The 111,523-nt window shown below is 57.0% G+C and carries 111 protein-coding genes, 1 tRNA gene and 1 pseudogene (2 of these 113 only partly in view); 59 read left to right on the top strand and 54 right to left on the bottom strand.

Going from position 1 to position 111,523, the window contains the following annotated elements:
- Nucleotides 1–974: the 5' portion of an ABC transporter substrate-binding protein gene (locus tag AC2FJZ_RS10150; protein WP_085823073.1), read on the bottom strand. 1 nt of this gene lie to the left of the window's left edge; only the first 974 of its 975 coding nucleotides appear in the window; it begins with the start codon at nt 972–974; only part of the stop codon is in view: it crosses the left edge, with 2 bases visible at nt 1–2.
- A gap of 56 nt (nt 975–1,030) precedes the next feature.
- The gene (locus tag AC2FJZ_RS10145; RefSeq protein WP_496669326.1) at nt 1,031–2,500 is read right to left on the bottom strand and encodes an aldehyde dehydrogenase family protein; all 1,470 of its coding nucleotides are present in this window, start codon (nt 2,498–2,500) and stop codon (nt 1,031–1,033) included.
- 244 nt (nt 2,501–2,744) lie between these two features.
- Between AC2FJZ_RS10145 and AC2FJZ_RS10140 the strand changes: the two genes are divergently transcribed.
- From AC2FJZ_RS10140 to AC2FJZ_RS10130, 3 genes are read left to right on the top strand one after another with little or no spacing between them, the layout of a single operon-like run.
- Nucleotides 2,745–4,367, top strand: a complete 1,623-nt coding sequence (locus AC2FJZ_RS10140; protein ID WP_085823071.1) for a GMC family oxidoreductase — start codon at nt 2,745–2,747, stop codon at nt 4,365–4,367.
- Between the two features lie 58 nt (nt 4,368–4,425).
- Nucleotides 4,426–5,133: an FCD domain-containing protein gene (locus AC2FJZ_RS10135; RefSeq protein ID WP_200818573.1), complete on the top strand. Its 708-nt coding sequence runs from the start codon at nt 4,426–4,428 to the stop codon at nt 5,131–5,133.
- Nucleotides 5,134–6,063 (top strand): sugar kinase, encoded by a 930-nt coding sequence (locus AC2FJZ_RS10130; RefSeq protein ID WP_496669329.1) that lies wholly within the window; start codon nt 5,134–5,136, stop codon nt 6,061–6,063.
- 551 nt (nt 6,064–6,614) lie between these two features.
- On the opposite strand, the gene AC2FJZ_RS10125 is transcribed toward AC2FJZ_RS10130, so the two are convergent.
- Nucleotides 6,615–7,031, bottom strand: coding sequence for a methylglyoxal synthase (locus AC2FJZ_RS10125; protein ID WP_496669331.1), 417 nt, complete (start codon nt 7,029–7,031; stop codon nt 6,615–6,617).
- A 3-nt stretch (nt 7,032–7,034) separates the two neighbouring features.
- Nucleotides 7,035–7,955: a GntR family transcriptional regulator gene (locus AC2FJZ_RS10120; protein ID WP_282027315.1), complete on the bottom strand. Its 921-nt coding sequence runs from the start codon at nt 7,953–7,955 to the stop codon at nt 7,035–7,037.
- Between the two features lie 397 nt (nt 7,956–8,352).
- On the opposite strand from AC2FJZ_RS10120, the gene AC2FJZ_RS10115 reads away from it, so the two are divergent.
- The 10 genes from AC2FJZ_RS10115 to AC2FJZ_RS10070 all read left to right on the top strand — a co-directional run bounded on the left by AC2FJZ_RS10115 (nt 8,353) and on the right by AC2FJZ_RS10070 (nt 18,864).
- The gene (locus AC2FJZ_RS10115; RefSeq protein WP_282027314.1) at nt 8,353–9,333 is read left to right on the top strand and encodes a Bug family tripartite tricarboxylate transporter substrate binding protein; all 981 of its coding nucleotides are present in this window, start codon (nt 8,353–8,355) and stop codon (nt 9,331–9,333) included.
- A 65-nt stretch (nt 9,334–9,398) separates the two neighbouring features.
- On the top strand, nt 9,399–9,830 hold the full coding sequence (locus tag AC2FJZ_RS10110; protein WP_496669332.1) for a tripartite tricarboxylate transporter TctB family protein: 432 nt from the start codon (nt 9,399–9,401) through the stop codon (nt 9,828–9,830).
- A gap of 12 nt (nt 9,831–9,842) precedes the next feature.
- Nucleotides 9,843–11,384, top strand: a complete 1,542-nt coding sequence (locus AC2FJZ_RS10105) for a tripartite tricarboxylate transporter permease (protein ID WP_299637589.1) — start codon at nt 9,843–9,845, stop codon at nt 11,382–11,384.
- A 50-nt stretch (nt 11,385–11,434) separates the two neighbouring features.
- The gene (locus AC2FJZ_RS10100) at nt 11,435–12,520 is read left to right on the top strand and encodes an isocitrate/isopropylmalate dehydrogenase family protein (protein WP_496777372.1); all 1,086 of its coding nucleotides are present in this window, start codon (nt 11,435–11,437) and stop codon (nt 12,518–12,520) included.
- A 93-nt stretch (nt 12,521–12,613) separates the two neighbouring features.
- Nucleotides 12,614–13,297 (top strand): aspartate/glutamate racemase family protein, encoded by a 684-nt coding sequence (locus AC2FJZ_RS10095; protein WP_480855722.1) that lies wholly within the window; start codon nt 12,614–12,616, stop codon nt 13,295–13,297.
- Nucleotides 13,291–14,568, top strand: coding sequence for a 3-oxo-tetronate kinase (gene otnK, locus AC2FJZ_RS10090; protein ID WP_496777370.1), 1,278 nt, complete (start codon nt 13,291–13,293; stop codon nt 14,566–14,568). Before AC2FJZ_RS10095 ends, otnK begins: the two co-directional genes overlap by 7 nt.
- Entirely contained in the window at nt 14,565–15,203 is a 639-nt protein-coding gene (gene otnC, locus AC2FJZ_RS10085; protein WP_480738570.1) for a 3-oxo-tetronate 4-phosphate decarboxylase, read from the top strand. The genes otnK and otnC overlap by 4 nt, the downstream gene beginning before the upstream one ends.
- 7 nt (nt 15,204–15,210) lie before the next feature.
- The gene (rraA, locus tag AC2FJZ_RS10080; protein ID WP_480738572.1) at nt 15,211–15,684 is read left to right on the top strand and encodes a ribonuclease E activity regulator RraA; all 474 of its coding nucleotides are present in this window, start codon (nt 15,211–15,213) and stop codon (nt 15,682–15,684) included.
- A complete protein-coding gene (acnA, locus tag AC2FJZ_RS10075; RefSeq protein WP_496777368.1) occupies nt 15,681–18,320 on the top strand; it encodes an aconitate hydratase AcnA in 2,640 nt (879 codons plus the stop codon). Before rraA ends, acnA begins: the two co-directional genes overlap by 4 nt.
- 310 nt (nt 18,321–18,630) lie before the next feature.
- Nucleotides 18,631–18,864 (top strand): FitA-like ribbon-helix-helix domain-containing protein, encoded by a 234-nt coding sequence (locus tag AC2FJZ_RS10070; protein ID WP_282027305.1) that lies wholly within the window; start codon nt 18,631–18,633, stop codon nt 18,862–18,864.
- A 314-nt stretch (nt 18,865–19,178) separates the two neighbouring features.
- Here AC2FJZ_RS10070 and AC2FJZ_RS10065 read toward each other — a convergent pair whose 3' ends face one another.
- The 11 genes from AC2FJZ_RS10065 to AC2FJZ_RS10015 all read right to left on the bottom strand — a co-directional run bounded on the left by AC2FJZ_RS10065 (nt 19,179) and on the right by AC2FJZ_RS10015 (nt 27,939).
- Entirely contained in the window at nt 19,179–19,460 is a 282-nt protein-coding gene (locus AC2FJZ_RS10065) for a hypothetical protein (RefSeq protein ID WP_496669339.1), read from the bottom strand.
- Nucleotides 19,461–19,823: 363 nt separating this feature from the next.
- Nucleotides 19,824–20,105: a hypothetical protein gene (locus AC2FJZ_RS10060; protein ID WP_496669341.1), complete on the bottom strand. Its 282-nt coding sequence runs from the start codon at nt 20,103–20,105 to the stop codon at nt 19,824–19,826.
- Between the two features lie 119 nt (nt 20,106–20,224).
- Complete coding sequence (locus tag AC2FJZ_RS10055; RefSeq protein WP_496777366.1) at nt 20,225–20,437, bottom strand: hypothetical protein; 213 nt, start codon at nt 20,435–20,437, stop codon at nt 20,225–20,227.
- Nucleotides 20,438–20,486: 49 nt separating this feature from the next.
- The gene (locus AC2FJZ_RS10050) at nt 20,487–21,608 is read right to left on the bottom strand and encodes an alanine/ornithine racemase family PLP-dependent enzyme (protein ID WP_496777365.1); all 1,122 of its coding nucleotides are present in this window, start codon (nt 21,606–21,608) and stop codon (nt 20,487–20,489) included.
- Nucleotides 21,605–22,804 (bottom strand): N-acetyltransferase DgcN family protein, encoded by a 1,200-nt coding sequence (locus tag AC2FJZ_RS10045; protein ID WP_496777363.1) that lies wholly within the window; start codon nt 22,802–22,804, stop codon nt 21,605–21,607. The genes AC2FJZ_RS10050 and AC2FJZ_RS10045 overlap by 4 nt, the downstream gene beginning before the upstream one ends.
- A gap of 912 nt (nt 22,805–23,716) precedes the next feature.
- Nucleotides 23,717–24,070: a hypothetical protein gene (locus tag AC2FJZ_RS10040; RefSeq protein ID WP_496669350.1), complete on the bottom strand. Its 354-nt coding sequence runs from the start codon at nt 24,068–24,070 to the stop codon at nt 23,717–23,719.
- 650 nt (nt 24,071–24,720) lie between these two features.
- Entirely contained in the window at nt 24,721–25,650 is a 930-nt protein-coding gene (locus tag AC2FJZ_RS10035) for a fatty acid desaturase (protein ID WP_496777361.1), read from the bottom strand.
- A gap of 143 nt (nt 25,651–25,793) precedes the next feature.
- A complete protein-coding gene (locus AC2FJZ_RS10030) occupies nt 25,794–26,000 on the bottom strand; it encodes a cold-shock protein (protein WP_496669354.1) in 207 nt (68 codons plus the stop codon).
- 736 nt (nt 26,001–26,736) lie between these two features.
- Complete coding sequence (locus AC2FJZ_RS10025) at nt 26,737–27,147, bottom strand: hypothetical protein (RefSeq protein WP_496669356.1); 411 nt, start codon at nt 27,145–27,147, stop codon at nt 26,737–26,739.
- Between the two features lie 76 nt (nt 27,148–27,223).
- Complete coding sequence (locus AC2FJZ_RS10020; RefSeq protein WP_496669357.1) at nt 27,224–27,361, bottom strand: hypothetical protein; 138 nt, start codon at nt 27,359–27,361, stop codon at nt 27,224–27,226.
- 338 nt (nt 27,362–27,699) lie between these two features.
- On the bottom strand, nt 27,700–27,939 hold the full coding sequence (locus tag AC2FJZ_RS10015; RefSeq protein WP_496669359.1) for a hypothetical protein: 240 nt from the start codon (nt 27,937–27,939) through the stop codon (nt 27,700–27,702).
- A 425-nt stretch (nt 27,940–28,364) separates the two neighbouring features.
- Between AC2FJZ_RS10015 and AC2FJZ_RS10010 the strand changes: the two are divergent.
- Nucleotides 28,365–29,056, top strand: a pseudogene (locus AC2FJZ_RS10010) (thioesterase family protein); the annotation flags it as partial.
- 140 nt (nt 29,057–29,196) lie between these two features.
- On the opposite strand, the gene AC2FJZ_RS10005 reads toward AC2FJZ_RS10010, so the two are convergent.
- The gene (locus AC2FJZ_RS10005) at nt 29,197–30,168 is read right to left on the bottom strand and encodes a LysR family transcriptional regulator (RefSeq protein ID WP_496726490.1); all 972 of its coding nucleotides are present in this window, start codon (nt 30,166–30,168) and stop codon (nt 29,197–29,199) included.
- Nucleotides 30,169–30,290: 122 nt separating this feature from the next.
- On the opposite strand from AC2FJZ_RS10005, the gene AC2FJZ_RS10000 reads away from it, so the two are divergent.
- Complete coding sequence (locus AC2FJZ_RS10000) at nt 30,291–32,759, top strand: CoA transferase (protein ID WP_496669362.1); 2,469 nt, start codon at nt 30,291–30,293, stop codon at nt 32,757–32,759.
- Nucleotides 32,760–32,821: 62 nt separating this feature from the next.
- A complete protein-coding gene (locus tag AC2FJZ_RS09995; protein ID WP_496669363.1) occupies nt 32,822–34,513 on the top strand; it encodes a BCCT family transporter in 1,692 nt (563 codons plus the stop codon).
- 439 nt (nt 34,514–34,952) lie between these two features.
- Here the strand turns inward: AC2FJZ_RS09995 and AC2FJZ_RS09990 are convergent.
- Nucleotides 34,953–35,028, bottom strand: a tRNA-Ala gene (locus tag AC2FJZ_RS09990).
- Between the two features lie 143 nt (nt 35,029–35,171).
- Complete coding sequence (locus tag AC2FJZ_RS09985; protein ID WP_050604858.1) at nt 35,172–35,498, bottom strand: TIGR02300 family protein; 327 nt, start codon at nt 35,496–35,498, stop codon at nt 35,172–35,174.
- Nucleotides 35,499–35,598: 100 nt separating this feature from the next.
- On the opposite strand from AC2FJZ_RS09985, the gene AC2FJZ_RS09980 reads away from it, so the two are divergent.
- The 3 genes from AC2FJZ_RS09980 (at nt 35,599) to AC2FJZ_RS09970 (ending at nt 38,216) form a co-directional block, all read left to right on the top strand.
- Nucleotides 35,599–36,294 carry a M48 family metallopeptidase gene (locus AC2FJZ_RS09980; protein WP_496777359.1) on the top strand — a complete coding sequence of 232 codons (696 nt, stop codon included), beginning with the start codon at nt 35,599–35,601 and terminating at the stop codon, nt 36,292–36,294.
- A 30-nt stretch (nt 36,295–36,324) separates the two neighbouring features.
- Entirely contained in the window at nt 36,325–36,972 is a 648-nt protein-coding gene (locus AC2FJZ_RS09975; RefSeq protein WP_050604856.1) for a GntR family transcriptional regulator, read from the top strand.
- Between the two features lie 113 nt (nt 36,973–37,085).
- Nucleotides 37,086–38,216, top strand: coding sequence for a lytic murein transglycosylase (locus tag AC2FJZ_RS09970; RefSeq protein ID WP_496669364.1), 1,131 nt, complete (start codon nt 37,086–37,088; stop codon nt 38,214–38,216).
- A gap of 3 nt (nt 38,217–38,219) precedes the next feature.
- On the opposite strand, the gene AC2FJZ_RS09965 is transcribed toward AC2FJZ_RS09970, so the two are convergent.
- The gene (locus AC2FJZ_RS09965; RefSeq protein ID WP_050604854.1) at nt 38,220–39,182 is read right to left on the bottom strand and encodes an acetyl-CoA carboxylase carboxyltransferase subunit alpha; all 963 of its coding nucleotides are present in this window, start codon (nt 39,180–39,182) and stop codon (nt 38,220–38,222) included.
- Between the two features lie 121 nt (nt 39,183–39,303).
- Here AC2FJZ_RS09965 and AC2FJZ_RS09960 point away from each other — a divergent pair, with 121 nt between their 5' ends.
- The gene (locus AC2FJZ_RS09960) at nt 39,304–40,137 is read left to right on the top strand and encodes an AraC family transcriptional regulator (protein WP_496777357.1); all 834 of its coding nucleotides are present in this window, start codon (nt 39,304–39,306) and stop codon (nt 40,135–40,137) included.
- Between the two features lie 39 nt (nt 40,138–40,176).
- Here the strand turns inward: AC2FJZ_RS09960 and AC2FJZ_RS09955 are convergent, their stop codons facing one another.
- From AC2FJZ_RS09955 to xrtT, 4 genes are all read right to left on the bottom strand, one after another.
- On the bottom strand, nt 40,177–41,760 hold the full coding sequence (locus AC2FJZ_RS09955; RefSeq protein ID WP_496777355.1) for an ATP-binding protein: 1,584 nt from the start codon (nt 41,758–41,760) through the stop codon (nt 40,177–40,179).
- A complete protein-coding gene (locus tag AC2FJZ_RS09950; RefSeq protein ID WP_496777353.1) occupies nt 41,748–42,434 on the bottom strand; it encodes a response regulator transcription factor in 687 nt (228 codons plus the stop codon). The genes AC2FJZ_RS09955 and AC2FJZ_RS09950 overlap by 13 nt, the downstream gene beginning before the upstream one ends.
- Before the next feature lie 162 nt (nt 42,435–42,596).
- Nucleotides 42,597–44,690, bottom strand: coding sequence for a VIT and vWA domain-containing protein (locus AC2FJZ_RS09945; protein ID WP_496777351.1), 2,094 nt, complete (start codon nt 44,688–44,690; stop codon nt 42,597–42,599).
- Entirely contained in the window at nt 44,687–46,135 is a 1,449-nt protein-coding gene (gene xrtT, locus AC2FJZ_RS09940; RefSeq protein ID WP_496777350.1) for an exosortase T, read from the bottom strand. The genes AC2FJZ_RS09945 and xrtT overlap by 4 nt, the downstream gene beginning before the upstream one ends.
- A 432-nt stretch (nt 46,136–46,567) precedes the next feature.
- On the opposite strand from xrtT, the gene AC2FJZ_RS09935 reads away from it, so the two are divergent.
- Entirely contained in the window at nt 46,568–47,011 is a 444-nt protein-coding gene (locus AC2FJZ_RS09935) for a hypothetical protein (protein ID WP_496777348.1), read from the top strand.
- Between the two features lie 212 nt (nt 47,012–47,223).
- Complete coding sequence (gene rpsD, locus AC2FJZ_RS09930; RefSeq protein ID WP_050604847.1) at nt 47,224–47,844, top strand: 30S ribosomal protein S4; 621 nt, start codon at nt 47,224–47,226, stop codon at nt 47,842–47,844.
- A gap of 55 nt (nt 47,845–47,899) precedes the next feature.
- Here the strand turns inward: rpsD and AC2FJZ_RS09925 are convergent, their stop codons facing one another.
- Nucleotides 47,900–48,802, bottom strand: coding sequence for an AraC family transcriptional regulator (locus tag AC2FJZ_RS09925; RefSeq protein ID WP_496777346.1), 903 nt, complete (start codon nt 48,800–48,802; stop codon nt 47,900–47,902).
- A gap of 146 nt (nt 48,803–48,948) precedes the next feature.
- On the opposite strand from AC2FJZ_RS09925, the gene AC2FJZ_RS09920 reads away from it, so the two are divergent.
- Nucleotides 48,949–49,773, top strand: coding sequence for an SDR family oxidoreductase (locus AC2FJZ_RS09920; RefSeq protein ID WP_496669378.1), 825 nt, complete (start codon nt 48,949–48,951; stop codon nt 49,771–49,773).
- 3 nt (nt 49,774–49,776) lie between these two features.
- Here AC2FJZ_RS09920 and AC2FJZ_RS09915 read toward each other — a convergent pair whose 3' ends face one another.
- Nucleotides 49,777–50,238, bottom strand: coding sequence for an Lrp/AsnC family transcriptional regulator (locus AC2FJZ_RS09915; RefSeq protein WP_050604844.1), 462 nt, complete (start codon nt 50,236–50,238; stop codon nt 49,777–49,779).
- A 102-nt stretch (nt 50,239–50,340) separates the two neighbouring features.
- Between AC2FJZ_RS09915 and AC2FJZ_RS09910 the strand changes: the two genes are divergently transcribed.
- From AC2FJZ_RS09910 to AC2FJZ_RS09895, 4 genes are all read left to right on the top strand, one after another.
- On the top strand, nt 50,341–51,756 hold the full coding sequence (locus tag AC2FJZ_RS09910; RefSeq protein ID WP_496777344.1) for an aminotransferase class V-fold PLP-dependent enzyme: 1,416 nt from the start codon (nt 50,341–50,343) through the stop codon (nt 51,754–51,756).
- Between the two features lie 64 nt (nt 51,757–51,820).
- Nucleotides 51,821–52,906, top strand: coding sequence for a histidinol-phosphate transaminase (hisC, locus tag AC2FJZ_RS09905; protein WP_496669382.1), 1,086 nt, complete (start codon nt 51,821–51,823; stop codon nt 52,904–52,906).
- On the top strand, nt 52,903–53,823 hold the full coding sequence (locus tag AC2FJZ_RS09900; protein WP_496777342.1) for a prephenate/arogenate dehydrogenase family protein: 921 nt from the start codon (nt 52,903–52,905) through the stop codon (nt 53,821–53,823). Before hisC ends, AC2FJZ_RS09900 begins: the two co-directional genes overlap by 4 nt.
- The gene (locus tag AC2FJZ_RS09895) at nt 53,820–54,623 is read left to right on the top strand and encodes an extensin-like domain-containing protein (RefSeq protein ID WP_496777341.1); all 804 of its coding nucleotides are present in this window, start codon (nt 53,820–53,822) and stop codon (nt 54,621–54,623) included. Before AC2FJZ_RS09900 ends, AC2FJZ_RS09895 begins: the two co-directional genes overlap by 4 nt.
- On the opposite strand, the gene AC2FJZ_RS09890 is transcribed toward AC2FJZ_RS09895, so the two are convergent.
- On the bottom strand, nt 54,620–55,621 hold the full coding sequence (locus AC2FJZ_RS09890) for a DUF2125 domain-containing protein (RefSeq protein ID WP_050604839.1): 1,002 nt from the start codon (nt 55,619–55,621) through the stop codon (nt 54,620–54,622). The two genes, AC2FJZ_RS09895 and AC2FJZ_RS09890, sit on opposite strands and share 4 nt — an antisense overlap.
- A gap of 67 nt (nt 55,622–55,688) precedes the next feature.
- Here AC2FJZ_RS09890 and AC2FJZ_RS09885 point away from each other — a divergent pair, with 67 nt between their 5' ends.
- From AC2FJZ_RS09885 to AC2FJZ_RS09870, 4 genes are all read left to right on the top strand, one after another.
- Nucleotides 55,689–56,219, top strand: a complete 531-nt coding sequence (locus AC2FJZ_RS09885) for a gamma-glutamylcyclotransferase (RefSeq protein WP_496777339.1) — start codon at nt 55,689–55,691, stop codon at nt 56,217–56,219.
- Nucleotides 56,220–56,288: 69 nt separating this feature from the next.
- A complete protein-coding gene (locus AC2FJZ_RS09880; RefSeq protein WP_050604837.1) occupies nt 56,289–57,467 on the top strand; it encodes a hypothetical protein in 1,179 nt (392 codons plus the stop codon).
- Between the two features lie 3 nt (nt 57,468–57,470).
- Nucleotides 57,471–59,213, top strand: coding sequence for a peptidoglycan -binding protein (locus tag AC2FJZ_RS09875; RefSeq protein ID WP_496777338.1), 1,743 nt, complete (start codon nt 57,471–57,473; stop codon nt 59,211–59,213).
- A gap of 111 nt (nt 59,214–59,324) precedes the next feature.
- Nucleotides 59,325–60,038, top strand: a complete 714-nt coding sequence (locus tag AC2FJZ_RS09870; RefSeq protein WP_496777336.1) for a hypothetical protein — start codon at nt 59,325–59,327, stop codon at nt 60,036–60,038.
- Here AC2FJZ_RS09870 and AC2FJZ_RS09865 read toward each other — a convergent pair.
- The 3 genes from AC2FJZ_RS09865 to gloB form a co-directional block, all read right to left on the bottom strand.
- Nucleotides 60,035–60,922 carry a YHYH protein gene (locus AC2FJZ_RS09865; RefSeq protein WP_496777334.1) on the bottom strand — a complete coding sequence of 296 codons (888 nt, stop codon included), beginning with the start codon at nt 60,920–60,922 and terminating at the stop codon, nt 60,035–60,037. The two genes, AC2FJZ_RS09870 and AC2FJZ_RS09865, sit on opposite strands and share 4 nt — an antisense overlap.
- A 140-nt stretch (nt 60,923–61,062) precedes the next feature.
- Nucleotides 61,063–63,387, bottom strand: coding sequence for an ATP-dependent Clp protease ATP-binding subunit ClpA (gene clpA / locus AC2FJZ_RS09860; protein WP_050604833.1), 2,325 nt, complete (start codon nt 63,385–63,387; stop codon nt 61,063–61,065).
- A 174-nt stretch (nt 63,388–63,561) separates the two neighbouring features.
- Nucleotides 63,562–64,347, bottom strand: coding sequence for a hydroxyacylglutathione hydrolase (gloB, locus tag AC2FJZ_RS09855; RefSeq protein WP_496777332.1), 786 nt, complete (start codon nt 64,345–64,347; stop codon nt 63,562–63,564).
- A 43-nt stretch (nt 64,348–64,390) separates the two neighbouring features.
- Here gloB and AC2FJZ_RS09850 point away from each other — a divergent pair, with 43 nt between their 5' ends.
- The 7 genes from AC2FJZ_RS09850 (at nt 64,391) to AC2FJZ_RS09820 (ending at nt 70,752) form a co-directional block, all read left to right on the top strand.
- The gene (locus tag AC2FJZ_RS09850) at nt 64,391–65,125 is read left to right on the top strand and encodes a class I SAM-dependent methyltransferase (protein WP_050604884.1); all 735 of its coding nucleotides are present in this window, start codon (nt 64,391–64,393) and stop codon (nt 65,123–65,125) included.
- A gap of 303 nt (nt 65,126–65,428) precedes the next feature.
- Nucleotides 65,429–65,989, top strand: coding sequence for a F0F1 ATP synthase subunit delta (locus AC2FJZ_RS09845; RefSeq protein ID WP_050604831.1), 561 nt, complete (start codon nt 65,429–65,431; stop codon nt 65,987–65,989).
- Nucleotides 65,990–67,528: a F0F1 ATP synthase subunit alpha gene (gene atpA / locus AC2FJZ_RS09840; RefSeq protein ID WP_050604830.1), complete on the top strand. Its 1,539-nt coding sequence runs from the start codon at nt 65,990–65,992 to the stop codon at nt 67,526–67,528.
- Nucleotides 67,529–67,543: 15 nt separating this feature from the next.
- Nucleotides 67,544–68,419, top strand: a complete 876-nt coding sequence (locus AC2FJZ_RS09835; protein WP_050604829.1) for a F0F1 ATP synthase subunit gamma — start codon at nt 67,544–67,546, stop codon at nt 68,417–68,419.
- A gap of 20 nt (nt 68,420–68,439) precedes the next feature.
- The gene (gene atpD / locus AC2FJZ_RS09830) at nt 68,440–69,864 is read left to right on the top strand and encodes a F0F1 ATP synthase subunit beta (RefSeq protein ID WP_050604828.1); all 1,425 of its coding nucleotides are present in this window, start codon (nt 68,440–68,442) and stop codon (nt 69,862–69,864) included.
- A 12-nt stretch (nt 69,865–69,876) separates the two neighbouring features.
- On the top strand, nt 69,877–70,287 hold the full coding sequence (locus tag AC2FJZ_RS09825; protein WP_050604827.1) for a F0F1 ATP synthase subunit epsilon: 411 nt from the start codon (nt 69,877–69,879) through the stop codon (nt 70,285–70,287).
- A gap of 114 nt (nt 70,288–70,401) precedes the next feature.
- Nucleotides 70,402–70,752 carry an H-type lectin domain-containing protein gene (locus tag AC2FJZ_RS09820; protein ID WP_496777329.1) on the top strand — a complete coding sequence of 117 codons (351 nt, stop codon included), beginning with the start codon at nt 70,402–70,404 and terminating at the stop codon, nt 70,750–70,752.
- Between the two features lie 45 nt (nt 70,753–70,797).
- Here AC2FJZ_RS09820 and rpiB read toward each other — a convergent pair whose 3' ends face one another.
- Nucleotides 70,798–71,247, bottom strand: a complete 450-nt coding sequence (gene rpiB / locus AC2FJZ_RS09815; protein ID WP_496777327.1) for a ribose 5-phosphate isomerase B — start codon at nt 71,245–71,247, stop codon at nt 70,798–70,800.
- A gap of 111 nt (nt 71,248–71,358) precedes the next feature.
- Nucleotides 71,359–72,378, bottom strand: coding sequence for a ribose-phosphate pyrophosphokinase (locus AC2FJZ_RS09810; RefSeq protein WP_298852541.1), 1,020 nt, complete (start codon nt 72,376–72,378; stop codon nt 71,359–71,361).
- 108 nt (nt 72,379–72,486) lie between these two features.
- On the opposite strand from AC2FJZ_RS09810, the gene AC2FJZ_RS09805 reads away from it, so the two are divergent.
- Both AC2FJZ_RS09805 and AC2FJZ_RS09800 read left to right on the top strand, forming a co-directional pair.
- Nucleotides 72,487–73,089 carry a 2-hydroxychromene-2-carboxylate isomerase gene (locus tag AC2FJZ_RS09805; protein ID WP_496669408.1) on the top strand — a complete coding sequence of 201 codons (603 nt, stop codon included), beginning with the start codon at nt 72,487–72,489 and terminating at the stop codon, nt 73,087–73,089.
- The gene (locus AC2FJZ_RS09800) at nt 73,086–73,919 is read left to right on the top strand and encodes an alpha/beta fold hydrolase (RefSeq protein ID WP_496777325.1); all 834 of its coding nucleotides are present in this window, start codon (nt 73,086–73,088) and stop codon (nt 73,917–73,919) included. Before AC2FJZ_RS09805 ends, AC2FJZ_RS09800 begins: the two co-directional genes overlap by 4 nt.
- On the opposite strand, the gene AC2FJZ_RS09795 is transcribed toward AC2FJZ_RS09800, so the two are convergent.
- From AC2FJZ_RS09795 to AC2FJZ_RS09755, 9 genes are all read right to left on the bottom strand, one after another.
- A complete protein-coding gene (locus AC2FJZ_RS09795) occupies nt 73,906–74,940 on the bottom strand; it encodes a threonine aldolase family protein (RefSeq protein WP_496777324.1) in 1,035 nt (344 codons plus the stop codon). The genes AC2FJZ_RS09800 and AC2FJZ_RS09795 overlap by 14 nt on opposite strands.
- Nucleotides 74,940–75,413 carry a YcgN family cysteine cluster protein gene (locus tag AC2FJZ_RS09790; protein WP_496777322.1) on the bottom strand — a complete coding sequence of 158 codons (474 nt, stop codon included), beginning with the start codon at nt 75,411–75,413 and terminating at the stop codon, nt 74,940–74,942. The genes AC2FJZ_RS09795 and AC2FJZ_RS09790 overlap by 1 nt, the downstream gene beginning before the upstream one ends.
- Nucleotides 75,410–76,342 (bottom strand): bifunctional riboflavin kinase/FAD synthetase, encoded by a 933-nt coding sequence (locus AC2FJZ_RS09785; protein ID WP_496777394.1) that lies wholly within the window; start codon nt 76,340–76,342, stop codon nt 75,410–75,412. Before AC2FJZ_RS09785 ends, AC2FJZ_RS09790 begins: the two co-directional genes overlap by 4 nt.
- 114 nt (nt 76,343–76,456) lie before the next feature.
- A complete protein-coding gene (locus AC2FJZ_RS09780; protein WP_496777320.1) occupies nt 76,457–76,948 on the bottom strand; it encodes a ClbS/DfsB family four-helix bundle protein in 492 nt (163 codons plus the stop codon).
- Nucleotides 76,949–77,074: 126 nt separating this feature from the next.
- Entirely contained in the window at nt 77,075–77,518 is a 444-nt protein-coding gene (locus AC2FJZ_RS09775) for a MaoC family dehydratase (RefSeq protein ID WP_496669418.1), read from the bottom strand.
- 101 nt (nt 77,519–77,619) lie between these two features.
- Nucleotides 77,620–78,495, bottom strand: coding sequence for a TIGR01459 family HAD-type hydrolase (locus tag AC2FJZ_RS09770; RefSeq protein ID WP_496777318.1), 876 nt, complete (start codon nt 78,493–78,495; stop codon nt 77,620–77,622).
- Between the two features lie 102 nt (nt 78,496–78,597).
- Nucleotides 78,598–79,674, bottom strand: coding sequence for a DUF389 domain-containing protein (locus tag AC2FJZ_RS09765; RefSeq protein ID WP_496777317.1), 1,077 nt, complete (start codon nt 79,672–79,674; stop codon nt 78,598–78,600).
- A gap of 132 nt (nt 79,675–79,806) precedes the next feature.
- Nucleotides 79,807–80,727 (bottom strand): manganese-dependent inorganic pyrophosphatase, encoded by a 921-nt coding sequence (locus AC2FJZ_RS09760; RefSeq protein ID WP_050604815.1) that lies wholly within the window; start codon nt 80,725–80,727, stop codon nt 79,807–79,809.
- Nucleotides 80,728–80,836: 109 nt separating this feature from the next.
- Nucleotides 80,837–81,817 (bottom strand): TraB/GumN family protein, encoded by a 981-nt coding sequence (locus tag AC2FJZ_RS09755; protein ID WP_496777315.1) that lies wholly within the window; start codon nt 81,815–81,817, stop codon nt 80,837–80,839.
- A gap of 124 nt (nt 81,818–81,941) precedes the next feature.
- On the opposite strand from AC2FJZ_RS09755, the gene AC2FJZ_RS09750 reads away from it, so the two are divergent.
- The 6 genes from AC2FJZ_RS09750 (at nt 81,942) to AC2FJZ_RS09725 (ending at nt 87,811) form a co-directional block, all read left to right on the top strand.
- Complete coding sequence (locus AC2FJZ_RS09750; RefSeq protein ID WP_496777313.1) at nt 81,942–82,616, top strand: DUF2161 domain-containing phosphodiesterase; 675 nt, start codon at nt 81,942–81,944, stop codon at nt 82,614–82,616.
- Nucleotides 82,617–82,769: 153 nt separating this feature from the next.
- Nucleotides 82,770–83,057 carry a co-chaperone GroES gene (locus tag AC2FJZ_RS09745; RefSeq protein ID WP_050604813.1) on the top strand — a complete coding sequence of 96 codons (288 nt, stop codon included), beginning with the start codon at nt 82,770–82,772 and terminating at the stop codon, nt 83,055–83,057.
- Between the two features lie 63 nt (nt 83,058–83,120).
- On the top strand, nt 83,121–84,764 hold the full coding sequence (gene groL / locus AC2FJZ_RS09740) for a chaperonin GroEL (RefSeq protein WP_496777311.1): 1,644 nt from the start codon (nt 83,121–83,123) through the stop codon (nt 84,762–84,764).
- A gap of 244 nt (nt 84,765–85,008) precedes the next feature.
- The gene (locus AC2FJZ_RS09735) at nt 85,009–85,851 is read left to right on the top strand and encodes a DMT family transporter (RefSeq protein WP_496777309.1); all 843 of its coding nucleotides are present in this window, start codon (nt 85,009–85,011) and stop codon (nt 85,849–85,851) included.
- Between the two features lie 38 nt (nt 85,852–85,889).
- Nucleotides 85,890–86,663, top strand: coding sequence for an alpha/beta fold hydrolase (locus AC2FJZ_RS09730; RefSeq protein WP_496777307.1), 774 nt, complete (start codon nt 85,890–85,892; stop codon nt 86,661–86,663).
- Nucleotides 86,660–87,811: an alpha-D-ribose 1-methylphosphonate 5-triphosphate diphosphatase gene (locus AC2FJZ_RS09725; RefSeq protein ID WP_496777305.1), complete on the top strand. Its 1,152-nt coding sequence runs from the start codon at nt 86,660–86,662 to the stop codon at nt 87,809–87,811. The genes AC2FJZ_RS09730 and AC2FJZ_RS09725 overlap by 4 nt, the downstream gene beginning before the upstream one ends.
- 66 nt (nt 87,812–87,877) lie before the next feature.
- Here AC2FJZ_RS09725 and AC2FJZ_RS09720 read toward each other — a convergent pair whose 3' ends face one another.
- From AC2FJZ_RS09720 to AC2FJZ_RS09710, 3 genes are all read right to left on the bottom strand, one after another.
- A complete protein-coding gene (locus AC2FJZ_RS09720; protein WP_496777303.1) occupies nt 87,878–88,945 on the bottom strand; it encodes a 5-(carboxyamino)imidazole ribonucleotide synthase in 1,068 nt (355 codons plus the stop codon).
- Entirely contained in the window at nt 88,938–89,426 is a 489-nt protein-coding gene (gene purE, locus AC2FJZ_RS09715) for a 5-(carboxyamino)imidazole ribonucleotide mutase (RefSeq protein ID WP_496777301.1), read from the bottom strand. Before purE ends, AC2FJZ_RS09720 begins: the two co-directional genes overlap by 8 nt.
- A 76-nt stretch (nt 89,427–89,502) precedes the next feature.
- Nucleotides 89,503–89,727 carry a YdcH family protein gene (locus AC2FJZ_RS09710; RefSeq protein ID WP_050604880.1) on the bottom strand — a complete coding sequence of 75 codons (225 nt, stop codon included), beginning with the start codon at nt 89,725–89,727 and terminating at the stop codon, nt 89,503–89,505.
- A gap of 163 nt (nt 89,728–89,890) precedes the next feature.
- On the opposite strand from AC2FJZ_RS09710, the gene AC2FJZ_RS09705 reads away from it, so the two are divergent.
- From AC2FJZ_RS09705 to AC2FJZ_RS09695, 3 genes are all read left to right on the top strand, one after another.
- Nucleotides 89,891–90,304, top strand: coding sequence for an Hsp20 family protein (locus AC2FJZ_RS09705; protein ID WP_050604807.1), 414 nt, complete (start codon nt 89,891–89,893; stop codon nt 90,302–90,304).
- A gap of 5 nt (nt 90,305–90,309) precedes the next feature.
- Nucleotides 90,310–90,534: a DUF1150 family protein gene (locus AC2FJZ_RS09700; protein WP_050604806.1), complete on the top strand. Its 225-nt coding sequence runs from the start codon at nt 90,310–90,312 to the stop codon at nt 90,532–90,534.
- 101 nt (nt 90,535–90,635) lie between these two features.
- Nucleotides 90,636–91,523 (top strand): PhzF family phenazine biosynthesis protein, encoded by an 888-nt coding sequence (locus AC2FJZ_RS09695; protein WP_496777299.1) that lies wholly within the window; start codon nt 90,636–90,638, stop codon nt 91,521–91,523.
- A gap of 50 nt (nt 91,524–91,573) precedes the next feature.
- Here the strand turns inward: AC2FJZ_RS09695 and AC2FJZ_RS09690 are convergent, their stop codons facing one another.
- The 4 genes from AC2FJZ_RS09690 to trxB all read right to left on the bottom strand — a co-directional run bounded on the left by AC2FJZ_RS09690 (nt 91,574) and on the right by trxB (nt 97,261).
- Nucleotides 91,574–92,428, bottom strand: a complete 855-nt coding sequence (locus AC2FJZ_RS09690; protein ID WP_496777297.1) for a hypothetical protein — start codon at nt 92,426–92,428, stop codon at nt 91,574–91,576.
- A gap of 117 nt (nt 92,429–92,545) precedes the next feature.
- Complete coding sequence (locus tag AC2FJZ_RS09685; RefSeq protein ID WP_496777295.1) at nt 92,546–94,264, bottom strand: bifunctional sulfate adenylyltransferase/adenylylsulfate kinase; 1,719 nt, start codon at nt 94,262–94,264, stop codon at nt 92,546–92,548.
- A 196-nt stretch (nt 94,265–94,460) separates the two neighbouring features.
- The gene (locus AC2FJZ_RS09680) at nt 94,461–96,164 is read right to left on the bottom strand and encodes an adenylate/guanylate cyclase domain-containing protein (protein WP_496777293.1); all 1,704 of its coding nucleotides are present in this window, start codon (nt 96,162–96,164) and stop codon (nt 94,461–94,463) included.
- Between the two features lie 155 nt (nt 96,165–96,319).
- Nucleotides 96,320–97,261, bottom strand: coding sequence for a thioredoxin-disulfide reductase (gene trxB / locus AC2FJZ_RS09675; protein WP_496669445.1), 942 nt, complete (start codon nt 97,259–97,261; stop codon nt 96,320–96,322).
- 217 nt (nt 97,262–97,478) lie between these two features.
- Between trxB and AC2FJZ_RS09670 the strand changes: the two genes are divergently transcribed.
- A complete protein-coding gene (locus AC2FJZ_RS09670; protein WP_496669446.1) occupies nt 97,479–97,979 on the top strand; it encodes an Lrp/AsnC family transcriptional regulator in 501 nt (166 codons plus the stop codon).
- A gap of 119 nt (nt 97,980–98,098) precedes the next feature.
- On the opposite strand, the gene AC2FJZ_RS09665 is transcribed toward AC2FJZ_RS09670, so the two are convergent.
- From AC2FJZ_RS09665 to lgt, 5 genes are all read right to left on the bottom strand, one after another.
- On the bottom strand, nt 98,099–98,881 hold the full coding sequence (locus tag AC2FJZ_RS09665) for a Hint domain-containing protein (RefSeq protein ID WP_496669448.1): 783 nt from the start codon (nt 98,879–98,881) through the stop codon (nt 98,099–98,101).
- 329 nt (nt 98,882–99,210) lie between these two features.
- A complete protein-coding gene (locus AC2FJZ_RS09660; RefSeq protein ID WP_256364025.1) occupies nt 99,211–99,339 on the bottom strand; it encodes a hypothetical protein in 129 nt (42 codons plus the stop codon).
- Between the two features lie 270 nt (nt 99,340–99,609).
- Entirely contained in the window at nt 99,610–100,368 is a 759-nt protein-coding gene (gene pgeF, locus AC2FJZ_RS09655; protein ID WP_496777291.1) for a peptidoglycan editing factor PgeF, read from the bottom strand.
- Nucleotides 100,365–101,432, bottom strand: coding sequence for a class I SAM-dependent methyltransferase (locus AC2FJZ_RS09650; RefSeq protein WP_496777289.1), 1,068 nt, complete (start codon nt 101,430–101,432; stop codon nt 100,365–100,367). Before AC2FJZ_RS09650 ends, pgeF begins: the two co-directional genes overlap by 4 nt.
- Nucleotides 101,429–102,316 carry a prolipoprotein diacylglyceryl transferase gene (gene lgt / locus AC2FJZ_RS09645; RefSeq protein WP_496669453.1) on the bottom strand — a complete coding sequence of 296 codons (888 nt, stop codon included), beginning with the start codon at nt 102,314–102,316 and terminating at the stop codon, nt 101,429–101,431. Before lgt ends, AC2FJZ_RS09650 begins: the two co-directional genes overlap by 4 nt.
- A 97-nt stretch (nt 102,317–102,413) precedes the next feature.
- Between lgt and AC2FJZ_RS09640 the strand changes: the two genes are divergently transcribed.
- The 5 genes from AC2FJZ_RS09640 (at nt 102,414) to AC2FJZ_RS09620 (ending at nt 105,621) form a co-directional block, all read left to right on the top strand.
- Nucleotides 102,414–102,662 (top strand): accessory factor UbiK family protein, encoded by a 249-nt coding sequence (locus tag AC2FJZ_RS09640; protein ID WP_050604795.1) that lies wholly within the window; start codon nt 102,414–102,416, stop codon nt 102,660–102,662.
- A 322-nt stretch (nt 102,663–102,984) separates the two neighbouring features.
- A complete protein-coding gene (locus tag AC2FJZ_RS09635) occupies nt 102,985–103,485 on the top strand; it encodes a type III secretion system chaperone family protein (RefSeq protein ID WP_050604794.1) in 501 nt (166 codons plus the stop codon).
- A gap of 39 nt (nt 103,486–103,524) precedes the next feature.
- Nucleotides 103,525–104,340: a pyrroline-5-carboxylate reductase gene (gene proC, locus AC2FJZ_RS09630; protein ID WP_496777288.1), complete on the top strand. Its 816-nt coding sequence runs from the start codon at nt 103,525–103,527 to the stop codon at nt 104,338–104,340.
- Nucleotides 104,333–104,671 (top strand): tRNA-binding protein, encoded by a 339-nt coding sequence (locus tag AC2FJZ_RS09625; protein WP_050604792.1) that lies wholly within the window; start codon nt 104,333–104,335, stop codon nt 104,669–104,671. Before proC ends, AC2FJZ_RS09625 begins: the two co-directional genes overlap by 8 nt.
- The gene (locus AC2FJZ_RS09620; protein WP_496777285.1) at nt 104,671–105,621 is read left to right on the top strand and encodes a 2-hydroxyacid dehydrogenase; all 951 of its coding nucleotides are present in this window, start codon (nt 104,671–104,673) and stop codon (nt 105,619–105,621) included. Before AC2FJZ_RS09625 ends, AC2FJZ_RS09620 begins: the two co-directional genes overlap by 1 nt.
- Here the strand turns inward: AC2FJZ_RS09620 and AC2FJZ_RS09615 are convergent.
- Complete coding sequence (locus AC2FJZ_RS09615) at nt 105,618–106,196, bottom strand: thymidine kinase (protein ID WP_496777283.1); 579 nt, start codon at nt 106,194–106,196, stop codon at nt 105,618–105,620. The genes AC2FJZ_RS09620 and AC2FJZ_RS09615 overlap by 4 nt on opposite strands.
- A gap of 354 nt (nt 106,197–106,550) precedes the next feature.
- On the opposite strand from AC2FJZ_RS09615, the gene AC2FJZ_RS09610 reads away from it, so the two are divergent.
- On the top strand, nt 106,551–107,012 hold the full coding sequence (locus AC2FJZ_RS09610; RefSeq protein WP_050604878.1) for a hypothetical protein: 462 nt from the start codon (nt 106,551–106,553) through the stop codon (nt 107,010–107,012).
- A gap of 177 nt (nt 107,013–107,189) precedes the next feature.
- On the top strand, nt 107,190–108,992 hold the full coding sequence (locus AC2FJZ_RS09605; RefSeq protein ID WP_496777281.1) for a hypothetical protein: 1,803 nt from the start codon (nt 107,190–107,192) through the stop codon (nt 108,990–108,992).
- A gap of 6 nt (nt 108,993–108,998) precedes the next feature.
- Here AC2FJZ_RS09605 and AC2FJZ_RS09600 read toward each other — a convergent pair whose 3' ends face one another.
- Entirely contained in the window at nt 108,999–110,123 is a 1,125-nt protein-coding gene (locus tag AC2FJZ_RS09600; RefSeq protein WP_496669465.1) for a beta-ketoacyl-ACP synthase III, read from the bottom strand.
- Between the two features lie 158 nt (nt 110,124–110,281).
- Here AC2FJZ_RS09600 and AC2FJZ_RS09595 point away from each other — a divergent pair, with 158 nt between their 5' ends.
- Nucleotides 110,282–110,749: a MarR family winged helix-turn-helix transcriptional regulator gene (locus AC2FJZ_RS09595; protein ID WP_496777279.1), complete on the top strand. Its 468-nt coding sequence runs from the start codon at nt 110,282–110,284 to the stop codon at nt 110,747–110,749.
- Nucleotides 110,746–111,523: the 5' portion of an efflux RND transporter periplasmic adaptor subunit gene (locus AC2FJZ_RS09590; protein WP_496777276.1), read on the top strand. It continues 260 nt past the right edge of the window; only the first 778 of its 1,038 coding nucleotides appear in the window; the start codon lies at nt 110,746–110,748; its stop codon lies beyond the right edge, outside the window. The genes AC2FJZ_RS09595 and AC2FJZ_RS09590 overlap by 4 nt, the downstream gene beginning before the upstream one ends.

Raw genomic sequence — 111,523 nt, 5'->3', positions numbered from 1 at the left:
TAATAGGCTTCGTCGATATGATCGGCGGCGTTGTCCTTGGTGAAGATCCGATCTTCGACCTTGATCCAGCCGGGAATTTCTTCCCCGGCCGCGTACCGTTTCATAACGTCACAAGCGAGCGGACCGAAGAAAGGTGAGCTTTCAACAGTGACACCCATCTTGCCGTCAATAATGGCCTGCAGGGCATCGCGTGTGCCGTCGATCGACACGATGATTACATCTTCCCCCGGTTTACGACCCGCAAGCTCCAGTGCTTGAATAGCGCCAATCGCCATTTCATCGTTATGGGCGTAGACAACATTCACGTCCGGATGCGCCTGTAGCAGTGTTTCCATCACCTGACGCCCCAGATCGCGGGCAAAGTCGCCGGTTTGGGAAGCGACGATTTCAAACCGGTCATCCGTCGCGATCTGATCGTCAAAACCTTTTTTCCGGTCATTTGCCGGTGAAGATCCGGTCGTCCCTTCAAGCTCGACAATAACGCCTTTTTCACCGCTAAAATTTGCTATCAGCCAGTCTGCGGCGCGTTGGCCCTGCTCAATAAAATCAGACCCAAGGAATGATACGTAGTGGTCGCCCGCCTGCGCAACGCTTGGATCAACCGAGCGGTCTACCAGAAAGGTCGGAATTCCGGCGGCTTTTGCCTTCATGACGGCAGGGATGAGTGGTTTTTCTTCGCGTGGGGGAAGGAACAAAACGTCGATACCCTGCGCGATCATTGAATCCACATCCGCAACCTGTTTGGCGGCAGACCCGGCGGCGTCGGTCGCTATCAAATCCCAGCCGCAGGTTTCGGCTGTATCGTGGAAGGATTTGGTTTGCGCGATGCGCCATGGATTGTTGGACTCCATTTGTGGGAAGCCCACACGATACGTGTCTTTGGCCTCCAGCGGCGGTGTCTCGGCGATGGCCAGTCCGGCCCCCAGGCCGACGCTGAGAGCAATTGCTGATCCAAGCATGTTACGACGTTTCATTACATCTCCTCCAAGTTTAACGCGGCCGCATCCTCCAAGCCGCTGAATTACCGGGATCACCCCCAGTTTAGATAAAGGCTCTGCTTTCGCAGGTACCCGTCGAAACCGTATTTCCCATCTTCTCCGCCCAAGCCGGACTGACCCCAACCGTTGTGGAACGCGTGCACCTGTTCACCATTGGCCCGATTGACGTAAATCTCGCCAAACTTCAGCGCTTTAGGGGTTTGCATGATGCGGCGATGATTTGCTGTGAAGACATAGGCGGACAATCCGAATGCGGTGTCATTTGCCATCGCCAATGCCTGATCAAAACCGTCCACTCGAATGGCAGGCACCACTGGCCCGAATACTTCGTTTTTAACCACGGCTGTGTTGTTGTCTTTGACTTCCAAAACCGTTGGGGCCATCCAATGACCTTTCGAGTGGGGGCCTTGGTTCAGTGGGCCGCCTTCCAGAAGCACTTCGGCACCAGCCTCGATCGACGCCCGGACCAGTGAAGCCACCTTGTCGACCTCTGGTCCACTGACCTTTGGGCCCATGTCCGGGTTGTCCATAGGGTCGCCGATCGTCATGGCTGCGGCTTTTGAAACAAATTTCTCGAGGAACTCATCGGCGATTGAACGATGCAGGTACATCCGCTCATTGCAAGTACAGATCTGACCGCAATTCGTGAATCGCGAAACCATCGCCGCTTCAACGGCCCGGTCTATGTCGGCGTCTTCCAGTACGATGAAGGGCGCTTTTCCCCCGAGCTCCAGGCGCAAGACTTTCATCCCGTCGGCGCCGGCCCGAAATATCTCGCGTCCAGCCCGGTTGCTGCCGGTCATAGTCACCATAGACGTGAGTGGGTGCTGCACAAGGGCTTGACCCGCCACAGGGCCTCGGCCCGTAATCACATTGAACAGTCCGGTCGGCACCCCCGCTTGCTGCGCAAGTGCAGCGATAAACAAACCGGAAAGCGGTGTGATCTCGTGCGAAAGCAGAACAAAACCGTTCCCGGCGACCAGGGCGGGGCCAAGCTTGCGGGTGACAAGAGCAGACGGGTAATTCCAGGCGGTCAACCCGACGACCACGCCGTAGGGGTGGCGTCGAATGAAAATCTCTTCATCGGGGTTGTCCGAGACAAGAATATCCCCCTCGATGCGCCGCGCATTATCGGCAGCGTTAAACAAGAACTCAGCCGAGGCGGTGACTTCACCCAGCGCCTGATTGAAGGGTTTGCCCTGTTCCATCGTGATGATCCGAGCCAGATCATCGGTCCGTTTCAAAACGAGTTCGCCAAGCCGCCGAACAATTCGCCCGCGCTGCACAGCCGGGACCATTTCCCAGTCAGATTGCGCTTTATGCGCCGCTTCCAACGCTCGCGCCACATCATCTTCCGATCCAAGCGGTACCGTGGCGAAAACTTGCTCGTTCGCTGGATTTTCCACTTCGACCCGATCACCGGCCGCGTCGTCGACCCACGCGCCATCGATGAGCATATGCGCTTTGAGGATCTTTCCGGACTGGATATCAAAATCTAACACGATTCACCTTTGGTCGTACCAAACATATTTCTAACTCACCTAGATTCGCGCTTAGGTCAAGAGAAAACGTGAAAAATGTGCCATATTTGATATTTTGGGCTCTCCCTTGAAAATTTTGGTACGATCATATATGCCTGAGGTGCCGCTGCTCCGAAAGCCTTCCAACGAGAATGGTTTTTAGGCTGCCGGAGGCGCATGTCCTGCATGCATCACTAAACAGGCGTTGTTCTATGGGAGGAGCAGTATGGCCGTCGAATACGACTATATCGTTGCGGGAGGAGGGGCCGCCGGCTGCGTGGTCGCCGCTCGGTTGGCCAAGGACGGGAAAAACCGGGTTCTTCTTCTTGAGGCGGGGCATTCCAACAAACACCCGCTTTTGGACATGCCGCCGGGTATTTTCAAAATGATTAACGGCACGAAATTCATGCGCTATCACAAGACTGTAGAACAGGAGCATCTGGGAGGGCGCGTCCACGACATCCCCCAAGGGCATGTGCTTGGTGGAGGTTCGTCTGTGAATGCGCAGGTTTACATGCGCGGGCGCCCATCAGATTACGACGCGTGGCAGGACATTTTGCACGGCAGCAATGACGGCGTCGACTGGAGTTGGAATGCGGTTCTACCGCATTTTCGCGGCATGGAAGACAACAATCGTCTGTACAATGATCTCCACGGCACAGGTGGACCGCTGTTGGTGTCCGACCCGGGTCATATCGATGATCTGTCCCGGCTGTTCGTGCAGGCCGTTCAGGGCCTGGGCGAACCGATTTCACCGGATTTCAACGGGGAGCGGCAGCGCGGTGTGGGATTCTATCAATTCATGAACCGAAACGGTCGACGGTCATCATCAGCGTATGCATTTATTGAGCCTCTGAAGAATGACCCAAACCTGACCGTGCGTTTACAGTCCGAAGTTCTGAGCGTCGTTATTGAGAACGGCAAAGCCGTCGGTGTTCGGTTTGCTGATCGGAGGGGCAATGTTCACACGGCAAGGTGCAGCGGAGAAGTGATACTTTCTGCAGGCTCCCTGGTAACGCCGAAAATCCTGATGCTGTCGGGGATAGGCCCGGCCGAACATCTTCGGGAATTCGATGTCCCATGCGCGGTGGATTTGCCCGGTGTCGGTGAAAATCTGGTGGATCACCCTGAAGTTCCCATCACTGCACGCGTCAAGGGGAAAGGCGGGTACTACCGACAGGGTGAAGGTTGGCGCATGATCCGGAATGGCCTTCAGTTTAAGCTCTTTGGAAGTGGTCCGATCACAAGCGCTGGTGTTGAAGCAGGTGCTTTCGTCAATCCTCAGGACCCGGAGGCAGAGCCAACGATTCAGGCCTTTTGCGTTCCGATCGTCTATGTCGACCGCGATACCCGTCATTTGGTCGAGGATGGCTATGGGCTGACGGTCACAACAGTTGTAATCAAACCTAGGTCCCGAGGGACCGTCAAGCTGTCGTCGTCCGATCCCAAGGCCATGCCCAGCGTGTCGCCGAACCTTTTGAAGGACGAGGAGGATATGGACCAGATGGTTAAGGGCCAACGGTTCTTTCTCGAGGCATTCAACGCGCCACCTCTTGCCGACCGGATCGACAAAGTCATGTTGCCACAGCCTGAGGTGCGCTCAGACCAAGACCTGCGCGCGTATTGCCGACGTTTTGTCAAAACAAACTACCATCCGGCAGGTACCGCGAAAATGGGTGCTGACAACGACCCACTGGCGGTTCTTGATCCGCGAATGCGCGTGAGAGGCGTTGAAAATCTTCGGGTTTGCGACCTGTCTGCGATGCCGGATATCAATGCCGGAAACACTCAGGCGCCTGCCATGATGATGGGGGATCGTTGTGCCGACCTGATCCTTGGGCGCTTGTAATACTTAATCTGCATGAGGCAATGGTCTGTGTGGTCCCTGCTACCGAAAGGAAATCTTTGTGCGAAACCAAGCTGAAAATGGACGGGCCGCGGACAATGTCGTCGCAATCCTTGCTCAGAGAATCCAGACCGGTGAGCTTGGAGATGGCCAGCCACTACCACCCGAGCGCGACATGATGGAGGAATTCGGGATCAGTCGAACAGTCGTTCGCGAAGCAGTTGTCGCATTGTCGAACAAAGGATTGATTGAAGCGCGCCCGAGGCACCGCCCGCTGGTTCGAAAACCGGGATACGACAGTGCTTTCAGCGCGATCGAAAGCATCGTCACGCATCTGTTGCACCAGCCCGGAGGCGTTAGAAATCTGTTTGACACACGCATCTTGCTTGAGGCAGCGCTGGTTCGGGAAGCCGCCAAAACAGCGGACAAACATGATATATCCGCATTGAAACAGGCGCTGGAAGCAAACGAGGCGTCTATAGATAACAGCGAAATGTTTTACGAAACCGATATTGGGTTTCACCGGATCCTGTATGAAATTCCTCGGAATCCGGTGCTGCCAGCGGTCAACCGGGCCTACACAACGTGGCTAGCGCCCCATTGGATGCAAATGCCACGACTCCCGGACCGAAACCAAAAGAACTTTAAGGCCCATAAGGAAATATTTGACGCAGTTCTTATGCGCGACCCAGACGCAGCTGAGGATGCGCTCAAGCGCCACCTCGAAAATGCCTGGGATCAGGTGCGACAAACATTCGGAGAGATTTAGGTGGCAAGAAATAAGCGCCCGATTCAGAAGATCTGCTGCATCGGCGAAGTGATGATCGAGATTGTGTCGGATGATGGTGTCAACGCAAAGCTGGGCGTTGCCGGTGACACATTCAATACCGCCGTTTACCTGAGCCGGATTTTAGCCGACACCGATGTGTCTGTTGCGTACTGTACGGCGTTGGGTTCGGATCCCTATTCGCAGATCATTATGAAATCGATTTCCGCACACGGAATTGGCACATCCAGCATTGAAATTCGCGACGACAAAAATCCAGGTCTCTATGCCATAGATACGGACGAAAACGGCGAGCGCAGCTTTACTTACTGGCGTTCCGACTCCGCTGCTCGCACGCTTTTTCAAGCCCCGTGCTCAGTTCCATTGGAAGAATTGACCGGCTACGATTTACTGTATTTGTCCGGTATTTCATTAGCAATTCTCACGCCTGAGGTGAGAAGAAACCTGCTTCATTTTGTAAGCGGCTTCTGCAAAGGAGGGGGTACTGTTGCCTTCGATAGTAATTACCGGCCACGTCTGTGGGAGAGCACAAAAGCGGCTAGGGAATTAAATCGTGAAATGTGGCGGCTGACCGATATCGCGCTGCCTTCACTGGACGATGAGATTGAGCTTTTTGGCGATCGAAACGAAACAGATGTTTTGCGCCGTTTAGGCAGTCTTGGTGTGGAATTTGGCGCACTGAAACGGGGAGCTCTTGGTCCAATCAATCTCACTACTTGTCAGAAAGCCCAAGGTTTGCCCACCGTAGCAGAAGTCGTTGATAGCACAGCCGCAGGGGACAGTTTCAATGCTGGTTTCCTCGCAGCACATGTCAAGAGTAAGGACGTTCGCGAATGTCTGAAAGCTGGTCACAACCTGGCAGCAGAAGTGATCAAATGGAATGGGGCAATCACTCCAATACAGTGCATTTGAAAAAATGTAGGCGCCTTCTGGCGCAAACCAAAGCCCCCGAGAAACTAGGAACTGGAGTGCTGTTCGAGGCTTCGGATGCTGACCTGAGGCTGGTACTAGATCGGCAAATAGCGTGCCAAAGTGGTTTGCATAGCGAATCGTGGTCAGTAGGATCGAACAGCACGTCTGCGTGGACATAACTGGGAACTTACTGTGCCGCCGCAGATCGGAAGTTTTTTCAGAATAATCCTACGGACGAACAAAACGGACCTTGGAGCGTTGCGCAGCATTAGTCATTTTGGGCTCATTTCGGAGCTCGGTGCTGTTGCAGCAGAAGCCCTTGCCCCGCTGCCAGCTTATCACGCAGACGGCCCATAAGAGACATTCGGTACTCTGCTTGCATTCTGCGGTCGCAGCCCGCATTCCGGTCATTCGCTGCGCGTGCAAGATTTGGCGCTGAACGAATTCACCATTCGCGGACAAAACTGCCATTAGCTTTATTTACCTGAATGACCCCTTAAAGCCCCGCCGCAGACATTCATATTTCTGTAGATCGTGCGGAAAGTGAATCCTCAGGCTGTTTTGGCGGCTTTAACGCTAGCCGCGCGCACTAACAGCGTCGCGCTTGCCACGTTGATGGCCAGCGCAGTGTTATACAGCGTGGCCAGTCGTAGCAGCGACTTCACATCGACATCGTGAGGCAGCGCGGAAAGCGGGTCGATGAAAAAGATCAGCGCATCAAGGCGCCCTTCAGCGATCATCGCGCCGATTTGCGCATCACCTCCGAGAGGGCCACTTTTCAGACAGGTGATCTGTAACCCGACTTCAGTGGCGATACGCCCCCCGGTCGTGCCGGTGCCGAACAATTCCATCTCTGCCAGTTCGGACTTATGCGCATTCGCCCATTCGATCATCTGATCTTTCATCTTGTCATGCGCAACCAGCGCCATCGAGTGGATCATGGGCGCAGATCTAACGTCTTGCGGCATCGCTCAATCGGCCTCCGTCGGATTGTCCGCAGCCCAGCTCCAAGCCAGCGGTGATTTGCGTTTCAGGGCACCGCTTAAATGTTGGCGCATCCGGTAAGAAGCATCTGCAACGTTGCCGCGCTCTAAAAGAGACAAGATCTCGAGATGTTCAGAGCATTGCTCGATAAGGCGTTCGCGGTTGACTTCAGCCCGGTACTCCATCAAGCGGCGCATCCGGTTGGCTCTCTGTAGTGACATCAGGAAAAATGGGTTGCCCGAGAGTTTGATCAGTTCTTCATGAAACAGCGAACCGTTCTTGAGCAAGGACTCGTCCGGAGCTGATTTCACGTCCATGTTCAACATGCCTTCCTGAATACGCCGCTGTTCATCCAAGACTTTGTGATCAAGCTCGAAAGTGGGTTCGAGCATGGCGGCGGGTTCGATCGCCATTCGAAATCTATAGATCTGATCGAAAGCCTCTGGGGTCTTGGCAACCGGCAAAAAACGCCAACCGTATCCCTCTTTGCGTTCTGCCCATCCTTCTCGGGATGCCCTGGCCAATAGGTCGTGAGCCTTGGTTTTAGTCCAGCCATATCGCTGACGCAAAAACTGTTCAGTAACGTCCTCGGGGATCTGGTTGGTCAGCCAGTCGTTGGCGAGGGTTTGATAGTCCTCATTTCCCTCGGGCATCGCTTTTGCCAGGGTAGAATTTATCTTTGATGGGATTTTGTCTGCAACAAAATATCCGCGGTTTGGTTGCCGGACGAGTACCTTCTGGTTTTCAAGGCTAACCAAAGCTTCGCGTACCGGAGTACGCGAAACGCCGTATCTGTCGGCAACCTGCTGGGCGCTGACATGCTCTCCGGCACTTAGGGAGCCGGACACTATGTCATGTAGTAGCCGGTTGGAGATCTTCCTCGAAAGCTCGCTTGTTCTTCCCGACATCCTAATCACCGATGGGTTGATTTGGGGGCATCCCAGATTGCATTTGCCTTTCCAGAACGCCCCAGTTTTCTGGCTTTATGAGTTATAAAAACCAAAAAATTGGATTTAGGTCTACACCTTTCTGCAACTGTCACGTGCCCATGATTGGTTTTTTGCCAGTCCGGTAGAACAAAAGCCAAGCTCCGGTGACGCCGGGTAGAAAAATAAGTTGTTATTAATCAATGCTTTTGCAGCGATGCGGCAACAGTACGGCTAATATGCAGCAATGTGACTTTGGATTTTTGACCGTGTAAAAGCAAATTTAAATTGGCTTTTTGCAATCAAATATGCAATTCCTGTTACTGGCGCGAGATTCGCGCTACCGAACATCAAAAAATGGGAGGACCACCTCGTGTTCATGAAACTTACTCGTGCAAGCGCCTTCGCTACCGTTGCCCTGCTGGCCGGTGTGGGTACTGCATCCGCTGAATTCAAAGCTGAAAGCCCGCAGTGCATCGCCCCGTCCAACCCGGGTGGTGGCTGGGACTTCATCTGCCGTACAACCGCCAAACACCTTTTTGATCTGGGTGTCATCGAAGATTCGATGCAAGTCACCAACATGTCGGGCGGCGGCGGCGGTGTTGCCTTTGCCCACGTCACCAAAGAGCGTAACGAAGACAACAACCTGATCGTTGCAGCGTCTATGTCGACCAGCGCGCGTATAGCGCAGGGCATCTATGAGGACGCGACGCAGGATGACGTACACTTCCTGGCGACCTTCGGTGCGGAATATGGCGCCATCGCTGTTCGCGCAGACTCGCCCTTCCAGACGCTAAAAGACATGATGGACGCGATCTTGGAAGATCCGCGTTCGGTCGGTATCGCTGGTGGCTCGTCGGTTGGCAGCTTCGACCACATCAAGCCCATGCTGGTGGCACGCGAAGCAGGAATGGAAGACGTCACGCAGCTGAAATACGTCTCGTTTGACGGTGGCGGCGAAGCGATGACAGGTCTGCTTTCGGGTGCGACCGAAGCGCTGTCAGGTGACTTCTCGGAAATGCTGGGTTTCTTGGAGTCGGGTGACATCCGCATCATCGGCATCATGGCGCCCGAGCGTCTGGCCAACTACCCGGACATCCCCACCGCAAAAGAGCTGGGCTATGACGTGGTTGGTGCGAACTGGCGCGGTCTTTACATGCCCGCTGGTGCCTCGGACGAAGCGAAAGAGTTTTGGTCGAACGCCATTAAGACCATGGTTGCCGACCCGGGCTTCCAGGCAACCCTTGAAGAAGCTGCAATCGCACCCTTCAACAACTTCGGCGACGATATGCACAACTTCGTGGCGGGCAGCATCTCTGATGTGACCAAGCTGTCGAAAGAGATTGGCATTATCCAATAACGCGACTTCGGGCTGGCCGCATGAACCGGCCAGCCCACTGCACATCAAATGAAAGGGAGGAGAAAATGAGTGACCGCATCTTTGGCGGCTTTGGGTTGGCGCTCGCCATCTTCTATATTTGGGCCGCGTCAACGATCAAAGACAGCTTCATGGTCGATGTGGTTGGTCCGCGTGCATTCCCCTACATCGTAGGCTCCATCGTCGCGCTTTGTTCGCTCTACTTCATCTTGCGCCCCGACGACGAACCGGAATGGCCGCATATGCGCGAATTTGCCGAAATCGTCTTCGCGGCAGCTGTCATGTTTGCATACAGCTGGGCGCTTCCCGAAATCGGCTTCCTGATTTCGACTGTATTCGCAACGGCCTACTTGACGTGGCGCCTGGGGACACAACCCCTTTGGTCCCTCGTAACGGGGGTCTGTACCTCGGTTGGTATCTACGTCGTTTTCCACCTGATCCTCGGCCTTGCTTTGGCCAAAGGTCCACTTGGTTTCTGAGGAGCGATACCTATGGAAATTCTGTCTCTTCTTGCAGATGGCTTTGCCATCGCACTCACCCCGCAGAACCTGTTGCTGGCGGTCATCGGCTGCTTTCTGGGAACGTTGATGGGTGCACTTCCGGGTCTTGGCCCAGCCAATGGTGTAGCGATCCTGATCCCCATTGCCTTCTCGTTGGGTCTGGGCCCGACCGCATCTCTGATCCTGCTGGTCAGTGTCTATTACGGTGCCATGTATGGGGGACGGATCAGCTCGATCCTACTGAATATTCCCGGCGACGAACCGGCGATGATGACCTGTCTGGACGGCTATCCGATGGCCCAGCAGGGCAAGGCAGGCGAGGCCCTGTCGCTGTCTGGGGTTGCCTCGTTCGTAGGTGCCTTCGTGGCCACCTGTGGTCTGGTCGTTCTGGCCCCGCAGTTGGTGAAAATAGCCCTTCTATTTGGACCGGCCGAGTATTTCGTACTGTTCACGGTGGCCTTTGCAACCCTTGGCGGCATCTCGTCCACTAACCAGGCAAAATCGGCATTTGCGGCAGCGCTGGGACTGGGCATTGCCATGATTGGCAGCGACAGCCAGACGGGCTCGCAGCGTTTCACCTTCGACCACGTACACCTTTATGACGGCATCGACTTCCTGATTGCGATCGTCGGCTTGTTCGCACTGAGCGAGGTGTTCATCTTCCTCGAGCATCACCGCGGTGGCGCAGTCGGCTCAGCCGGGGCAACCAAAATTGGCCGGATCATGCCCGACTTCAAGATGATCAAGCGCTGCCTTCCCTCGATGGCGCGCGGCACGGGTCTTGGCTTCTTCTCGGGCGTTCTGCCCGGTGCGGGCGCGTCGCTGGGCTCGTTCCTGGCTTACTCGCTGGAAAAGCAAGCGGTTGACCGTGATGGCAAGACCTTCGGCAAAGGTGACCCGCGCGGCGTCGCGGCACCGGAAGCGGGCAACAACGCGGCCTCGGGTGGCGCACTGGTGCCGATGCTGGCGCTGGGTGTTCCCGGTTCGGGGACAACGGCGGTTCTGTTGGCAGTGCTGCTGCAGCTGAACATCACGCCTGGTCCGCTGCTGTTTTCGAAAAGCCCGGACATCGTGTGGGGCCTGATCGCCTCGCTGTTCCTTGCGAACTTCATCCTACTGGCCATGAACATCCCGCTGGTAGGCATCTTCACCCGTGTGCTTATGGTCCCGACCCGGATCCTGATGCCGATCGTCGCGATGATTTCCTTCGTAGGCATCTATTCGATCACCGGCTCGACCTTTGACGTGATGCTGATGGTGGGCTTTGGGATTGCTGGCTGGGTTCTGCGCAAACTCGACGTGTCTCTGGTGCCCGTGATCCTTGGCATTCTCCTAGGCAACCAGATGGAAGTGAACCTGCGCCGCGCCATGACGATCTCGGATGGCGACTGGTTCATCCTCGTCGGCAGTCCCCTGGCCATTATCCTGTGGCTTGTCGCAATCGCCGGCTTCGTGCTGCCCATGCTGATGGGGCGTCGCATGAAGAAGCGGATGGAAGCCGCACGCGATCAAGAAGAATTCGTCGGCGACTGAGCCGACACCCTCAACGAACTTGGCCAAATGGCCGATCATAGGAGACTAGTATGCGTATCATGACACTGCCCTGCGATGGTATCGGGCCGGAAATCATGGCGGCGACCCTGGAAGTTGTCGAAGCTGCGAACAAACGCTTTGATCTGGGACTGACCTTCCATGAAGAAGAGAGCGGTTTCACCAGCTTAAAGAACCACGGCATCACCCTGCGGGAAGAGGTTCTGGATCGCGCCCGCACCGAATTTGACGGTGTGATCCTAGGCACTCAGTCACACATGGATTATCCCCCGGTTGTCGAAGGTGGACGCAACGTGTCGGCTGGCTTCCGCATCGGGCTGGACCTCTATGCAAACGTACGTCCCGCACGTACCCGCAGCTTCATCCCGAACAAAGCGCCAGGCATGGATTTGGTGATCATGCGTGAAGCCACCGAGGGCTTCTACCCTGACAGAAACATGTACAAGGGCGTGGGCGAGATGATGCCCGACCCCGACATGGCGCTGTCGGTACGCAAGATCACCCGCCACGGCTCGATGCGGATTTGTCGCGAAGCCTTCAAATTGGCAATGCAACGCAACAAGAAGGTTGCGGCGATCCACAAGGCAAACTCGTTCCTGATGACCGACGGACTGTTCCTGGAATGCTTCCGCGAAGTGGCCAAGGACTTCCCCGAAGTTGAAACCGAAGAGCTGATCGTCGATGCTTTCGCCGCACTTCTTGTGCGCAAACCCGAAGCTTACGACGTGGTGGTAGCTACCAACTTTTACGGGGACATCCTGTCGGATCTAGCGTCGGAATTGTCTGGGTCATTGGGTCTGGCAGGGTCGATCAACGCCAACGCTGAAACCGGTCTGTGCTGCGCTCAGGCGCAACATGGATCGGCGCCGGATATTCAGGGGCAGAACGTCGCCAACCCGACCTCGTTGATCCTATCAGCGGCCATGATGCTGACCTGGCTGGGCAAACAGCGTGGCATCCAGAAGTTGATGGATGCCGGTCAAGCCATTGCCGACGCCGTGGACGCAGTGATCGACGTCTCGGAAAACCGCACCCGTGACTTGGGTGGATCCGTGAACTGTGACGCCTTTGGCTCCCTCGTCGCAGAAGCCGTAGCGCGCGAAAGCGTTGCAGCTTGAGGATACTCCTTGCGGGCAACTCTTGCCCGCAGCTTTTCGGCGGCACTGCCTCTCTCCCTGTGGTGTCGCCGAATATTTCAGGACGCAAAAAAGATGAAAGACCGACCGCGCATAGCGCTTATTCATGCAACCAAAGTGGCGATTGATCCGATCGAGGATGCTGCAGAGAAGCTTTGGCCGGAAGCCGAGATGATCTCGATATTGGAAGAGGGTCTTTCGGTGGATCGTGCGAAATCGGCGGAACTTTCCGCTGACCTTCTGCGCCGGATAATCGACCTTTCCCGCTATGCCGAGGCTGCAGAGGCCGATGGGGTTTTATTCACCTGTTCCGCCTTCGGGGCGGCCATCGAACGTGCCAATTTCGAGGCGGGCATTCCAGTAATGAAGCCTAACGAAGCTATGTTCGAAGCGGCATTCTCCCACGGAGACCGAGTTGTCATGCTGTACACTTTCCAACCTGCCGCCGGTGGGATGGAGGATGAGTTCCTTGAGGCTGCTCGCGAGAAAGGCAGCATCGCGCAAATCACCTCGGTCTTTTGCGAGGGCGCGCTGGACGCCAAAAAGGCTGGCGACGACGAAACTCACGACCGATTGATTGCCAATACCGCCGCCATGATCACTGATGCGGATGTCATCCTGCTGGCGCAGTTTTCCATGGCCAGCGCTGCGAATGCGGTGCGCGAATGCACTGACGTTCCTGTTCTGACCAGCCCTGAGGCCGCGATTGAAGAAATCCGCCGCCGGATCGAACACAATAACGAGGTTCAGCAATGCTAATTGGCGTTATCGCAGATGATTTCACTGGCGGCAGCGATGTCGCCAACACTCTGGCCAAAGGCATTGACGGCGAAGGAGGTCTGAGAACCGCCCAGTATCCCGGCGTGCCTACTGGCCCTGCCGCACCGGACATCGACGCCGGCGTTGTTAGTCTGAAGTCGCGTTCGAACCCGGTTGAAGATGCGGTGCGCGAAAGCCTCGAGGCGCTGAAATGGCTTCTGGATCAGGGCTGCAAGCAGATCGTATTCAAGTATTGCTCGACCTTTGATTCAACGCCTGAAGGCAATATCGGCCCGGTGGCCGATGCTCTGGCCGCCAAGCTGGGGGCGCGCGGCGTGGTGGTCTGTCCGGCCTTTCCGACGACCGGGCGCACGGTCTACCAGGGCCATCTGTTCGTGCATGACATGCTGCTAAGCGAAAGTGGGATGCAGAACCATCCGTTGACGCCGATGACGGATCCCGACCTGCGCCGCTTCCTGCGCTTGCAGACCGAGCATGCGGTGGGTCATTTGCCGCTGTCGACCGTGTTGGCCGGGTCCGAACAGGTGCGGGCTGCGCTGCAAGGTGCGGAAGAACACTATGCTGTGACCGATGCCGTATCTGACGAAGACTTGCTGACGCTGGGCGAGGCACTTGAAGGCGCTGCGCTGGTTACGGGCGGTTCGGGCATCACGCTGGGCTTGCCGCGCAACTTCATTCGCAGCGGTCAGGCCAAGGCCAATTTGCCCTCTGCAGAAGGCATTCAAGGCCCCGCGGCCATTCTGGCGGGGTCGTGCTCTGGTGCGACGCGCGGTCAGCTGGCCGAGCATCAGAAATCGCATCCGACCTATGCCATCGACGTACCCGGCGTCATGAATGGGAGGGTCACAATGGATGACCTGCTGGAATTCATCGCTGAGAACACCGGCAATGCGCCCCTGGTCCATTCTTCTGGCACCCCCGACGAGGTGAAAGCGATTCAAGGCAAGTTCGGTCGCGAGGCCGTGGCCGAGAAGCTGGACGCTCTGTTTGCCGACACCGCCCGCGCACTGGTGCAACGCGGCTATCGCCGGATCGTTGTGGCGGGCGGCGAAACTTCGGGCGCGGTGGCGCAGGCAGTGGCGGGCGAACTTGGCTCGCCTGCGATGCGTATCGGCGCGGAAATCGACCCTGGCGTTCCAGTCCTGACACTGGGCGAGGATCAACCGATCTCGCTTGCGCTGAAATCAGGAAATTTCGGCGCGCCGGACTTCTTTACTAAAGCTCTGCGCATCATGGAGGGGAGGACATGAGCACCGAAGCAGATCTGCGCCAAGAGATGTCGAACCTCTGTGCGTCCCTGTTCAACCGGGGCTTTTCGGTCGGGACGGCGGGCAATGTCTCAGCCCGACTGCCCGATGGCATCCTCATGACACCGACCAATTCTACTTTGGGCGCGATTGATCCCGACCGGATTAGCAAAATCGATCTGGATGGCAATCACGTGGCGGGCGACCGTCCGACCAAGGAAGTGTTCCTGCATCAGGCCTTCTATGAAACCCGTCCGCAGGCGGGGGCCGTGGTGCACCTGCATTCGACCTGGGCGACCGCTCTTTCCTGTCTACAAGACACCAACCCCGATGACTGCATTCCACCACTGACACCCTATGTGGTGATGCGCGTGGGCACGGTGAAACTGGTGCCTTACGTCAAACCGGGCGACCCGAAATCGGGCGAACTGATCCGTGACCTGAAGGGCGCGTACAGCGCAGTTCTGCTGGCCAATCACGGCCCCGTGGTGTCGGGCAAGGATCTGTTCTCGGCCGTGTGCGCGGCAGAAGAGCTGGAAGAAACTGCCAAACTTCTTGTAGCACTGCGCGGGCAAAAGACGCGCCTCCTGAGCGAGGCCGACGTGGCCGACCTGAAAGCAACCTACGCAAATATGTGAGACCGAAATGAAAACTGCTGACCTAATTGATGACCACGCCGACAAACTGTCGCTTGTTCACTTGCCGTTTCGTCGCTTCGGCACGGCACCGCATTTCGCCGCCCCAGTGCAGACCGTGAAGTGTTTCGAAGACAACATGGTCATGCGCGCGCAGTTGGAAAGGCCCGGCGAGGGCCGCGTGTTGGTCGTAGATGGCGGCGGTTCCACCCGCATTGCCATTCTAGGGGATATGATCGCGAAAATGGCGATCAATAACGGATGGGTGGGGCTGGTTCTCAACGCCTCCATTCGCGACAGCGCTGAGATCGAGCAGATGGCGACGCAGGTCTTCGCACTGGCAACCTCGCCGGTGAAAAGCGCGAAAATGGGCTGGGGCAAAGCTGGCTGCGATATTCACATCGGCGGTGTGACCATTGCGCCGGGCGACTGGATCTATGGCGACGCCGATGGAGTATTGCATAGCAAGGTCAAACTCGTGTGACTGCGGCCACTATCCATTTGGACTCCAGCGAGGATAAGGTGATCCCCGATCTGGAAATTGATGCAGGGACGCGCCGTTTAAGGGCCACGGACCTTCCACGTGTTTTGGGCGACCGACTGGATCGGTTGCCTTTTATCCTGCGTCTTCTAGCCGAAAACCACCTACGCGCCACCGGCCAGTCGGACGCGCTTGTAGCGGCGCTGGATGCCTGGCTTGAGGGGCGAAACGATGGGTTTGAGCTCACCTTCATGCCCAACCGCATCCTAATGCACGACACCACCTGCACGCCCGCACTGGCGGACATTGCCGGGATGCGCGACGCGGTGGCCGAGGCTGATGGCGACCCGGGCGTTCTCTCCCCGAACCTGCCGGTCAACGTCTCAGTTGATCACTCATTGGCGGTGGATCGCTATGCCACGCTGGCGGCGTTCTCAGCCAATGCTCGCAACGAAATCGCCCGCAACGGCGAGCGGTATAGCTTCATGAAATGGGCATCACAGAATATGGATGGGGTTACGGTGCATCCGCCGGGCACCGGGATCATGCACACGATCAACCTTGAACAACTGGCAACAGTGCTTGAGATCGGCTCCGATGGACGGGCCCACCCTGACATGCTGTTGGGCACTGACAGCCACACGCCGATGATCAATGGCATTGGCGTGCTGGGCTGGGGGATTGGCGGGCTCGAGGCGGAGAGCGTCATGTTCGGCCAAGCCACGACCCTGAGCATGCCCGAAGTGGTGGGCGTGCGCCTGACTGGTCAGCTGCCCGAGGGCACCATGCCGACCGATCTGGCGCTTGAAGTGACGCACCGGTTGCGGGTGCTTGATGTCTCCAGCAGTTTTGTCGAGTTCTGCGGCCCCGGCCTGTCTACGCTCAGCGCCGATGCCCGCGCGGTGATTGCCAATATGGCGCCGGAATACGGTGCCTCGACAGGGTTTTTCCCGGTGGATGGCGAAACCGTTGCCTATCTGAAACGCACCGCACGGCCCTGCAGTTTGACGGGCAGTATCGAACCTGTTTTTCGTGCCACGGGTCTGTGGTTCGATCCCGCGACCACTCCGCGCTTTGATCGGGCGGTCGAGATTGATCTGACCTCGATCACCCCGACTATTTCTGGCCCGCGCCGCCCACAGGACACCTGCACCCCGGCACAGGCCGCAGCGCGGGTCGAGACGGCGCTGGACCGTCTGCTGTCCCGTGCGCCGCGCATCGAAGGCGTGGTGCCCGATGGCGCGGTGGGGATTGCCGCGATCACTAGCTGCACCAATACCTCGGATCCCTACATGATGATCGCGGCCGGGTTGTTGGCGCGCAAGGCGCGGGCGCTAGGGCTGACGACGCCGTTCTGGGTTAAAACCTCGATGGCGCCGGGCTCGCCGTCGGCGCGGGATTATCTGCAGCGCGCGGGCCTTATCCCCGATTTATCGGCACTGGGGTTTGATCTGGTTGGCCATGGCTGCACCACCTGCATCGGCAATTCCGGCCCCTTGCCCGAGGTGATCGAGACCGCGCTGGAGGACGGCAAGGCGATCAGCGCCGTGCTGTCGGGCAATCGCAACTTTCCGGGGAGGGTGCATCCGAAGCTGGATCTGGGCTATCTGGCCTCGCCACCCTTGGTCGTGGCCTATGCGTTGAAGGGCGATATTTTTGGCGATATCTTGAATGACCCGATCGGCAAGGGCGCAGAGGGTCAGCCGATCTATCTGCGCGACATCTGGCCCGATATCTCTGAAATAAAGGCACTTCTAAAGGCGGGCTATCGTCAGGCGGACGTTCCCGCCGCCTTTGCTGCGGCCACCCATAATGCCGCGTGGAACCGGATTAAGGTCCATGACAGCACGCGCTTCCCGTGGGAGCCAACCTCGCGCTATCTGCGGCGGCCGAAATTCACCGCCGAGCCTCAGCAATCGCGGTTAGGCGACTATACCGCCACGCCTCTGATGGTGCTTGGGGATGATATGACGACCGACCATATTTCGCCGGCGGGGTGGGTGGATCCAACCAGTTTGGCGGGCAAATGGCTGTGCGCTCGCGGCGGTGATCCCAAGGACATGAATGTCTATGCCGCCTATCGCGGCAATTGGGAGGTCATGCTACGTGGCCTCTTCACAAACAGGCTGGCGGTGAACTTCCTGCAAGAGGGGCTGGCCCCTGCTGAGACAACGCTCGAGGATGGGCGCATCCTGCCCTTGCACGAAGCAGCCCAAATCCTGGCGGATCAAGGGCAGCCCACTATCATTCTGGCCGGTGACCGCTATGGCATGGGCTCTAGCCGCGACTGGGCGGCCAAAGGCGTGGCACTACTGAGCATCCGCGCAGTGCTCGCCAAAAGTTTCGAGCGCATCCACCGCACCAACCTGATCGGTATGGGCGTGGTACCGGTGCAGATAATTGACGGGTTCGATCCCAAGACGGCGGGCATTCGCGCCGGGGATCGCTTCGCTGTGAACCTGCCACCCGAGACGCTGATGCCTGGTCTGGAAACTACTTTGCAGTGGCAGCGCGGCACCGAATTGCTGGGCGATATCCGCTGCAAAGCGGCGGTGGACACATTCCAAGAGGTCGACCTGCTGCGACACGGTGGTGTCCTGTCAAAGATCTTGGGTTTCACCCTTGAAGGCCGCGAATAGAACGACCTGCTTTGAACGAATAGGGCAGAGCTGGCTGATACGGTTGTAACTGGAAATGCTAGGCAAATGCACTTTTTGAACTGCTTTCAATCTCACCACCGTCCAGTTTCGCGAATTTGAAGCCATTGGTAGGTTCTGCAGCATTTTGCACTTTGGGCTCGCTTTGGACCTTAGCCGCAAGGTGCTCCGACGGTCCGATGGGCGGGCCAAAACTATCTGGCAGGGATCGTTTTTTTAGTGCAAATGACTAAAATGACGACAACGCAATTGCGTCTAGGATATGATAGTAGGTTCCGAAGTGGAGGTTCCAATGACGAATTTGACTGTCAAAAACTTATCGGTCGAAGTTTATGGACGTCTGCGAATTATCGCAGCGGAACGAGGTGTAAGCATCGAGGAAGCCGCGCGGCAAATTCTCGACGAAGTGTCACGACCGTCAGAGAAAGTTGGTGATGTAATTGTGGAATACGTACAGAGCCTGAACGCGTTTCTTCCTGAAATCAAGCGGAGCGACGAAGCCCCAGAACCGACAGACTTCAGCTGACTTTTTAAGGTGCGATCATCTTTGTTTCAGTAAATGGTCGCAGATCAAAGCCTGGTTTCCATCCGCCGAGTGGTAAAGCGAACAGAAATCCCCACAACCCAAGCCCTCTACTTCAGCTTCTTTTCGCGATAGGACTTCCGTTTCGATGTGGGTCATAGAAGGTGCCGTGCACTGCAGCTACTCAACCAAGGATCGCTTCACATAAAACCCCTACTGCGTCGTTCGTGGTTTGTTACCGAGGCGTCAAACATCCATGGGTTGCGAAATTTCGGACGCTGTGACAGACCGGCAGCGCCCGGGCTGGCGTCAAATTTCTAACCGTCGTCATCCTCACTCTCGGCGAGTGACCTGTTCAAAGCCTCGAAAAGGAGACGCTCCTCGCGGAGTGGCATTTCGTAAATACTCCAGGCCCGTCGCGGGTCTGGCCAAAGCTCGTCGAACAGTTCCTCGGTCATGACGACGTGGGTCACCCGCCCTGCGTGGCGCAGGAAGGTCGGACCCTCATCCGCCTGTTTCATCAGGCTGATGGTATTGTATTGAAGCGTTTCGATGTCGAAGCGTTTGCCTTGAATCGGGGGGAGATCTGGAAGTTTCATGTGTTTTCCTTTCATACGCGCATTTCAATGGTCACGGAAACGTCCGTGTTGAATGCGGATGGATGGAAAACGTTCAGATCATGGCGTCAGCTAACACATCGACATGTCGCTGTCACCATCGTTGCGGAAATCTGGAAACATGCCGTTCGATGCCGGTTGATGAGATCATCGCTAAGCAGGAGAAAATTAGCTTTCGCAGCGCTCGCACCAATGACCGTTTTATTTGGTATTCATGGCCTAGTTTCTTTGCAAAACCCACGTCCAAAATGGTCTATTTTGCTGGCACAAAAAGATGTGTATCTGGTCGAGTTAGTACCGAATTCAAGGTGCAAATAGAGAGCTAAGCTGAAGCTAGCAAAATATTTAAAACTCATCAAATTCCGGGACGTTGCCAAGCCTAATGAGGAAACTTGGCGACCCGACTTCGCCACTGTTCGGATCTTCACTGACCATGTAGGCATCGGCGCCAGCGCAATCGTCGGATTGCGCTTCTCTTTCTGCTCTGTTTTGTGCTTCCGCTGCCGTAGAGTACTCAAATTGCTTGCCTATTTTCAGGCTTCCTTGCCCTCCGCGTCCTGGCTTCTGTTCGACATATGTCTGGCAGATATAGTGAACTTTTTCTGATCTCTCATCTGAGTTTGTCATGGCAATATCCTTGAAACGAGTACGGGCGCTACTGATGCATGAGATATACAGCGCTCGCTAGACACTTTGTTTGTGTTTCGCTCAATCAAGTCGCGCGGAGAGGAGGGCCAACGATCCTGTCACCGCTTTTTTACGGGCTTCGGCGGACTGGCTTCAGATGGTGTCTTCGCATCCCTTTCGAGCCGAGTTTTGCGAAGCCGGGCGTTCTTGATCTGTCTTTGCTCTGCTTCTTCGTTGACCATTTCCCGAACGACCCGCGATGTTTTGTCCATCGGTGTTTCCGCCTTGGGAACTTGAGCTTTGAAGACAGTTGTTTTTTTCAGTTTTGCCAATGGTTATTCTCCTATCCGTTTTCAACGACGCATTTATCTGTTGAGTATTTCAAATTGATGCCAGGTGATTGCCTGGTCCTTGAGAGACACGCGCGTGTCGTGAAGGACTGCGATGGAGCAGCATTGTTTTAACGTCAGGAGCGGACATAGCTTTCATCAACGCACTATAGTTCATTTGGAATCTTATTTCCGATCCTACATTTTGTGTCGAATGGGATGTGCCGATGACAAGATGATCGCTTGTTGCACCGATGAGTCTGTTTCCTGGCGGCATAGAAAGCCCCAAAACGTCCGTATCTTGCTGACCAATGGCGAGAACCAATTGTGTGCTCCGTCCGCTTCTTGGGACAAGGTGAAGTCTTTTAAATATCGGGTCGCAGATGCTCTGAGGGTGAGTTTCAGGTTTGGACCCTGTTTCAATGACCTCGGCGACAAGCGTAAAGGCATCCGTATACATCTCATCTATCTGATCTCCGGAAACCGGATCAACGCCCAGTAGTATTGCTTCCCCCAGCCTTAAATCGTTGATGCGCCCAGCTGGGTGTCCACCGAAGGCCCAAGGAAGGTTGGCCGAGTTACCGCCAGATACCGTCTGAAGGAAGGTACCAAACTGTCCCTCTGTGTCATTCGCCAAGATAGACAAGGCGTCCATGTCTGCGGCATTCGGGGCAATTCCACTCAGGCATGCGAAGTTCGCTCCGATGCCTTTTAGCGCGACACCTCGCATATCCACCACTTGCTGTGCAATTGAGCTGAGGTATTTTGGCATGATCCCTTCACGCAGATCGCCCATCTCAACCATCAGAATAATGCCGTGAATACAGCCTTTCCGGATTGCGGCGGCAGCCAGAGCGGTAATCACGCGGATCTCCGTGTTGTAGCTTGTCTCACAGTACTGGACGACCTGATCGACCTGGCTCAGCGTTGGAGTGCGGATCAAGGTGATCGGGCATGTCATGCCCGCGTTGCGTAACTTCCGCACGTTGCTAAGACGCGCTTCTGCAAGTCCCACAGCGCCACCGTCCAGCATGGCCCGAGCGATGGCTGGATGCCCGCACACTGCTTTGGTCACACCGGTGACGCTGATGCCGCGAGTCCTGAGGCGTCCGATCACAGTCTTTGCATTGTGGCGTATCTTGCTCAGATGCACCTCAATGCGGGGTGTACTCATATCGCAGCCACAGGCGTGGATTGGTGCAACCTAGGATAGGCGGCGACAACCATTGCAAGCAGATGCGAAGCTGGCCGGCTGAGCACATCCGTTACGGGTAAACCGAGTATTTGTGACAGGGCGGCGATAGTGTCGGTAATTTCGGCCTCAGACATCCCCTCGTGATTGAGCGTGACACCGATGACTTTTGTGTCAGCAAACGCTTCGATAAGGGCAATCTCACTTGCAGGTTTGGGCATTGGCATATTGGGAAAATCACAGCGATGTGCACGCTTTGGAGCGTGCTGAAGGATCACGGCGTCCGGCTGGCTGCCCCGCAGGATAAAGGCGGATGTGCAAAACGCCGGATGACTCAACGCTCCTTGGCCTTCGATCAATATGACATCGGGTTGTTCAGCCTCGGAAGCGTCAACAATCGCACCTTCAAGCTCACCGCAGCAGAACTGCGGCGGTACGGCATCCATTGCCACTCCATATTTTGCGCCCTGCATCAAACCTGTCTGGCCCGTACCAACAAGAACAGTCTTGATGCCCCTTGCGTTCAAGGCGCGGGCCAATACGGTCGCTGTTGTCCGTTTTCCAATGGCGCAATCGGTTCCAAGAACCGCTATGCGCAGTGCCTTTACACCTGCAATACTTCCATCGAACAGGCGCATATCCTTGCTGGGTTTAGGTTTTCGAATGTCTCGGATGGTGACTTTGCGTTCGGCCGCAAAAGACGCAATTTCCGGATCATCGCTCAGATATTCATGCAATCCACTGACGATGTTCATACCTAGTGATATCGCGTCGAGAACAACGTCGCGATCTGTCGATGAGAGTCTCCCCGTAGATGGTGCCATCCCGTAAATGAGGGTAACTGGGATGATGGCTTCATGGGCGACAGCAGCGTCCAAACTTCTGAAGACCGGAATGTGGTTTACTGCATCGTCAAGAACCTGCCCGCTGTCTTCGCCGTCGTGGTTGCTATCGATGACAGACAGGATCCTGTAGGCCTCTGAATGACGAACAAGGCCATTTGCAGTTTTTCCATCGATGTTGGCGAAGTTACCTTGGCAATAGACAATCGCAGTTGGCGGCAAGACGATCTGAGTGGCAGAGGTTGATCTTGTGTGTCCTTCGCTGGTCAATGGCGGCGCTTGTGCACCACTGACGGGACGACGGATGGTGTTTGCCACGTTAAAGTCGGTTTTCATGTTGTTTCCCTTGTGAGGTCGACACCGAAGGCAACGCTATCGTCACCATCTGATATTGAAGTCGAAATAGTCGTGCCGCACGCTCAGTTATCGAGAACGCACAGGCCTTTAGATAACTTGAAATTCTTGTTGCAGTCCCAACGGTTTCCGGACCTGTCGAGATGGGCATTCGCAGGAAGGTCTATTACTTCACAGCTCTCACCTGAGGCAGCGTATCCCCGCTCGCACTTCCATCCCGTGCCGTAGGTTGCATCGTCAAAGTAGGCATGTTCAGGGATCACAACGACCGCGCACGAGCCATCCTGCTCATAGAATCCACGTTCGCATGTCCAGGGTCGGCCGTATCCTGATGAATTCAGATAAGCGTTGGTCGGGACCACAATGGCAACGCAAAGGTCGTCCAATACTTCAAACCCACGTTTGCATTCCCACGCGGGTCCATAAGTCGTAGCTACTAGATAAGCGTTTGCGGGCACGACAATTTCTAGGCACGCGTCGTCAACTTTGTGAAAACCCCGCGAGCAATGCCAGCGCTCACCTGATGGATCAAGAAACCCGCCATCAGGTACAATCACCGCAACACAGGCCTTATCATCGTTCTTGCGAAAACCATGAAGACATTCCCAACCAGAACCATAGGTGCGGTTGGTCGGATACGCATTTGCTGGCACTATGACAACGGTGCAGACATCGCCACTCAGCCTGTACCCAGCGTTACATTTCCAGCCGTCACCGTAGCTCTTTGCAGTGGCATTTTCAGGCACAGGTTGCGATGTGGATTGAGCATATGCAGGCGTTGAAGACAGAAGCAGAGCACAGATTGGGAGCACAATCAGCGCCGCAATGATCTGAATGCCTGGTGACAGATGCGCTCTCCAGATCGCCCGACAGAGTTGCGGCATTGCCTTTGAGTTATGATCCATCCAGCTCAAGCCCCGCGATACAGGCATCTGCAAGGTCGCGGCTTGGCGTTTCCGACCCCGGCAGCGTGGCCCAACCCGTATCCATCATAGCCTTACGGCGACTGAAGCCAGAGGCATCTTGGAGGGTTAAGATTATTTCTTCGCGCCTCGGGTCAGCGGCTGACCTGTTCAGGCAAACCGGCACCATCGCGAGCGTCACTTCTTCGCTTGCATGATCCTTAGCCAATTCTTGAGCGCTGCCGCTGGTCGTCCAACCGCCCCAGGTAAAGCCAAGGATTGAGACCGCAATCGCACCACACAAAGCACCGTAGATGCCTGGTTTCGTCCATTCTGGAAATGTCATTTTAGATCCTCTGGCGGAGAAAGCGCCGCCACGCTGTTTTGTGTCTTTTTGCGCATTCTAATTCTCGCGCTAGGGCCATTCCCAAGCCGCGATGACCGATAGGCGCAGTTCGGGCCTACCGGAAGCTCGTTTGATCAATGATTGCGTTGTGGTTCTTTGGCAAACCAACGGTGCGTCTGATCACCAAAACGGATCAACAAACGTCACACGCGATGTGGTTGTGCGCGAAAACATCGGCAACCTTCCCAAACATCAGATCCAAGTAGAGGACGTGACAGCTGAATTTTCATGATGGAAGAACTTAGTTTACTCTAGCTGGCGATACGCCTAGGCCGCAGAAAACCAGAACTTTAGTGGACTTAACATAACCACTTGGCGACGGTATTACAACGTTCATGAGCCTAACGCTATTACCAAGGCCCCGATACTGAAGAAAGAATTGGTTTCAACCTGGCATTCGCCGTATGTGTTAGCAAAGCCGTTACTACTTATGTAGCCTCTTTAGCATGCCACTCTGAAGCCGACATCCGCTGCATCACAAAGAACAGGTAATGAGGGCTCTGACCGATCTCCACCGTCTAAAGGCCGTTCGAGCACTTAATGAGGATACAATCGAAGCATACCTCGTGCGCGCCAGAGTACATTGAAAGTTATGCAGTTTTGGCGTGCGATAACGCCTCAGAAAATGTCAGCAGGCGTTGACGGCTTTCGTCCCAAAGGTGCAGCCGCGCACAGTGCAGGCTTTCATAGAGCGTAATGCGCTGACAATCGGCGAGTTCACCGTGATCGCGCAGCACTTCATCAAGTCTGTAAAAAGGTATCCGGCTGGCCATGTGATGAACATGGTGCACACCTATATTCGCAGTGAACCAGCGTAGAGGACCAGGTAGGGCATAGTGAGAGCTGCCATAGAATGCTGCATGCTGTAGTTTCCACTGCTCTTCGTGTTCCCAGGTTGTGTGCTCGAATTGATGCTGGATGTAGAAAAGCCAGACACCGATTGAAGCAGCTAAAATCATAGTCGGGAGAAACACAAACAACAGTGCATCCACACCTCCGACCCAATAGACTCCACCCAAAACAGTAGCTATCACAACGTTTGTCGCCATTGCGCTTAGCCAATACTGCCAGCCAGCATGCATTAATCCGACGGGTAGCCGATATAGGATAAAAAACGTATAGATTGGGACGACGCCAAACATGAACAATGGGTGTCGAACCAAGCGATACAAGGCGCGTCCGATCCACTTACGGTTCACATATTCGTCGACAGTCAAGGTCGGTAAGTCTCCGATACCGCGCCGATCCAGATTACCGGTTGAAGAATGGTGAATTGCATGGGTTTGGCGCCAGACATCATATGGTGTGAGCGCCAGAACACCCAGAAACCGGCCTGTCCAATTGCAAAGTACACGGCTTTTGAAAAACGCCCCATGACCGCAATCGTGCATGATTATGAACAAGCGGACCAGGAAGGCGGCATTCAATATTGCCAGCGAAGTGGAGATCCAGACGCTAATGGACAATGCATGCCAGGCAGCGACCCATAACACAACAAAAGGTATAACAGTGATTGTCAATTCGAAGACACTGCGTCCGGTGTTCGATGCGCGGTATTGCGCGAGAACTCTAGTCCAATCCTGAGGTTGCAACCTGGTGGCCCTCCGATCTCTCATCGGACTTAAATGTCCAAACGGGCACCCATAAGGGTGCCCAAAAACGTTTAGGCCAGCGCCAAGTTAGCGGCGTTATCGCGCCCGTCACGACCAGATTCCAATTCAAAAGTGACCTTCTGGCCATCTTGAAGTTCACTGATGCCGGACCGCTCAAGCGCCGAAATATGTACGAATACGTCGTTCTTGCCATTTTCCGGTTCAATGAAGCCGAAACCTTTGGTTGAGTTGAACCATTTCACGGTGCCATTTGCCATGGTGTAAGTCTCCTAATAACAGCCGCCCGCACTATTGCGACGGCTCGGCGTGGTCGGTCTGAATCGAAAGACTGAACGCCGATTTTGGGAGACAGCAGGTCGAAAAAGAAAAACTTTAGCCCAGTATAGATGGGCTGCTGGGGAGCATCAAACAAGCCTTGATCCCCCGATGAGTTGCACGATCTTGAAAAGATTAAGCTAACCGATGGGCTGGTACGGAAAATCAGGGTGAAGAAGTCTTATACACCAATAATATCGCATGAAATATGATCAAGCTTGGGCGGTTGCACTGTTGTCAGAAATTAACGACGCCGAGCTAACCCAGGTCTAACCGACACACCGTTTCGCCACGCGTTCAGTCCTTTGCAGCGCCGACAAATCCGCTCCCCAAACCCTTCGCTCCAAAATGGAGTTCTGCAACGAAGACACGGTCGTTCTTGCGGCACGTCATTTAGGGCGCGTTCCAAGATCGCTTCTGTATCGTTGTCGGGTTCTTTCATCAGTTTATAACCTTGGTTTCAGTTTGGGTCACTCAGTTACCCCTTAAGAAAGAGTTGAGAAAAAGCTCTCCCGTTGCTTGGAGATTGTGCCGGAAATGCCAGGTTCAAACGAACGAGAGGGGCCGCCTGCAATTCGAGGAGCGATTAGCGGTAAGGACAGGCTTTTCTTCATTCTCAGCTATTTGGATTGCGAGGGCGTCTTGGAAGTCGCCTCCGTATTTTGAGCGTTTGGCTCCTTAATCCGGTGATCCGCCGGGCGACTCTGAAATATCCGATCTCGAGTAAAGGTGTCGAAGTCGAGTCTCGGACACACCATCAGCTTCCATGATCAGTTGCACCATCGGATCGGCCAGAAGTTGATCAAGTAAAAACTTCGACAACTCTTTCTTGGTTAATTTGTCCTGTACACGTGCACTGTCGAGATCAGCCAGAGAAACGGTCAAGGTTCGCGCCAACCCGGGATGGGTTTCACGGGGGTGCAGGTAAACCAATACCGAGGCTTTCCAGGCTTCTGGATCCAAATAGTCGGGCGGTGCAGAAAGCTCAGTTTCTATTTCGTACTCACCAGCCGGGAGCATTTCGTCAAAGCCCGGGAATGTGAACGGTCGGGAGAAGATTGCGGTGGTCTTACTGGTAATCTGGTCCATTTGCGTACGTCTCCTTAGCTGATACCGCTCGTTCGGAGACGTATTCAAGGACAAGTCACCCACTCCCGGCAGGGTCTTATGAACTTTGACGCTTGGGCTTTGGTTCTTCGGGGCCGACGTCAGGTTCCTCGGGAGCCAGTTCTTTTTTCGGCTTGTCCGCATGATTGGCATTCAGCGCGGCATCCGCTCTGGTCGTCAGGTCTTTGAAAGACATGCTTTCGATCCTTTGATTGTCCGCAACACTTTCATGCCCAGGATGAGCGCGAAAACCAATTGCAGCTAAAACTAATATAGTGATTGGGGGCTCAAATTACTACGTAATGCCGCAGATTAAGACCTTTACTGAGGCCCGGACCAATTACGTTATAGCCCGACAGCGTACATTCATTTCGGGGATGGGCGATCATTGTTTGCAGCGATGTATTCCGGCAGAGCTTTCTCCCTACGCACTACCTTTGCAACATCGGGCGCAACCATACTGCGCGCGAATGCGCTGTACCTCAGTCGAGACGCGGTTTCACTTGCGGCGCTGCGGCGCATCTTCCCCGACTATCATGCCTCAGAACCCCGTCGCAAAATTCGCGATAAGCCCAAGAGAACGACGCCCAGAAGCCAGAGCGCCAGAACATCGGCACCGAACACGGTCCAAAGCGCCCATACCCACAGGCCTTGCCAAATTGTTTTGGCTTGGTTCAACCCGGTCTGACCGAGACGAGAATTCAAAATGAAAAACATATTAATCAGCCCAATGGCAGCGCCGATTGCAGTTCCAATCCAAAAGAAATCGCCCATAGTAGCCCCCAAGGCGGTATAAGGATATCACGAAACCACAGTTTTAGATAGCAAAGCGGCCGTCAGCGCTTTGAAAATCACTGACGGCATCGAGGTTGTTGCGGCCGTCATACCCCTGAGCACTTATCCAAGTTCTTAGCTTGCCCACTCGAACCAAGATTGTCGCTACCGACTGTTTCAACGAGTTATTGGAGGAAGTCGCCAAACATTGCAAAGTCTGCTTCCAGCGCATTGCTGTCATCGGAGCGAAACGCAGCGTCCGGTAGAATGGGCTCTTTCGACACCTTCGTCGCAAGTTCGATGAAGGGCCGTTTTTCGTATTGGGTCAGAAATGCTTGACGTTTGGGTCAGAATTGAATGACGCGATTCACTGATTTATTGAGGTTTTGGCTGTCGATTGAGTCAAAGGTCAGTGACGTTCCACAGCACTGGCCTGGGAGTGGACCAAGCTGATGGACGTGCCCGAGTTTACCGATGAACTGGTTGATCTGATTGCCGGTCAATCCGATGCTCAATCCGGGCATATGTCGATCCGTGAACTGGAAAAACTGCGTGACGACAACCTTGTCGGTATGATGCGCGCACTCAAGAAATCCGGCAGTGGTGCGGGTGGCACGATCAATGACCATGAGGCCACGTTGCCAGATCCTGAACCCGTGGACCTGCCCATAACTGTCAGCCGTCAAGTACCGCAAAGCTGGACTGATTATAACGGTCACATGAACGAGGCAAACTATCTGGAAGCCTCAGCTCAGGCAACCGATCGTTTCATGGAGATGATTGGCTGCGACGCGGCCTACATCGCCGCAGGTGGCAGCTATTTCACCGTGGAAAACCACGTGCGGTTCCTTGATGAAGTGCATGAGGGGGATGTTCTGACCATCACCACTCAGGTTTTGAAGGGCGAAGGCAAAAAGATGCACCTGTTCCACCGGCTTTGGGGGGCTGGACGAAACTGGCAGCTACTGTCGAAACCCTGCTTTTGCATATGGACCTGAATGCGCGCGGCACATCGCTGCCTTCGGATGAGGTGGCAGCGAAGCTGGCGGGCTACGCCGGAACACATGCGGCGCTTTCTATGCCCGAAGGAGCTGGTCGTCATGTCGGCCAAAAATAATTAGACGGGATCGGGGTTGCAGGTGCATCTCTTTACCTTCCTATCCCTGGGGAGGCGTTATTCGGAAGAAGAGTTTTTCGAATAACAGGTCGGCAACTTCGGGTGGGTCGGGTTTGGTTTGAGCCCGGCCTACCTTGTTGTCACCCCTTGGTACCTGAAACTTGGGTGATGGGCTTGTTGATTTCTGATTTGAACCAACCCACCAAACGTGTGAGTGCAACCCTTTCTTCCTGGATTTCCCGATGTTGAAGATAATATGACGTCTCGCGGTTCGACACACTTGGCCCCGCGCGAACGATCTTGCCACTTTCCAGCAGGCTGTCCACTAAACCACGCCAACCTAAGGCGATGCCTTCGCTATTCAGTACAGCACGCATCAAAAACGGATAGGCGTCATAGTGGGTGGGTTGACCGAACTCCGGAATTTTCAGACCCGCCATGGTAAACCAGCTATGCCAGGTCTGAAAACCGGAACTACCGACGGCAAAGTGCAGAAAATCATCCGGGACTAAATGCATAAAATCGACCTCCAGCGCAGTGTTTGCCTCACCTCTCCCAAACTTTTCGCGGTACCGCGCTAAAAACTGTGGGCTGCACACCGGAAAAGTTTCGTCTTTGATGAGCGGAATAGATGGCCTGTCCGGGGTTTGGCCCAGATCCCAGACAACAGCGGCATCCACGCGCCCAAAATCAATATCTTCCAGCCTGTCAGACGTCACAACGCGAACCTGCGCGCCGCCCATGACGGACCTCAGATCTGAAAACCGCGGCATCAGCCACTGATCGGCAAAGCCATAGCTACAGGCAAGGACGACATCTCGGCCATCTGTCTGCGCCGTGATTTCATGCCAGACAGACGCAACATGGCTGAACCCCAGAGCAACGGAATCTGCCAGTTTCTGACCGGCCTCGGTTGGGGTGATTTTGTTGTGATCGCGTATGAACAGCGCCTGTCCCAAACGTCCTTCCAGAGTGGCAATGTGGCGCGACACCGCGGGCTGGCTCAGGTTTAGCTCTTTGGCAGCCATGGAAAAGCCCCTTTGACGCACCGCTGCTTCTAAAACCAGCAGTGCATTTAGCGACCCTGAGAGAATTTCTTTCTGCTTCCCCATATCAAAATGTGATCCAGTGGATAGATTCATGTCCAGTGTGACACAATCAATTCAATTGGTACACATAACTTTAAATGTAGCCGAATTACATAAAATTATGTCTCGATAGAAAAGGTACACACATGAACCGACCTCTTTCTCACATTCGCGTTCTGGACTTTGGACAGTACCTTGCCGGACCGCTTGTTGGCATGATGCTCGCGGATATGGGGGCTGAAGTGATCCGTATCGAGCACCCTGATGGACCGGCTTTTGACGATCCTGCCTTTGATATGCTTTCGCGCGGCAAAAGTGTGCTGAAGCTCGATCTGAAATCCGAAGAGGATCGCAACACAGCGATCGAACTGGCAAAACGTTCCGATGTCGTGATTGAAAACTTCCGACCAGGCGTGATGGATCGCCTTGGGCTTGGCCCGGATACACTGCGTGCCGTCAACAACCGGCTGGTTTATCTTTCCCTGCCAGGTTTTGCATCAACTGATCCGGAGCTCGCTGGTCTGCCCGCCTGGGAAGCTGTGATCGCCGCATACACTGGCCAATTCACCGATATGGGACTGAACCGTCGCCTGATGGGGATCAACCCTTCCTTTACACCGCTCACGCTTGCTTCGGCCTATGGATCCAGCTTTGGGGCAATGGCTGTTCTCTTTGCCCTTAATGCACGAGATCAAAATGGCGGTGACTATATCGAGGTCCCCCTTGCTTCGGCGCTGTTGGAGGGGTTGGTTTATAACTGCGAACAGATCCAGGACTATCCCGAGCGCTACAAATCCCCGCGCGAAGTTGAACTGGACCGACGCGCCGCCGACGGTTTGCCGATGGACCTGAAGTTCAGCGAACTGTCCGAATTCCTGGACCCTTTTTATCGCACCTATACCTGCGCCGATGGGCGTGGGTTCTACGTGGTCAGTGGATCGGTTGCCACCCATCCGCGCCGGGTGCTGGAAACACTTGGGCTGAAAGACCTGGCAGACGCGCTGCCGGATTTCTCGGCATACCTGGACACCAAAGACTGGCCGGCAGAATGGTCGATGCGCAACTACCCGGTGGGCGCATCTGACCGCGCACGCGTTTCTTCGGCAATGAAGACAGCCTTTCTGACCAAGCCATCCCATGAATGGGAAGAGCTGTTTGGTGCGGCCAAAGCCCCCGCTACGGCGCAGCGTTTCACCAAAGAATGGCTTGCCGATCCTCATGCATTGGCCTCGGGACTTGTGCTGCAAGTCGAAGATGCGCGCCATGGCACCATGCGTCAGATGGGCAACGTGGCCTGGCTGTCGGATGACGCAGGTGCCGCCAATAAAGCCGGATCAACGGCGGCGGACATTTCGAATATTCTGGCCGAACCCACACGCAGTGGGGGCGTTGATGCAAGCGGTGCCGCGACGGGGTGGTTGGATGGCCTTAAGGTTTTGGATCTGACCAATGTGATTGCCGGGCCGATGATTGGTTCAACCCTGGCGCGTTACGGCGCAGATATTACGCTGGTCCAGCCGGTCGAGCCTTCGGTAGATCCTTGGAATACGGTTGTGTTTGGCATCCACGCACAGCGCGGCAAAGACAGCATCCTGTTAAACCTGCGCACATCGGAAGGTCAGGAAGCCCTGTCGAAACTGATCGCCGAGGCCGACGTGGTCACTGTGAACGGGACTGATCAGCAACGGGACAGGCTGGGGCTCTCTCCGGAACGGCTGGAGGCGATCAACCCACGGCTTATTTTGGTGCAGCTGGATGCGTTCGGAGGGCCATTGCGCGGCCCTAAATCCGATCATCTGGGCTATGATGACCTCGCGCAAGCGGCTACGGGGGTGATGGTGCGGTTCGGTGGCGGGATGGAAACCCCCGAAGAGCACGCACATTTCGGAACCATCGACGTGCTGACCGGGTTTTGCGCCTGTGTCGCATTGGGGGGCGCTTTGCTGCGTCTGAAAGAGACCGGAAAAGGTGGCATTGCACGCGCCTCGCTGGCGGCGGCGGGCAATCTCATTCAGGCTCAGTTCATGCATGATTTTGAGGGGCGGGTGCCCTTTGATGAACCTTCGGGCCGCGAGGTCCTTGGGTGGGGACCTTATTATCACTGCTATGAAGCCTTGGATCACTGGCTGTTCTTCGCGGCCCCGACTGAACGTGACGCAGCACTCGCGCGGGTTGGCGAACTCGCCGATCTGGCGAACCTGCCGGATGATGAGCTGCACAGCGCTCTGGCGGAACGATTCAGGAAGCGGCCACTGGAGCATTGGCGCAATGTCTTTTCTCAAGGTGCCAGCACGATTGTCCCGCTTGCGTCCCTGCACGAAACCCGCGACACATCACTTCAGCTGGAGAGCGAGGGGGCAATTGACATCTGCCAATCCACGTTCCGCGTTATTCGCCACGACCAACACCCAATGGGGCGATGGTGTGACCTGGTAGCCCCCAACGCTGTACGCACACAAACCGGAAAAATTACGATTCCGGGTCCGATGCCAAAATACGGGCAGCACACCCGCGCGATTCTGATGCGCTTGGGATATTCCACCGCTCAAATCAGCACAATGATCGCAAGTGGCGCTACCGGAGAAAGTTGGTCTGACAAATACCTGCCCGAATAGACGGCATTAACCGGCGCACTCTGATTCGCGCCTCAACAATTATCGTAAGAGGGAGGATCCTTATGACTGATAGTAACCCCAACGCCCATCTGGTGGCAAAATCCGGTTTTTTTACCGGTCTGCATCCGGGGATGGCAATTGCCTCAAAGTTGATGATCGCATCGATTGTTATCTTCACGGTGCTAAATGTCGAACTTGCGGGCGGAGTATACAAATCGCTCCGCAGTTGGATCGAAAGCGGACTGAGCTGGTACTATATTTCGGTACTTTCCGGCACCATGTTATTCTGTTTCTTCCTGATGTTCTCAAAATTTGGCGGTCTGCGACTGGGCGACAATGACTCCCGCCCCGAATTCAGTAACTTCAGCTGGTTTGCAATGCTGTTTTCGGCAGGTATCGGGATTGGAATTCTGTTCTTCGGTGTCGCCGAGCCGATCTTTTATTTCGATAACTCAGGCGCTTTCGGCTATCCGAACAACCCACACGCAGAGCTGTCAGGTCATGCTGACATGAACATGCAACGTGCCATTGATGCGATGCGCGTGACTTATTTCCATTGGGGTTTCCATGGTTGGGCGCTTTACGTCATCGTCGGATTGAGCTTGGCGTATTTCGGGTTCCGCAAGAAGCTGCCTTTGACTATGCGCTCAGCGCTCTATCCGTTGATCGGGGACAAGATCTATGGCCCTTGGGGACATTGTGTTGATCTGCTGGCTGTCTTTGGTGCTGTGTTTGGTATCGCAACATCGCTTGGCCTTGGGTCTAGCCAGATCGCCACAGGTCTGAACGTCTTGTTTGGTATCGAAGCCACGCTGACAACCAAAATCGTCCTGATCATTATCGTCACAATTATTGCGACGGCCTCAACCGTTTCAGGTGTGGGTAAAGGCATCCGGATCATTTCTGAATGGAATATCTGGTTGTCAATGCTGCTGCTTGCTGCATTCGTGATTATTGGCCCGATAAAGTGGTTGTTTGGCTTTTATGTCACCACAATCGGTGACTACATCTGGAACTTCATCCCTATGGGCTTCTGGACCGCAAGTACTGACGAAAACGTCGCCTGGCAGGGTGGCTGGACCATCTTCTACTGGGGTTGGTGGATCGCTTGGGCACCTCTTGTTGGTATGTTCATCGCACGCATCTCGCGTGGCAGGACCATTCGTGAGTTCATGGTTGGCGTTCTGTTTGTGCCGACGGCAATCGCCTTCTTCTGGCTGTGCATGTTTGGCGGGAACGCCATTTGGCAGGAGCTGAACATGGCGGGTGGCCCAGGTGTCGAAGGCGGCGCAGGTGTCATCAATCTGGTGCGCAACTGGGATCTTCCCGCGGCCCTGTACGGGACAATCGGCAATCTGGGCGCGACATCCTGGATCGGCGATCTAAGCTGGACTGCCTGGCCATTGTCGGCGCTGGCAACCTTGCTGCTGTTCTCCTGGTTCGTGACATCGGCGGATTCGGGTACTCTGGTCATCACCACAATGCTGTCTATGGGTGACGATCATCCTCCGAAGAAGTTCCGTATCATCTGGGGTGCAGGCATCGGAGCGACAGCGATCGCATTGTTGATGGCTGGTGGATTGGGGGCCTTGCAAACCGCGTCTATCGCCGCCGCCTTCCCGATCTCGTTTGTGATTATCCTGATAACATGGGGCTTGTATAAATCCCTGAAGGACGATCCATCAGCTGGGCCAATCAGTCGAATCGAAACGGCTCCAGATGGGACGCGTTTGTCACAGGATCTGCACGCCTGACAAATTGTGTAAGCATCAACCCTTCCAAACATTTCAGCACCCCGCAAAAGATCGCGGGGTGCTATTTTATCTGTCTGTATCGGATTAGCTGCGCCGGACATGAAGGAAAACACTTCCCGCTGCATTGCGAGGAACGAAGAACGGTGTGAATGCCAATCGGGAACTGTCCACATTGATTGATCGCAGAAAATAGTAGCGCCGCAAAGCGCCGACTGCGGTCATTTGTGCGGCTGCAACGAATTCACATTTTGTCCCGCAGCCCTGCCATCTGTGAAGCGCCTGGGAACGTCCGGAATGCGCGGATTGCGACGTGCTGCACAGGCGAAAGGCGAAAGCTTGGCCGACGGCAGCAATGGGCTCTGAGTTCCGCTTCGGCCCCAAAGGAAAATCCTGCTGCCAAAAAGGAAGAACTATGCGTGGCGGATCAATTGTTAGGTTTTGGTGGAGCCTAGGGGAGTCGAACCCCTGACCTCTTGCATGCCATGCAAGCGCTCTCCCAACTGAGCTAAGGCCCCATCAAGGTACCGTCGATACGGTGAGCGGACGTTTAGGAGACAGTGGCGTCGAGTGCAAGTCCAAAAATGGAGTTGAACGTGAATTTCCGTCCGACCTGCAGGTCAAATGGAAAAGGCGACCCTAAGGGCCGCCTTTTGCTTGATCAGTTGTCGTCTTCCGAAGGCATTTCGGTAATGTCGTCCAGAGACACTTCATCACTGCTGTCGTCATCGTCGTCCAGCAGATCGTCATCCAGTTCGACTTCGACATTGTCGTCATCGTCCAGAACCAGTTCTTCTTCCGAGGCTTTTTCACGCGCCTTGACCGAAGCTGCATCCTCTGCATCCGCTGCGATCATGCGGCTTTTGGATGTTTCAAGCTCCACGATCTCGCCAGTGTAGGGGCTGATGATCGGGTCCTTGTTCAGGTCGTAAAACCGCTTACCGGTTGTCGGGCAAACGCGCTTTAAGCCCCATTCTTCCTTGGGCATGTCAATTCCCCTTGATATCAGGTGAGTCGTCTAAATGATTCAGTCCACGTGCCACAGCTGGCGGGTACTGTCAAAGTCTTTGCGCAGGAGATGTCGCGATATGGGAGAGCACGCATTGCCAGGGACGCCGCCGGTGCCACTGAGGTTGCGCAAATCGGCCCGGGCGCGGCGTATCAGTTTACGAATTTCCCAGCTGGATGGCCGGGTTACGTTGACTTACCCGATTGGAGTGCCGGAAACCGAAGCCCTGAACTTTGCGCGCACCAAAGAAGAGTGGATCCGGCAGCATCTGCAGGATCGGCCGGACATGGCCCAAGTGCGGCTAGACCAAATGATCCCGATTGAAGGCGTTGCCCGGCGAATCGTGCCTGCAAACGGTCGGCGGGTCTTGCTTCAGGCAGATGAAATTGCGGTTCCCGAAGGGGCAGAGGCGCGGCGGTTGGCCCGGTTCCTCAAGGAACTGGCACGGGACCGGTTGACCGGTGCGTGTGACGACTATGCGGCTATGCTGGGGCGGTCTTATTCGACGCTCAGCCTGCGCGATACGCGGTCCCGCTGGGGTTCGTGCAGTTCGCACGGAGGGTTGATGTTTTCATGGCGCCTCATTCTGGCGCCGCCCGAGGTGTTGCACTATGTGGCGGCGCATGAGGTGGCGCATCTTGCCGAGATGAATCACTCGCCCGCGTTCTGGGCCCAGGTCGAGAAGATCTTTGGCCCGTATCAGCAACCCCGCCGCTGGTTGCGCGACAACGGGGCAGAGCTGCATCGCTACAGGTTTGACGCAGAGCCGAGTTGACCTTGCGCGATTTTGTGACCACAAAAACGTATGATGAACGCGCGCCCCTCTGAAACCCAAACTGCCACGCATGACCGGGTGTACCGGGCTCTGCGATCTCGAATCATGCATGGAGAGATGGCGCCGGGTCAGGCGCTAACCCTGCGCGGCATCGGTAAGGAATTCGGTGTCTCGATGACACCGGCGCGTGAGGCGGTGCGCCGTCTGGCTGCTGAAGGGGCGTTGTTCCTGTCAAGCTCGGGGCGGGTCTCGACCCCTGAGCTGACCAATGACCGGATCGAGGAGTTGGCGGCGCTGCGTGCGTTGCTGGAGGTTGAGCTGGCAAGCCGGGCTTTGCCACGCGCGCATATTGCTCTGATCGACCGTCTACAGAGCATCAATATGACCGTTGCCGAGATGGTGACCAAACGAGACGCGGTTGGCTATATTCGGTCGAATCTGGAGTTTCACCGCACCTTGTATCTGCGTGCTCAGGCGCCTGCGATGCTGGCCATCGCCGAAACTGTTTGGTTGCAGTTGGGGCCAACGATGCGAGCGCTTTATGGACGTTTGCGGCGCACCGAGCCGCCACATTATCACAAGCTGATCATTGCTGCGCTCAAAGCCGGGGACGAGCCCGGCTTGCGTTTGGCGGTACGCTCGGATGTCACGCAAGGGTTGCGTTTGCTGGTGAGCTGAGCGGCTTCCCGCCGACATCGCATTGATGCTTTTCCCGGGCGTCACTCTACTGGCCTGCAAGGTTCTGCTGGGGTACGCTTTAGCCAAATCACAAACAAGAGCAGACCCCAACCATGATTACACGCCGTGCCTTTTCTTTTTGCCTTGGATCAACGTTATTGGCCGCCTGTACAGGCGGCAGTGCTCCGTCAAGCGCCCCTGCATCCCGAATGCGGGCAGTTCCTAACTCGGGCTGGGATAACTGGGTTGCCGGGTTCAAGACCCGCGCCGCATCGCAAGGGATTTCCCAGACCACCCTTGATCAGGCCTTTCGCGGGGCAGGGTACTTGCCCGATGTGATTGAACGCGACCGCAACCAGGTCGAGTTCAAGCGCTCGCTCGAGGATTATCTTGCCATCGCCGCCTCGGACGAGCGGATTGAAACCGGTCAGAAGATGCTACGGCAATATAACGGCACCCTGTCGCAGATCGAGGCACAGTACGGCGTGGACAAGGAAATTGTCGTGGCCATCTGGGGGCTGGAAAGCCGCTATGGCGCGCGGCGCGGGGATGTACCCGTGGTCTCAGCCACATCGACGCTAGCATATGACGGGCGGCGCGGCGCGTTTTTCGAAAAGCAATTGGTTGCAGCCCTGCGTATCTTGCAAGAAGGCGACACTACACCTGCCAACATGACCGGCAGCTGGGCCGGGGCGATGGGGCATACGCAGTTCATCCCGACCTCGTACCTCGCCTATGCTGTGGATTTCACCGGCGACGGGCGGCGCGATATCTGGTCCGAGGATCCGACGGACTCGCTGGCCTCTACGGCGTCGTATCTCGCACGTGCGGGATGGGTGCGGGGCCAGCCATGGGGCGGAGAGGCTGGAACCGTCTCGGGCTCACCGGTCGCCGTTTTGCAGCCTCAGACACCAGGGCCGCGTATTGCCGTATTCCGAAACTTTCAGGTGATCAAGCGCTACAACAACTCGGACAGCTACGCGATTGGCGTGGGTCACCTGGCCGACAGGATTGCGGGTGGCGCACCGTTTCAGGCGTCGTTCGGGCCGGACGCAAATGGTCTGACGCTGGAGGATCGGAAAGAGTTGCAGCGCCGTCTGACGTCAGCGGGTTATGACACCAAAGGCGCGGATGGGGTGATCGGTAAGAACACCACCTCTGCCATCAGCGCTTATCAAAGCGCCAACGGCCTGTCTGTTACCGGTGAGCCTTCGGTTGGTTTGCTGCGCCGATTGGGTGGCTGACGGTTACGCCGCCAGCCCTTTCGAGCCTATATCCAGGAATTTCTGGCGGCGGTCCTGAATCAGGGCCGCTGCATCCTTACCGTCCAGCTCTTTCAGCATGTCCGTAATGGCCGCACGCACGGCTTCCACGGCCGCAGGTCTGTCGCGATGTGCGCCGCCCTTGGGCTCGGAGATGATCCGGTCGCACACACCCAGCTTGTGCAGGTCTTGAGCGGTCAGGCGCAGCGCCTCGGCCGCCTCACGCATCTTTTCGGCATCTTTCCAAAGGATCGACGCGCAGCCTTCCGGCGAGATCACCGAATAGACCGAATGTTCCAGCATCGCGACACGGTTTGCAGTGGCAAACGCCACAGCGCCACCGGACCCACCTTCACCGATTATGACCGAGACCAAAGGCACGCCGATCTTCAGGCACATCTCGGTCGACCGCGCGATGGCTTCCGACTGGCCACGTTCCTCGGCCCCTTTGCCGGGGTAGGCCCCAGCTGTATCGATCAGGGTGATGACGGGCAGACCGAAACGCCCGGCCATCTCCATCAGGCGGACGGCCTTGCGATATCCTTCGGGGCGGGCCATGCCAAAGTTGCGCTCGATCCGCGATTTCGTATCGGAGCCTTTTTCGTGCCCAATCACCATTACCGGCTGATCGTTGAATCGCGCAAGTCCACCGATTACGGCCAGATCGTCGGCAAAGTTCCGATCACCGGCCAGCGGCGTGAACTCGGTGAACAGAGCATCCACGTAATTGTTGCAATGCGGACGTTCCGGATGACGCGCCACCTGGCATTTCCGCCAGGGAGTCAGATCGGCATAAAGCTCTTCCAGCAGCTTGGAGGCTTTGGCATCCAACGCGGCGGCTTCTTCGGCCACATCCATCTCTTCGTTGGTGCGGGCCAGCGCACGCAGCTCTTCAGCTTTGCCTTCAATCTCGGCCAGCGGTTTTTCGAAATCCAGATACTGGGTCATGACGCCTCTCAACGCGGAAGTTCCCTGCTATATGGCCTGAGGTTGCCCGGGATGCAACTCAGCAAGATTTGTGTGCTGTGGATGTGCGACCACGATTGAGCAAAGAGAAGGAAGGACACCAATGGCCACCAGCTACGAAGACCGCGTGCTGCGCGTTTTGGCATACATCCACGACAACCCGGCCGGGGACCTGTCACTGGATGCTTTGGCTGACGTGGCCGCCATGTCCCGGTTTCACTGGCACCGGGTGTTTCGCGCCCTGACCGGTGAAACCTGTGCCCAGGCGGTTCGGCGCATACGTCTGCACCAGGCGGCCACATGGCTGGTACGGTCAGACAAGGCGATCTCTGATATCGCCCTGTCTGTCGGTTATCCCAATCCAAGTTCTTTTGCGCGCGCCTTTTCCGAGGCTTATGGCAGCACCCCCGCTGCCTTCCGCAAGGCGGGTCAATTTCGACCCGCTCATCCAGATTTCAAAACCGGAGGATACCCAATGCATCCCGTTACAATCCGTAAAGAACCCGCCCGCCGCGTTGCCGCGCTACCCCACAAGGGGGCGTATTCCGAGATTGGCAAAAGCTTTGAAGCGTTTGGTGCCCTGTGCGAATCCCGCCGGCTTTGGCCGCAGGTTGGGCCTGTTCTGGCGTTGTACCTCGACAGCCCTGATGACGTGCCCGAGGATCAACTGCGCAGCTATGCCGGGGCAGAGTTTCGAGGCGATACGACCCCTGAAGACATGGACGAACTGTCGATCCCGGGCGGGAAAACGGCTGTGTTGACGTATAAGGGGCCGTATTCCGGGATCGCGGCTGCCTATCACAGCCTGTTCGGCAACTGGCTTCCTGAGTCGGATGAAGAGCCCGCAGATGAGCCTTGTTACGAAATTTACCTCAATGACCCGCGCGAAACAGCGCCCGAGGATCTGCTGACCGAGATTTGCTTGCCTTTGAAGTGATCCCAAACCAACCGGGCAGGGCGCGTCCGGGTCCTGCCCCTAGCTCTCGTGAGCACCTTCGGACCAATCGATCTGAAACAGCGCACCTTGTTGCGAGGGCAGGCAGCGTATCTGGGCTTGGGCCTGTTCCAGCACGGCGGCAACGATGGCTAGACCCATTCCGGTGCCGCCGGCATCGCGCCGTGTTGTAAAGAACGGCTGTGTAATTCTTTCACTGTTTCGGCTGGATACACCGCTGCCATCGTCCTGGATGCGCAGTGCGATGGGGTTTTCCTCGAACGTGATATCCACTCGCGTGGCCCCATGCTGCTGCGCATTTTGCAGCAGATGATGCAGCATGATCAGCCCCTGATCTTGTGACAAGGGCAGGTCGATGTCTTCAGGTGCTTTCAGGTCGACGTTCAGCCTCGGAAACTCGTGTGCGGCCTCAGTTATCAGGTCGACCAGCGAAGTATGTGATCCATCTGCCTGAATCGAGGCGCGGGCCAAATCCCGCAGGCGGTCTAGCAAAGTGGTCATACGCAGGCTTTCCGCCTGAATGTTTGACACCAATTTGCGTTGCCGATCAGCGGGAGCGTTGGGCGGGGTGTCCGCCAAAAGCTCTGCCGCGCCGAGGATCGCCGTGACCGGAGACTTCAGCTCATGCGTGACGTGGTTTGTATAGGTTTCGATCGCAGTGGATCGGTCCGAGAGAGTCGAGGCCATCGAAACGACGCTGTTGCCCAACTCGGCAAGCTCGCGCACACCATAATGCGGAACCGGGTCGGGCACGGGCTTGAGGCCACTTGCAACATCCCGACTTTGCGTACTGAGGTCGCGGATTGGTTTGGAAATCAACCGCCACATCAGGCCACCGACCAGCGCGGCGGACAGCACCATGAACGCCGTCACATAGCCTAGCGTATAACGCTCCTGAAACAGGAACTTGCCCAAGTCCATCGGGGTTCTGGACAGGTAAACCGCTCCGATCACCCGATCCGCAACCACCACCGGATGCGCCACAAACACCCGATATGAGGTGTCGCGGCTGATCGAGTTCAGCAGATGCCGGTTCGACTGATCCGCACGATAGCGCAGCAGGGTAACCGTTTCCCCCTGCAAGGCACGCGCAACTTCGGGCACATGGGCCAGCGAGCCAGCACCTTCGCCGCTGCTGGCTACGATCAGCCCTGCGTGATCCAGCAACAGATAGCCGGTCAACGTGGTCTTCTTGGTCAAAGTTGCCAGGTCGGACAAAGGCTGCGCGATCTTTTCGTAGGGCGCGCCGATGCCCGTATCTACGGCAACCGGATCGGGTCTGGGATCTGAGACCTGGCCACGAAACAAGTCCAGCCGGGGTGGAATGGGGTGATAGACCTGACTGCGATGCGCGATCTGTTCGTCGGACAGGGGGTAGCCCAGGGTGGGTTCGGTCTGCTGCTCGGCAAAAGCTGCGGCGTACACTTCGGCCAATAGGGCTGCCTGCGCCAACAGGCTCCGTTCAGTATCCCGAACAAACTGGTTGCTCGACAATCGCGCGCCCAATACGCCGACGATCGGCAGGGTCACAAGCGCCAGGCAAACAAGGCCAATGACCAGCGCCAAAGAGGGCCGCCATTTCTGCCGGACCTTCAGCACCGGCATTTGCCCAGTTTCACACCGACTCCATGCACTGTCTGGATTAGGTCGGGGTATCCCAACGCGCGCGCCTTTTGGCGGATATTTCGAATATGACTGTCGACCGTGCGCCCGGACAGATAGGTGTTTTCCCCATAGACAAGCTCGATCAAGTGCGACCGCGAATAGACCCGATCGGGTGATTTCACCAAGACGGACAGCACGGAAAACTCGATCCCGGTCAGTTGCACTTCAATCTCTGCCAATGTGCAGCGATGAGCGTTTTCGTCCAGCACGACATCTTGAAACCGGATCGATGTCGGGGCCCGCACTGATGCGGCAGATCGGGCGAGGATCGCCTTGATGCGCAGAACCAGCTCTCGCGGGCTGAAAGGCTTGGTGACATAATCATCCCCACCAAGCTGAAATCCGAGGATACGGTCAATCTCGTCATCGCGGGCGGTCAGAAAAAGAACCGGGACATCCGATGTGCGTCGCAGTTCCTTGCAGGTCTCCAACCCGTCCATATCCGGCATCCCGATATCCAGAACCACCAGATCGGCCTTGCTGCCCTGTAACCGGTTCAGCGCTTCCAGCCCGGTCGCGGCTTCGGCGGTTGTAAAGCCTGAATCCTCCAGCGCAAACCGCACCACGTCGCGGATACGGGCGTCGTCATCTGCAATCAGGATATGATGGGTCATGGTGGTTTGTCGCGGGCTTTGCAAAGGGTTCCAGTTCACAGATCACACTGTCCTCGGGATGGTCAAGTAAGGCGTTGGTTCGGTTGCAGCCCTGCGGCCTGTACCATCTGATTTCATCGTCCAGCCACCAGCAATCCGTCCTCAGCTTATAGGGTAGAGCGCTCAAACCGACACCCTCCGACTACGCGACAGGCGCAGCACGCCCAGAGCCAGCAGGATCACCATTCCGAACAGGGTTTGCGGTTCTGGGGTTGAAGATCCGCTGAAGCTTGTTTGCGGATAAGCGTGCGCGGTTACACCCGCCACCTGCGGCAGGGCAACAGAGGTCGGCTTGGCCTGCATCCCGCTATCATTTACAATGGCCTTGGAGACGGCCACAAACGAAGTGTACCGGGTTTGCAGACTGAACCTCAGGCCCAGATCCGTGATCCGCTCTTCCATGTCTGTTGAATCTCCGTCCTGTACGGCCATCGCTCTGTCCAGATCGGCAATTTTGGTGCGGGCCCAGGTCAGCGGAATCGCGGCGCTGTCGTAGCCCGTTGTGTCGTTTTCACTCGGCAGCGAAACAGCCAATGGCATACTGGCTTTGCGCCCCTGTACCCGCCCGTCAACCAAGACTTCAGCAGGCCCGCCGCCGATATACCGCGCCATCACCCGAACCGAACCACCCTCAAACAGGTCGGGAATGCGCTGAGGCACAACATCCGAAACTTCCAGATCACCCCAATCGACCGAAATATCGGTCAGCACCGGAGATTTCAGTTTCCGCGCCAGTGTCTCTGCGACATCTGATGCTTCTTCGGTCGGATCAACATAGCGCGCATAGCCGCGCCCTTCCTCGGCCATGGCATCCAGCAGATAACGGTTCACCGCGGTGCCGACTCCAAAGGCATAAATGCGCGCTTCTCCGATCTGGCTGCGAATCCTATGCAGCACGCGTGCTTCATTGCCGATGTAGCCATCGCTCAGAAATACCACGATGCGCAGGGTATTGTTCGGTTGGCTCGTGGCGAAGGCGTGACGTATTGCGTTGGCGATTTCGGTGCCGCCCCCTGCCTTCAGATTGCGAACATAGCGCTGCCCAGCCGCAATATTGCGCTGCGTTGCGGGCACGGCATCCGCAGCGAAATCAGACGGGGCCGAGGCAAACCGAATGACCCTGAAATAGTCCTGCGGGCGCAAACCCTGTAGCGCGGCCTTCATGAACCGTTTGCTCGTATTCATCGGTTCGCCACTCATCGACCCCGACGTGTCGAGCACAAAGATCAACTCGCGGGCTGCAATCTGGTCCAGTTCGGGCATAGACGGGGGTTCGATCAGCAGCGAGACAAACCCGCCCCTTGCATCGTGATGCGACAGCACACCGGCGGTCGTGTCCGCGCCGCCCAGAACATAGCGCAGAACCACATCGCGATTGTCGATCACACGCCCTTTGGCAAACCGTGCCGTCCAAGTTGCGCCATTCTGCGCGATGGTCAGATCATGTGTTGCGCTTTGCAGGTCCGAGACAGGCACAGCGGCCTTCAACATCAGATCCAGCGAGACGCGCGCCGGGTCGATGGTTTCCGGGATTGTCAGGCCAAACACCGGCGGATAATCGGGCAACTCTGCGACGGTCCAACCGTCAACCTGTGTGGTGGTCCGGGTGGTGGGCACCTCAGGCTCCGCGTCTGCCATGGCGGCATTCAGCATAGCCTCATCCCCTTGAGGCACTCCTTGATAGCGAGGGCCGACAATCAGAGGCAGCACCAATTCATACGCTCCGTCGATCTTGGGCACAGGTTGTACATAGCTCAACGTCACCGTGATGGGCTGGCCAGGCATCAGATTGGCGATGTTCTGGGTGAACATGTTGGGGCGGTGCTGGGTCAGCAGGGCTGCGGCCTTACCTTCCTGCTTGGCTGCTTCGAAGGTAGCCTCGGCATCGTCCTTCTGTTTGATCTGCGCCTCGACCACTTCCTCACCCACTTGCATCTGCATGGCGTAAACAGCGGCGTTCTGGTTGAGAGGAAACAGGTATTCAGCCGACATGGGCAAATCCGTAGGGTTGGCAAAGACCTGCCGGACATGAACCGTTGCCATGTCGCCCTGAATGTCGACATCCATGTCCGATTTCAGCAACGGCAGATCAACCTCACCGGACTCGTGTGCACCGATAACGCGTCCTGCGAAGTCCTCAGGCGTCTGTGCACAAAGTGCGGTTCCCCAAAGGCCGGGCAGGATCAATAGTACCGTACAGAATGTCAGTCGTTTCATATGTCTGTTCCCTCATTTTTTTGAATGTCCATGGCGACCAGCGCCGCTGCGTTTAGTTCGGCGGTAAGGCCGTGATCCAGCGTCCAGGGGGTAATGCGTTGCACGCTGCTCCAGGTGCCGCCTGTTCCGATCAGCCAGCGCCAGATGGCCTCGCCAACGCTGGGCGTGACTTGCCCGGATTGCGAAACATAGCTGACAGCCACTCGCCATATGTCCCCGTCCGGCCCGATCGCTTGGTAATAAGCGCTGGGCGTGCCCTCATGCCGGGTGCCCAGAAATCGCACTTTGTATCCCAGCCCCCGCAGGCAGATTTCAGGCGCGTGAAGGTGGCGCAGTGGTGCCCGTGTGCTGACCACGTTGACCCCCAGTGGACCGAACCGGGCTTTTTTTGCTGCGCCGCCATAGGTTTCGAAATAGGCGACCTCCAGCGGTTCCAACGGTACTTCGCGGGCCAGAAACCCGTGAATCTGAGAAGGCAGAGCCGGGCTTTCGACCGTTCCTGACACATCAACGGGATCAGGGCTGAGCGAAACAATGGCAAGACTCGCACCCAGGCAGGCGAAGCCGACCGGCCAACTGGCATGTTTGGGCACTATGCCACTATTGATTGGCGCCCTTTGCACATTCCGGCTGCGGGGGCGGTAGAAAAGGGCAAAGGGCAGGATCGTGAGGCACAGGGTCGACAGGCCGATCAGCGAATGCAGGGGCTCGGCCATCACATTCAGATCATTGACCAGACCTATCGCCAGCAATGAGATGCGCAGGCTGTTTCCCAGCGCTGCAAATCCGGCCACGGCCAGCAGGGTCAGACAGGCCGTCTGCCATCGTGGGCGCATGATCGCGTTCTGCGTTACCACAAAGGCCAGTGCCAGCAACAACCCTGACGCACCGGAACAGGGCAAATCCACCAGAATGTCTCGTTGATCCAGAGTGATGCGAACGCCTTCGCACAGCACGTCCGGGAACACACCCTTCAGCATCATGCAAGACAGGCTCGCCGAGATCATCTGCAGTGGAAATCCCAAGGTGCGTTGCAGAACCACCTCAGTGGGCAGGGCAAATAGAAACAGCGCGGCCATCCAGACCGGCGACAGGGCAAAAGGTCTGAGGTTCAGTCGCAACAATAAAGTCAGGGCAAACACGTCAACGGCCAGAGCAAGGGCGCTGAGAATATTGACGGCCATCATCTGACCCAGAAGTCGGATAAATGCCGCAAGAAACAACAAGGCTAGAACCGGGGTTCTGCCAGTCCCCACCGTCGGTCTACCACTGCGCAAGCTGGTCCAGGCAAGGCCCATGATCAACAGGACATAGAGATAACCATACGACCCGTAGGCCGGGCTGATCCAGCTTTGAACCAGCCACATCACAGGATGCGCTGCGAGAATGACCGAGGACCCAGCCAGTGCGAGCCACGATAGTGGGATGGAAGAAATCTTGTTCATGCCGCCAGACTGACGCGCCTATGCGCAGTTCACCTGTCGCATTTGTGCAGAATTTGATGAGACACCTGATCAGCGCGTAAAGTCATCTCACCGGGAAGGTCGGCCCGAAACAGGCTGGTGTCGCGGGGGGGGGCAACCCAAGCGTAGATCACTTGGAAAATTGTGATGACTCACATCAGGGCAGTCTGCACTGACCGCGGTGCTAATGAGTGCCAATTGTATTTTTGATGGATTTTTGAGTTCCAAAAGCAAAGGACGCGATTGGACCAGAAGTCCCTGGTGTTTCCGGGAAACTTCAGGATTCATTCACGGGTTTGTGATTCAGATGTGCAACATTCTCGTGAATGCTTCATTTCCGTCTCTTTTCCGTCGAAATTTGTGCTGATAAGCGTGGGATAAAGTGTTGGGGTGGTAAATAGTGCGAGTGGGCAGATGAGAGCCGGAGCAAACGGTCATATAGCCATTACATGGTGTCAAACGGAGATTGACGGGCTTGAGGATGCACCTTTGGCCTGTTTGGCTGTTGGGGCCGCATGGTCATGGCGCGGTCAGGCTATTGTCCTGAATGCAGCCGTCGAACAAAGTGTTGGGCAGATGGGCGGCGGTCGCAGTGTCGTTAGCCGGGTCGATAGTCATTTCCCGGTGGTGCGTGAAATATCAGGTCCTGTGACCGGTGCTATGACCCTGACCAACGGAGCGCAATCGTTTTCCGCCAGTTTGATCCTCGACGGGGACGATAGAACGCCCACCCTTGTGTTCGAGTCGACATGCCCGCCGCGAGATGAAGATTTCTGGATCGTCGAAGTGACCGATCTGGTTTCTACCCTTAATCCGGTTGTTGAAAACAGCGCTACTGTTATCTCTTTCCCGGTTTGAGTCTGGCGTTTTGCCCGAACTGGCAATTTCCCAATCAAAACTGAAAACCCTGTGGAATGCTGTGTTGACTCTGCCAGTTCTGCGGATATAAGCGCGGCTTCATTGGTGTTGGTGGCCCTCGCAAGGGGATGCCTGTCATGGGGGAAACCTCAAGAGGACAACGCCCTTCATAGTGGCCCTTTAGGCCTCGACCTAAACGAAGGAGATCAGCCGTGACCAAACGCACGTCTGCCAAGCACAAAATCGACCGCCGTATGGGCGAAAACATCTGGGGTCGTCCGAAATCCCCGGTCAACCGCCGCGAATATGGCCCCGGCCAGCATGGCCAGCGCCGCAAGGGCAAACTGTCCGATTTCGGTATCCAGTTGCGCGCCAAGCAGAAGCTGAAAGGCTACTATGGCGACCTGACCGAAAAGCAGTTCCGCCGCATTTATTCCGAAGCCGAACGTGTTTCTGGTGACACTGGTGAAAACCTGGTTGGTCTGCTGGAGCGCCGTCTGGACGCTGTTGTTTACCGCGCCAAGTTTGTTGCAACCGTATTTGCCGCGCGTCAGTTCGTTAACCACGGCCACGTCAAAGTGAACGGCAAGCGGGTTAACATCCCCAGCTACCGCGTCAAAGAAGGCGACGTGATCGAAGTACGCGACAAGTCCAAGCAACTGGCCGTTGTTCTGGAAGCCGCTGCATTGGCCGAGCGCGATGTTCCTGACTACATCGACGCCGACCACTCGAAAATGACCGCGACTTTCGTGCGCGCCCCGGGCCTGAGCGATGTGCCTTACCCGGTCGTCATGGAACCGAACCTGGTCGTCGAATTCTACGCGAAGAACTAATCTTCGCCGACATGAAGATTTACGAGGCCGCGCAATTTGCGCGGCCTTTTCTTGTTCAGGCTACGCTTTGTGTTCCGATATCCTGTCGCGGAGATACGCCAAATTTGCGTGAATACTCGCGGCTGAACTGGGTCGGGCTTTCATATCCCACGTCAAAGGCCGCTTGCGACACACTGAGCGAGCCGTGAGACAGCAGTCGGCGCGCCTCCAGCAATCTGAGTTCTTTTTGATATTGTAGTGGTGACTTGGCGGTCACCTCTTTGAAATGCGTGTGAAAGGCGGAAAGGCTCATGCCCGCAGTTTGCGCAAGCTTGGATACGGGCAACGAGGTTCTAAAACCCGTCTGGATAACGTCAATGACCCGTGCGATCCGGCTGGCTGCACTGTCGCGCCATAACATTTGCCGCAGCATCCCGCCGTGATCGGCCTGTAGCAATCTATAATGGATCTCGCGGCTGATCATCGGGGCCAAGACCTTTGCGTCGGTCGGGTTCTGGCAGACGCGAAACAGGCGGGTCATAGCATCGATCAGATCGGGTGAGGCTTGGGATGCGGCCAGGCTATGCGCCGTTTCGATTTGGCCAGAGGTGGATTCAACCTCATCATAAAGGCTGCGCAACGTGGGCAAATCGAGTGAAAGGACGAGACCGACATAGGGTTTTCGACGGCTCGCTTCGGTGACGGCTGCCATAACGGGGACTGAATGGCTGACGATCAGCGAGTCTCCGGCCCCGAAATGGACCAGCCGGTTGCCGATACGTGTTTCTTTCTTTCCTTGTAGAACCAGGCAGACAATAGGTTCATAAACCTGTGCATCTATGGACTTGGTTTTGACATCATGCAGAAGCGCAAAACCTTCGAGCGCAGTCGGATAAAATGGTGCTTCTTCCGCTTTCCCTTCCACAAGTCCGCAGATATCCGTGATTAGCTCGGATTGGTTCAGGTTGGTCGCTCTCATGTGTTTAGCATATTGAACGGAATACTTGGCGAATAGCGGAATCCCTGATGTTCGGAGAATTAGGCAAGATTTGAGGAGAAATCGGCAGGCGTGGAATAGAAGGACAACTTATCTCACGGGCAGGCTAATCATTTCGGAGAAAGACCATGGCACAGACCATCCTCATCACCGGCGCGTCGTCCGGCATCGGAAAAGTCACGGCTCAGCTGTTTCAGAAGCAGGGCTGGAATGTCATTGCTACCATGCGAAGCCCCGAGAAAGAAGCAGAGCTTGCACCGTTAAAAAATGTCCTGGTGACCCGTCTGGACGTCACCGACGAAGAGTCCATCGGCTCAGCCGTAGCGGAAGGGATCGCGCGATTCGGCCAGATCGATGTCCTGCTGAACAATGCAGGCTACGGGGCCTATGGACCTTTGGAAGCCTTCCCTATGGAGCGCATTCGCCGTCAATTCGACACCAATGTCGTCGGCTTGCTGGCGGTAACCAAAGCCGTTCTGCCACATATGCGAGCCAATGGCTCGGGGTGCATCGTCAACATTTCATCCATCGGCGGGCAGATCACCTTCCCGCTTGGGGCGCTGTATCACGGCACAAAATTCGCGGTCGAAGGTCTGTCAGAGTCGCTGCACTACGAACTCGCTGCGGCTGGCATCAAGGTCAAGATTGTCGAGCCTGGAATGATCGCCACAGACTTCGGTGGCCGCTCGTTCGATTTCGTTAATGACGAAAACATGACCGAATATCAGCCTGTGGTTCAGGCCCTGTTCGGCGCCTGGGGCTCTGAAGAAATGGCGTCGCGCGCTTCGCCGCCCAGCGTTGTAGCCGAGGTGATCTGGGGGGCAGTGACGGATGGCACCGACACATTGCGGTATCGTGCGGGCGCGGATGCGGTTGAGTATCTCGACAACCGCAAAGCCTTGGACGACGCCACCTTTATCGGCGGTATGAAATCGATGCTCGGGCTGGACTAAGGTCTAAATCGGCAGCGGTCGCCCTTCGGCGATCGCTTCCATCGCGAAATACGAGGTCACGCTGTCCAGTTCGACCTTTTCGATCAGGCGTTGGTAGACTTTGTCATAGGAGGCCATGTCCTCGGTGACGACTTTCAACTGATAATCGTAATCACCGCCGATCCGGTGAAAATCCACGACTTCGGGGATTGTCAGAACATGGCTTCGGAACGCCTGAAGCCATTCGGCCGAATGATGCCGCGTGCGCAACATGACAAAGACCACAAGGCTCAACCCCAGTTTTTCACGTGCGATACGGGCAGTGGATCCAATCAGGACGCCATTTTCGTTCAAGGCCTTCAAGCGCCGCCAGCAGGCATTTTGTGACAGGCCAACACGATCCGCCAATTCACGCTGAGACAAGGTGGCATCCTTTTGAAGCTCTTTTAGAATGCTTGTGTCAATTTGATCTAGTTTTGATGTCATATCTGATCATATGACACAAAAATTTTGAAATCCAAGCAAAGATAGAGGAAGTTTCCGCATGACTAATAAATCACATTGATAGGGCAGTTAGGAGCCAATGACATGACCCTGTCCAATTTTCGTGCGGAACTCCGTTCCACCACTCTCAATTCAAACCTGCGCGATGGGCTGATCGGAGAGAATGTTCTGATCCCGGGTCTGCATGGGGACGTACCGCTTGTTTATGCGGATTACGTCGCCTCGGGCCGTGCGCTGCGGCAGGTCGAAGACTTTGTCGCGCAACAGGTGTTGCCGTTTTACGCCAACAGCCACACCGAGGCCTCCTATTGCGGATCTTACATGACACGTCTGCGCCGTGAAGCGCGCGAAGAGATAACCCGCCTTGTTGGCGCGAGGGGAGAAGACGCGGTGATCTTCACCGGGTCCGGTGCCACGGCGGGGCTCAACCGGTTGGTCAGTCTGCTAGGGGTGGCAGAGGCTGACCAGCCGGTTGTTTTGATCGGTCCGTACGAGCATCATTCAAACATTCTGCCATGGCGCGAGAGCAAGGCGCAGGTGATCGAAATCCCCGAAGCCGAGGGTGGAGGTGTCGATCTGCAAGCGCTGAAAGGCGCGTTGGAAACGCATGCAGATGCTGATCTGCTGATCGGATCCTTTTCAGCGGCATCCAACGTGACTGGCATTATCACCGATCCTGATCCGGTGACACGAATGCTCAAGGCGTATGGTGCGCTGGCCGTTTGGGATTATGCCGGGGGCGGGCCGTACCTGCCGATGGATATGGGCACTGCGGATGCGCGCAAGGATGCCATCGTGGTTTCCCCACATAAATTCCCCGGTGGTCCGGGCGCGTCGGGCGTTTTGATCGTGAACCAGTCTGCCGTACAGCGGGACTGCCCCAGCTGGCCTGGTGGCGGCACCGTCAGTTTCGTATCGCCCTGGCGCCACGACTACAGCGCCGATCTGTCAACTCGGGAAGAGGCGGGAACGCCCAACGTGATCGGAGACATTCGCGCGGCGCTGGCTTTCATCGTGAAGGATGTCGTCGGAACGGAGGAAATTGCCCGGCGCGAGGCGCAATTCAATCAGATGGCTCTGGAGGGGTGGAAAGACAACCCGAACCTGACCTTGCTTGGGGTCGATAACCCGCATCGATTGCCGATCTTCTCTTTCCTTGTCCGCGACATTTCCGGCCAACCGGTGCATCAGCAACTGTTCACTCGGATGCTCAGCGACATCTACGGCATTCAGGCGCGGGGTGGTTGCGCCTGCGCGGGGCCCTACGCGCATCGATTGCTGGGCATTGATCGGGCGACGTCGGAAGAATTGCACGCGGCCTTGTCTACCGGGGAAGAGATGAAAAAGCCCGGCTGGGTGCGGCTGAACTTCTCTTATCTGATGAGCGAGGAAACGGTTCAGTTCATCATCGACAGCGTCAATGACTTGTCCCGCAGAACCGAAGAGTTCGTGCCCTATTACTATGCCGACCCGGCGACTGCGCGCTTCAAAGCCGCATGATGGAATTGCTGCTTTTCTCAACCCGTTGAGACAGGTATGAGAGGCCCATTCAACGGAGCCTCTCATGACCAAGATCACCCCACAACCCGGCATTATGGACATCGCGCTCTATCAGGGCGGGCAGTCGCATGTGGCCGGTGTGGAGCATGTGATCAAGCTGAGTTCGAACGAAAACCCGTTCGGGCCAAGCCCCAAGGCAATTGAGGCGGTGCGCAACAGCGCGGCCACTTTGCACCGTTATCCCAGCACGGATCACGCAAGCCTGCGCGTGGCCATCGGCGCACGTCACGGGCTGGACCCAGCGCGGATTATCTGTGGTGTCGGCAGTGATGAAGTGCTGCAATTCATCGCGCAGGCCTATGCGGGGCCGGGGGATGAGGTGATCTATACCGAGCATGGGTTTTCGATGTACCCGATCATTGCCCGCATGGCTGGCGCGACGCCGGTCATGGTGTCCGAGCGTGACCGCAAGGTGGATGTGGATGCCATTCTGGCCGCTGTAACGGGGCAGACGCGGATCGTGTTTGTCACAAATCCCGGCAATCCGACCTCGACCATGATCTCGAATGATGAGCTGGAGCGTCTAGCGCAGGTCCTGCCCGAAACCTGCCTGATGGTTCTGGATGGCGCTTATGCCGAATTTGTTGACGGGTTCGATGGTGGGGCGTCGCTGGTTGACGCCCATGAGAATGTAATCATGACGCGCACCTTCTCGAAAGTGTATGGGCTGGGCGGCATGCGGGTTGGCTGGGGCTATGCGCATCAACCGATCATTGACGTTCTGAACCGGGTGCGCCAACCCTTCAACCTGTCACTGACCGCTCTGGCCGCGGCGGAGGCTGCGGTGAACGATGTGGAGTTTCTGTCTTTTTGCCAATCTGAAAACGCACGGCTGCGTGTGTGGCTGTCGGACGAATTGGCCAAGATCGGTGTGCCCTCGGACCCGTCCTGCACCAACTTCATCCTCGCACGTTTCGCAGACAGGGCCGAGGCCGAAGCCTGCGATGACTACCTCAAATCACAGGGTTTGATTGTACGCCGGGTTGCAGGCTACAACCTGCCCAACGCCTTGCGGATCACCGTGGGTGACGAAGAAGCCTGCCGCCGTGTGGTTGCGGCGATCACTGCATTTAAGAAGGGCGCAGCATGAGCCAGATTTACGACCGTGTTGCGCTGATCGGGCTGGGCCTGATTGCTTCGTCCATGTTCTGGGCGATCAAACGAGCAGGTCTGGCCGGGGAAGTGACAGGCTATGCCCGGTCTGAGGCCACTCGGGACACCGCGCGTAGGATTGGGCTGTGCGACCGCGTTTGCGATACCGCGCAAGAGGCCGTTGAAGGGGCCGATCTGGTTGTCCTCTGTGTCCCCGTCGGGGCCATGGGTGCCGTGGCAAAAGACATTGCGCCCGTTTTGAAACCCGGTGCGACCGTGTCGGATGTTGGCTCGGTCAAACGTCATGTCATTCAGGCGGTTCAGCCGCATATCCCAGCCGGCGTGCACTTTATTCCCGCGCACCCACTGGCAGGGACCGAGCATTCCGGCCCGGAATCGGGTTTCGCCGAGCTGTTCGACAACCGCTGGTGCCTGCTGGTCCCGGTCGAGAACTCGGACCCAGAGGCGATTGCCCGCCTACGCGCTTTGTGGGAAGGCATGGGGTCAAATGTCGATGAGATGGACGCAGATCACCATGATCTGGTGCTGGCGGTGACCTCTCATGCACCGCACCTGATTGCCTACACGATGGTTGGCGTGGCAGATGACCTGCGACGCGTAACCGACAGTGAGGTCATAAAATATTCGGCGGCCGGTTTTCGGGATTTCACCCGTATCGCAGCATCCGACCCGACCATGTGGCGTGATGTGTTCCTGTCCAACAAGGATGCGACGCTGGAAATTTTGGGCCGCTTCACCGAAGAGCTGTTCGCTTTGCAACGGGCCATCCGGATTGGCGACGGAGAGCATTTGTTTGACTACTTCACCCGGACCCGTGCTATTCGTCGCGGCATCATTGATGCGGGGCAGGATACGGACGCTCCGGATTTCGGACGCGGGAAAGCAGGTTCATGAAGCTGCGCTGGGGGCATGTTCTGATCGGAGTTTTGGCCATTGGAGCCATGACGTCACAGGCTGCGCCTCTGGACCGGTCCTTGATGCCACTAACGCGCCCGGCGCTGGATCAGGCCACCAAACCTGCCGCTGCTCTACCCCCGTTGCGCCCCGTACTACGCCCAGTTTTGCCGCAGGTCACAGCTGCGGCGGTGCGTCCGTCAGCTGTGCCGCTCAGACCGTTGATGCGCCCTGAATGGCTGGAGCAAGAGGTTCTGTTCAAGAAACGTAAGCTGCGCAAAAGCTCGGTCTGCGGTAACATCGCCATTCAAGGTAAACCAGTGGGCCGGGTTGGCAGCAAGAATTCAGCCTGCGGTGTCAAGGAAGCGGTGCAGGTCACCTCGGTCTCGGGTGTAGCGCTCAGCCGTCCGTCGACCATGGATTGCGGCACGGCGATCGCGTTGAACAATTGGGTCGACAAGACGGTCAAACCTACCTTCAAACGCCGCGGCCCCGTGGTTGAGTTGAACGTGGCGGCCCATTACGCCTGTCGGACCCGCAACAACCGCAAGGGCGCGCGGATTTCCGAGCACGGCAAAGGGCGGGCAATTGATATCTCGGGCTTCAAGATGGCCGATGGTGAGATGGTGACGGTACTGAAAGGCTGGCGTAAGAACCCCTCGCAAAAGCAACTCAAGAAGATCTGGCGTGGGGCGTGCGGGCCTTTTGGCACCGTTTTGGGGCCGAATTCAGACCGCTACCACAAGGATCATTTCCATCTGGACACGGCCCGCTATCGCAGCGGCACTTACTGCCGCTAGCGCAAGATCAAGCGCGGGGCAGGGCCTAATGGCAAAGGTCCAAGGGCGACAAATCCATCCCGGAAGTTCAGCTGCAGGTCCAAGGCGTTGGGGTTGCCTCCCAGTCCTGCCAGAAAATTCAGTGCTCGGGTCACAGGATCTACCGCCTGATCGGGCAGGGCGCCTGCCGCGTTGGCCATGGCGATCATGTCCCGCCAGTTTTCCGCTTTGACCGCGATTTCACCCGTTGGAATACCCTGCGCATCCACATCCAAACCGCCGGTCGCGAATAACCTGAGCTCTCCCCACTTGGCCTCGGCAAGTGCAAGGTCGATTCTGACCGGCTGAGGTCGACCCTGTTCCAGCGCGGACCGGTCCCAGGGTTTATCGAAGGTCGCGACCATGTCCAGTTCCAGCGTGTCAAACGCCTGCGGCAGTGAGGTGGCGGATTTCATCAGGTTTCGCAGGTCATCGCCGGGGGTAAAACCATCCACACGAACAGCCATGTTATAGGCTTCGGGTGTGGCGGTTTGTTCCATCAACAGCTCTAGCGTTCCGCCCGCGGCCAGTGCCTGCGAGTTCTCGGTGATGGACCAGGGGCCTGCGGTCAGCGCCATTTTTTCCAGAACCAGCGCCACGCCCGGCCGCAATTGCAAGTGCGCCTGCAATGCGTCCGCTTCGATCGTTGCAGTCTGGTCGAAATAAGACAGGCGCTGCGGTGTATCGGCAAAGCGCAAGATCTGACGCCCCGGCCAGATCGCGGGGCTTTCGAATTCGATCCAGTCCGCGCTCCAGGCTGTTCCGGTTGCCGGGTCTGCAAGGGCCGGATTGATCAACCGCGTCATGTGGTGGGTCGGATAGCCTGCCGTGGCAACGTCCGAGAAGTCCGCTTGCCAGCCCAGGTCTTGCTGCTGGTCGAACCAGCCGGTGATGGCATTGCGCAGTCCATATCCGGCAATGAACCAATAGGCGCTCCACAGAGCGGTGATAACGATGAACACTCGTAATAGACGGCGCATGAGCTTTGGCCCTTTTTCCTGCCTCGGAATTGATGTTTATAGGCCGAAACAGGCAAGGACCAGTGCAATGACGATGTGGGTATTCGGATATGGATCGCTGTTGTGGAATCCGGGCTTTCCGGTGGCGTGCAGCGAACGCGCAACGTTGCACGGGTTTGCCCGATCCTTCTGCATGAGCTCGATCCACCACCGCGGAACCGAGGAAAAACCGGGCCTGGTGCTGGCGCTGGATGAACAGGTGAACGCGCATTGCACCGGTCTGGCCCTGGCGGTCGAGACAGGTCATGAAGACCGCACCCTGCACGAGCTGCGCGAACGCGAGTTGATTTCTTCGGCGTATGTCGAACGGATGCTGGATGTGCATCTGGAAAACGGCGACATCGTAAATGCCGTGACTTATGTGATCGACGCAGACCACGTCCAGTATTGCGGTGGGATGCCTTTGGAGGACCAGGCCCAGATCATCGCCCTCGCGGTCGGCGGGCGCGGTCCGAATGACGAATACCTTTATAACACCGCCGAACATCTGGCCGAGATCGGCCTGCGCGACCCCGATCTTGAGTGGTTGGCGCAACGGGTCCGCAGTATCACCGCATAAACTCTTGGCGTCACGAGCAGAATTTCGCTAGATTCGACGCAGAGCAGGCAAATACCGGGAACCACGCGCATGGCGCAGGCACATCAGGGCGCGAGACCCCATTTCTCGCATCCAACTCGACAGATATTGTTGATGTTGATGGCGATCGGCCTGTCCGGGCTGGGGGTATTTCTGGCGCTGCCATATGTCATGCCAGTTTTCTTCGCTAATCCGTACTTGAACGGGTTCATCCTGATGGTGTTCGTGATCGGCGTCTTGGCCTGTTTCTATCAGGTGACGCAACTGATCGGTTCTGTACGCTGGATCGAAGCTTTTGTCGGCGGCGTTGTTCGCGAAGATGCCCGCACGCCTCAACTGTTGGCGCCTTTGGCTTCACTGCTGCGCGAACGGGGCGCACGGTCGCAAATCAGTTCCTCGTCTACCCGTTCCATTCTGGATTCCGTGGCCGAGCGGGTCGAGGAAGAGCGGGAAATCACCCGCTATATCACCAATGTGCTGATCTATCTGGGTCTTTTGGGCACATTCTTCGGTCTGGCGACAACCGTTCCGGCCATTGTCGACACTATCCGTAGTCTGAACCCGCAGGAAGGTGAAGAAGGTCTGGCCGTCTTCAACCGCTTGATGACCGGGCTCGAGGCGCAGTTGCAGGGGATGGGCGTTGCATTCGGATCTTCTCTGCTGGGTTTGGCCGGTTCGCTTATTGTTGGTTTGCTGGAAGTATTTGCGGGTCACGGGCAAAACCGCTTCTATCGCGAGCTCGAAGAATGGTTGTCCTCAATCACCCGCGTGGGATTTGCCGGTGGCGAAGAGGGGGGCGCTGAAATCGCAGTGCTTACTCCTGTTCTGGACGCCATGTCCGAACAGATGGATGCCCTGCAGAATCTTTTTTCAGCTCAGGAAAGCGAGCGGGCAGACGTTTCGGCCAAACTTGGGCAACTGGTCGATGTGATTGGTGAGATGAACAATCGCCAGGCCAATTCCGAAAGTGTCACCTCGGCGTTGGAACGCGTGGCCCTTGGGCAGGACGCTCTGTTGGACCACATGCGCGAACACGGCGCGGGTGAGGGTATCGACGCCGAAAGCCGAATGCGGCTGCGTTCGATGGACGTGCAACTGCTGCGCATTCTCGAAGAGATTTCGGCGGGTCGACAAGAAAGCATGAACGAATTCCGCAAGGATATCGAACTGCTGGTCAAGGCCCTGACCCTACCGCGCGGCGCAGTGCGCACCACGCCGGAAGGAGAGTAACCCATGGCGCTGTCCCGCCGCACCGGTCAACGGTTCCAGGGCTCGGTCTGGCCCGGATTCGTGGATGCGATGACGGGGCTTTTGATGGTGCTGACCTTTGTCCTGACCATCTTCATGGTGATCCAGTTTGTGCTGCGTGAAACCATTTCGGGTCAGGAAGACGAACTGACCACATTGGCGGACGAAGTTGCGGCGCTTGCAGGTGCGCTGGGATTGGAAGAGCGTGAAAACAGCCGGTTGCAGGCCCGCCTTGGGGCATTGAACACGACCCTGTCGCAGACCGAAGACGATCTGGCTCAGGCGCAATCATTGATCGCTTCGCTGTCCACCGAGCGCGACCGTCAGGCCGCCGCGCTGGATCAGGCGCAGACGCAGATCACAAACTTCGAGGCGCAGGTTGCCGCCTTGTTGGCCGAACAGGAACGGGCGCTGGGCGATATCGCGGCGTTGGAGGCGCAGCGCGAACAACTGCTGACCGAGCAAGAAGCGCTAAACCTCGCTCTGGCCCAAAGCCGTGACGAAATCGATGCGCAGACCGAAGCTGCCCGACTGGCTGCCGCGCGCCGTGAAGCTCTGGAAGCACTGGTCGCAGATCTGGAGCAAAGTGGTGAGGACCGGGCTGCGGAAATCACGGCCCTTGAACAGCAGTTAAGCGGCGAGGAAGCCGCCCGTTTGGCCGAAGCCGCCGCCGCCGAGACATTGCGCGACCGTCTGCAAGATGCTGATGCTGAACTGACGGCGATGACATTGGCATTGGAAGCGCAACGCAAAGAGGCCGAAGACACGCTGACCCTGCTGGCCGCCGCACAAGCCGCGCAGGCCGAGCTGGAACGCCGGTTCGGTGACGTGAATCCGGGTGAATTGAGGGCTCAGCTAGAAGCCGCGTTGCAGGCACAGACGCAAGCGCAGACGGATGCTGCGGAACAGCGTACTTTGGCTGAACAGCGTCAGGCCCTTCTGGCCCTGGCCGAGTCGACGCTGTCGAATGAGAAAGAAATTTCGGCCGAGGCGCAGCGTGAGGCGGCCTTGTTGAACCAACAAATCGCCGCCCTGCGCGGGCAGTTGGGGTCGTTGCAGGCATTGCTTGATGATTTTGAAGAACGCAACGCTGCCGCCGAAGTGCAGATCCAAACATTGGGGCAGGATCTGAACGCGGCACTGGCCCGTGCTGCATCTGAAGAGCGCAGGCGCCGCCTGCTGGAAGAAGCTGAACGACTGCGCCTTGAGGCCGAGGCTGAAGAGTTGGCCGGTCAGAATGAGGAACTGGCGGCGCAGGCGGAAGACCTGCAACGTTATCGCTCGGAGTTCTTTGGTCGTTTACGGGATGTTCTTGGCGATCAGGAAGGCGTGCGGATCGAGGGCGACCGGTTCGTGTTTTCGTCCGAAGTTCTGTTCCCAACGGGTTCAGCGGTGCTGTCTGCAGAAGGACGCCAGGAAGTTGCCAAGGTTGCCAACATCCTGCGTAGCGTTGCGGCTGAGATACCGACCGGCCTCAATTGGGTGATCCGGGTCGACGGTCACACAGATAACGTTCCGCTGGCAGGAAATGGCCGGTATCGCGACAACTGGGAACTCAGCCAGGGCCGCGCACTGTCGGTTGTGCGCTATATGGTTGATGCGCTGGATATCCCGCCCAACCGTCTGGCGGCCAACGGGTTTGGTGAGTTCCAGCCGGTCAATCCGGCTGACACGCCCGAGGCCCGCGCGCAAAACCGACGGATCGAGTTGAAACTGACCGAACGGTAATCCCGCCGATCCGTGACCTAAACTGTTTATTTTAACAGATTTTAATTTTGGGCCAGGTGAATTGCGGCAGACGCACCCTATATCATAACCATAGGTTGAATGGGGCTGTTCGTGAAAGACAGGACAACAGATTTACACATAGCAGTCGATATCGCTCTGCAAGGCCCCCACCAGCGTGTGACATTGTGCCAGGCCGGGCGAGGGGTCAGGTTTTGGCTTAAACGGGTCGAACGTTTCGCGCCTCATCTCTGGCTGGTGAAGGGAAAGCCTGATCAAGCATTCGAACGTGACCGATCATCCCACCAATTCTTGTGGAAATACGGCGCACCGGTCCCCAGAATTTTAGCTGAAGGCAAAGGGTATGTCGCCATCGAACACGCCGGAGCCAGCCTGACCAGATTGTCCAAAGACAAGTCCGTCACCATGGCGGGAAAACTCATGGCGTGTCGCGCTGCTGGACAGGCTTTGGCACGGCTTCATGGGATGGGTCTGGCTCATGGACGCCCGGCGTTTCGGGATATGTGCTGGGATGGGCGTCAGATACGGTTCATCGACTTTGAGTATTTTGCGCCCACAAAGGCCGGGCGGCTTCGTAAAACCCGCGATCTGAGCATTGCGATCCTGTCCGCCCTGTCTCAGGGCAGCACCGGACCTCGTTTTGCCTATAATGTTCTGTCCGCCTACTATGCGGCTTGGGACAGGAATCCAAAGGCCCTGCCGGTGCCATGCCCGGTGCAGGTGCGGAATGGCCAACCTCGTTTCCAACAACAAAAAAGAACTCATTACGCACCCCTGGCAATCGCGTCCATGGTCCAATCAGCTTAGCGCCTGCCAAATCGAAAACTCTGATCCGGAGTGCCTGTGAAACATCGAGGCACCACGGGGTAATCCTCGGTCAGGAAATAGGCATAGGTCCCGTTGGGGTACTCTGTTGAAACGGTGAATGCGCCGTTGCATTGGTCCAGATTGCCGTGCCCCTGAACATAGGCATAATCCTCATTAAATGTGCCATCATACCGCCCGTTCGGCGCGCTGCCACCCGGGCGGGTCCCGGATTTCAGACGATAAGAGGGCGTCATCTCAATGACTTTGCCGTCTACTGCACCTGTCCTCGCGTAAATCGGAAAGCCATCTGCGGCGTACCCGATCAACGGTGAATGCGCAGCAGGGGACCATCCCAGAAGCTCGATCAACCCTGTAGGAACACCGTGATAGTGGTATTTTCCGTTCGGCTGCACATGGGCATAATTCGCATCCAACCCCAGAGCAATCGCTCCGCCCAACGCATTGTAGGACCAACCGGATCTTGGGTTGCCATGCCAGAACTCGGCCGCAAGCGGGTCAAAAACAACCCCGTTGAGGGAAACCCCAAAGTTCCAGCCCATGCGCAGCGGTGTGAATGTGCCCTTGGTTTCGGGGGCTGCTGGCACCTTGAGGTTGACTTTCTGCCGTTCGATTTGGTGTGGATTGCCCCGGTTTGGAAACTGGCCAACCAGATGATCAGGAATCCCGTTGCCCTTCACTCTGATTGTGGTGTCATTTTCTTTCACTGAGGCCCTGTTTTTCCCGGGATCTACGGTGGCGGGCACCAATCTGAGAGGTTTTGTCGTCGTTTCGTCGTGATAGCGAAACCTGTGCTGTGCCGTTGCAACAGCTGCGACGGCCGAAAGGGCAAAAGCTGCGCTCCAAATGATAGAAGTCTTGCTCACGTTCCAGTCCCTGTCCTGCGTAAATCATTGAAGATTACACGCGGCAGAGACCGGGTTCCGTCGCAATTACCCGTATTGGAACTAAGAAAAAACCCGACGACAGGGATCGCCGGGCTTCTAAAAAGTGGTCTGTTTCCAGATCAGTCCGCCGTTAACAGCGGAGGCTTGTCGCCTGGAATGCGCCGCTGATCCGGACCCATAATTTCAAGATCCAGCTCGCCCTTCTTGATCGAGACACGAACCACACCGCCTTTGGCCAGCTTGCCGAACAGCAGCTCCTCGGCCAGAGGTTTCTTGATGTGTTCCTGAATCACACGACCCAGAGGACGCGCACCCATTTTGTCATCATACCCTTTGTCGGCCAGCCACTCAGCAGCTTTGGGTGTCAGATCGATGGTCACACTGCGATCCAGCAGTTGCGCTTCAAGCTGCAAGACGAATTTCTCAACCACTTGCAGGATGACCTCTTTTGGCAGCGGTGCGAACGAAATCACAGCATCCAGACGGTTGCGGAATTCCGGCGTAAACATGCGCTCAATCGCAGCGGTGTCTTCGCCTTCGCGACGGTCGCGACCGAAGCCGATGGCTGCTTTGGCCTGTTCCTGCGCGCCCGCGTTTGAGGTCATGATCAGAACCACATTGCGGAAGTTCACGGTACGGCCGTTGTGATCCGTCAGCTCACCATGGTCCATCACCTGCAACAGGATGTTGAACACGTCCGGATGCGCTTTCTCGATTTCGTCCAACAACAGAACGCAATGCGGATGCTGGTCGACACCGTCGGTGAGCAAACCACCCTGATCAAACCCAACATAGCCCGGAGGTGCGCCGATCAGACGGCTGACCGCGTGTTTCTCCATGTATTCGGACATGTCAAATCGCAGCAGCTCGACACCCAGCGTATCCGCCAGCTGTTTCGCCACCTCGGTCTTACCCACACCGGTTGGACCAGCGAACAGGTAGTTGCCGATGGGCTTTTCAGGCTCACGCAGACCAGCACGGGCCAGTTTGATCGCGCTGGATAGCGCCTCGATGGCCAGATCTTGGCCAAACACCACGCGTTTCAACGAAGCTTCGAGATCTTTCAGCACCTCGGCATCGTCCTTGGTGACGTTCTTGGGCGGGATGCGGGCGATCTTGGCGACGACTGCCTCAATCTCCTTTACCCCAATGGTCTTGCGACGCTTGCTTTCAGCGACCAGATGTTGCGCCGCGCCGGCCTCATCGATTACGTCGATGGCCTTGTCGGGCAGTTTGCGGTCGTTGATATAGCGGGCCGACAGCTCCACCGCAGTCTTGATCGCATCGGCGGTGTATTTGATGTCGTGATGCTCTTCAAAATAGGGTTTCAGACCGCGCAGGATTTTCACGCTGTCTTCGACCGAAGGTTCATTCACATCGATTTTCTGGAACCGGCGGCTCAGCGCGCGGTCTTTTTCGAAATGCTGACGGAACTCTTTGTAAGTGGTCGAACCCATGGTGCGCAGCTTGCCGCCCTGAAGCGCAGGCTTCAGCAGGTTCGAAGCATCCATCGCCCCGCCCGAGGTTGCACCGGCACCGATCACGGTATGGATTTCGTCAATGAACAGAACCGCGTCGGGGTGGTCTTCCAGCTCTGTGACGACCGCCTTCAGACGTTCTTCGAAGTCACCGCGATAGCGAGTTCCGGCCAGCAGCGCGCCCATGTCCAGTGAATAGATCGTGGTGTTGGCCAGCACATCGGGGGCCTGTCCGCCGATGATCTTATGCGCCAGACCTTCGGCGATGGCGGTTTTACCCACGCCGGGATCCCCCACCAGCAGCGGGTTGTTCTTGCGGCGACGGCACAGCACCTGGATGCAGCGTTCCACCTCGTCCGAGCGTCCGATCAACGGATCAACATCACCCGCCCGTGATTTCGCGTTCAGATCGACGCAGTATTTCCCCAGCGCGCTTTCTTTCTGTTCGGTTTCGCCAGATGTGGTCTGAGCGTCTTCTTCCACCTGATCCGCACCGGATACCGAGCGGCTTTCGCCATAAGCGGGATCTTTGGCCACGCCATGGGCGATGAAATTGACCGCGTCGTAACGGGTCATGTCCTGCTCTTGCAGGAAATAGGCGGCATTGCTTTCGCGTTCGGCGAAAACGGCAACCAGTACGTTGGCGCCGGTCACTTCGGTCCGGCCCGAGCTTTGTACGTGGATCGCGGCGCGCTGAATGACGCGCTGGAAGGCTGCCGTTGGAACGGCTTCGGACCCGTCGATATCCGTGACCAGATTCGACAGATCTTCGTCGATGAATTCCACCAGAGTGCTGCGCAGCTCGTCCAGATCGACGCTGCACGCCTTCATGACGCGCACCGCATCGGGTTCTTCCAGAAGCGCCAGCAGCAGATGCTCTAGCGTTGCAAATTCATGACGCCGTTCATTCGCGGCCGCCAAGGCCGCGTGGATGGCTTGTTCCAATGTGCTCGAGAATGAAGGCACGCGGGTGCTCCTCTGTATTGGGTCAGAAGGGGGCGAGCTTTCGGCCGGAACCCCATCCCAACCATGTCCTCATACTATTAGAGTTTGGTTGATCGTGCCCCGGCTTCAAGGGTTTTCTTGCTCTTGACAGTCACATTTGTTGTGACCGTGGCCGTGAAGAGGGGCAAATAGGCATCAAAACCGGTCTTTTCTACCCCGGATGTCCGCAAAAACGACCTCAGGGTTTGCGCCAACCATGCCCAAGTGTGCCTGAATCGCTGGGTCGGTTGCCCTCAGGAAAGGATTTGTGGCCTTTTCCATCGCCAGAATCGACGGAACGGTCGCCTTCCTGGCGGCACGTGCTTGGTCAATCTCGGCGATGCGCGCCTTGAGGTCGGCGTTGTCTGGATCGATCGTAATGGCAAATTTGGCGTTGGACTGTGTATATTCATGCCCCGAACAGACCAGAGTGCTGTCTGGTAGGGCGGCCAGTTTGCTGAGTGAATCCCACATCTGTTCTGGTGTGCCCTCGAACAGACGTCCGCAGCCAAGCGCCATAAGGCTGTCGGCGGTGAACACGGCGGCACTTTGCGGCATGTAAAAAGCGATATGCCCGACTGTGTGGCCGGAAACATCAAGAACCTGAACCGGCTCACCTCCGATGTCAAAGCTATCGCCCTCGGCCACTTGCAGGTCCAGCGGTGGCAGGCGATGGGCATCCGCTGCAGCCCCGATGACCTGAGCCGGGTGTTTTTCCAGAATCCCAGCCAGCCCATCGACGTGATCCCAGTGGTGATGGGTCAGAAGCACGTGGGATAACGTCCATCCGCGTTCTTCCAGCACTTTCAGGATCGGTCCGGCCTCGGGCGCGTCGATCAACGCGGTCTGGCCATTGATGCCGTCATGGGCCAGAAAGGCGTAGTTGTCGCTGAGGCATGGGATTGTAACGATCTCAAGAGGCATGGCTTTTTGCCCTTTCATTGCTAGACTGCGCCCAGCTAAGCCGATTGACCGGATGTCCGCAATGCATCTTGATGTGCAGGATCTGAGGAACTTCTACTACCGCAGTACGCTGGGGCGTGCGGCGCAAGCGGCCATTCGCGGACGCCTGAGCGAGCTTTGGCCCGAAGCAAAAGGCCAGACGGTGGCCGGATTTGGCTTTGCCGTGCCGTTGCTGCGCCCCTACCTGGCGGATGCACGCCGGGTTATCGGCCTGATGCCCGGCCCGCAGGGCGTGATGCCCTGGCCTGCCGGGATGCCAAATGTTTCCGTTCTGACCGAAGAAACGCTCTGGCCGATTGAAACCGGTCACGTGGACAAGCTTGTCGTGATGCATGGGCTGGAAACGTCAGAGAGGCCGAACCAGCTGCTGGACGAATGTTGGCGTGTTCTGGGCCCCGGCGGTCGAGCTGTGTTCATTGTCCCGAACCGGGGGGGACTCTGGTCGCGGACAGACAAAACGCCGTTTGGCTACGGGCGCCCCTATACCGCCACTCAGCTGGAAAACCAGCTCAAGGCGCATCACTTCCTGCCCGAGGCGCATTGTTCGGCCCTGTACAGGCCTCCTTCCTTCCGCCGCTTCTGGTTGAAATCCGGCAGTTTGATCGAAAAAACCGGGCAACGGATTCCTACTGTCATGGCTGGGGGCGTGCTGATGGTCGAGGTCAGCAAGCACATTCGTCCGCCCAGCGGCAGCGTGACAAAAGACGCAGTCAAAAAACCGATCAAGGCGCTGGACGGTTTGTTGAAACCTGCGTGACAATCGCTGACATTCCGAAGCGACAAAATTGCGGGAAAAAAGTCACAGGAATCGCAAAAACCTGCATATTCGTAACATTTTTCAACTGGGCCAATGTGTTCAAACCGTCGCACTTGGCGTAAGTACATGAAAATTAACAATTTGTGGATAATTCTGTTACCGCTATAGCGTATTGCTTGGTTGGAACACCTCTGCTACATCCCCGGTGATTTTGATCCCCGCCCTTTAAGGACGGGGTTTCTTCACGCCCCCGGGGTAGCTGCCGCACGCGAATTCGGGGCCCAAAGTATCGGAAGGGTGGACGTGTCCGAACCAGCTTCGATTTCCACTGGCATTGCCGAGCGCTATGCCACCGCGATCTTTGAGATCGCCAAAGAGAACAATGACCTTGCAGGTCTGGAATCCGGCATCAATGATCTGGCAGCAGCACTGGGCGACAGCGCCGAGTTGCGCGACCTGATCGCCTCGCCGCTGATTTCCCGCGCTGAACAGGAAGGTGCGATCACCGCAATCGCTGACAAGATGGCCCTGAACGCCATCCTGCGCAACACGCTGGGTCTGATGGCGCAGAAGCGCCGTCTGTTCGTCGTGCCGCAACTGGTGCAGGTTCTGCGCGACATGCTGGCGGACGAGCGTGGCGAAGTGACTGCGGATGTTGCCTCGGCCAAGGCGCTGACCAAGACACAACTGGAAAAACTGTCCAAGACGCTGTCCGAGCGTGTGGGCAAGACCGTGACAATCAATGCGACCGTTGATGAAAGCCTCATCGGCGGTCTTGTCGTTAAAGTGGGCTCGAAGATGATCGATAGCTCGATTCGCTCGAAGCTCAACTCCCTACAGAATGCAATGAAAGAGGTCGGATAAATGGGAATCCAAGCTGCAGAGATTTCTGCAATCCTGAAGGACCAGATCAAGAATTTTGGTCAGGAAGCCGAAGTGGCCGAAATCGGTCGCGTGCTGAGCGTCGGTGACGGGATTGCCCGTGTATACGGCCTGGACAACGTGCAAGCCGGTGAGATGGTCGAATTCCCCGGCGGCATAATGGGCATGGCGCTGAACCTGGAAAGTGACAACGTTGGTGTTGTTATCTTCGGTTCCGACCGTGACATCAAAGAAGGTGACACTGTCAAGCGCACCAATTCGATCGTGGACGTTCCGATCGGTGACGAGCTGCTGGGCCGTGTTGTTGACGGTCTGGGCAACCCGCTGGACGGCAAAGGCCCGATCAACGCTTCCAAGCGTGGTGTTGCAGACGTAAAAGCGCCGGGCATCATCCCGCGTAAATCGGTTCACGAGCCGATGGCAACCGGCCTGAAATCGGTTGACGCGATGATCCCGATTGGCCGTGGCCAGCGGGAACTGATCATTGGTGACCGTCAGACCGGTAAAACTGCCGTTGCTCTGGACGCGATCCTGAACCAGAAAACTTACAACGAAGCAGCTGGCGACGACGAGTCAAAGAAGCTGTACTGCGTTTACGTCGCGATCGGCCAGAAGCGTTCGACCGTTGCACAGCTGGTGAAGAAGCTGGAAGAATCCGGCGCGATTGACTACTCGATCGTTGTGGCCGCCACCGCGTCCGACCCGGCGCCGATGCAGTTCCTGGCACCTTACGCCGCAACCGCGATGGCCGAATACTTCCGCGACAACGGCCGCCACGCGCTGATCATCTATGATGACCTGTCGAAACAGGCTGTGTCATATCGTCAGATGTCCCTGCTGCTGCGTCGTCCGCCCGGCCGTGAAGCCTATCCTGGTGACGTTTTCTACCTCCACTCCCGCCTGCTGGAGCGTTCGGCGAAGCTGAACGAAGACTTCGGTGCGGGCTCGCTGACCGCACTGCCGGTTATTGAAACTCAGGGTGGTGACGTTTCGGCGTTTATTCCGACCAACGTGATCTCGATCACCGACGGCCAGATCTTCCTCGAAACCGAGCTGTTCTATCAGGGCATCCGTCCTGCTGTGAACACCGGTCTGTCGGTTTCGCGTGTCGGCTCTTCGGCTCAGACCAACTCGATGAAGTCGGTTGCCGGTCCGGTTAAGCTGGAACTGGCTCAGTACCGCGAAATGGCTGCGTTTGCGCAGTTCGGTTCCGACCTTGACGCCGCGACCCAGCAGCTGCTGAACCGTGGTGCCCGTCTGACCGAGCTGATGAAACAGCCTCAGTACTCACCGTTGACCAACGCTGAAATCGTCTGCGTCATCTTCGCTGGCACCAATGGCTACCTGGACAAGATCGATGTATCCGAAGTTGGCCGCTACGAAGCTGGCCTGCTGGCGCATCTGCGCGGCAAGCACGCCGACCTGCTTCAGTGGATCACCGACGAAGATCCCAAGATCAAGGGCGACGCTTCCGACAAGATCAAGGCTGCGATTGACGAATACGCCGCAACCTTCGCTTAAGGGAGAGGCGGGCACATGCCAAATCTTAAGGATCTTAAAAACAGGATCGAGTCGGTCAAATCGACCCGCAAGATCACCAAGGCCATGCAGATGGTCGCGGCTGCAAAATTGCGCCGCGCCCAGGAATCTGCCGAAGCCTCTCGCCCCTACACCGCACGGTTTAATGCCGTGATGGCGGGGCTGGCGGCATCGGTCGGGGGCAGCGACAGCGCCCCCAAACTGCTCCGTGGTACGGGCAGTGATGATGTCCATCTGCTGGTTGTCATGACAGCAGAACGTGGCCTGTGTGGCGGCTTCAACTCGAACATCGCCAAGCTGGCCCGTGCCAAAGCTTACGAACTGAAGGCCAAGGGCAAGACGGTTAAGATTTTGACCGTTGGCAAGAAAGGCCGCGATGCGATCAAGCGTGACTATGGCGATCTGTTCGTCGGTCATGTCGATCTGAGCGAGGTCAAGCGTCTGGGATATTCCAACGCGCAGGACATCGCCAAAGACGTCCTGTCCCGTTTCGACGCGGGTGAGTTCGACGTAGCCACGATCTTCTACTCGAAGTTCGTCAACGTCGTGAGCCAGATACCAACGGCGCAACAGATCATCCCTGCCTCGTTCGAGGATATCGAAGGGGACGACAGCGGCGCGGTCTTCGATTACGAGCCCAGCGAAGAGGCCATCTTGGCCGATCTGCTGCCTAAAGGGGTTGCGACTGCAATCTTCTCGGGTCTGCTTGAAAACGGGGCCTCGGAACAGGGTGCACGGATGTCTGCGATGGACAACGCGACACGCAACGCGGGTGAAATGATCGACAAACTGACGATCCAGTTCAACCGCTCGCGTCAGGCCGTGATCACCAACGAGCTGATTGAAATCATTTCCGGCGCCGAAGCGCTGTAGAGACAAACCGGAGACGAAACATGGCGAATGCAAAAGGCAAAGTCACTCAGATTATCGGGGCCGTCGTCGACGTGCACTTTGATGATGAGCTGCCTGAAATTCTGAACGCGCTGGATACCACCAACAACGGCAAGAAGCTGGTTTTGGAAGTAGCACAGCACCTGGGCGAAAACACTGTCCGCACCATTGCAATGGACGCAACCGAAGGTCTGGTTCGTGGCGAAGAAGTCACCGACACCGGCGCACCGATCGCGGTTCCGGTCGGCAACGCGACTTTGGGCCGTATCCTGAACGTTGTGGGTGAGCCCATCGACGAAAAGGGCCCCGTCGAAACAACTGAAACCCGCGCCATCCACCAGGAAGCACCGGATTTCGCGGATCAGGCAACTGAATCCGAAGTTCTGGTCACCGGCATCAAGGTTGTTGACCTGCTGGCCCCTTACGCCAAAGGCGGTAAGATCGGCCTGTTCGGCGGCGCCGGTGTTGGCAAAACCGTTCTGATCATGGAACTGATTAACAACATCGCCAAAGTGCACTCGGGCGTGTCCGTGTTCGCGGGTGTTGGTGAGCGGACCCGTGAAGGCAACGACCTGTATCACGAGATGATCGAATCCGGCGTTATCGTTCCTGACAAGCTGGAAGATTCGAAAATCGCCCTGGTCTATGGTCAGATGAACGAGCCTCCGGGTGCGCGTATGCGGATCGCTCTGTCGGGTCTGACCCTGGCGGAACAGTTCCGTGACGCAACCGGCGCCGACGTTCTGTTCTTTGTCGACAACATCTTCCGCTTCACGCAGGCGGGTTCCGAGGTTTCGGCTCTGCTGGGTCGTATTCCTTCCGCTGTGGGCTACCAGCCGACGCTGGCGACCGACATGGGCGCGATGCAGGAACGCATCACCTCGACCAAATCGGGCTCGATCACGTCCGTGCAGGCCGTTTATGTTCCTGCGGATGACTTGACCGACCCTGCGCCGGCCACGTCGTTTGCGCACTTGGACGCGACTACCGTTTTGAACCGTGCGATCTCGGAAAAGGGTATCTACCCGGCCGTTGACCCGCTCGACTCGACTTCGCGTCTGCTCGACCCGGCTATCGTTGGTGAAGAGCACTATACCGTTGCGACTGACGTTCAGCAGATCCTCCAACGCTACAAGTCGCTGCAGGACATCATTGCCATCCTTGGCATGGATGAACTGTCGGAAGAGGACAAACTGACCGTGGCCCGCGCCCGTAAGATCGAACGTTTCCTGTCACAGCCGTTCGATGTGGCCGAGGTTTTCACCGGTTCGCCCGGTGTTCAGGTTCCTCTGGATGTCACCATCGCGTCGTTCAAGGCCGTTGTGGCCGGCGAATACGATCACCTTCCCGAGGCGGCCTTCCTGATGGTTGGCGGCATCGACGAAGTGATCGCCAAAGCGGAGAAGATGGCCGCAGAAGCCGCCTAAGGAGCACACCTGATGGCAAACACGATGCAATTCGACCTCGTCAGCCCCGAGCGGAGCCTAGCTTCGCTCAGCGCGACCGCGGTCCAGATTCCCGGCGCGGACGGGGACATGACGGCGATGCCCGATCATGCCCCCACCATCACCACGCTGCGCCCCGGTCTGCTGAAGGTTGAGGCACCCGAAGGGTCCAGCGAATACCTGGTCACCGGCGGGTTTGCCCAGATCAACGGCGACAGCTTGTCGGTTCTGGCCGAAAAGGCCATTCCGGTAGCGGAAGTGACCCGGGCGCATCTGGACGAGCTGATCGAAGACGCCCGCGCCTCGCACGAGGCTGCCAAGGGTGGCGATGATCAGACCATTGTCGACGACGCGGCAAAGCTGCTGGCCGACATGGAAGCGCTTGGAACACATATGAGCCTTTGAAGGGCTTATCCGTAAAAAATTTGAGCGGCCTCGCATTTGCGGGGCCGTTTTTTTGTCGTGCTTTTGCCGAATTGCCGGGATAAGTTGCGGGAATTCAAGAATAATGATGACATAATGAAAAAGTTCCTAACCCATCCCATTGGAATTGATCAGGGTGAAGACGTCCTGTTTTCGGAATTTGCCGAAGGCGGCGAAATGTGGACGGGGCAGGGGCCTCGTGAACGCCGCACACCCATTCAGTTCAAAGAAGCCTTTCGCACTCCGCCCGTAGTACAGATCGGAATCTCGCTTTGGGATGTCGACACGTCCTCGGCTCTACGCGCCGAGGTTCAGGCCGAAAACATCACCACCGAGGGCTTTGACGCAGTATTTCGAACTTGGTCCGACACTCGGATTGCCCGCATCCGCGCAAGCTGGACAGCGATTGGAGAGGTGGCACACCCGGACGACTGGAACATTTCCTGACCCGGGTTAGCCGTGTTTTCAAGCGTTCTAACTGCAGCTTGTAACTTAGTCTTCTTGCGTTTCGATCATATCCACTCGCGTTGCGTGGCGACCGCCTTCGAACTCGGCGCCTAGGAATGCGTCCACGATTTCCAGCGCTTGACCTTCGCCGACAACGCGCGCGCCGATCGACAGCATGTTGGCGTCGTTGTGCTGGCGGATCATACGGGCCGAGAATGCGTCTGAACACACACCGCAGCGAATGCCCGGCACTTTGTTTGCGGCCATCATGATGCCCTGACCGGTACCGCACAGGATGATGCCCAAACTGCAATCGCCCGATACGACAGCTTCAGCTGCCGCTTTGCCGTGCATGGGGTAATGTGTGCTTTCGGGCGTCGTCGGGCCGATATCGACCACGTCCCAGCCTTGTTGGGCGATGTGTTTTGCCACGGCCTGACGCAGATCGATCGCGGCGTGGTCACTGGACAGGACAATGCGTTTGCTTGCGGTCATCGGAGGTTTTTCCCCTCTTTCGCGGATCCACGCACATGCCGGTGAGCAGCGGGCAGGGCGGATCAGATTTCGAAAAGCAAAAGGGCGGCTTGTCTGGCCGCCCCTCAGAACTCAATCCATCTGGTACATGGATTCGTAGATCGGCGTCAGCGTTTTGTCTTCGAACAGCGAAGACACGCTGGTGCCGTTCCAGATGTTCAGGATCGCCTGAGTAAAGATCGGCGCGGTAGGCACGATGCGGATGTTCTTGGCCTTGGCAATCTCTTTGGTCGGCTGGATCGTGTCAGTCAGAACCAGCGATTTCATCACCGAGTTGGTGACACGCTCGACCGCAGGGCCGCTCATGACGCCATGCGTGATGTAGGAGTGAACCTCTTTCGCGCCGTTATCCAGCAGAACTTGTGCCGCCTTGCACAGCGTTCCGGCGGTGTCACACATGTCGTCCACGATCAGGCAGATCTTGTCCTTCACGTCGCCGATCACTGTCATCTCTGCCACTTCGCCTGCTTTCTCGCGGCGTTTGTCCACGATCGACAGGGGCGCGTTAATCCGCTTGGCCAGCTCGCGCGCACGCGCCACGCCGCCGACGTCGGGTGAAACCACCATGATCTCATCCAGGCTGTCCTTGAACTGGTTCTTTACGTCCAAAGCAAAGATCGGCGAGGCATAGAGGTTGTCGACGGGCATATCGAAAAAGCCCTGAATCTGCGCTGCGTGCAGGTCCATGGTCAGAATCCGTTCGATCCCTGCACCGGTCAGCATGTTGGCCACCAGCTTAGCGCTGATTGGCGTCCGGGCTTTGGTGCGGCGGTCCTGACGGGCGTAACCGAAATAGGGGATCACAGCCGTAATCCGCTGGGCTGATGACCGGCGCAGCGCATCGGCGATGATCAGCAGCTCCATCAGGTTGTCATTGGCCGGGTTCGAGGTCGGCTGGATAATGAACATATCTTCGCCGCGTACGTTCTCGAACACCTCGACGAAGATCTCGCCGTCATTGAAGCGTTCGACGCGCGCATCGACCAGACCCTGGTCAACGCCGCGATACAGGCTCATGCGGCGTGCGATGGTTTTAGCAAGAGGAAGGTTGGCGTTCCCAGCGATGAGCTTGGGTTCGTGAAGTGTCGGCATCGGCTGAAGGTCCCCGGGCAGCAATGGCAATGTGACAGATTCGTGATGTTGACACCGCTTAGCATGGCCTTAACGTCCCGCAAAGGTAACGCAGCGGAGAAAGTGAACATGACCCGGATTGACTACTATTTTGCGACAATTTCACCCTACACTTATCTGGCCGGAAACCGACTGGAAGAGATCACGGCGAAACATGGCGCGACCATCAATTACAAACCGCTGGACATCATGGCCCTGTTCTCGCGCACCGGAGGTACGCCACCGAAAGACCGTCATATCTCGCGCATCGAATACCGCGCACAGGACTTGTTGCGCCAAGCCAAACGTCTGGGTTTAGATTTCAACCTGAAACCCATGCATTGGCCGACCAATATGGCGCCGTCCTCATATGCGGTGATCGCTGCGACAAAGGACGGGTCTGGGGATGTGGGCAAGCTGTGCCAATTGATCCTGCGCGCTTGCTGGGCCGAAGAGAAAGACGTGGCACAGGACGACGTGATCCGCGATTGTTTGGCAAATTCCGGCTTTGATCCAGATCTGGCTAACAGCGGATTGCTGGTCGGTGCCGAAACCTATGCCGCCAATCTGGAAGAGGCCGTGGATCAAGGCGCGTTCGGTGCGCCATTCTATATCACGCCAGACGGTCAGCGGTTCTGGGGTCAGGACAGTCTGGATGATTTGGATCGGCATCTGACCGAGATGAAGGAATGACAGCCGCGGCCGCGGCGCGATCGGTATTTGTCCGAAGGCTGGGGAAGGGGGAGCGGAAACTGCTTGCCCTCCACTGCACGATTGCGCATTCCGGTGCGTGGTCGGGCTTGGCCAACATGCTGAGCGGTGACGCGACCTTGATTGCCCCGGACATGCTTTCGCATGGAAAAAGCCCTGATTGGGACGGACAGAGTGACTTCTTTGACCAAGTGACCAATCCGGCCGCGGCCCAGTTGTCCGAACGAATGGATTTGATCGGTCATTCCTTTGGGGCGATGATTGCGTTGAGGCTGGCGATAGAGTACCCGGAAAGGGTACGCAGCTTGATCCTGATCGAACCCGTGTTCTTTGCTGTCGCGAAGCAAGATGCGCCACTTCTGTTCGAGCAGCACGAAGAAGACTTCAAGCCCATAAGCGCGGCCTTCAAAGCAGGTGACAAGGTTCTGGCCGCGCGACTGTTCAACAGGATGTGGAGCACCCAGATCAGCCCCAAATGGCCTGATTTGCCCGAACGGACAAAGGCTAACATGGTGCGCGGGATAGGTGCCGTTCCAGCAGTGCACTCTGCGATCTATGACGATCAGGCGGGGTTGCTTTCGCCTGGAAAGCTCGATCGTTTGTCGATGCCGGTCCTGTTGCTGAGCGGGTCGGAAACGCATCCCGTGATGCAAGCGATATGCGAAAGCTTGCAGCAACGGCTGCCAGGCGCGCGTCATGAGGTGGTAAGAGGGGCGGGGCATATGCTGCCCATCTCACACCCAAATGAGACCAGCGCGCTGCTGCAGGAGTTCTGGCTATCTAACGCCTTATCTTCGGTTAAAGCAGATTGAGAAACTGATCGATCTCAGCCGACCCGATGGACCAGTCGCAGACCAATCGGCAGGCGAGACTTTCGTCGTCATTCTCGCCTTCCAGCTCATCCCCCCAGAGGTGATAGATCGCGCCCGCCTCATGCAGCTGTTTGTGTTTCGCGCGTGGGAAAGCGGCAAAGATCATGTTGGCCTGCGGCTCGTGCAAAAATTCAGCACCCTTAGCACGCAAACCATCGGCCAGCCGGGCACAGTTTGCATTGGCCTGACGCGCCGAATGCAGCCACAGGTCATCCTCAAGATAAGCCGCCATCTGAGCGGACAGATAGCGATGTTTGGAAAACAGATGCGCCCCGCGTTTGCGCCGCAGCTCAAACTCCCAAGCTTTGCTTTCGTCGAAGAACACCACCGCTTCAACACCCATCAAACCGTTCTTGGTGCCGCCAAAGCTGACCGCATCAACGCCCGCTTTCCAAGTCATGTCAGCCGAGGAACAATTCAGGGCGACAAGCGCATTGGTGAATCGTGCACCATCCATATGGACGGGCAAGCCATATTCTTTTGCGATCCCACACAGCGCCTGCAGTTCTTCCAGCGAATAGACCGATCCACGCTCGGTCACCTGTGTGATCGACACAGGCCCGCGCTGCGGTCCGTGCACTCCGCGCGTTTCTTCGCCCAGGATCGACCCGCGCAACGCATCGGGGGTCATCTTGTCGCCGCCGGGGACAAGGGTCAGCTTGGCGCCAGTGTAAAACTCGGGCGCGTTGCACTCGTCTTCATGGATGTGGGCGACCGGAGAGCAAAAGATCGTTTCCCAGGGATTGGACAGGGTCGCCAGAGCCAGCGAATTTGCCGCCGTTCCTGTCGCTACCAGATAAACGGCAGCGCCGGGGGCCTCAAAGATGCTGCGGATGCGATCGCGCACCTCATTCATCATTGTGTCGGCGCCATAGGCCATCTGATAGCCCTGATTGGCCTCGGCCAGGTTGGTCATGACCTGAGGGTGAACCGGTCCGGAATTGTCAGACGCGAAATACATCAGCTTGGCTCCTCGATGATATAGTCTTCCCACTCTTCCATGGGGGTTTCGAACTCGGACACCGTGCGCCCCTGAACCGAGACACCTGCCGCGTGCACGCTGTCTGGCGAACCCGATATCAATGGATGCCAGTCGTAAAGCGGCTTGCCTTCCCACAGCAGACGATACGCGCAGGTTTGCGGCAACCAATAGGCGTGTTCGTCGATATTGTCGGCCGTCATGACGATGCATTCAGGCACGAATTGGTGCCGGATGTCATATTGAGTGCAGCGGCAGCTTTCATCGTCCAGCAGACGGCAGGCAACGCAGGTCAGGGCAACTTCGCCCGAGTCCTCATCTTCCAGCTTGTTCAGGCAGCATTTACCGCAGCCGTCGCACAGGGCCTCCCACTCGCGCTGGTTCATCTTACGCAGCGGTTTGCGTTCCCAAAACCGGGCAGGCAGGCCCGCGCGTTCAATCGGATCAGCGCTCATAGGGCGGCCAAAATGCCTTGGGCTTTTTCGCAATCGGCATTCATCTGCGCGATCAAACCATCCAGCCCGTCAAATGTCATTTCAGGGCGCAGAAAATCGATCAGGCCCACCGAAAGGGTTGCTCCATAAAGATCGCCCGAAAAGTCGAAAAGGAAGGTTTCGATATTGGGCACTTCGCCGTGAAACATCGGGCGCACCCCGACCGAGGCCGCACCGTGATAGCTGCCCTGATGCGGGCCATCCAGCACGTCGACCAATACGGCGTAGACTCCGAATTTGGGCGGGTGCAGCCCTTCGATGGACATGTTTGCGGTGGGAAAGCCCAGCTCCCGCCCGCGCTGCTCACCACCAATTACTTCGCCCTCGATCCTGTGCCAATGGCCCAACATCGCGGCAGCGTCCCTTGGGCGGCCCTCGCTCAGCGCGGTTCGGATGGCGGTTGACGAAACAACATTCTTGGACCGTTCCATCAAGGGGGCAATTGTCACGCCGAATCCCATCTCGCGCCCGAACCGCACCAGATCATCGGCGGTACCGCTACGGCCTTTACCAAAGCAGAAATCGGACCCCACAACGACATGAGACAGGCCCATCCCGTCACAGATCACATTGCGCGCAAACTCTTCCGGGGAAAGCCCTGCCAGTGCCGCGTTGAACGGCAATTCATACAGTTTCTGTACGCCCAGTTTTTTCAGCCGGTGCGCCCGCGCATTTCCCCTCATCAACCGGAACGGAGGAGAGGCAGGCGCAAAAAATTCACGCGGATGCGGCTCGAAAGTCATAACACCCAGCGGCGCGTCGGGGGCCGATTTACGGGCCAGTTCTATGACCGATTGGTGCCCCATATGGACGCCATCAAAATTCCCGATCGCCACGCTGGCACCGCGGTCTGTTGGCTCTACAAACTGAAAGTCTCGGATGATCTGCATGCGAAGTGGGTACTGTTCATACAACCTATGTTCAAGCACCTCATCCACGTGCTGAACAAATTCCTGTGTGGGTTGATGCACGTCTCTCTCTCATCAGGCATACACAAAGGGGTCCTAGATCGATTTCAACCTTGATCGAACGTACTTTGTCGCGGATCGGAAATGGCTGGGCCCGGCAGCCTCGGCCCATCGACCTACTGTCCAGTTGTTGTGCGCGCCTTTCATTGGATCGCCGTAAAGCTCAGCATCGGAACAGGATTGAATTAACGCGTTCAACTTCTCCTCCGCTTGGTCCAAAGCCGTCACCGCCTCGCCCCAGGACAAACGCGCCTGTTTCTGACGGAGTTCTGCATTGTAGCGCCGCAGCTCGTTCCATTTGTAACCTTCGGCCGGGAAGTGGACCTGTTTTCCGGCCAGACCGTCAGCATACCAACCCAGAAAGAGGTCAATCCAATGCGCACGGTGCCCGATCACATCTTTGATCGAAGTGTCTTCGTCATCTTTGCGCCGGGCATCTTTTACCGAAACGGCGGAAATCAGTGCTTTCAGTTTGGAATATTCTTTTTGGGTGATACTCAGCAGTTCTGCTTTGCTTGTCGCGGCCATGGATCAACTCCAACGCAGACTCTCAATGAATGCGTTAGAGTCTATCGGTTTCCGACCTTTTTCAAATGACGCAGATCAACTGCGCCCTGCAGTCCCGTGACTTGGTGAAACTTTGAAAAACGTTGGTCAGTCGAACTTGCGCGACGGGGCAAGCACCATCGCTTCACCGATCAGAACCTTCTTACCTTCAACCGAGCAGTGGCAGTCCAGCTTGACGCGGCGCTTGGAAAAGTCGATGTCGACCACTTTCACCTCGGCATAAACCATGTCTCCCGGGCGCACAGGGGCCAGGAACTTCAGGGACTGACCCATATAAACCGTGCCATGGCCGGGCAGTTGCTCGCCAATCACGGCCGAGATCAGGCCCGCCGTCAGCATCCCGTGGGCAATACGGCCCTCAAAGATCGTATCGCGGGCATAGTCGTCATCCAGATGCACCGGGTTCCGGTCGGTGGAAACCTGAGCGAACATCTCGATGTCCTCATCCGTCACCACTTTGCGCAGGTGGCGGGACATGCCCATTTCGATGTCTTCGATACAGATCGTTCCGCGTGGAAGATTATCCAACATGTTGCCCTCACTCGAAATCGGCCGTGAAAGAAAAAACCATCATTTGGCCGAGGTTGGCAACTTTATTACTTCGCAACTGCAGAAAATCAAGTCTTTTCTGACTAACGTAAGCGACCGATTGTATAGGTTGGATTAATCTTTTCCTTTTCAATATAAGCAGTTAGAGATTCATGGTGCGGATGATGCGACGTTTTTGTCTCGGCCGCGGCCAGTCCGCCTGAGATGAACAGAGAATCAATACCCTCTCCCATGCCGCCCAGAATGTCCGTATGGGGGCCGTCTCCGATCACAAGAATGTCGCCATCGGGAATATCATTACCCAATTCCTGCAGTCTCCGGCGGGCCAGGTCATAGATCGGCGGATGCGGTTTTCCGAAATACAAGCTCTCGCCGCCCATTTCGGTATATAGCCTGGCCAAAGCACCAGCGCACCATTCCCGCACTTCGCCCCGGTCAACAACGATATCAGGATTGGCACAGAGCAGTTTCATGCCCATCTGCTTGGCGTACAGGAAATCGGGCCGGTTCACATCAGGGTCGGCCATCGTGTCGAACGGACCACAGCAGACAATGCCTTCGGCTTCTTTCAGCGGTACGCGCTCAATGTGGATGGGGTGATGCAACAGCTTGAGCGGTTCGAAGAAGCCCGCATCGCGTTCCCATTCACCCATGAAATAAACCTTGTGTCCGACAGCGCCCCGGAACATCGCGGACCGCGCGGAATCCCCGCTTGTGGCGATGGTGTCATAGGCGTCCGCAGGGACGTTGAACTGCCCCAATTGCTCTGCCACGCCTGCGCGGGGTTTCGGAGAGTTTGTGACCAGCACAACAACCCCTCCCTTCGCGCGATAGGTCTGCAAAGCCGCAACAGCTTCGGGGTAGGCCGTGATGCCGTTGTGAACACAGCCCCAAAGGTCGACAAACAACGCCTTATAGCGGTCTGAGATCTCGGCAAGCGAGGAAACGATCTGGGTCATGGGGGCCTCTGGGTCTGATATCGCGGTCGCGACAGCTATGGCAAAGCTTGGGCCTGAACACCATCCCGCATTCCTTTTTGCACAAAGGAATTGATGAATCTGCTACTCTTCTTCAGTAACGTCTGTCACATCCGGGGCCTGCTGGACGTTGTCCGTTCCCAGAATAACTTGCGCAGCAATCCTGCTTTGATACCGCACAATAGCAAGGTAACCGGGCCCAAGCTCATCCTGCAGCACATTCACCAACGGTGTTTCCCGCAGTTGTTCTGGGATCTGCGAGGCAACTGACGAGACTTTGTATGCAGCTTCTGCGGGAAGATCTACAATCAACCAAACATCCACCTTCTTTCGCCGCGCATTGACGTCGATACGAATGATTTCGACCGAAACCGGGTCAGCCCACTCTCGAATGGCTTCGACCAGCTGGGCCTCGGTCCGTGTTTCCAGATAGCGATTATAAGTGGACTTTCCGAGTTGCAGAACGACAACCACCAGGAACGCAAGCGCAACAAAAACGCTGGCCGTAAAGTTGAGCTTGCGTTTGCCCTTGCTGAAAACGACCGACCGCGCGGCATAGATCAGGTAAACCGTACAGGCGGAAAGGATGATCGCGCCAAGGTTGGTGGCAAACAGCAACCCTGCCTCATAGGCTTCGGCGGGTTCGCCAAAATATAACAGAACGCCCGAAGCAGAGAGCGGTGGAACCAGGGAAACGCCTATTGCGGCTCCGGGCAAAAGGCTGAGTTCGGATTTGTTGATCTGAACATAGGCCCCGGCCACACCGGCGGCGAGCGCAACGATCAGGTCTTCGGTACCGGGATCGGTGCGTGCAAGCACCTGATCCGGGATTGCAATGCCGCGAGGAACATCAGCGACATAAACCATAAACCACGCCATCAGCACACAGGCCACGGCGGCCAGACAAACCGTAAGGGCCAGAACCGCTGCACGTTGCAGCCAGCCCATAACCATGGCTGCCGCCACGCCAAGAATTGGGGTCATAAGTGGCGCCACCAGCATAGCTGCGATCACGACGGCTCCGGAGTTGCGCAGCATACCCATGGTGGCGATCACGACCGACAAAGTCAGCAACATCGCAAACCGACGCCAGTAAGCAAACTTGTCTGGTCCTTCGAAGCGAAGAATACCCTTGGTTATACTGAGACTACGAACGACCATTTTGCTTGTCTGACCCGGTTTAAGCTTTGCGTCCAATACCAACCTAACAATCGATGCCGTTCTGGCAAATGCCTTGCGCGAAAGAAAAAAGGCGCCCAAAACGGGCGCCTTTCGTACTGGATGATCAAACGATCAGACTTTCAGGTTCGGAATGATCTGCTTTTTGCGGCTCATGACGCCTGGCAGGACGACGGCATCACCATCAACGGTTGCGTCAAAGCTTTTCTCGGCGACGGTTTTGACCAGATCGTTGGGAACCAGCAGCGTGGCTTCTTCGTTCAGGATATCGACCACGAACAGCAGAACCTGATCGACACCGTCCTCTGACGCCACGTCCACCATCGATGCTGCCAGGCTGGCCTTGCGGTCCAGCACGACGTCAGGCGCGGTCGTTTCCAGAACCGAGACGCGGAATTTGGTGCCGTCGACTTGGTATTCCTTGCTATCCATGCGGATCAGCTCGGCGTCCGAAAAGGACGACACGTCAGATTTCGCCGCGAACATGTCGGCTGCATAGGCCGAGATATCCAGCTCAAGCTCAGCCGCCAGCCGTTCTGCCACCGCACGGTCATGAGCGGTTGTTGTAGGCGAGCGGAATTCCAGCGTGTCAGACAGAATGCAGGTCAGAGCCGCGCCTTTGATGGCGTCGGGCATTTTGGCCGCATCTTCACCCATCAAGTCGACCATGATAGTTGCGGTGCAGGCCAGCGGGCGCACGGTGATGTCGATCGGACCTTTGGTTTCCAGACCGCCGACCAGTTTGTGGTGGTCGATGATAGCGCGAATATCCGCATCGTTGATGCTGGCGGGCAATTCAGCCGGGTTGTTGGTGTCGACGATGATCACTGGGGTATCCGCGGCCAGATCTTCGATGATGCGCGGTTTGGGCAGGTCCCAGTTATCCAGCATAAAGGCTGCTTCGGTGTTGGGCTCGCCCAGCAGAACGGGCTCGGTCTGCTCATCCTTGATCTCGTTCAAATACCACGACCACAGGATCGGCGAGCCTGTGGAGTCGGTGTCAGGGGATTTGTGGCCAAATACTAGCGTTGTCATGTCAGCGTCCTGCGGATTGGAAATTTGCGCGCGTTATAGTGTGGGTAAACGCGGTTGTCACGTCGCGGCCACCGGTCTGCGACGCTTAGTCTGCTATATGCCCGCCAATTCAGAATGCAGCCCGTTTCAGCATGAATCCTTCCTGCTCTAACTGGTTCAGCAGGCCATGGTCACCGCTAAAGTGGCCAGCCCCCACCGCAATGACGGCTGTCTGATCCTTGATCCGCAATATATGTTCCATCCAGTTGGCATTTCGTTCAACCAGCAACTGCTGTTCAAACGCCGCCCACTCGGCTTCAAACTCGGCATCGCTCAAACCGGAAAGCTCTTGCCCCAGAATACGTCCAAGCACAAAGACCTCGGCGTGTTTTTCCTCGAAATACGAGTTCGCCATGGTTTCCATCTGATCTTCGACATTCTGGAAGGTCCCGGCCATCCGCGCGAGTGATTGCGCCTGTTCCTCTATCGAATAGGCGTCGAACATGGTCATCAGGTCCTCGACACTTTCCAATGAATATTGCGGGATGCTGTGTTCTTCGGCCAGCTGCGCCAGACGTGCGTCCAACCCATTGGTTTTGTCGGGGTCCTGTATGATGCAGGCCGGCAAAGCCAGCGTCATGCTCAAAAACCAAGGGCGCATCTTGGCCCCCATCCAGCTTGGAATGCCGCGATCAGCCAATGCCGCGGAAAGGGTGGCCCATTCTTTTTCGGGAATCAGGTCGATAAGTGTGGGGCCCGAGGTGATCAGGACCGGGCTCGGGTCCGCTGCCAGTTCCCGTTCCCAGGCTTTCATTTCATCCTGGCGAATTTCAAAGTAGAAAGCATCGGCCCGTGTAAGTGTTGGCGTCAAGCGTTCGACGATGCCGTCCATCTGCGGGTAATTCAGGTGCATTGTGCCGACCAGATGCAACACAGTCGTGTCCTTGGTCGCAATCCAATGATTGCCCTCGGGATATAGAGTATCTGTCAGAGCGTCCTGCACTTCGGCTTGGACTTCGGGCGACAGATCCCCTCTCAGGTCGCGTCCCTCACAGTCAGCCTGTGCTACTGCGGGCAACAAAAGGCTTATGATGAATGGCAGCAGACGCATCGGTGAATTCCCTTTGAAACCAGAGTTGCGGGGACAGTGTACCGGCGGGCGGGTTGTTTCAAGTTCGATTGCACCGGCTGAGGTATGGGCTGGCATTCCACCACAGTTTGCGTAGCATAACGCCATGACCCGTGAACAGGACCTCTACCCCCCGATCAAAGCGCTGCTGGAGCGACAGGGGTATACGGTCAAGGGCGAAGTCGGGGCAGCTGATATTGTTGCGGTGCGCGCGGGTGAGGAACCCGTGATCGTCGAGCTGAAGTTGAAGTTTACGCTGTCGCTGTTCCACCAGGCCATCACACGACTGAAACTGACCGATCAGGTCTATATCGCTGTCACCAAGCCCACGGGCCGAACCGCCCGACGGGCACTGAAGGACAATCTGGCACTGTGTCGACGGTTGGGTCTGGGCCTGATCACCGTGCGCGCTGACGGTACGGTCGAAGTGCAATGTGATCCAGGCCCCTATGCGCCGCGCAAAAACAAAGCCAAGGTTGCGCGTCTGCTGCGCGAATTCGACCGGCTGGGAGGGGACCCGAACGCGGGGGGTGCCACACGGCATGGGATTGTGACCGCCTATCGACAGGACGCGCTAAAATGTGCGGCGTTTCTGGCGGAGAATGGTCCAACAAAGGGGGCCGAGGTTGCCAAATCGGTTGGTGTCCCTGTCGCCACCCGGCTTATGCGCGAAAACCACTATGGGTGGTTTGAGAAGGTTGAAAAGGGCATCTACGGACTTACGTCTTCCGGGGCCGATGGGTTAAAGCACTGGGCCTACAGCTGGGAACAGGCTGACTGATCTGACTTGCAAAAAAAATCCCTGACAACTTGTTGACTCGGAGATTTAGACTCCCTAGCTATGCGTCGTTATCACTCACACATTCCGAGTGCTAACGCCTCGTCGGAAGGCGAGGGGAGGATAAACTAACTTTGAGCCCAAGGAGCTGCAAAGATGGCATTGAAACCGCTTCATGACCGCGTGCTGGTTCGCCGTACCGAAAGCGACGAAAAAACTGCTGGTGGTCTGATCATTCCCGATAGCGCAAAAGAAAAGCCCAGCGAAGGTGAGGTCGTATCGACCGGTGAAGGCGCGCGCAAGGACAGCGGCGAGCTGATCGCAATGGCTGTAAAAGCTGGCGACAAGATCCTGTTCGGCAAATGGTCGGGCACCGAGGTCAACGTCGAAGGCGAAGAGCTGCTGATGATGAAAGAAAGCGACATCATGGGGATCATCGAGTAAGCCCCGCGCTTTCTCTGATTTCTATACGCTTTATCTCAAACAAATCTCTCAAGGAGAAACGACATGGCTGCTAAGGACGTCAAGTTTGACACCGATGCCCGTAACCGCATGCTGGCAGGTGTGAACATCCTGGCCGATGCTGTTAAAGTGACGCTGGGCCCCAAAGGCCGCAACGTGGTTCTGGACAAATCCTTTGGCGCGCCGCGCATCACCAAAGACGGTGTTTCGGTTGCCAAGGAAATCGAACTGGAAGACAAGTTCGAAAACATGGGCGCGCAGATGGTGAAAGAAGTCGCCAGCCGCACCAATGACGAAGCCGGTGACGGCACCACCACCGCAACCGTACTGGCTCAGTCCATCGTCAAAGAAGGTCTGAAGCAGGTTGCTGCTGGCCTGAACCCGATGGACCTGAAGCGCGGCATCGACCTGGCAACTGCCAAGGTTGTTGCGGGCATCAAAGAGATGGCGCGTGAAGTCAAAGACTCGGCAGAAGTTGCTCAGGTTGGCACCATCTCAGCCAATGGCGAAGCCGAAATCGGTCAGCAGATCGCAGATGCGATGCAGAAGGTTGGCAACGAAGGCGTTATCACCGTCGAAGAAAACAAAGGTCTGGAAACCGAGACCGATGTTGTCGAAGGTATGCAGTTCGACCGTGGCTACCTGTCGCCTTACTTCGTCACCAACGCAGACAAGATGATCGCAGAACTCGACGACTGCATGATCCTGCTGCACGAAAAGAAACTGTCCTCGCTGCAGCCGATGGTTCCGCTGCTCGAGCAGGTGATCCAGTCGCAAAAACCGCTGCTGATCATTGCTGAGGACGTTGAAGGCGAAGCGCTGGCAACTCTGGTTGTCAACAAACTGCGCGGCGGCCTGAAAATTGCTGCGGTCAAAGCACCGGGCTTCGGCGATCGCCGCAAGGCCATGCTGCAGGACATCGCAATCCTGACCGGTGGTCAGGTCATCAGCGAAGATCTGGGCATGAAGCTCGAGTCCGTCACCATGGACATGCTGGGCACCGCCAAGAAAATCGAAATCACCAAAGACGAAACCACCATCGTCGACGGTGCTGGCGAAAAAGCCGAGATCGAAGCACGTGTTGCTCAGATCCGCACTCAGATCGAAGAAACCTCGTCGGACTACGACCGTGAGAAGCTGCAAGAGCGCGTTGCCAAACTGGCAGGCGGTGTTGCCGTTATCCGCGTTGGCGGTATGACCGAAGTTGAAGTGAAAGAGCGTAAGGACCGTGTTGACGATGCTCTGAACGCAACGCGTGCTGCTGTTCAGGAAGGCGTTGTTGTGGGCGGTGGTGTTTCGCTGGTTCAGGCCGGCAAAGCTCTGGACTCTCTGAAAGGCGCAAACGCTGATCAGGACGCAGGCATCAATATTGTTCGCAAGGCAATCGAAGCGCCGCTGCGCCAGATTGCTGAGAACGCAGGCGTCGACGGCGCGGTTGTTGCTGGCAAGGTTCGCGAATCTTCGGAAGCAGCCTTTGGCTTCAACGCACAGACCGAAGAATATGGCGACATGTTCTCGTTCGGCGTGATTGACCCGGCCAAAGTTGTCCGTACCGCTCTGGAAGACGCGGCATCGGTTGCTGGCCTGCTGGTCACCACCGAAGCAATGGTTGCCGACAAGCCTGCCAAAGAAGGCGCGGCACCTGGCGGTGGCATGCCCGACATGGGCGGCATGGGCGGCATGATGTAAGTACGTCGAATTTGCTTCGGCAAATTCTGACGGCCCGACAGGTGCTTGGCGGTAACGCCAGGCTGCCGACAGGGGAAGTCATAGTGCTAAAAGACGGGGTCGCCTTCGGGTGGCCCCGTTTCGTTGTTGATAGCCGCTTTGCGGCTATGCCTCCGGCGGGAGTATTTTGGAAAAGATGAAAAGCGGTAAGCATGTACATGGATTGTGAGTGTCCATATCGCTGGCAACCGGATATGCGGGTTCCATGCGACTGTTTTTTCTGACCGCCCTGACCATGTGCGCTTTTGCGGCGAATTCCATCCTTAACAGGATGGCAATCGACAGTGGCGCCAGTGATCCGGCCGGGTTTGCGATTGTGCGGGTACTCGCGGGCGCGCTGGTCTTGACTGCGTTGGTGCTGGCGCGCCGCAGGCATGTACCCTTGCGCAACCGTCGGCGGGTCATTGGGGCGGGGTCGCTCTCTGTTTATATGATAGGGTTTTCCATCGCCTACATGACGCTGGATGCGGGGTTGGGGGCGCTGGTGCTGTTTGCCGTTGTGCAGATCACAATGTTCGGTATTACCGCTGTGTCAGGCACTCTGCCCACCCGACAGCAACTGGCAGGGGCGGCCATCGCATTGGGAGGGCTGGCCTATGTGCTGTGGCCCTCGGGCACGGTGCGGGTTGACCCGGTGGGTACCGCTTTGATGGTCGCTGCCGGTGTTGGTTGGGCCGTTTATTCTTTGGCCGGACGATCCGAGCCTGACGCCCTGCAGGGCACGGCTGCGAATTTCATCATTGCTTTGCCTGTTACAGCTTTGGCTCTACTGGCCACTGGAGCAGAGTGGCACATGACCGGGTTTGGATATCTGCTGGCGGCTGTGTCGGGGGGCATCACTTCGGGATTGGGATATGCCCTGTGGTATCGCGTGCTGCCGAACCTTGCGCCAACAGTTGCGGCTGTGGTCCAACTCAGCGTGCCTGTCATCGCGATCCTGGGGGGTGTCGCGCTGCTGGGCGAAAGCGCGAGTGTCCGGCTGATCATCGGAGCGTCGCTGGTTCTGGGCGGTATCGCGCTGGCCGTGCTGCGACGTCAACAGAGCTAGGTCTTTCATCAGCGGCTCATAGGCTTTATCTGGCGGTTATGAGACTTCTGACCGCCTTGCTTTTGTGCCTTTTCCCGTTTGCCGCCAGCGCGAAATGCGTGGTGCTGCTGCATGGGCTTGCCCGGACCGAGGCTTCGTTTGCGGTGATGGAGGAGTTGTTCGAGGCACATGGCTACACCGTTGTGCGCCACGGATACCCCTCGACCGAAATTGGCATTCCGGAATTGGCTGAACAGACCCTTCCGGACGCCTTTGCCGCGTGCGGAGAAGATAAAGTTAATGTTGTGGCTCATTCCATGGGCGGCATCCTGCTGCGGTATTGGCTCAAGGATCATCACCCCTCCAACATGGGCCGCGCCGTCATGCTGGGCCCACCTAATCAAGGCAGTCAGCTGGTCGACGAACTCAGCGCGTGGGAGGTGTTCGGATATCTGAACGGTCCAGCAGGCCTGCAACTGAGTACAGGCCCAGAAGGTATCCCCCGACGGCTACCTCCGGTGGATTTCGAACTGGGGGTCATTGCAGGGGACGAATCCCTGAACCTCGTGTTTTCCTCGCTGATCGACGGGCCTGATGATGGCAAGGTTTCGGTCGAAAGCACCAAGGTTGAGGGCATGGCCGATCATCTTGTCTTGCCCGTGACCCATACCTTCATGATGAACAACCCGCGCGTAATGGCTCAGGTGCTGCACTTCATTGAATTTGGCCAGTTCGATCCGCAGATCACTTGGCTGGACGGTGTGATGGAATTAATAGACGAGATTTGTATAGGGCAGGATTGCTCGGAGCCGGATTCGGAGCCCACAAGATGACCTCATTAGAGCTGACTATGACCGGCGCAGAAGTACTGTTGCCGGGCGAGGGCTTGTCCTGCGCTGATCTGACCATTGCCGACGGCGGAATACAGGAAGAGTCTACGGGGCGCAGGATCGATCTGACCGGATATCTTGTCCTGCCCGGCATCATCGACCTGCATGGGGACGGGTTCGAACGCCATATCGCACCGCGCCGGGGCGCGATGAAGCAGATGAATGAAGGTATTCTGTCGGTCGAAACCGAGCTTGCTGCAAACGGCATTACCACCGCAGTGCTCGCCCAATTCTACAGCTGGGAAGGCGGTGTGCGGGGTCCGGAATTTGCCGCGCAGGTTTTTCAGGCCATTGCTGCCGTTAAGGACAGCACGGTCACCGATCTGATCCCGCAATTGCGGTTCGAGACCAATATGCTCGAGGACTACGACGGTCTGGCCCGCCGCATCGCCGATTGGCAGGTGCCGTACGTGGTTTTCAATGATCACCTGCCACATGATCGTTTGGCACAGGGCAAAAAACCGCCGCGCCTGACCGGGCAGGCGTTGAAGGCCGGGCGCAATCCGGATGCGCATTTTGAGATGTTGCTCAACTTGCACGCCCGCAGGCACGAAGTGCCCGCAGCGGTCGAAGTGCTGTGTTCTGACCTTAAAGAGATGGACATACGTCTCGGCAGCCATGATGACGCAACCGTTGAAACAAGGGCCTGGTGGCGCGATCTTGGCGTCTACATTTCCGAGTTCCCGGAAACGCTTGAGGCTGCTGAGGCCGCGCGTTCCGCCGGGGATCACATCATCCTCGGTTCCCCCAATGTGGTGCGGGGTGGATCGCATAAAGGCAACGCAAGTGCAGTCGAGCTGATTGCCATGGGACTCTGCGATGCGTTGGCCTCGGATTACCATTATCCCAGCCCGCGCCGTGCGGCGCTGATGCTGACCAAAACCGGCTTGCTGGATCTGGCCAGTGCATGGGCGCTGATCTCATCCGGTCCCGCACGGGTGCTGGACTTGCAAGACCGGGGCACGCTGGCCGTGGGCAATCGCGCAGATCTGGTCATACTGGATGCGGAAACCCATCGGGTCGCGGCAACCATGTCCGGTGGGCGCGTCAGCTATATGTCAGGTGACATCGCCGCACGGTTTGTGGGCTAGGCACAAAAAGTCTTCATCTTTTCCCAAATACTCTCGCCGAAAGCGTCGCGCATTTGCGCGATACTCTCAGCGTTTGATACGGTTGAAATGCCCCATCTTGCGCCCGGCTTTGATCTCGGCCTTGCCGTAAAGATGCAGCGCCACGTCTCGCTCGCGGGCCAGTTCGGGCACGCGGTCCATGTCGTTGCCGATCAGGTTTTCCATCACTACATCCGAATGACGTTGTCCGTCCCCCAGGGGCCAGCCCGCAACCGCACGGATGTGCTGTTCGAATTGATCCACGGCACAGCCATTCTGCGTCCAGTGGCCCGAATTATGCACACGCGGTGCGATCTCGTTCACGATCAGACCGCCGGGTGTCACGAACAGTTCAACCCCCATGACACCGACATACTCCAATGCGTTCAGGATGTTGGCCGCCAGAAGGATTGCGTCGGTGCGCTGGGCAGGGGACAGGCGGGCGGGGATGGTGGTGGTGTGCAGGATACCGTCTCGGTGCACGTTCTCGCCCGGATCGAAACAGGCCACCTGACCATCCAGCCCGCGTGCTGCGATGATCGACACCTCGTGCGAGAAATCCACGAACCCTTCCAGAATTGCAGGCGCACCGGCCATATCGGCCAGAGCAGCCCCTGCACCTTCAGGGTTACGCAGACGGGCTTGGCCCTTACCGTCATAGCCAAAGCGGCGGGTCTTGAGGATTGCAGGCGTCCCTATTTGTTCGATCGCAGCGTTTAGGCTGTTCAGGTCGGCAATATCGGCAAACGGAGCCGTTTTCAGACCCAGGTTTTGCAGAAAATTCTTCTCTGTCAAACGATCCTGGCTGACCCGCAGTGCCTCGCGCCCGGGACGGATCGGGCGGTGGGCTTCCAAAATGTCCAGAGCTTCTGTCGGGATGTTTTCGAACTCATAGGTGATGACATCCACTGCATCGGCAAAGGCTTTCAAGGCGTTGACATCGTCATAAGACGCCGTTGTGACCCGATCCGCAACCTGCCCAGCGGGTGGGTTTGCGCCCGGCTCATATATATGGCTGACAAAGCCCAGTCTGGAGGCCGCCACAGACAGCATCCGACCCAGCTGACCGCCCCCCAAAATCCCGATTACCGCGCCGGTTTGCAGTGCTTCAGTCATTGACAGGCTCCTCGGGGATCGAAGCCGACAGAGCTTCGCGCCATGCATCCAACCGATTGGCCAATGCCGTATCCTGCAGTGCCAGAATACCCGCCGCCATCAGGCCGGCATTGGCACCCCCAGCGGACCCGATCGCCATGGTTGCCACCGGAAAACCCTTGGGCATCTGCACAATGGAATAAAGCGAGTCCACACCCGACAGGGCGCGGGTCTGCACCGGCACACCAATAACCGGCACCCGCGTTTTTGATGCCATCATGCCCGGCAGATGCGCGGCGCCACCAGCGCCCGCGATAATCACGTGCAAACCGCGCGATACGGCGGTCTTGCCATAGTCCCACAGCCGATCTGGCGTGCGGTGGGCCGACACGATACGTTTTTCATAAGCGACGCCCAATTCATCCAGAATATCTGCCGCTTCTTTCATCGTGGGCCAGTCCGACTGGCTGCCCATGATGATCCCCACTTTCACATCGCTCATCCGCTTTTGTCCCTGCGCTCAGAAAGAGCGCGCACTATAGCCAAATCCGGTTCTCTGGCAATGCGCTGCAGGGTGTTCAGGCGATGATATCGGGGGTCAGGCGGTCTTCGATGATGCGGATGATGTCTTTCAGGCGCAGTTTCTCTTTTTTCAGCCGCCGTAACGTCAGCTGATCAGCAGTGCCCCGGTCATGCAGCGCTTCAATCGCTTCATCCAGATCGCGGTGCTGGCGGCGGAAAACCTCCAGCTCGACCCGCAGAACTTCATCTGTTTTCATCGAAAGATCGGTGGGCGCGTTCATTGGTGACTCGGGTTTGTTGTGGTGCTTACCCAACAGGATAGTGTGTAAGAGGTTATCGCGCCAGACCTTGTGGACATCCTGGTTTCTTCCCATATTCTATTACAGGCGGTTGCCAGAACGGGGCCGCACACCACGTCGCTTTGACAATAAAGGACGAAAATACGTGTCGAAACTTACCTTGGGCTCATACCCGCATCTTTTGGGGTTCGAGCAGTTGGAACGCCTTCTGGAACGGTCTGCAAAGGCTGGCAACGAAGGGTATCCGCCCTATAACATCGAACAGACTTCGGACTTTTCCTACCGCATCACCCTTGCGGTGGCGGGGTTCGCCGAAGAGGACATGTCGATCACCATCGAGGATCGCCAACTGGTGATCCGGGGCCGTCAACGCGACGACAGCGAGGGGCGCATATTCCTGCATCGCGGCATTGCGGCGCGTCAATTTCAGCGCATGTTTGTGCTGGCTGACGGTGTCGAAGTGGGCGAGGCGATCATGGAAAACGGTCTGCTTCATGTGGATCTGACCCGCGCCGTGCCGGAAACCGTGGTGCAGACCATCAACATACGGAAGGGGTAAGAGCAATGAACACACCGATTGAAATCAACACCGAAGGCGACCGTATTGTTTATGTAAAAACAGTCGAGGTCGCCGATCTGCCGCGTGATCTGCGCGATCAGGCAGGGGACCTGGATCAGCTTTATGCTGTACATGATTCCGATGGGCAGCAACTGGCGCTTGTGGCCGACCGCAAGCTGGCCTTTGTGCTGGCGCGTCAGCATGACCTGTCCCCGGTGGCCGTTCACTGAACGGCCCACCAACGCCTTTTGGGGCGTGACATTCTCAGCGACACGCGCAACACATGAGCATCGGCGAAATCTGCCGGGATGTTCAGTCAGGATTTTATCGCATGAGCTGGTTCGAATTCGATTGGGTAGACGCCTTTAGCGACCGCGCCTTTGGCGGAAACGGATGCGCCGTGGTTCATAACGGCGCGCATCTGTCCGAACAGGTCTGCATGGCCTATGTGCGCGAAACCTCCCTGGTCGAATGCACCTTTACCGGACCATCCGACATTGCTGATATCCGCGTGCGGTATTTTCTGGCCAGCCGGGAAATTCCCTTTGCTGGGCATCCAACAATTGCCACCGTCGCTGCCATGCGGTCTCGCGGGATGATTGAGGGCGAGAGCCTGACGCTGGAAACCGGTGCAGGGATAGTGTCGATTCGACTGCAAGGCGCGCAGATTGAAATGACCCAGGTTGCCCCGCAATTCGGCCCGCATGTGCCTGCCGATCTGGTGGCCGCAGCCGTAAACCTGCCGCCTGACGCCATTATCTCACAGCCGCAGCTTGTATCGACCGGATTACCGTTCTGCATCACCGTCCTGCGCGACCATACCGCTTTGCGCGCGGCTCAACTGGTTGAAGGTCCTTTGAGAAAAGTGGCGGAGGCTGCGGGCTTTTCAGGTTCGGATATGGCCGAACCGTTTCTTGTGACGTTACAAGGGGCCACCGACGCAGGTGATACGTTCTCGCGCCTGCTTCTGGCCCCACCCAGCCCGCCCGAAGACCCGTTCACCGGATCTGCCACCGGGGCCATGGCAGCGTATCTCTGGAAATATGACCTGATGGCCAAAGACAACTTCATCGCGGAACAGGGGCACGACATGGGCCGCCCCGGACAAGCCACTGTTACCCGCGTTGGCCCGGCGGACGCCATGACTGGAATCAGGGTCGCTGGTGAGGGACATATCCTGATGCGCGGGCAAGTCGATCTGCCAGAGGATGTGCGTTGAGGGGCCGGGCAAGGCGATCGTAGGCCGGGAATCGAAATAGTATCCTGCCCCTAGACCCGTGGAGCGGGTCGCATCCAATCCAGTGGTTTGATCGGGGCGGCTCGAGGGTCAATCCCGTGTCGGGTACAAAGCGTGTCCAGATAAGATCCCGGAACCGGTAAACCAGCCAGTTGGATAGCCAGCAGTTTTTTCTGGTGGCCATAGAAATGGACCGAATGCGTAGCCTCTCCTTCGATCTCGTCCGGCACCACGTTCGGATCATGCAGTTTCCAAAGCTCGGCTGGTGCCAACGGATAGAGGGATTTGGCCGCCATCGCGTGACTGTCTTCACCAGTTTGGCGCAGGAAGTGTCCAAAGGCTTTGGGCCCGGAACTGCCCCAGGGCAGAGATTCGATGCCCCAGCTTTCGCCCTTTGCAATCCGCTCGCGATTGTGCCGCCTCACTTGCCGACCGCGCCAAGGCTGGGTTGGGTTAGCCGACATCACGAAATCCAACATCAGCGCAAGCGTCTGTGAGTTCTGTGGCAGCCGCAGAACACCTGTCGGGAAATCATTCGTTTTGGAGTGCGCAAACACCCAGTCCGAAAATGAGCGAAAAGCCCGTACGCAATAGGCATCAAGATCGACCCAAATGGCATCGCTCCGACGCATCAGATGCAGCCGGAAAATATCAGAGAACACAGCCACACCCTGCCGGTCGTCCGGTTGTAGAGGATAGGGTGGGGGCCAGAAAATTTCGCTTGCCGGGCGTGTGTGAACACCCGCGGGGATGCCCTGAACTTCGTGAGAAAGATACAGATCGAACGCGTGCCCCTGATCCAGAAAAGACTGAATACACAGCTGCTCCAGCCAGCTCAGATCGGATCCGAACCAGAAACTGGCAATGGTGGGCAATCTGTGTGTCACGGCAAAATTTCACCCTGTTTCTTGTCGCACAGCACCAATCCAGGCAGCGCTTGTCAATCAGGACAAACAAAAACGGCCCCCGGAAACCGGAGGCCGAAAAGTCTTGGTTCGCTGGCGTCAGCTTGCAGCGATCAGGCCCATGCTTTCCAGTTTCAGCAGAACCTGGTGGGCGCAGTTGTCGACCTCGACATTCTCGGTCTCGACGCGCAGCTCCGGGTTTTGCGGCACGTCATATGGATCCGAGATGCCGGTGAATTCCTTGATCTTGCCCTCGCGTGCCAGCTTGTACAGGCCCTTGCGGTCGCGGCGTTCGCATTCCTCGATGGTGGTCGCGACGTGGATCTCGCAGAAGGCACCGAACTGTTCGATCTCTTCGCGAACCGCCCGGCGGGTGGTGGCGTAGGGCGCGATGGGCGCACAGATGGCGATACCGCCGTTCTTGGTGATCTCGGATGCCACATAGCCGATGCGTCGGATGTTCAGATCGCGGTGCTCTTTCGAGAATCCCAGTTCCGACGACAGGTTCTTCCGCACGATGTCGCCATCCAACAACGTCACGGGGCGGCCGCCCATCTCCATCAGCTTGACCATCAACGCGTTGGCAATGGTCGACTTGCCCGAACCCGAGAAACCAGTGAAGAACACGGTGAAGCCCTGCTGGCTGCGCGGTGGCTTGGTCTTGCGCAGTTCGGTCACAACCTCAGGGAAGCTGAACCATTCGGGGATTTCCAGACCTTCGGCCAGACGACGGCGCAGTTCGGTGCCCGAAATGTTCAGGATCGTGACATCATCCTTGTCGAGAATCTCGTCATTCGGCTCGTACTGCGCGCGTTCCTGCACATAGACCATGTGCTTGAAATCAACCATCTCGACGCCGATTTCATCCTGATACTGGCGGAACAACTCCTGCGCATCATAGGGGCCATAGAAGTCTTCACCCGCCGAGTTCTTGCCGGGGCCTGCATGGTCACGGCCAACGATAAAGTGCGTGCAACCGTGATTGGCGCGGATCAGTCCGTGCCAGACCGCCTCGCGCGGGCCAGCCATACGCATCGCCAGGTTCAGCAGCGACATCGACGTGGTCGAGGCCGGATATTTGTCCAGCACCGCCTCATAACAACGCACACGGGTGAAGTGATCAACGTCGCCCGGCTTGGTCATGCCGACAACCGGGTGGATCAGCAGGTTGGCCTGCGCTTCCTTTGCGGCGCGGAAGGTCAGTTCCTGATGCGCGCGGTGCAAGGGGTTGCGGGTTTGGAACGCAACGATCCGACGCCAGCCCAGCTTGCGGAAGTAAGCGCGCAGCTCGTTTGGCGTATCGCGGCGGCCGCGGAAGTCATAGTGAATAGGCTGTTGGATTCCAACGACCGGACCACCCAGATAGACCTTACCTGCAACGTTGTGCAGGTAGTTTACGGCGGGGTGCGCATCGTCATCGGCGCCGAACACTTTGGCGGCTTCGCGCGCCTTGTCAGGAGTCCAACAGTCAGTGACGGTCATGGTGCCCAGGATCACGCCTTCCTGATCGCGCAGGGCTATGTCCTGACCCAGCTCGATGCCTTGGGCAAAATCTTCGCTGACATCCAGTGTGATCGGCATCGGCCACAGCGTTCCATCGGCCAAACGCATATTCTCGACCACGTTGTCGTAGTCGACTTCGCTCAGGAACCCTTTCAGCGGGTTGAATCCGCCATTCATCAGAAGTTCAAGGTCGCAGATTTGGCGCGGGCTCAGGTCCCAGCTGGTCAGATCTGTCGCTTCGACCTTGAGCTTTTGCGCCGAGTCATACGACACGAAGAGTTCAGGAATTGGGGCCAGATTGCTTAACATCGTCATTTGAATACTCTTATCGCAGTGTTGAATTGCCAGTGGATATTGGGCGTTGTCAGGGCATTTGCACCGACTGATGGACGAAGTCCACTGGCGTCAATGAAACAAAGGAGGATATGCGCTGATTTTTTCAGAATTGGAAGAAATTTCTATCGCGGCGACTCCACAGATGATCCGGTTCCTCGAAATGGAACGAATTTGGTCATGCAGAGTATGACTGTTCCTTTCTTTGGCGCTGAATTCCAATCTGTGAGGCCCGGGCTATCGGAAGCGCGGGAATCGGCTGGGAAACTCCGCGCAGTTCGAATGGCCGGATCTCAGCGTGCGGTACATCCACACCCGCTGCGCGCAATAATTCTTCCGAAACCAAAAGTTCCACCCCCAGCGCCTTGGTTTCGCTCTCCAGTCGGCTGGCCACATTGACCGCGTCACCAATGATCGTCTTTGCGGCATGGCCCTGCGCGCCGATTTCACCCACGACCAGATCCCCCAGGTGCAGGCCCATGCCGATGCGAATGCCGGGGCTGCCTTCAGCTTCGAGCTGTTCGTTGAACATGTCCAACGCATGGCTGATATCCACCGCTGCGTTCAGTCCGGCGCGGGCTGATGCCGCAGCACCAGGTTTTTCAAACACCGCCAGCAGCCCGTCACCCATATACTTGTCCACGATGCCTCCTTCATCGGTAATGGCGGGCACCACCGCATCAAAGAACCGGTTCAGCAAAAAAACGATATCATAGGGCAGTTGTCCCGTGGTTCGCGCGGTAAAGCCGCGCATGTCCAGAAACAGAACAGCCAGTTGGCGCTCCTGTCCCTGGCTAGCGTGCCCGCGAAATCGCCCGCCATCCGGTCGGAAAACGCGAAATACGGTGGTCGGCTCGGACGGACGTATCTGGCAGGCCAGCCGCGTCTGAGGAGACGCGCCGACAGCAGCCAGACTGCGTGCCTCTACGTCGTTGGGCGGGGGCAGGGCATCGCCTCCGTTCTCGACAATGACGCGGCATGTGGTGCAGCGCCCTTTGCCGCCGCACAAAGCCGCATGAGGCACGCCGTTTGCTTGCGAGATCTCAAGTAAAGTCATGCCCTTTTCCGCGACCACATCGGGCCCTCTGGCATAGGTGACGCGCACGGAATGCCTGCGTCGCCAAAATTTGCGCCCGATGAACACCAGACCCGTTGCGCCCAGTGCCAACCAAAAGGCCGTCAGGGCGTTGTCCTTGACGCTGAACAGTGTCTGAAAGGCTTCGGGAGAGGGCCAGTTGTAATGGTCGATGTACTGTTCGCGCAAAAACTCGTCGGCAAAATCGGCCCAGATGCGGCGGCCTTCGGTCAACAGGCCAGCCAGTGCGAACAGAGGCACAAAGACAGCCATGCCGATCAGATAAGGTACGGCATTCGACCACCATTTGGTCAGCCGCAGCCACATGTGCAGACCGATGCAGCCATGCACCCAGACAATCAGCAGCAGTGCGCTTTGCGTCCAGACTGCAATGCTCGGCCACATCAGGATAATGATGTATCCCATCTCGTCGTTGACGTCATAAACCTCATGCGCGACCCGCGTATGAACAATATGCGAGATCAGTTGCAAGGGGATCAGTAGCCCCAACACCACCTGAAGACCTGTGCTGAAAGGCATACGCAGGGTTCGGCGTTGCGCGATAGACACGAGGGCCAGACCGGCATGTACGAACAGCGCCGTGTAGAGAAGCACGCTCATCGCATTGTGGCGCGTCACCTCTTTGCGACCGTCCTGCATCCCGTGCAGGTAATCGGTGTGAAACAGGCCCAAGCCTATGTTAATGAAATGAAAAAATGCGAAGACAAACAGGACAAGACCACTGCCGATCCTTAGTCGGGTTGACCACCCGCCGCGCCAAAGAGCGTTGTTCAAATGCTCACCCATCTTTCGCTGTGCTCAGGATAATCCTGATACGCTGCCGCCTGAGGGTCAAGGGAATGGCAGTTGCTGCTGAATGTCCTTCATGATCGCATTGCAGTTAATTTAAGACAGCGCCCCCTGAAACCTCGGGGCGCTATCGTTGAGTTTCCGGGTTCGCTCTATTCGTTTTCTGCGAGGAACCGCTCGGCATCCAGTGCCGCCATGCAGCCCATTCCGGCGCTTGTGACAGCCTGACGATAAACGTGGTCCGTCAGATCACCAGCCGCAAATACGCCCGGAACGGAAGTTTCGGTTGTTCCCGGCTTGGTGATGACATAGCCGCCCATATGCGTTTCCAGCGTGTCCTTGACCAACTCGTTCGCGGGGGCATGGCCGATGGCGACAAAGACGCCCTTGCACGGGATTTCAGTGATCTCGCCGGTTTTGACATGCTTGACCCGAACGCCCTCCACGCCCAAAGGCGCGTCGGTGCCGATCACTTCTTCCAACTGGTGGAACCATAGGGGTTCGATCTTTTCGTTCTTCATCAACCGATCCTGCAGGATCTTTTCTGCCCGCAATTCATCCCGGCGGTGGATCAGAGTCACCTTGCTGGCAAAGTTGGTCAGGAACAGGGCCTCTTCCACAGCGGTATTGCCGCCACCGATGACCACGATTTCCTGGCCGCGATAGAAGAACCCGTCGCAGGTGGCACAGGCAGAAACGCCAAAGCCTTTGAATTTCTCTTCCGACGGCAGGCCCAGCCATTTCGCGCGCGCGCCGGTCGCCAGAATGACCGCATCCGCTGTATAGGTGGTGCCGCTGTCGCCTTTGGCCGTAAAGGGCCGCTGACTGAGGTCCAGATCGCTGATGATGTCGCCGATCACTTCACAACCCATGGCTTTGGCATGATCCTGCATCCGCACCATCAGGTCCGGGCCCTGTACCTCGGTGTCGCCGGGCCAGTTCTCGACCTCGGTCGTTGTCGTCAGCTGGCCACCGGGCTCAATCCCCTGGACCAGAATGGGCTCCAGCATGGCGCGGCTTGCGTAAACGCCCGCGGTGTATCCCGCGGGCCCTGACCCGATGATCAGAACCTTGGTGTGTCGTGTGTCGGCCATGCTATCCCCGCTCGAATTGCCTGAAGTGGGCCTTTGGCCCGTCGCCCCGATATAGCGACCGACCGGCCCGGCTTAAACCCCCATCCTGATTGTGACCCCCGGCACTGCATCGGAAGGAATTGAGCGATTTGAAAATAAAGAAAATTGCGCATGTGCGAAACATTATTGCGCGCGCCTAGGGGGCTGATATAAGAACCGCAAAAATCAGGAGCATTTTATGGTCACGACTCGGCTGGATGAAATTGATCGCAAGATTCTGGCGGAATTGCAGGCAGACGGTCGCATGACCAATGTTGAACTGGCCAAACGAGTGGGTATCTCAGCTCCGCCTTGCTTGCGCCGGGTGCGCACGCTTGAGGACTCCGGCTACATCACTGGCTACCACGCCGAGGTCAATTCGCGTGAGTTGGGCTTTGAAGTGCAGGTATTTGCCATGGTCGGGCTGGACAGTCAGGCCGAAACCGAACTGCGCGCGTTCGAGGACCGCTGCCGCGAATGGCCGCTGGTCCGGGAATGCCACATGCTGAATGGCGAGGTCGACTTTATCCTGAAATGCGTCGCACCCGATCTTAGCAGCTTTCAGCAGTTTTTGACCAGTGAACTGCTGACCACGCCCAACGTGGCCAGCGTCAAGACATCGCTTGTTATCCGCGGCGCAAAAGACGAGCCAGGCGTGCCGTTCGACGTTCTGGAAGAACGTATGAACCGGATGGCGTAACGCCTACACGTTTCGGCTGTGCGGTGTTTGGTGGCAGCATCGCAGCCACCGCAAGGGATAGAACCCAACTTAGTACCAGCTGCATGATGCCCCCCATAATGCAGTAAACATAATCACACTCAGGCTGACATCGCGTCGATCTCTCCATCTCCGGTACGCGGCATCAGCAACGGGCCAAAATCGTTGAGCGACTCGATATGCGCAAACAGGTTCAAATAGATCGACCGCAACGAATGGCTGATCATGCGAACCGCGTTCACACCTGGGTGATATGTTTCGAACTGTAAACCATCTACACGAATAACGGAATGCCGTTTCAGGCAAATGTGAAACAGTTCAACCGGCGTGGGCGGCATTGTTTCAATCACACCCATTCCATCCTGAAACTCAGAGACCCGTGTGAGAATCGGTTCCCCACCATGAAGGTGCCGTAAATGCGCCGGAGCGCCGACGATTCGCGCTGCAGGCCCGGCGATTACACCTGACATCGGTTTCTGCATTCCGAATGTATCCGGCATGATCCGCGTCAGTGGGCGTGTCCGCCCTCGAGAATCCTCGCGGCCCGGAATCAGAGTGACCGACCCCTTCCAAAGAACAGTTTGCGAGTTGCCGTCCTGCGTCAGAACCGTATCCCCTGGCATCAGGTCCTCGATTGCAACTGGCCCGTGTTCCGTTTCAACCAGCGATCCGCGTGAAAAAGCGCAAAAGGCATCTTCGAACATCGGCAGAGCGGGTGCGATGTGGCGCGTCTGAGACACGTCGCCGTTTGGCAGCAGGCTGCTGACTTCGTAACGGCGCAATTGCGCCTTGGGTTTTGTGACCGGCCGCGGTGCTTCCCGCAGCATGGCCGACGTTTCGATGGCATTTCTGGCCGCTCGGGCCAATGAATTAGGAATAGTCATAAATTTTCCGTCCCCTCAAATGTCCGAACAGGCCTGGCGTACCCCCGTACAGGCCCACCTGACGAACAGGTTCTTTGTCTTGAAACAAATGGAAGACCCTTGGACGGTGGCTGCTATGCCCCGTATGGCGACGAAATCTCGCTTTCCAATGGTCAACACATTGACCCCCCAGACAAACTCGTACTTCACGGGCGAAAATTGCCCGCACACACAACTCCTGATCAGGTCACGAACCTCTCGCTCGCGCCCCATTACACATCAAGCCGGAGTATGCCTGATGCGTTATCGCCCTTTTTAGACCGGCAGCTTGGTCTCGGGGCGTTTCTGTCTCAGCGTCGAGCCGCGATACGGCTTGCGACCCTGACAGAATGGCTTGAAACCCGTTTCCATGGCATTTCCAGCTTCTGATCCCGCGTGGCGGCGACCATGGCTTTGAGAAAGCGAGATTTGGGTTTCATGTTTTTTGTCCTGCCTTGTTCGGGAAGGTCATTCCCGCATCCTGTTTGAACCTTTTGTGACGCCCATTTGCGGCGCGGATAAGGCTTATCCGGGATGAATTGCAGACAAAAAATAGAAGCTTCACACTCCTTTCACTCAACACGCCAGCGTTCGAAACACGAACGTCAGATACACATCTGATGACTGGCAAAACTCGTTACGATTCTTGATTCCGGTAAACACAACAAATGTGGCGGAAAAGTGGCGAGGGGTCTAAATCTGGGCCAAAATCACAATCTTATGACTGAGATCAGCCTGCCGTAATCGGCTTGTTTCGCGTGTGTTGAACGGCGATAGGAATAGAACCGATCCGGGTCGGAATAGGTGCAATGCCGGGTCCATTCCGCCTGTCCTACACCGGCCTGCCGCAGCCTGTGCAGGCCAAAAGAGGGCAAGTCGAATTGCAGCCGGTCATCCTGACCATTTGCAAAGAATTGGGTGTTGTCCGGTGTATCCGCCATGAAAGCGTCTAGAAACTCGGGTCCCACCTCATAAGCGCGTTGGGAAATGCTGGGACCGATCACGGCACTGATGTTGTTGCGATTGGCCCCTAACGCCTCCATGCAGTCCAACGTAGCCTCAAGTACGCCGTCCAGCGCCCCGCGCCAGCCCGCATGGGCCGCGCCGATCACCTGCGCGTCAGGATCGGCAAACAGGACCGGCTGACAATCCGCTGTCAGAATAGTCAGGGCCAGACCGGGGGTCGCGGTGACGATGGCATCCGCCTTGGGCCTTTTGCCTTCAACTGGGCCTTCAACGGTCAGAACTGTCGGCGAATGGACTTGGTGCACGCCGATCATCGCTTCGGGCGCAACGTCCATCGCATCGGCCACCCGCTTGCGGTTCAGCGCCACAACTTCGGTCTGATCGGAGGAGCCATAGCCACAATTCAGCCCATCAAATATTCCCGACGAGGCACCTCCGCGACGGGTGAAGAACCCATGGCGCAACGGCGACAGCAAGTCTGAGGTCAGAATTTCCAATGTCATGGCTCTAATCCTGGCGGTGGGGCGGCATAGGCCGGGAAAAGGCCCATCACTTTGAACAGATTTCCCATTTCGTCGGGATGCGTCAACCGGCGATGTGCGGCGATCAGCGAGTCCAGCTCGGATCCGCTCAACGCCTTTGCCAGTGTTTGCGCGCGTGCGGTAATACCTAACCGTTCCAGAAACACGCCCTGTGGGGTCAGGCGCGTGTGGCGGCATCCGCAGGCACGGGTTGCAACGGCTAAAGGTTCAAAGTCCACATGTGCGGTCAGATCGGCCTGACCGGGTGCGGCCAGAGGATCGGCGTGTTCATGGTTTTGCAGGGCCTGTAACGTGTCACCCAGCGAATGCCAGTCGCCATAGTCCACGATCAACGCCGCGCCGCCATGGCTGGCGATCCGGCTGGCCATCACGGTCAGAATGGGAATCGCTGCCGCACACAGTTCGACTAGATCTCCGTCCTTGGTATCCGTGAGCCTGTCATTTAGCGCCACCTGCGGCCCGTTTGGACCCCGCCCGAACAGAAGCGAGCCACCCCGTTCGCCCACCAAACGTTCGCACCAGCCGTCGCCTTCGCGCATGAACTGACGAATGGGCAGGGCATCAAAGAATTCGTTCGCCACCAGCAGCAGCGGCTGGTCCGGCAGGGCTGCGACGCTGTCGATCCAGGTTGGCGCGTAATCCTTCAGCGTCTCGGCCTGCACCTGTTTCAATACAGGCGATGCCTCGATCAGCACGACCTGAGCGGACTCGTAAAACCCCGGGACAGCCCGAGTTGCGCGCAGAATATCGGTCATCAGTGTACCGCGCCCCGGTCCCAGTTCGCACAGGGTGAAAGGCGCAGGCCGCCCCTGATCCATCCAGCTTTGCGCCAGAGACAGGCCGATCAGTTCCCCGAACATCTGACTGATTTCCGGCGCGGTGGTGAAATCCCCTTTGGTCCCGAGTGGATCGCGCGTAGTGTAATAGCCTTGCATGGGATGTAGTAGGCATTCGGCCATGTAATCTGCCACGCTCATTGGCCCATCCTGCCGGATGCGGGCGACCAGATGATCGGTCAGGCTCATGCCGCCCGCCGTGCGCGCAGGGCAAACCAAAGGCCAATCGCGATCATTGGCAATGACAGTATTTGCCCCATGGTCAGGCCATAGCCACCCACATGCCAAGCCAGCCCCAGCGGGTTGCCGGGTGACACAAACTGGGCATCCGGTTGGCGGAAAAACTCAACAATAAAGCGAGACGCGCCATACCCCGCCAGAAACAGGCCCATGATCAGGCCGGGCTTCTGAAAGGCCCCCCTGCGATATACCAGCCACAGCAGCAACGCGCCCAGCAACACACCTTCTAGCGCGGCTTCATACAGCTGCGACGGGTGTCTCGCACACATGCCCGCAACAACGCCGGGGCAGTCCTGCGCGGCAAAGCCGGGAAAAATGACGGCCCAGGGCAGCTCGCTTGGGCGGCCCCACAGTTCGGCATTCACGAAATTGGCCAACCGCCCCAGCAGCAGACCGGGCGGAACGGTGTAGGCGACCAGATCACCCAGCAACAGGGCAGGGATCTTATGGCGACGGGCAAATAGGTGGGACGCGAGGATTACACCAAGCAGACCGCCATGAAACGCCATGCCGCCTTGCCAGACCATCAGAATCTCCAACGGGTGCGAAAGGTAATAGGCAGGTTGATAAAACAGCACAAAGCCAAGTCGCCCGCCCAGTATCACACCAAGAATGATCCAGGTGACCAGATCCTCCAGCTGTTCTGGCTTCATCGGCGGGCCGCCTGTGGGCCACAGGACCGGGCGGCGCAGCGCCACAACAGCCAGCCGCCAGGCGATCAGGATGCCCGCGATATAGGCCAGCGCATACCATCTTAAAGCGAACTCCATCCCGAACAGCGAGATCGAGAACAATTCGGGCGACAGATCGGGGAAATTCAGAACAGCCTGCATGTGCGTCTCATTGCCCGTGGTTTGTAGGGCAAGTCAACCTTGAGCCTGCGCCATTCTTTCCCCATATAAGGAACAACCGCGATACCGGAGTAAAGATATGCAAACCCGCAACAAGATCCTGGACGACGTGTCCCAACTGATGACCAACGCCATGGGCGTGGCGCAGGGTGCGCGTGAAGAGGCCGAAAATGCAATGAAGTCGATGATCGACCGCTGGTTGGCCGACCGCGATTTCGTCACCCGCGAAGAATTTGATGCCGTCCGCGCCATGGCCCAGAAAGCGCGTGAAGAAAATGCGGCACTCGAAGCCCGCATCGCCGCGCTTGAGGCGAAGCTGGACAAATAACGCCCCGGGCGTTTTGTCATTTTCAAAAATTTGGACGAGCCCCGCAATCGCGCAATCCAACCCGGATTGTGCGGTGACGTGTATTCTGACGTGCCACAGAATTTAATCAAGACAAAGCTGACCCAAGCGCCAATATTTTGATCGCCGTTGCCTTCTGTCCACAACTTATTGCTGTTATCCCCAAGAATTAGGGTTGCCAGAACTCACGGTACATCGCACCATATTTAGTACAGGCCTACGGGGGAAGCCCGGCCTGTAGAGAAGGCAACTAGCGCTGGGGCGCTGCCAGCCCCGAAATGCTAGAGATTAGTGAGGTGGCATTATGGCCCTTTCCGAGCAGTATCTCGAAGAAGACATTCATCCGATCGACATTGTTGAAAACCTGGCCGAACATCACGATTGGGATTTTGACCGTATAGGCGACGATCAGATCGCCATGGCCGTCGAAGGACAATGGCGGACTTACTCGATCACTCTGGCCTGGTCCAACTATGACGAAACGCTGCGCATGGTGTGCTCGTTTGAGATGGAGCCGCCGGCCGAGCGCGAAATGCAGCTCTATGAGTTGCTCAACAAGATGAATGATCAATGCTGGGCGGGCGCCTTTACCTATTGGGCAAACCAGAAGCTGATGGTTTACCGCTATGGGCTGGTCCTTGCAGGGGGACAAACAGCCAGCGCGGATCAGATCAACACAATGATCACCGCCGCAGTCATGAGCGCCGAGCGGTACTACCCCGCGATCCAACTGGTGACCTGGGGCAATCGAGGCCCAGAAGAAGCCATGCAAGTGGCCATTGCAGAGGCCTACGGCCGGGCGTAAAGCTTTGCCCCAAACCGACATGTAACGCGGGAGGGGCAAATGGACATGACGCGTGTGGCCGAACAGGGGCTTGTGCTTCTGGGATGCGGTAAGATGGGGTCCGCAATGCTGGCGGGATGGCTGGAACACGGCCTCCCGCCAGCGTCCGTTTGGGTGATCGACCCGTATCCGTCCGACTGGCTGAAGGCGCAGGGCGTCAACATCAACACTCCATTGCCCGAAGCGCCCGCCGTGGTGCTGGTCGCGGTCAAGCCGCAGATGATGGGTGAGGCTTTGCCTGCTATTCGGGCACTGGGCGGTGGTGACAGCCTGTTTGTCTCGGTCGCGGCGGGCACCTCGATCGCCTCGTTCGAAACCGTATTGAGCAGCGATACCCCAATCATTCGCGCCATGCCCAACACACCCGCGGCCATCCGTCAGGGCATCACGGCACTGATCGGCAACAGCCATGCCTCGGACAATGATCTGACCTTGGCCGAAAGCTTGCTGTCGGCAGTGGGCGAGACCGTGCGTCTGGACAATGAGGCGCAGATGGACGCCGTAACCGGTCTCAGCGGATCCGGCCCGGCCTATGTCTTCCACCTGATTGAAACTCTGGCTGCCGCTGGCGAGGCACAGGGTTTGCCTGCGGAACTTGCCATGAAACTGGCGATATCCACAGTTGCAGGCGCTGGTGCGTTGGCCGTGGCGGCCGAAGACGACCCGGCGCAGCTGCGCATCAATGTGACCTCTCCGAATGGCACCACGCAGGCCGCGCTTGAGGTGCTGATGCATGATGAACAGGGGTTCCCCGATCTACTGCACCGTGCCGTCAAAGCCGCAACCGACCGATCCAAGGAGCTGTCACGTGAGTGAGATTTCATTCGACGACTTTCTCAAAGTCGATATCCGGGTGGGCGAGGTGATCCGCGCCGAACCCTATCCCGAGGCCCGCAAACCTGCGATCAAGATGTGGATCGACTTCGGGGAAGAGATCGGTGAACGCAAGACCTCGGCCCAGATCACCGCGCATTACGATCCGTCGGCTCTGGTTGGCAAACAGGTCATGGCTGTGGTCAATTTCCCTCCGCGCCAGATCGGCAGGTTCATGTCAGAGGTTCTGGTCCTGGGTCTGCCCGATGAAAATGGCGAGATCGTTCTGATCGGCCCCGATGGCAAAGTTCCAACCGGCGGACGGATGCACTGATGAAACTACTGATTGCACGACCAATGACCTCGGCGGTCGAGGCTCGCGCCCGTGCCGAGTTTGACGTGGAGATACGTGAGAACACCATGCCCATGTCACAGCAGGAGATGCTGTCCGCTTTGGCAGAATTCGATGTTGTTGTACCGACACTGGGCGACCAGTTTTCCGCTCAGGTTTTTGGGGATGCAGACAAGCCTCGTTGCAAGCTGTTGGCCAATTTCGGCGTTGGTTATAACCACATCGATGTGGATGCCGCACGCTCAGCAGGTGTGGAGGTGACCAACACGCCCGGTGCGGTCACCGATGCGACGGCGGATATCGCCATGACCTTGCTGCTGACAACAGCCCGACGCGCGGGCGAGGGCGAGCGGCTGGTCCGCTCGGGTCAATGGCAAGGCTGGCACCCAACGCAGATGCTGGGGCATCACGTCAGCGGCAAACGCGTCGGTATCGTTGGTATGGGCCGCATCGGGCAGGCTATCGCCCGTCGGTGCCATTTCGGCTTTGGAATGCAGGTGGCCTATCAATCCCGCAGTGCAAAGGATCTGGACTTCCCGGCAGAGTTCATGCCCCAATTGCAGAGCGTGGCCGCCTCGGTCGACTTCCTTGTGCTCGCGGTGCCCGGTGGCGCGGAAACCCGCCATCTGATTGATGCGCATATCCTTGAGGCGATGAGCCCTTCGGCAATTCTGATAAATATCGCTCGGGGCGAAGTCGTGGACGAAGTCGCCCTGATCTCGGCACTGCAATCCGGCCAGATTGCAGGGGCTGGGCTGGACGTCTACGAGTTCGAGCCCAGTGTACCACAGGTCCTCTGTGATATGGAAAATGTCACCCTGCTGCCCCATCTGGGCACGGCCACCGAAGAGGTGCGAAGCAGCATGGGCCATATGGCGCTGGACAACGTCGCGGCCTTTGTGGCGGGCAGGGCGTTGCCTAATCCGGTTTAGTCGCCCATCGCATCGCGCCAGTGCTTGCGGCAAAGCGAGGCATAGGTTTCGTTGCCGCCGATCTGCACCTGGGCACCTTCGGTTATGGCGTTGCCGTTTTCGTCCTGACGAATCACCATCGTTGCCTTGCGGCCGCATTTGCAGATGGTGCGCACCTCGCGCATTTCGTCGGCAAGGGCCAGCAGGGCGGCTGATCCGGGGAACAGTTTGCCCTGAAAATCCACGCGCAACCCATAGGCCAACACCGGAACTTTCAGATCATCGACCGCACGCGCCAGCTGCCAGACCTGTTCTTCAGACAGGAACTGGGCCTCGTCGATGAACACGCACGCCACCGCGCCTTCGTTCAGGCGTTTCTGAATCATGGCGAAGACATCGTCGTCAGGTGTGAATGTGTCGGCCTGTTCCGAGATACCGATACGCGATGCAATCCGCCCGGATCCTGCTCGTCCATCGATGGCGGCGGTCATCAGATAAGTCTGCATCCCACGCTCACGATAGTTGTGCGAGGCCTGCAGTAACACGGTCGATTTACCCGCGTTCATTGTCGAATAGTTGAAATACAGCTTTGCCATGGCGCGGGTCTAAATTGCCTGATGCAAAGGAACAAGATATCAATCGTTTTGACAGAGCGACGTCGCCGTTGTTTTTGCAGAGGCCGAGCTACGCTCTAGGGGATGGAACCCCGACATCCACAACAGCGACGCCGTCGGCCAACATGTGGCCAAAACGGAGCGAAGCCAAACAATACCGCCTCGCAATCACTCGTTACCGGCTTGAACTGCCGCCACTCACTCACAAAATCCCCCGCATATCTGAGGGATAGTCAATGTATGACATTTCAATTATGAATCGGTTATGGGAAATTTCCCGACGCTTTCCCCCAATTGGACATCGGGCAGGCGTTTGCAGGTAACAAAGGTAATAAAATGGCAGATATCGGGGCCTATCTGAAAAAGCATACAGAAGCATTGGTCAAAGACGTCGGAATCGAAGCCGCATGTGAAATTACCGGGAAATCCAAGGCCACTCTGGGCCGGTATTATTCCGACAACGCCGAACATGCGGACAGATTCATGCCTGTGGATGCGGTGGCCCGTCTTGAAAACGCGGCAACTTACCCGCATGTCACGTCGGCTTTGGCGGATCTGAAGAACATCACCTTGTCTTATACCGACCGCAATTCGACTGAGCCGCGTACAGGCGGCGTGAATTCGGATGTCATCGCGCTCAGCCAGCGGTTTGCGATGCTGATGACCGAGTATCAGGCAGCCATCGAAGACGGCATCATAACCGTGAACGAGGCCAAGCGGCTGTTGAGGGAAACCAGCCTGCTGCAACAGGTTCTGATCGAGATGAAGTTGCACCTGGAAGAAGAAAGCGTCAGCTAGTCCCGTTTTTCCTATGCGGGCGCCTGTATCCAGCTGAAATCCGGCCGTCGGATCGCAAGGCTCAGAAGCCTAGAAATTGCGGTCAGAAAATGTCCAGGGCCATAACACGCGCCTCAATTCAGTCACGCCCGTGCAATAGGTATATAGTGCAGAAAACACCTTCAAGGGCACATGATCATGCAAACATCGCAGCAGATCTACAGCAGCCGTACGGATCCGGTGGTCTTGTTGGCCTTTGTCTGCGCCTTTGTAGTGCTTGTGGTCTTGATGACGCTGAGCGGCCACAGCGAAGGCTCCGACGATGTGATGCGCTGGGTCGGTGTGCGCGACCTGCTGGAAGGGCAAGGCTGGTTTGATGCCTATCAGCAGCGATTGGGTCCCAACGATGGAACCCTGATGCACTGGTCCCGCTTGGTCGATGCCCCGATTGCCGGGCTTTACTTTGCACTCCAGCCGGTTTTTGGCCCCGACATCGCCTTTCAGATCACGGCCTTTTTCTGGCCAGCGCTACTGGCAGCACTGACTTTATGGGCCTTTGCGATGACCGGAGGTGTTCTGGGCCGGCGTGAGGGCGCAATCTCGGCTCTCGTCATCGGCGTGCTTACTCTCGAACACTCGCGGAAGTTCGACTATTTCTCTTTCGATCATCACAATCTTCAAATCCTGCTCTTTGCAGCGGCGATTGCATTTTTTGTGCTGCGCAAGGACAGGCGCTATGCCGGTTGGATGCTGGGGCTTTGCCTGGCGCTGTCGGTGTCGGTGGGCACCGAAGCCATATTGCAGATCGCACTCATCGCGGTGTTTTGTGCCATCGACTGGATGATCAACGGCACACCTGCGCGCCACCGCACTGTGACCTTCGGCGTTGGACTGGCCCTGACCCTTGCGCTGACCAGTCTCGCGACGACTGGGCGGGATAGTTTCTTTTACCCAAGTTGTGATGCACTGACCATCAGCGTGGCATTGCCCGCAAGTGTGGCGGCGCTTGGTCTTGCTGCAGTGGCCTGGATCGGTTCCGGCTGGTCTCGTCCTGGCCGGATTGTTGCCTGCCTCGGTGCCGGGGCCGTGACACTGGCCTGCTCCTATGTCTTTGCGCCGTATTGCCTCAGCAATCCTATCGACGCGCTGCCGCAAGAGATGCGGGTATTCTGGCTTGGACAGATAGCCGAAGCGCAAGGTATCAGCGTTGTGCTTGAACGGCATTGGGGTGAGGTCATTGCCCTGATGGCGATGTCCCTGCTGACGACGGGAGCGGCGCTGGCTTTCGCGCTCAGGTCCCGCGCTGGTTTGGATTACACCCTGTTTCTTGCGCTGATCGCTGTTGGCTTTGTCGTTTTCCTTTACCAGTCCCGGATGATGACCTTTTTCAGCGTCTCGTTGGTGGCGGTTCAGGCGCAGATCCTGCGTGTGCTGTACAACGCTTACGCGCGGGATCGCCATGTGGCCGCCGGGCTGGCGATGGTGGCGTTTGTCATTTGCGTTTCACCCAAGATCGGCATCAGTTTGGAAAAACAGTTTGGGGCTTTGTTCAACCCGTCTTTTGCCGCTTCATCGTCAGCCGCCGGGCAAGACCCTTCAGAGGCCGGTGCCTCTTGCCGCACGCCGCAGGCTTATGCGGCGCTGCGCGATCTACCCCGTGGTATGGTTCTGATTGACTTCGATTTTGCGGCAAACGTGTTGCGTTACACCGACCACGCGGTACTGGCTGGCAATTACCACCGCAATCAGGCCGGAATTCTGGCGCAGATCGACTTGTTTCGATCCGACGCCACACGTATCGCGCCGCGCTTAAGGGCGCTGAACATAGATTACGTGCTTCTCTGCACCTCGGCACCACGGGCCGATTTCTGGAGCTCGGCGTCAGGCGGGCGTGGTTTGCAGACGCGATTGGTGGAGGGCGAGGTGCCGGACTACCTCACCCGCATTCCAGGTTCGGGCGAAGACGCTTTCCAAATGTTTAGAGTCACTGCGGCGCAATAAGCGCTTTTAGGCGTGGCGCTTTACGATCACCGACCCAACCGAATACCCGGCCCCGAAAGAACAGATCAGCCCAAGATCACCGTCTTGCAGGTCGTTGGAATACTTCGAAAACGCGATGATCGACCCGGCGGATGACGTGTTTGCATAATCCTGAAGGATATTTGGCTGCTCGCCCGCTTCGGGCTCACGGCCCAGAACCTTTTTGCCGATGAAATCGTTCATGGTTTTGTTGGCCTGATGCAGCCAAAGGCGTTTGAGGTCGGTATTGCTGACCCCTTCGGCATCCATGTGGTCGCTGATATGCTTGCTGACCATCGGTAGCACTTCCTTGAACACTTTCCGCCCGTTCTGCATGAACTGCATGTCGCGCCGGTCGGTCATCCCATCCGGGCGCGAACGGCGCAAAAAGCCGTTGTTGTTGCGGATATTGTTGGAAAACGCGGTGGCGCAGCGGGTCGATAGGATTTCGAAATGCGGGCCTTGCGCGTCTTCGATCCGTTCGATCAGGGTTGCCGTCGCGACATCACCAAAGATGAAGTGACAATCGCGGTCGCACCATTCCAGATGGCCCGAGCATATTTCCGGGTTCACCACCAGCGCCGCACGCACCGATCCTGACCGCACCATGTCCGCCGCCGCCTGTATGCCGAACGTGGCCGAGGAACAGGCGACGTTCATGTCAAAGCCGAACCCGTCGATACCCAGTTCCTGCTGTATTTCAATCGCAACCGCCGGATAGGCGCGTTCGTGGTTCGAGGCCGCACAGATTACCAGATCGACATCTGCCGCGTTGCGCCCCGCCTGAGCAAGCGCCTTCCTGCAGGCATCCACTGCCATCTCGGTCATGATCCCGGGCTCATCGTCGCTGCGCTGCCGCAGCGACGGGTGCATCACGTCCGGGTCCAGCACACCAGACTTGTCCATCACATAGCGGTTCTCGATTCCCGACGCCTTCACGATGAACTCTTCCGAGGAATGTTGCATTGGCTCCATCTGCCCTGCGGCAATAGCCTCGGCATTCTTCGCGTTCTGTTTGTCGGCATAAGCGTTGAACGCCTCAACAAGTTCTGCATTGGTGATGACGTTTTGAGGCGTGAAGACACCGGAACCGGTGATGGCGGGGGTATACATGGCGGGCCCTGAATGTTTCGGATTTGCTCAAAATGCAGTCATGGTGTGATTTGATCAAGGTATGTTGACCCAAGGGAATGTTTCCGGAGGCGCAATTTCATATCTTGAATAGTTCAGAAATCGAAGTATATCGCCCCTAACGCGCGCGGAGAACCTCAATGCCAAACGATATCAGCACCAGGCTTGGCCGCCTAAGCCCCGAGATTCAGGCGATCATGGGGGTGTATGCCCTGTACTGGAAGCTGGAAGAGACATTTGACTGTATCGAAACGGACCTGAGCCACCCCGAATGCCACATGCTGATCAAGCTAGATCAGCCAAAGCGCATGGGGGTACTGGCTGCCGATATGCTAAGCGTGCCTTCAACAATCACGGCCACTGCCGATTCCCTTGAAAAAGCAGGCTACTTGACGCGCGAGCGTGACCCCGAAGACCGCCGTGCCTGGTTGCTGGTGCTGACCGGCCAAGGCGAGGAGGCCCGCAATATGCTGGTGGCCGAGGCCGGAGACCTGTTTCACAGGGCTTCGGGCCTGAACAAAGAAGAAACCGCCGAATTCGCGCGACTTGCGTGCAAAATCCGTGACAACGTTTTGAAAACGGGAATTCCCGAGGGATTGAAGAAATGAAACTCCTGACCTCTATCGGCCTTGCTCTGGCCGTTCTGGCAAGCCCCATTGCCGCTCAAGGCACCCCCAAACCGGTAAAACTCATGCAGGTGCGCGAGGCAGCACCTGGCTTCACCCGCCAGTTCTTTGGCCGCGTCGCTGCGCGTCAGACCGTTGATCTGGCCTTTCAGGTGGCTGGTCAGATCGTCGAGATGCCCGTTAACGAAGGGTTCGTGATCCCCAAAGATGGCCTGATTGCCCGTCTGGATCAGGAGCCGTTCGATCTGCGTCTGGATCGTGCGCGTCTTCAAAAGGATCAAGCGGACCGTACAGTTGCCCGCTTGTCCCGCCTGCGGGGCACAACGGCCAGCCAGGTGGCGGTCGATGACGCGGAGACCGAGGCGCAACTGGCCGCGATTGCCCTGCGCGACGCGGAATACGAGTTGGAACACGCAACCCTGACTGCGCCGTTCGATGCGCTTGTCTCCAGCCGCGCGGTCGAGGCTTTCACCACCGTATCGGCAGGCGCGCCCATTGTTCGCATCCACGACATGTCCGAACTGCGCATCGAGGTGGACGTGCCCGAGATCCTGTTCCAACGTTCAGGTCAAAACGATGAAAGAACGATCACCGCCAAATTCCCCGTCAGCGACGAGGTCTTCCCACTGGAAATCCGGGAATTCGACGCTGAAACCTCCAGCGTGGGCCAGACATTCCGTATCCAGTTTGGCCTGACTCCGCCCGAGGGATTGCAAATCCTTCCGGGATCTTCAGTCACCGTGAACGTTCAGGTCA

It is taken from the genome of Ruegeria sp. CDSA079, from assembly GCF_059612245.1.
Note: the sequence above shows the minus strand (reverse complement) of the source record. Positions and strands in the feature narration are given on the sequence as shown.

Excerpts from the sequence above, each read along its gene's own strand:
- AC2FJZ_RS09975 (WP_050604856.1), top strand. The coding sequence starts at position 36,325 with ATGATGAACGCGCGCCCCTCTGAAACCCAAACTGCCACGCATGACCGG.
- AC2FJZ_RS09635 (WP_050604794.1), top strand. The coding sequence starts at position 102,985 with ATGGCCCTTTCCGAGCAGTATCTCGAAGAAGACATTCATCCGATCGAC.
- atpA (WP_050604830.1), top strand. The coding sequence starts at position 65,990 with ATGGGAATCCAAGCTGCAGAGATTTCTGCAATCCTGAAGGACCAGATC.
- AC2FJZ_RS09650 (WP_496777289.1), bottom strand. The coding sequence starts at position 101,432 with ATGAGCCTGACCGATCATCTGGTCGCCCGCATCCGGCAGGATGGGCCA.
- AC2FJZ_RS09670 (WP_496669446.1), top strand. The coding sequence starts at position 97,479 with ATGGTCACGACTCGGCTGGATGAAATTGATCGCAAGATTCTGGCGGAA.
- AC2FJZ_RS09620 (WP_496777285.1), top strand. The coding sequence starts at position 104,671 with ATGAAACTACTGATTGCACGACCAATGACCTCGGCGGTCGAGGCTCGC.
- AC2FJZ_RS09680 (WP_496777293.1), bottom strand. The coding sequence starts at position 96,164 with ATGGGTGAGCATTTGAACAACGCTCTTTGGCGCGGCGGGTGGTCAACC.
- AC2FJZ_RS09985 (WP_050604858.1), bottom strand. The coding sequence starts at position 35,498 with ATGCCCAAGGAAGAATGGGGCTTAAAGCGCGTTTGCCCGACAACCGGT.
- AC2FJZ_RS10000 (WP_496669362.1), top strand. The coding sequence starts at position 30,291 with ATGAACCGACCTCTTTCTCACATTCGCGTTCTGGACTTTGGACAGTAC.
- AC2FJZ_RS09820 (WP_496777329.1), top strand. The coding sequence starts at position 70,402 with ATGAAAAAGTTCCTAACCCATCCCATTGGAATTGATCAGGGTGAAGAC.
- xrtT (WP_496777350.1), bottom strand. The coding sequence starts at position 46,135 with ATGAACAAGATTTCTTCCATCCCACTATCGTGGCTCGCACTGGCTGGG.
- AC2FJZ_RS09760 (WP_050604815.1), bottom strand. The coding sequence starts at position 80,727 with ATGACAACGCTAGTATTTGGCCACAAATCCCCTGACACCGACTCCACA.
- gloB (WP_496777332.1), bottom strand. The coding sequence starts at position 64,347 with ATGAAAGGGCAAAAAGCCATGCCTCTTGAGATCGTTACAATCCCATGC.
- lgt (WP_496669453.1), bottom strand. The coding sequence starts at position 102,316 with ATGCAGGCTGTTCTGAATTTCCCCGATCTGTCGCCCGAATTGTTCTCG.
- AC2FJZ_RS09605 (WP_496777281.1), top strand. The coding sequence starts at position 107,190 with ATGCAAACATCGCAGCAGATCTACAGCAGCCGTACGGATCCGGTGGTC.
- AC2FJZ_RS09915 (WP_050604844.1), bottom strand. The coding sequence starts at position 50,238 with ATGACATCAAAACTAGATCAAATTGACACAAGCATTCTAAAAGAGCTT.
- AC2FJZ_RS09755 (WP_496777315.1), bottom strand. The coding sequence starts at position 81,817 with ATGCGTCTGCTGCCATTCATCATAAGCCTTTTGTTGCCCGCAGTAGCA.
- AC2FJZ_RS10110 (WP_496669332.1), top strand. The coding sequence starts at position 9,399 with ATGAGTGACCGCATCTTTGGCGGCTTTGGGTTGGCGCTCGCCATCTTC.
- AC2FJZ_RS10070 (WP_282027305.1), top strand. The coding sequence starts at position 18,631 with ATGACGAATTTGACTGTCAAAAACTTATCGGTCGAAGTTTATGGACGT.
- AC2FJZ_RS09770 (WP_496777318.1), bottom strand. The coding sequence starts at position 78,495 with ATGACCCAGATCGTTTCCTCGCTTGCCGAGATCTCAGACCGCTATAAG.
- AC2FJZ_RS10125 (WP_496669331.1), bottom strand. The coding sequence starts at position 7,031 with ATGCCGCAAGACGTTAGATCTGCGCCCATGATCCACTCGATGGCGCTG.
- AC2FJZ_RS09795 (WP_496777324.1), bottom strand. The coding sequence starts at position 74,940 with ATGTATTTCGCGTCTGACAATTCCGGACCGGTTCACCCTCAGGTCATG.
- AC2FJZ_RS09745 (WP_050604813.1), top strand. The coding sequence starts at position 82,770 with ATGGCATTGAAACCGCTTCATGACCGCGTGCTGGTTCGCCGTACCGAA.
- AC2FJZ_RS09950 (WP_496777353.1), bottom strand. The coding sequence starts at position 42,434 with ATGACCCATCATATCCTGATTGCAGATGACGACGCCCGTATCCGCGAC.
- AC2FJZ_RS09610 (WP_050604878.1), top strand. The coding sequence starts at position 106,551 with ATGGCAGATATCGGGGCCTATCTGAAAAAGCATACAGAAGCATTGGTC.
- pgeF (WP_496777291.1), bottom strand. The coding sequence starts at position 100,368 with ATGACATTGGAAATTCTGACCTCAGACTTGCTGTCGCCGTTGCGCCAT.
- AC2FJZ_RS09980 (WP_496777359.1), top strand. The coding sequence starts at position 35,599 with ATGGGAGAGCACGCATTGCCAGGGACGCCGCCGGTGCCACTGAGGTTG.
- AC2FJZ_RS09965 (WP_050604854.1), bottom strand. The coding sequence starts at position 39,182 with ATGACCCAGTATCTGGATTTCGAAAAACCGCTGGCCGAGATTGAAGGC.
- AC2FJZ_RS10045 (WP_496777363.1), bottom strand. The coding sequence starts at position 22,804 with ATGAAAACCGACTTTAACGTGGCAAACACCATCCGTCGTCCCGTCAGT.
- proC (WP_496777288.1), top strand. The coding sequence starts at position 103,525 with ATGGACATGACGCGTGTGGCCGAACAGGGGCTTGTGCTTCTGGGATGC.
- AC2FJZ_RS09835 (WP_050604829.1), top strand. The coding sequence starts at position 67,544 with ATGCCAAATCTTAAGGATCTTAAAAACAGGATCGAGTCGGTCAAATCG.
- AC2FJZ_RS09925 (WP_496777346.1), bottom strand. The coding sequence starts at position 48,802 with ATGAGAGCGACCAACCTGAACCAATCCGAGCTAATCACGGATATCTGC.
- AC2FJZ_RS09710 (WP_050604880.1), bottom strand. The coding sequence starts at position 89,727 with ATGAACGCGCCCACCGATCTTTCGATGAAAACAGATGAAGTTCTGCGG.
- AC2FJZ_RS10105 (WP_299637589.1), top strand. The coding sequence starts at position 9,843 with ATGGAAATTCTGTCTCTTCTTGCAGATGGCTTTGCCATCGCACTCACC.
- AC2FJZ_RS09730 (WP_496777307.1), top strand. The coding sequence starts at position 85,890 with ATGAGACTTCTGACCGCCTTGCTTTTGTGCCTTTTCCCGTTTGCCGCC.
- AC2FJZ_RS09615 (WP_496777283.1), bottom strand. The coding sequence starts at position 106,196 with ATGGCAAAGCTGTATTTCAACTATTCGACAATGAACGCGGGTAAATCG.
- AC2FJZ_RS09970 (WP_496669364.1), top strand. The coding sequence starts at position 37,086 with ATGATTACACGCCGTGCCTTTTCTTTTTGCCTTGGATCAACGTTATTG.
- AC2FJZ_RS09660 (WP_256364025.1), bottom strand. The coding sequence starts at position 99,339 with ATGAAACCCAAATCTCGCTTTCTCAAAGCCATGGTCGCCGCCACGCGG.
- AC2FJZ_RS09880 (WP_050604837.1), top strand. The coding sequence starts at position 56,289 with ATGGCGCAGGCACATCAGGGCGCGAGACCCCATTTCTCGCATCCAACT.
- AC2FJZ_RS09850 (WP_050604884.1), top strand. The coding sequence starts at position 64,391 with ATGCATCTTGATGTGCAGGATCTGAGGAACTTCTACTACCGCAGTACG.
- AC2FJZ_RS09875 (WP_496777338.1), top strand. The coding sequence starts at position 57,471 with ATGGCGCTGTCCCGCCGCACCGGTCAACGGTTCCAGGGCTCGGTCTGG.
- AC2FJZ_RS09720 (WP_496777303.1), bottom strand. The coding sequence starts at position 88,945 with ATGACTGAAGCACTGCAAACCGGCGCGGTAATCGGGATTTTGGGGGGC.
- trxB (WP_496669445.1), bottom strand. The coding sequence starts at position 97,261 with ATGGCCGACACACGACACACCAAGGTTCTGATCATCGGGTCAGGGCCC.
- AC2FJZ_RS09910 (WP_496777344.1), top strand. The coding sequence starts at position 50,341 with ATGACCCTGTCCAATTTTCGTGCGGAACTCCGTTCCACCACTCTCAAT.
- AC2FJZ_RS10030 (WP_496669354.1), bottom strand. The coding sequence starts at position 26,000 with ATGGCAAATGGCACCGTGAAATGGTTCAACTCAACCAAAGGTTTCGGC.
- groL (WP_496777311.1), top strand. The coding sequence starts at position 83,121 with ATGGCTGCTAAGGACGTCAAGTTTGACACCGATGCCCGTAACCGCATG.
- AC2FJZ_RS10005 (WP_496726490.1), bottom strand. The coding sequence starts at position 30,168 with ATGGGGAAGCAGAAAGAAATTCTCTCAGGGTCGCTAAATGCACTGCTG.
- AC2FJZ_RS10115 (WP_282027314.1), top strand. The coding sequence starts at position 8,353 with ATGAAACTTACTCGTGCAAGCGCCTTCGCTACCGTTGCCCTGCTGGCC.
- rpiB (WP_496777327.1), bottom strand. The coding sequence starts at position 71,247 with ATGACCGCAAGCAAACGCATTGTCCTGTCCAGTGACCACGCCGCGATC.
- AC2FJZ_RS10065 (WP_496669339.1), bottom strand. The coding sequence starts at position 19,460 with ATGAAACTTCCAGATCTCCCCCCGATTCAAGGCAAACGCTTCGACATC.
- AC2FJZ_RS10140 (WP_085823071.1), top strand. The coding sequence starts at position 2,745 with ATGGCCGTCGAATACGACTATATCGTTGCGGGAGGAGGGGCCGCCGGC.
- AC2FJZ_RS09895 (WP_496777341.1), top strand. The coding sequence starts at position 53,820 with ATGAAGCTGCGCTGGGGGCATGTTCTGATCGGAGTTTTGGCCATTGGA.
- atpD (WP_050604828.1), top strand. The coding sequence starts at position 68,440 with ATGGCGAATGCAAAAGGCAAAGTCACTCAGATTATCGGGGCCGTCGTC.
- hisC (WP_496669382.1), top strand. The coding sequence starts at position 51,821 with ATGACCAAGATCACCCCACAACCCGGCATTATGGACATCGCGCTCTAT.
- AC2FJZ_RS09750 (WP_496777313.1), top strand. The coding sequence starts at position 81,942 with ATGACCCGTGAACAGGACCTCTACCCCCCGATCAAAGCGCTGCTGGAG.
- AC2FJZ_RS09890 (WP_050604839.1), bottom strand. The coding sequence starts at position 55,621 with ATGCGCCGTCTATTACGAGTGTTCATCGTTATCACCGCTCTGTGGAGC.
- AC2FJZ_RS09805 (WP_496669408.1), top strand. The coding sequence starts at position 72,487 with ATGACCCGGATTGACTACTATTTTGCGACAATTTCACCCTACACTTAT.
- AC2FJZ_RS09695 (WP_496777299.1), top strand. The coding sequence starts at position 90,636 with ATGAGCTGGTTCGAATTCGATTGGGTAGACGCCTTTAGCGACCGCGCC.
- rraA (WP_480738572.1), top strand. The coding sequence starts at position 15,211 with ATGAAAACTGCTGACCTAATTGATGACCACGCCGACAAACTGTCGCTT.
- AC2FJZ_RS10025 (WP_496669356.1), bottom strand. The coding sequence starts at position 27,147 with ATGGACCAGATTACCAGTAAGACCACCGCAATCTTCTCCCGACCGTTC.
- AC2FJZ_RS10100 (WP_496777372.1), top strand. The coding sequence starts at position 11,435 with ATGCGTATCATGACACTGCCCTGCGATGGTATCGGGCCGGAAATCATG.
- AC2FJZ_RS10020 (WP_496669357.1), bottom strand. The coding sequence starts at position 27,361 with ATGTCTTTCAAAGACCTGACGACCAGAGCGGATGCCGCGCTGAATGCC.
- AC2FJZ_RS09685 (WP_496777295.1), bottom strand. The coding sequence starts at position 94,264 with ATGACGATGTTAAGCAATCTGGCCCCAATTCCTGAACTCTTCGTGTCG.
- AC2FJZ_RS09995 (WP_496669363.1), top strand. The coding sequence starts at position 32,822 with ATGACTGATAGTAACCCCAACGCCCATCTGGTGGCAAAATCCGGTTTT.
- AC2FJZ_RS09800 (WP_496777325.1), top strand. The coding sequence starts at position 73,086 with ATGACAGCCGCGGCCGCGGCGCGATCGGTATTTGTCCGAAGGCTGGGG.
- purE (WP_496777301.1), bottom strand. The coding sequence starts at position 89,426 with ATGAGCGATGTGAAAGTGGGGATCATCATGGGCAGCCAGTCGGACTGG.
- AC2FJZ_RS09600 (WP_496669465.1), bottom strand. The coding sequence starts at position 110,123 with ATGTATACCCCCGCCATCACCGGTTCCGGTGTCTTCACGCCTCAAAAC.
- AC2FJZ_RS10095 (WP_480855722.1), top strand. The coding sequence starts at position 12,614 with ATGAAAGACCGACCGCGCATAGCGCTTATTCATGCAACCAAAGTGGCG.
- AC2FJZ_RS09945 (WP_496777351.1), bottom strand. The coding sequence starts at position 44,690 with ATGAAACGACTGACATTCTGTACGGTACTATTGATCCTGCCCGGCCTT.
- AC2FJZ_RS10060 (WP_496669341.1), bottom strand. The coding sequence starts at position 20,105 with ATGACAAACTCAGATGAGAGATCAGAAAAAGTTCACTATATCTGCCAG.
- AC2FJZ_RS09810 (WP_298852541.1), bottom strand. The coding sequence starts at position 72,378 with ATGCCGACACTTCACGAACCCAAGCTCATCGCTGGGAACGCCAACCTT.
- AC2FJZ_RS09785 (WP_496777394.1), bottom strand. The coding sequence starts at position 76,342 with ATGCAGATCATCCGAGACTTTCAGTTTGTAGAGCCAACAGACCGCGGT.
- AC2FJZ_RS09885 (WP_496777339.1), top strand. The coding sequence starts at position 55,689 with ATGACGATGTGGGTATTCGGATATGGATCGCTGTTGTGGAATCCGGGC.
- AC2FJZ_RS09960 (WP_496777357.1), top strand. The coding sequence starts at position 39,304 with ATGGCCACCAGCTACGAAGACCGCGTGCTGCGCGTTTTGGCATACATC.
- AC2FJZ_RS10015 (WP_496669359.1), bottom strand. The coding sequence starts at position 27,939 with ATGGGCGATTTCTTTTGGATTGGAACTGCAATCGGCGCTGCCATTGGG.
- AC2FJZ_RS09790 (WP_496777322.1), bottom strand. The coding sequence starts at position 75,413 with ATGAGCGCTGATCCGATTGAACGCGCGGGCCTGCCTGCCCGGTTTTGG.
- AC2FJZ_RS09900 (WP_496777342.1), top strand. The coding sequence starts at position 52,903 with ATGAGCCAGATTTACGACCGTGTTGCGCTGATCGGGCTGGGCCTGATT.
- AC2FJZ_RS09780 (WP_496777320.1), bottom strand. The coding sequence starts at position 76,948 with ATGGCCGCGACAAGCAAAGCAGAACTGCTGAGTATCACCCAAAAAGAA.
- AC2FJZ_RS09775 (WP_496669418.1), bottom strand. The coding sequence starts at position 77,518 with ATGTTGGATAATCTTCCACGCGGAACGATCTGTATCGAAGACATCGAA.
- otnC (WP_480738570.1), top strand. The coding sequence starts at position 14,565 with ATGAGCACCGAAGCAGATCTGCGCCAAGAGATGTCGAACCTCTGTGCG.
- AC2FJZ_RS09700 (WP_050604806.1), top strand. The coding sequence starts at position 90,310 with ATGAACACACCGATTGAAATCAACACCGAAGGCGACCGTATTGTTTAT.
- AC2FJZ_RS09920 (WP_496669378.1), top strand. The coding sequence starts at position 48,949 with ATGGCACAGACCATCCTCATCACCGGCGCGTCGTCCGGCATCGGAAAA.
- AC2FJZ_RS10040 (WP_496669350.1), bottom strand. The coding sequence starts at position 24,070 with ATGACATTTCCAGAATGGACGAAACCAGGCATCTACGGTGCTTTGTGT.
- AC2FJZ_RS09595 (WP_496777279.1), top strand. The coding sequence starts at position 110,282 with ATGCCAAACGATATCAGCACCAGGCTTGGCCGCCTAAGCCCCGAGATT.
- AC2FJZ_RS09935 (WP_496777348.1), top strand. The coding sequence starts at position 46,568 with ATGAGAGCCGGAGCAAACGGTCATATAGCCATTACATGGTGTCAAACG.
- AC2FJZ_RS09725 (WP_496777305.1), top strand. The coding sequence starts at position 86,660 with ATGACCTCATTAGAGCTGACTATGACCGGCGCAGAAGTACTGTTGCCG.
- AC2FJZ_RS09640 (WP_050604795.1), top strand. The coding sequence starts at position 102,414 with ATGCAAACCCGCAACAAGATCCTGGACGACGTGTCCCAACTGATGACC.
- AC2FJZ_RS09955 (WP_496777355.1), bottom strand. The coding sequence starts at position 41,760 with ATGCCGGTGCTGAAGGTCCGGCAGAAATGGCGGCCCTCTTTGGCGCTG.
- AC2FJZ_RS09665 (WP_496669448.1), bottom strand. The coding sequence starts at position 98,881 with ATGACTATTCCTAATTCATTGGCCCGAGCGGCCAGAAATGCCATCGAA.
- otnK (WP_496777370.1), top strand. The coding sequence starts at position 13,291 with ATGCTAATTGGCGTTATCGCAGATGATTTCACTGGCGGCAGCGATGTC.
- AC2FJZ_RS10120 (WP_282027315.1), bottom strand. The coding sequence starts at position 7,955 with ATGTCGGGAAGAACAAGCGAGCTTTCGAGGAAGATCTCCAACCGGCTA.
- AC2FJZ_RS09735 (WP_496777309.1), top strand. The coding sequence starts at position 85,009 with ATGCGACTGTTTTTTCTGACCGCCCTGACCATGTGCGCTTTTGCGGCG.
- AC2FJZ_RS09765 (WP_496777317.1), bottom strand. The coding sequence starts at position 79,674 with ATGGTCGTTCGTAGTCTCAGTATAACCAAGGGTATTCTTCGCTTCGAA.
- AC2FJZ_RS09825 (WP_050604827.1), top strand. The coding sequence starts at position 69,877 with ATGGCAAACACGATGCAATTCGACCTCGTCAGCCCCGAGCGGAGCCTA.
- AC2FJZ_RS10050 (WP_496777365.1), bottom strand. The coding sequence starts at position 21,608 with ATGAGTACACCCCGCATTGAGGTGCATCTGAGCAAGATACGCCACAAT.